The sequence below is a fragment of the Bacteroides sp. MSK.20.12 genome (assembly GCF_019052435.1).
GTDB classification, from domain to species: domain Bacteria; phylum Bacteroidota; class Bacteroidia; order Bacteroidales; family Bacteroidaceae; genus Bacteroides; species Bacteroides xylanisolvens.
Map to the genome: position 1 here is coordinate 1 of NZ_JAHQVH010000001.1, position 115343 is coordinate 115343.

Below are 115343 nucleotides of genomic sequence, written 5' to 3' on the forward strand. Positions count from 1 at the left end.
CAGGTAGAGTGTGAAAAATTGCTTTTAAAAAGAGAATCTAACTTTTGTTTAACTTAACAGATGCACCTAATAGATATGGAAAACAACAAAAAAAATGCTTCATTTATTTCAATTGCTGGTTGGAAAAGAATGCAGCCATTGTCTTTTTTACTTTACGACGATTTTACTAATCAACAAAAATATGTTTAACTTTAAAAAACATGGTATGAAAAAAAACTATGTCACAACTGCTGTTGCCTTACTACTTTTAGCAGGATGTAGCAACGATATTAAAGAAACTGATATTCAGTTTACCGGTGATACGGGAGCGAAAGTTTCTTTTAGTGCAGTAATAAACAATCATGAGGCTAGCAATCTTGTTACAAGAGCTACGGAAACAAACTGGGAGGCAGAAGACTCGGTAGGAATCACTTGTGGTACGGAACAAGTGAATATTCATTACAAATACAAGGGCAATGGTCTTTTTGCAGCAAAAGGAGGAAATGCAGAAGAAATTTGGGTATTAGGTTCCGGAGAGTATGATGTAGTGGCATACGCTCCATTTTCTGGTACATCAGGTGAAGAACAACCTGTATTGGAAGTGACTACAGCCAGTGACAATCAAGCTACAGCAGAAGAACGTGCGAAGATAGATTTTCTTTTTGCTAAAGGGAAGGCTACATCACAAACCCCGAACGTGACATTAGCATTCAATCATGTGATGAGTCGTATTAGATTGGAGTTTCAAGCTGGCGAGGGTGTGGACTTAGCAGATATAACTTGCTATCTTATTGGGCTTAAGAATAATGGTACATTTAATCCTAAAACAGGGGAGACAACAGTCAGTGAAGACCCTGTTACGGACAAAGATGATATATATTGGGATAAAATAGGAGAGCAGGATAATTATACAGTACAAGCTATTTTACTGCCACAGAAGGTGCAAGGCAAAGTAACTATCCAAGCTAGAATGAACGGTTATCTTTATGAAGCCGAGTTTGCTAACTTGACAGAACTGAAATCAGGATTTTCTTATAATTATATCATCAAGACAAATAAATACGAGGACAATAATTATGTGTTGACAATTACAGAACAAACGCAAATAATAGGATGGGAGGATGAAAACCACGATCCTATAACATCCGACCCGAGTATAGCTGAAACTGGAACAGAGATAACCAATCCTAGTTGGAATATTACAGAAGAAACCGTAACTCCACAGCCTGTTGTGAAGTGATCTGTTTACCAATCTAATATAGATAAAAATGCTAAAAATATAAACATGAGATTTATGAAAATATATAATTATATATCAATGCTTTTTCTGGCTGGCGCAGCCGTAGTTGCGTCTTGCTCGCAAAATGAAGAACTGACCGGAGAAACCCCGGATTCTTTGCAGGGATTTCAGATTAGTGTGTCTGATGAAGGATTTATGGACGAAAGTGGTAAGACACGTGCTACAGAGAATGGATATACTACCCGATTTTCTAACGGAGATGCTATCGGTATATTTGCGGTAAGAGGAGAAACGGTGGTAGAGGATATCAAGAATCGGAAATTCACACTGACAGATGGCTATTGGGAATTGACTGATGGAGGGGATCCTATTGAATACAAAGGTTCACAATTTCAGCGGATGACTTTTTATGCATACTATCCGTATAATGCGAATGTGACTTTTGATCCGACGAAGGTGGATCCTTTTGAAACATACGTCAACAATTGGAAAATAGGCAGTGAACAAAATGAAGGAAATTATACACAATATGATTTGATGACGAGTACGGGTAGTGTTCAGGGGGATCGTTTGAAAGGACAGATCGCTTTTACTATGCAACATCGGATGGCTCTTGCGGTAGTGAAGATGCCTAATTTGACCTATAGCTTTACAAATGGCGGTATAGATGATTATTTGTTACCATTAACAGCCGGTTCGTTTACAGTGAACAATACTCAAGCAACTCCTTATTATCAGGAAAGTACGGATACATACCGTTTCTTGGTTAATCCGAAGAAGGAATTCTCAATTAAGGGTACTTATTCTGGAGTAAGTGAGATGGAATATGAAGCTAAAGGTACGCTGGAAGGAGGAACGGCGAAAATGTATACCATCGAAGATAAAAGTAAAATCAACCATACTTTGCAGGTAGGAGACTATTTTTGTGCAGATGGAAAAATAGTTTCAGTAGATGCGGAAACGGTGCCGGAGAATGTGATTGGTATTGTATGTTATGTAGGAAATTCACAACCCAGTGTAACACATACTGAACTCTATTCAGCAGAAGTTGATGCTTTGCGTCGCGATTTCCCTGCATGTACGCACGGTATAGTGCTATCTATTAAGAATTCTGTGGTAAAAGATAGTGAACAAAATGATGTTGCTTTGAAAATGTTCCATTCAAGTAAGTCCGGTTATTATTCAGACTGGTTTACTTCAGATGAGAATTGGGCAAACAAGTTTGTAGGTTGTAACACAGAGAAGGATGTTAACAAGAATGATGCTTCATTGGTTTTCCCAGCACTAATGGGATACAATAATACACAGTTACTTACTATGTGTTACGAAGGTATGGGTAGTCCTTCTACTTGCGACCATGCTTATGCGTATATCAAGGCTTATCGTGAAGCGGAAGCTATTCCGGCAAATGTGACTCCTTGGTATTTGCCCTCTATAATGTGTTGGGATACAGTCGCTAAGAATTTGAGTGTTATTAACCGTTGTCTCAAGAATGTAAATGGTGATGAGATGACCTCTGTCGAGTCAGGAACTAACAGTGGACACTATTGGAGTAGCACACAGCGTTCTCCAGCCAACCAATGGACACACGGTATGGCTGGTGGAAGATATCATATAATTTGTGAACGTGATTCGCGTGCCGGTTATTTCCGTATGATGCTTGCATTCTAAAATAATGACGGTATATAAAGTCCGTTAAAATTATACTTATATCATGAACATATACATATATGAATAAGAAAAACTTTATAAAGGGGACAACCTTACCTGTCGCTCTGTTTTTCACTATAGCAACTTTTGCACCTGCATGGGGATTGCAAACAGCTTCGGCAGCCATCGAAGTTGTACAGCAGCAAAGTACTATAAAAGGAACAGTAGTAGATAGCCAAGGCGAACCGATAATTGGAGCAAGTGTACTTGCGGAAGGAACATCTAATGGTACAATTACCGATATTGACGGTGTATTTAGAATAAATGTACGTCCCGGTGCGAAATTGAAAGTATCTTTTATAGGTTATACCGATAAAAAAGTAGTAGCGAAAAATGACATGAAAGTCATTCTGGTAGAGGATGTGACAGCACTTGAAGAGGTGGAAATCGTAGCTTATGGTACGCAGAAGAAAGTGACCATGACAGGAGCTATCGCTAGTGTGAAGGGAGAAGAATTGACCCGTGTATCTGTAGGTTCGGTTTCCAATGTATTAGGAGGGCAGATGACAGGTTTGACTACCGTACAATATTCCGGTGAGCCGGGAGCGGATGCCGCTGAAATTTTTATTCGTGGTAAAGCTACTTGGGAAAATTCTTCACCGTTAATTCAGGTAGACGGTGTGGATCGTGAAAGTATGAGTGATATCGACCCGAATGAAATTGAATCCATTTCTATCTTGAAAGATGCTTCGGCAACAGCCGTATTTGGTATTCGTGGAGCAAATGGGGTCATTTTGATTACAACTAAACGAGGAAAGGAAGGAAAGGCGAAAATTTCGTTTACTACTTCTGCTTCTGTATTGATGCCTACAAAAATGGTAGAACAGGCAAGTTCCTATGACTATGCCCGTTTTCATAATCAAATGATGTCCGGTGATGGCAAATCTGCCTTATTTAGTGATGGCGTGATTCAAAAATTTGCAGATGGTTCCGATCCTATTCGTTTCCCAAATATACAATGGGCTGACTATATTATGAAAAGCTCTACGCTTCAGAGCCAGCATAATCTGAACATCTCGGGAGGAACAGATAAAGTACGTTATTTCATCTCTGCAGGTGCTTATACGCAAGGAGGACTTTTTAGTGAGTTTGATCTTCCTTATAATTTAAGCTATCAGTACCGTCGGTTTAACTATCGTACAAACTTGGATATGGATGTCACTAAAACGACTACTTTGTCATTCAATATTAGTGGTAATGTGAATAATTCAGATCAACCGCGTACGAGTCAGGGATCTTCCGGATTGATTAAAAATATGTATTATGCTACTCCTTTCTCCAGTCCGGGAATCATAGATGGAAAATTGGTAAATTCGAGCGATGAGACTTATTCAGACGGACTGAAATTACCATTTACAGGAGGTACAGGTATGGGATATTATGGAAATGGGTTCAGCCAGACCAGCAACAATTCGCTGAATGTGGATGTGATTCTGGATCAAAAAATGGACTTCTTGACTAAAGGACTTTCTTTTAAAGTGAAGGGATCTTATAACAGCTCGTTTACAGTTAATAAAGTCGGTTCTGGTGGGTCTATTGCTACATACACTCCTGTATTGATGGATGACGGTAGTATTGCTTATCGTAAGTTTGGAGAGAATACAGATGTGAAGTATTCGTATACTACAGGCAAAGCACGTAATTGGTATATGGAAGCCAGCTTTAATTATAATCGTACTTTTGGTGATCATACGGTGACAGCCTTAGTTTTGTATAATCAACAGAAAGAGTATTATCCGAAATTATATTCGGACATTCCTCATGGATATGTCGGATTAGTCGGACGTGTCACTTATGATTGGAAGAGCCGCTATATGGCAGAGTTTAATGTGGGTTATAACGGTTCGGAAAACTTTGCGTCCGATTTGCGCTTTTCTTATTTCCCGGCTGGTTCTATAGGTTGGGTGATGAGTGAAGAGAAGTTTTTCCGTCCTTTGAAGTCGGTGGTTAGCTTCTTGAAATTACGTGCCAGTGTCGGTTTGGTAGGTAACGATAATATTGGAGGATCGCGGTTTATGTATATGGCTGATCCATATAATGTCGGTTTAGGTGACTTGGCAAATCGTGTAACGGCAAGTGGAGGAGCAACTAACGCCTGGGGATATGGATTCGGAACAGATAATGGTACTGTTAGTCTGGGTGCGCGTGAGGTAGCTAAGAATAACCCTGCTGTGACATGGGAAAAAGCTCTGAAACGGAACTATGGTGTTGATATTAACTTCCTTGATGACCGTCTGAAAACAACCTTTGAATATTATAAAGAACGTCGTAATGACATCCTTTTGCGTGACGGTACAGCTCCGGGAATGTTAGGGTTCATTACTCCCTATTCAAATTTAGGAAGTGTAGACAGTTGGGGCTGGGAACTTTCTTTAAAATGGAACGATAAGATTGGCGATAATTTCCGTTATTGGGCGGGTATTAACCTTTCTTATAATCAGAATGAGATTCTTGAAAAGAAGGAAGCACCGCAGAATAATTTATATCAATATCAGAAGGGACACCGTATCGGTTCGCGTAGTCAATATGTTTTCTGGCGCTTCTATGATGAGGATACACCTGCGCTATATGAGCAGACATTTAATCGTCCGTTCCCCACTCACGAGAGTATTCTTCAAAATGGAGATGCAGTATATGTTGACTTGAATGGTGACCGTAAGATTGATGCAAATGATGCAAGTTATGACTATGGCTTTACAGACGATCCTGAATATATGCTAGGTATTAATTTAGGATTCAGTTGGAAGAATCTGGAAATAAGTACTCAATGGACAGGGGCCTGGAATGTAAGTCGTATGATTTCGGATGTATTTCGTCAACCGTTTTATTCATCTTCCAATAGCGAGCAGGGAGGATTGTTGGCATACCATCTGGATCATACATGGACACCGGAAAATCCGTCACAATCTTCGGAGTATCCGAGAGCTACCATTGATAATGCAAAGAATAATTATGCTACTTCCACTTTATATGAGAAAGATGCCAAATACTTGCGTTTGAAAACTCTTCAGGTGGCATACAATTTTCACTTCCCATTAATGAAGAAACTTGGACTGAATACATGTCAGTTGGCTTTTGCAGGATATAATTTGTGGACGATTACACCTTATTTGTGGGGTGATCCGGAGGCAAGAGCTACTAATGCACCTTCTTATCCATTGTCCAAGACTTATACGTTGAGCTTGAAATTAGGATTCTAAAATAGATAAAGGAAAGATACAATGAAATTACAAAATAAATGGTTCATCGGTGCGATGTTGGGAGCGGCGGTTTGTTTGGTTTCCACTTCATGTGTGGACGAAATTAAATTCGGAAACTCTTTTTTGGATAAGGCACCGGGCGGAAATGCTACTATTGACACAGTGTTCAATAGTGCGGAATATACGCGCCAATTTTTGAATACCTGTTACAGTAGACAGTATTACGGATTACCTTATAATACGGACAGTAACGGTAATATTCCTGATTCTTCCAGTCCTTATTTAGGAAAGAAGGATGCGCTAACAGACTGCTGGTCACTTTATTTTAGTGACGCAACTGTATATCAGCAGTATTATTTGGGTTCTCTCAATGCCAACTATGGCACGCGTGGTAATATTTTCCCATATACACGGGAAATGGTATGGGAAGTAGTGCGTTGGTGTTGGTTGTTAATGGAAAATATAGATAGAGTGCCGGGTATGGATAATGCTGAAAAAACTCAGTTGGTGGCAGAAGCTAAATGCTTGATTGCGGCGCGCTATTTTGATATGTTCCGTCATTATGGAGGTCTTCCATTGTTATATGCTTCATTCACCGGTACGGAGTCAGGTTATGAAATCCCCCGTGCTACGGTAGAGGAGACTGTTAACTACATGATAAAGATGTTGGATGATGCTATCAATTCCGGCGGGTTGGTGTGGGCTTATGCTGATGCCGATCTTGCTAGCAAGGCCGGACACTGGACAAAGGCCGGTGCGATGGCATTGAAATGCAAAATCTGGCAATTTGCCGCTTCTCCGTTGTTTAACGATGTCAACGGATATGCAGGAGGAGCCTCAGAGGCTGAACAGCAACGTCTGGTATGGTACGGTGGCTATCGTGCGGAGCTTTGGGATAACTGTTTGAAGGCTTGTGAAGCATTCTTTAAAGAGCTGGAGAGTCAAGGCGGGTATAGCCTGAATAAGGCTTCGGAAGAAACACCGGAACAGTATCGTCAGGCATATCGTATGGGGTATATTCGTCAGAACAGCAAGGAGGTCTTGCATTCTGTCCGCACGAATATGTCGGACGCTTTCAACTCAAGTTCTTATATGTGGCATTCCTGGGCTGTTCCGTCACTTTGTCGTACCGAATATCCGCCTACACAGGAATATGTGGAGATGTTCCCATGGGCCGACGGTACTCCGTTTGACTGGAAAAAGACGGAAACAGAAGGTAAGTTGGATGCAATGTTCCTGACCGGAACATTCAAAAATGGAGAACAACTATTGTCGGAAATCGTATTAACCCGTGATCCTCGTCTGTATGAGCATTGCATGGTAAACGGATTGCCGAAGATGTTAGACTGGAGTGCAGGAACAATGTCCGGTTTACCTTATGAATTGTGGGTCGGAGGATACGATGAAGGACAAAATGCTGCACTTGAATCAGGTAACTATGCGACTGGTTATAAAAATATGAAATATTATTTGGGAACAGAGTACCAACGTCAGTATACGCATTGGGTATATCTTCGTTTATCTGACATTTATTTAACTTATGCAGAGGCCTTGCTTCAAGCCAAGAATGATCACCGGGGTGCTATTGACCAAATGAATATAGTACGTGCCCGCGTAGGATTGAAGAAAGATTTGGCGGAGTGTGTTACAGATAAGAATTTACTTTCTGACAAAGCAGCCTTATTGGAAGAATTGCTGTGCGAGCGTGTTCGGGAATTGGGGCTTGAAGATAGCCGTTACTTTGATCTTGTCCGTTACAAGCGTGCCGATCGTTTCGAGAAGCGCCTGCACGGGTTGCTCGCCTATCGTTTGGATGATACCGGTAATCGTATAACGGGAAATGCTAAATGGAATGAAGGAGATAAGAACAAGGGGGCATTGCAGCCTACTCGTTTTGAATATGAAAGGTTTGAGTTATCCAAGCCGGTCCGTCGGTGGTGGACATACGGATTTGATCCCAAATGGTATCTTTCTCCATTCCCGCAAACGGAAATTAACAAAGGATATGGATTGATTCAGAATCCGGGTTGGTAATGTGAGACAGCGAAATAGATTAAAACAATATTGAATATTGATTTATATGAGAAAAAATAAGATTCTGATACTGGCTTTACTGGTTTGTTTGAGCATTCCGGTCAGAGCACAGAATACAGACAACAACATTATAGGTATTGTTGTTGATAAATCGGGAAACCCAGTCTATGGAGCGTCCGTTAATGTGGAAGGTGGCGTAGTGGAGACCCGGGTTGAAACTGATAAAGATGGTAAATTCGAGATTGCGGTCGAGAAAGGACAACGTTTGAGTGTCGTTTCTGTCGACAAAGGCTCTACCACAGTTGTGGCAAAGACTGATGGTCCGATGACTATTGTGATGGGATATGCAGCTCAGACTATTGATGTGGGAGCTAACCGGATATTCAGTCGTCATGAATCAACAGCAGCTGTTTCTACCACCTATAACGAAGAGTTTAATAAGCGGTCTTCCCGGAATATATCCAATTCTTTATATGGATATGGATTGGGCCTTACTACTTTGCAGAATGCGGCCAGTACCGGGTTAATGGCAGATCCTACCTTTTATGTACGTGGTTTGCAGAGCTTGTCAAGTAGTACACCGCTTGTGCTGGTTGACGGTTTGGAACGAGACATGAGCTTGGTGAGCCCAGAAGAAGTAGAATCCGTTTCCATCCTGAAAGATGCCGCGGCTGTGGCATTGTACGGATACAAAGGGGTGAACGGTGCGATCTTGATTACTACAAAGCGTGGTAAGTACAAAACAAAAGAGATAACTTTTACGTATGATCATATCATTAACACTCAGTCTCGACGTCCGGAATTTGTAGATGCAGCTACGTATGCTTCTGCAGTGAATGAAGCGCGTGGATATGAAGGTTTGGGAGCTCGGTATACTCCGGAAGAAGTCGATGCTTTCCGTAATGGAGTAGGTAGTGGAGGGGCTTCCCGTATGTACCCTTATCTCTATCCTAATGTGAACTGGATTGATGAAACCTTTAAAGACAGAGGAGTTTCTAATAAATATACGATCGAATTCCGTGGGGGAGGAGCAAAGTTCCGCTACTATACTATGGCGAATTTATTAACAGACAAAGGGTTTATCAAAACCCCGAATGCAAATGACGGATATTCTACACAGAATATGTATTCACGTGCTAATTTGCGTACAAATCTGGATATTGATTTAACCGCCACTACCAAATTGAAGTTGAATCTTCTCGGTACCTTGTCCGAATCTCGGATTCCGGGGGCTTCGGTTAACCTATGGGATATGATTTATTCGATTCCTTCTGCAGCTTTTCCGGTTCGTACGGAAGATGACAGTTGGGGAGGAAGTACTACTTGGGCGGGAACATCGAATCCTGTCGCACAATCGCAGGGAGCTGCTTATTCTAAAGGACACTCTCGCAGTTTGTTTGCCGACCTTACCTTGTCACAAGATTTATCTGGTTTGCTGAAAGGATTGGGAGCAAACTTTCGTTTAGCTTATGACAACTATTCCAATATTCTGGAAGACCATAGCAAGACTTATACGTATGCCGGTTATGCAACAAGCTGGACAACTAACGGTCCGTTTTATACTGCCATTTCAGGTGGCGAATCCAGTGAAATGGGTTCGGGTGCAGGTATTGACAACTGGGCGCGCCAATTTAACTTTGCAGGTAGTGTCGATTACAATCGCTCGTTTCGGAAGTGGGATGTGTATTCTCAATTCAAATGGGATTATGAGTATCGTGATTCATACGGATTGAACACTACTATTTATCGGCAAAATGTATCCTGGTATAATCATGTAGGTTTCTCTAATCGCTATTATTTGGATCTGGCATTGGTTGGCTCGGCCTCCAGTTTATTGGCACCGGGGCATAAATGGGCTTTCTCGCCTACCATTTCTGCTGCTTGGGTGCTTTCGGAAGAAAAATGGTTGAAAGATGTGTCTTGGGTGAACTTCTTGAAATTGCGCGCTTCGTTTGGAGTGATCAATGTTGATTATCTGCCTAAAGACGGAAGTACTACCATATATGACTATTGGGACCAGATTTATACGACTACTGGTACACAGTATAAGTTTAACAGTAGTTACGACTCTGAATTCGGAAGTACTATTATCGGGCGCCTGGCAACTGCTAATTCGACACATGAGAAAGCGTATAAATACAATGTTGGTGTTGATGCCGTGTTGTTCAATGGACTGGACGTGACGGCAGAAGGCTATTACCAACGGAGAAAAGATATTTGGGTCTCTTCCGAAGGAAAATATACCGATGTGTTGGGCGTAGATGCTCCGTTCGAGAATGCCGGAATCGTTGATAGCTATGGCGTGGAACTAGGACTTAACTATATGAAACGGTTAGGAGATGTAGTGTTCAACCTTGGCGGTAATTTTGCTTGGAATAAGAATGAAATTAAGGAGCAACTGGAAGAACCGCGTTTATATAATAATCTTGTGCAAACAGGAAATCGGTTGGGACAAGTGTATGGAATGATAGCTGAAGGTTTCTTCAAAGATAAAGAAGATATAGCAAGCAGCCTTCCACAAAACTTTAGTACGGTAGTGCCGGGAGACATAAAATATAAAGATGTGAATGGAGACGGAATCATTGATGCCAATGATAAAACAGCTATCGGTTATAGTACGACAGCCCCGGAAATTTATTATTCTTTCCATTTGGGAGCCGAATGGAAAGGGATTGGAGTAGATGTAATGTTTCAGGGAACAGGTAACTATTCTGCTGTCTTGAATACGAAGAGTATGTTTTGGCCGTTGATAAATAATACGACACTTTCTACTCATTATTATGAGAATCGTTGGACACCGGAAAATCAAAATGCCAAATATCCTCGTTTGAGTTCACAGAGTAATGCCAATAACTATCAGGCTAATACAGTTTGGTTGGCGGACCGGTCATTCTTGAAGTTACGTAACGCGGAGGTGTATTACAGATTTCCGGAAGAATGGATGAAGAAGACTAAGATATTGGGGAGTGCCAAGTTATATGTCAGAGGAACAGACTTGTTCTGTTCAGATCATATTGATGTGACAGATCCGGAATGTTATGGTGTAGCGACTCCGCTGAATAAGAGTGTAGTAGTCGGTGTTACGATTGGTTTTTAATCATAAAAACAAAGCGAAAGAATGAAACTGAAAAACATTATCTACGGAATGATGTGTGTAGCCGCACTCGGTTCCTGCTCAGATAAGATGGAATATCATGAGTACAATAATTATGATGAGGATTTTGTGAAGCTCAACTTCGGTAATGTAGGAGGGCTGATAACAAATATCTATTTGTCCATGGATGTGGACTTTGGAAACTATAGCGGGGCAATTCTTGGTTCTGCTACCGATGAGTCCGAATATGCTTATTCGGGAAATCAGATTGAAGACTTTTACAATGGTTCTTGGAGTCCGTCGAATGCTAAAAGTAGCATGTGGACGTCCTGTTATGAAGGGATAGCCAATTGTAATTTATATCTGGAGAAGTTTACCGGACTGACATTTCCCGAGTTGGCTTTGAACAGTGATTATGCACAACAGATGTTCCGCTATACCAATTACCAGTATGAGGTACGTTTCCTTCGTGCATATTTCTACTTTAACTTGGTACGGCAATATGGAGATGTGCCGTTTAGCGACCATATATTAACAGCTGAAGAATCGAATACGTTATCGCGCAGACCGGCACAGGAGATTTTTGATTATATCATAGCCGAATGTGATGATATAAAAGATAAGATTATCGTCGATTACAGTAAACTGGGAGATATGGCATTGCCTAGTAGTCCGGCGGAAACAGGACGTGCCAACCGTAAAACGGTATTGGCCTTGAAAGCTCGTGCAGCATTGTATGCGGCAAGTCCTTTATTTAATCCGACTGATAATAAAGAACTGTGGCATCGTGCAGCTAAAGCCAATAAGGAAATTTTAGATGACAGTAATGGATTTGCTGAAAAGGCAAAACTATTAGTGGACGATTATTCATCACTATGGAGTAAGGACAGTTACAATGATGCTACTAGTGAATTGATTTTTCTCCGTCGTGCCACTACTACTACTAATTCTTTTGAGGGATATAACTTCCCGGTAGGGTTGGAAAATTGTAAAGGTGGAAACTGTCCCACACAGACACTGGTAGATGCGTATGAGATGAAGGATTCAGGGTTGCGTCCGGACGAGTTGGATAACTATGATCCTGCTAATCCTTATTATACCAACCGCGACCCTCGTTTCTATCTGACTATTGCCAAGAATGGGGACGAAAAGTGGCCTAACTGGAATACTGTTCCTCTGCAAACCTATCAGGGCGGACTAAATGCGGAGCCTTTGAGTGGCGGAACTCCGACTGGCTATTATCTGAAGAAGTATTGTCAGACGGCAGTAGACTTGCGTGCCGGTACAGCTTCAAAGACCTATCATTCATGGATTACATTCCGTTTTGGAGAGTTCTATTTGAATTATGCGGAAGCTGTATATAAGTATCTGGGTAGTCCGTATGCAACGGATAGTGAATTTACAACTTCGGCTGTGGATGCTATCAAAGTAGTTCGTACGCGTGCCGAGATGCCCGGATTCCCTCAAGGGATGACCAATGATGCTTTCTGGAAGAAATATCAGAATGAACGTATGGTAGAATTGGCCTTTGAAGGACATCGTTTTTGGGATGTACGTCGTTGGAAGGAGGGTGACAAACATTTCAAGAACATTGTTGAAATGAAGATTACGAAGAATGGGGATGATACTTATACGTATGAACGTAAGGTAAAAGAAAGAAGTTGGGATGATAAGATGTATTTCTTCCCGATTCCGCAGAGTGAAAAATCTAAGAATCCTAATTTGGAGCAGAATCCGGGGTGGTAACCCACAACCGGAATGCTGATGAATAGTGATAGGATATTCTTGCATAGAACGGATGTTTATAGAATAAAAAAACGAAAGAAATGAAGAAACATTATATAATACTGGGGCTGTTTTGTCTGCTGGCCATAGTTGCCTGCTCGGATAATGACCCCGTCGTTGAAGTGAACAATGGCAATCAGACGGAAGAGGAGTTGCCGCCTCTGCCTACTGAAGTTATAACGGGTAGCCGTGCAATGTGGGTTAGTTACGACCCGGCACCAAATGTTGACGCCAATAACTCTTCCGGCATATCATCCGCATTGATTAGCTGGAGATTACTGAAGACCGATCCGTCTAATGTTGCTTTTGATATTTATAAGTCGGTAGACGGCGAGACGGAAGTGAAATTGAATGAGAAACCTATTTCGAATACTACTTCTTGGGTGGATGCGGATATTGATGTATCAAAAACGAATGTATACCGGGTCACTCTTGCCAATCAGGCTGAAACGCTTTGCGATTATACCTTTACCTCTGAAATGGCAGAAAAGTTTTATCATGAGATTAGATTAAACATGAATGTACCCGATGCGTCGATTACATATTCTCCTGATGATATTCAGCTAGGTGACTTGGACGGTGACGGTGAATTGGAGATTGTGGTGAAGAGAGAACCGTATGATGGTGCCAACCAGGGGGGATGGAATAATGGTTCGACCTTGTTGGAAGCTTATAAGATGGATGGTACTTTTTTGTGGCAAATTGATTTGGGAATCAATATTCGTTCCGGTTCACATTATACTTCATATATTTTATACGATTTTGATGGAGATGGTTTATGTGAAATAGCTTTCCGCTCTTCAGAAGGTACAAAGTTTGGGGATGGTAAGGTCATTACCGATGCTTATGGTAATGTGAACGATTATCGAATTCGTCAGACTGACGCTGTGGGCTGGTATTCGGGAGCAAGTATTAATACAATTTGCGGTTTGATAATGGAAGGTCCCGAATATATCTCTATTTGCCGTGGATATGATGGACGTGAAATTACCCGGGTGGATAATATTCCTCGTGGTGGAAGTGGTTCAAAAGCGTCGCGTGCTAAATATTGGAGTGAATATTGGGGAGATGATTACGGAAACCGCATGGACCGTTTCTTTATCGGGGTGGCTTATCTGGATGGTATACCTGACGAAGCGACCGGAGTGAGAACAAGCAACCCCAGTCTGATCATCAGTAGAGGTATTTATCATAATTGGCAAGTATGGGCACTCGATTTGAAAGGGAATAAACTGGAAACCCGTTGGAAGTTTGATACAGCCGAACATTCTTCAAAATGGTTGTCCATGTGTTCGCATAGTTTTCGTGTAGCGGACTTGGACGATGATGGAAAAGATGAAATCTTGTATGGTTCTGCGGCTATAGATGATGATGGAAGCGAATTGTGGTGTACCGGAAACGGTCATGGTGACTGTTTATGTGTTGGCAAATTTATAAAAGACCGTTCAGGATTGCAAATTGTTGCTTCATTTGAAGAACCGGGCAATTATAATGGACAAGGACACGGTTATGGATGTCAAGTGATTGATGCAAGAGATGGTGGCTTGATTACCGGCCATGGAGCGGGTTCGACTACTGATGTCGGTCGTTGTATTGTGGCAGATATCGATCCGGATAGCCCGAATTTTGAGTACTGGTCTTCTTTGCAGGAAGGGGTATTCAGTTGTAGTGGCAGTGGATTGGTATCCAGTACATATCCTACAGGTATTGGTGGTGGAGTTTTGTATAATGTAGCCATTTATTGGAGCGGGCAGCCGACAAGAGAAATGCTGGACCGTGCTTGTGTCGTGAGCTATAAAGAGAACCCTGATGTAAACAAGACGAATAAGACTCGTTTGGTATATTTTGGAACTTACGGTAGCAATGACGGTAACCATAGCACCAAATACAATCCTTGTTACTATGGTGATTTTCTCGGTGACTATCGTGAAGAAGTAATAATGGGTTCAAGTGACATGAAATCTATTTATATATTCTCCACGAATCATCCTACCGAATTCCGTCTTCCTCACTTGATGACCGATCATAATTATGATATGTCTCAAGCGATGCAGAATATGGGATATAATCAGGGAACTAACTTAGGTTACTATGTAGGTGCTGAAACTTTGAAAAAAGCAGAATAAAAAGGTTTTTGAATAAGAAATCTCTTATTTGATATGAGTTTGTTGAAAAAGAACAATCCGGCTAACTGTCGGGTTGTTCTTTTTTCATATTTGAACGAATCGCCATATATATGGATAATATTCTATTTCTTAATTGAACGGCTCTCCCTACCTTTGTAAGGTGAGATAGCAAATATACATATGAAAAAACTCTTTATCCTTTTGTTCCTCTTCATCACTTTAGGAGCAAACGCACAAAACAATAAAGTTTCCGGCCTCAACGCCCGCCAGTTTCATAAATATTGGAAGGTAGAGTCGGAATCTCCGGATTATAAAGTGACATTTCAGGGTGATACCGCTGAAATACTGTCTCCTAAAGGCCTTACCTTATGGAGGAAAGAAAAGATGAGCGGGCGGGTAACCATTGAATATGATGCGTGTGTAGTTGTAGAAAAAGAAGGAGACCGTTTGAGTGACCTGAATTGCTTTTGGATGGCTTCGGACCCCAAACATCCTGATAATATATGGAAACGTGAGAAGTGGCGTAGCGGAATCTTTCTGAATTGTTATTCTTTGCAACTCTATTACATGGGATATGGTGGAAATTATAACTCTACTACACGCTTCCGTCGTTATGACGGCAATGAAGCAGGAATTACAGATCCCAAAGTACGTCCTGCCATACTGAAAGAATATACAGATACCGAACATTTGTTAAAAGCGAATCACTGGTATCACATTAAGATAACAAATGAAAATAATAGGGTTAGTTATTACATAGACGGCAAGCGACTGGTGGACTTCCGCGATGCCGAACCTCTGACAGAAGGATGGTTCGGCTTTCGCACCACCTTATCCCGTACCCGTATTACAAACTTCCGCTACGAATGTTTGCCATCCCAAACGTCTACTGTTCCTTTACATTGGATAGGCAATACTCCTGAACAAGACAAAGCTGTAAGTTTCGGAGTTCCTTTTGATGAAGGCTACCTATTTCCTGAAACTTCATTGCGACTAAAAACAGATAGAAATCAAGAGATTCCGGTAGATACTTGGCCATTGGCTTACTGGCCGGATGGTTCCGTGAAATGGAGCGGAGTTGCCGGAGTCATTCCTGCCGGAACAGAAAGACTGACATTAGAAAAAGCCCCCCGGAAAGCAAAAACTATCAATAAACAGCCTAATGCTTCTATTGCAATCACTGAAACGCCTGAAAATATTCAAATTGAAACAGGCCTAATTTCCGTATTTATTCCCCGACGCGGAGATTTCCTGATTGATAGCCTATTATATAAAGGAACTAAAGTAGGAGAGAAAGCGCGTCTGATTTGTAATACTCAAAGCGAGCCGATTCAAGAAAATACATCTCAAATATCTTTTACTCGTTACATAGGAGAAATAAAATCAGTAACCATAGAACGTCTGGGCTCTGTACGGGCACTTGTAAAGTTGGAAGGGATACATCGGAACACGGATAAGAAGATTGATACGAATCACTCTGAAGGGGAAGGGAACTATGCGAATAACTCTGATATGAACAAACGGAATAACCGTGAGTGGCTTCCTTTTGTGGTACGTCTCTACTTTTATGGTGGCAGTGAACAGATCAAAATGGTGCATAGTTTCGTCTATGACGGAGATCAGAAGAAAGATTTCATTCGTAGTTTGGGTATCCGTTTCGACGTTCCTATGCGTGAAGCTCTGTATAATCGTCATATTGCTTTCTCGTGTGCAGATGGAGGAGTGTGGAGCGAGCCGGTACAACCATTGGTAGGGCGTCGCATACTCACTTTAAATAAGACAGATAATAAGAAAAACAGTAATGAAAAGAAAGATGCACAACAGAAGTCAACAGATGAACCCTCCCTGCAACAACAGCAAATGGAAGGCAAACGTATTCCACCTTATGAATCTTTCGATGAAAAGAACCGCTCTCTGCTCGATAACTGGGCTTCATGGAATGATTACCGTCTGTCTCAACTCACTGCCGATGCTTTCTCCATTCGTAAACGTGCCAATAACGATAATCCCTGGATAGGGACCTTTTCCGGCACACGTAGCGATGGATATACTTTTGTTGGAGATATTACCGGAGGATTAGGACTTTGTATGCATGACTTTTGGCAGTCTTATCCCTCTTCTATTGAAATTTCAGACGCACGAACCCCGGTAGCTACCCTTACCGCTTGGTTGTGGAGCCCGGAGTCCGAGCCTATGGATTTGCGGCATTATGATCGTATAGCTCATGACCTGAATGCCAGCTATGAAGATGTTCAGGAGGGCATGAATACGCCATACGGCATTGCCCGTACAACTACGTTTACACTGATCCCACAAAGTGGTTATACCGGGAAAAAGGCTTTTGCAGATTATGCCAAACAGTTTTCTAGCCCTAGTCTGTTAATGCCAACCCCGAATTATCTTCATGCCCGCCAAGCTTTCGGGATATGGAGTCTCCCTGACCGTACTACTCCATTCCGTACTCGTGTAGAAGACCGCTTGGATGCTTACATTGACTTCTATCAGAAAGCAATCGAACAAAACAAGTGGTACGGTTTCTGGAATTACGGTGATGTGATGCACGCTTATGACCCCGTTCGTCATACCTGGCGTTACGATGTCGGAGGATTTGCCTGGGACAATACGGAACTGGCTTCTAATATGTGGCTATGGTATAATTTCCTGCGTACCGGGCGTATTGATATTTGGCGTATGGCAGAAGCTATGACGCGTCATACAGGTGAAGTGGATGTCTATCATATCGGTCCCAATGTCGGATTAGGCAGTCGGCATAATGTAAGTCATTGGGGATGCGGAGCTAAAGAAGCGCGAATCAGCCAGGCCGCCTGGAACCGTTTCTACTATTACCTTACTACGGACGAACGTTGCGGTGATTTAATGACTGAAGTGAAGGATGCCGACCACAAACTCTATGACTTGGACCCTATGCGCCTGGCCCAACCTCGCAGTGAATATCCTTGTTCTGCTCCCGCCCGTTTGCGTATCGGTCCCGACTGGCTGGCTTATGCCGGTAATTGGATGACAGAATGGGAGCGCACAGGTAACACAACTTATCGTGATAAAATAATAGCAGGAATGAAAAGCATTGCCGCCCTGCCTAACCGCCTTTTTACCGGTCCCAAAGCTCTAGGATTTGATCCGTCAACAGGGATCATCACAACCGAATGTGACCCCAAACTGGAAACAACCAACCATTTAATGACGATCATGGGCGGATTTGAGATAACCAATGAAATGATGCGTATGATTGATATACCCGAATGGAAAGACGCCTGGCTTGACCATGCTGCACGTTACAAGAAGAAAGCATGGGAACTTAGCCATAGCCGTTTTCGTGTCTCCCGCCTGATGGCTTACGCAGCTTATCACTTGCATAATACCCAAATGGCTGAAGAAGCCTGGAAAGATTTGTTTACCCGGTTGGAACATACACCTGCACCGCCTTTCCGCATCACTACCATACTTCCGCCGGAAGTACCGTCTCCATTAGATGAATGTACGAGCATCAGCACGAATGATGCTGCTCTTTGGAGTCTGGATGCTATTTATATGCAGGAAGTTATTCCAATAGATAACTGAACGAGTGTAAAGTAGCACTAGTTGCCTCCCAATCTATTAATAGCAAAGTTCTTCCGCATTAAGGGTAAACTTCCTTTCTTTTAATACCAAACTTACAATCAACTTATTATAAACTATAAACGCAAGTTCTGTTTTTATAAATGAAGCTTTTGATTATAAAAACAAAACTTGCATTTTTATAAACGGAACTTGCGTTTATAGATTAGTCTTAAGCAACTGATACTTTGGTACTAATCCAAAAGAAGTTTGCAAAGGGATAAGAGTAACTTTTCTATTAATAGATTACGGGATAAATAGCGTACTTTATCCCTTATGTTCTTACTTTAAGTAATTCTTTAACGGGCAATTGCTCTTTTTCAACCCTTCAACAATGCTTTTCGCATTCATGTGCGCTCCTTTCAAAGAAGAGTGTGTATGGTCATGATTATAGTAAGTTGCTGCTTTCTTCACACCTTTCTTTTCTAGTTTATCGGCACTAATCTTATTCAGATCGATAAAATAAGCTCCCGTAGCTTCCGCAGCTTCACGTGTCCACTTGCCAAAAGACTCGGTATTACGTTCTATTTTTCCATCTTTCCATTTGTTGCGTGGCGTATGACTAAGAACGATGGGAATGGCACCTTTCTCCTGAACATCCATGATGAACTTTCGAAGATACCAGCCGAAAGTATAAACAACTTGATATTTGCCTGTCTTTTCCATTAGAAAGACTTTGCTCTCATCTCCCGAACCGCGCAATTCGGCACGGGCTTTCCCTTTGTTTATATCTCCTGCATCATTATGCCCGAACTGAATCAGAACGAAGTCCCCCGGTTGCAAGGCATTGTATACCTTATCCCAACGACCTTCATCGAGGAAAGTACGTGCACTACGTCCTGCCATAGCCCGGTTCTCAACGGAAATCTTATTTAGATTGAACTCGTCAGCAATTACGCTTCCCCAACCCCACATACCGTTTTTGTCTTTATCTTCATTTCGGACCGTACTGTCTCCGATAGTAAACAATACCGGACGTCCCTCTTTCCGACTGGAACCTGTCACTGTATCTTTCTCAACAGGTTTCAGATAATTGGCTAATTCCAGCCCTTCATATGCACGTATTCCGTCGGCAGCAGATTCTGCATTTACCTTAGCACCGAAAGCACTTGTATGTATACGGTCGATGTAGAACATATATTTCACCTTATTCTTGCCGAACTTTTCAAATTTGCGGGCGCTGATATCATTTAAGTCAATAAAAGGAACATGCTGTTCTTCTGCCACCTGCTTTGCCCACAATCCGAAAGTTTTGTTGACACGTGTGATGATGGTGCTGTCTTTATCTTCCCAAGCATTGCGGGGAGTAAGCGAGAATAGGATCGGATGAGCACCTTTGGCTTTTACATCCTGAATGAAACGACGCATATATTCCCCGTAGGTATATACGGTTTCTTTTACTCCGGTTTCTTTAATTGTTACGTTCAGTGTATCTTTGCCAATTCCGGGAATGGAAGCACGGGCACGTCCGCTGTCGTATGGGCCGTTGTCATTGTGCCCCAGTTCGATGATAACCCAGTCTCCCGGGCGTACTCCTTTGATTACATCCGGCCATAAACGGTTATAGAAAGTACGGCTACTGGTTCCACCCAATGCATGATTCTCTACAGTAATCCGGTTAGAGTCGAAATAATCGCCTGCATAATAGCCCCATCCCCATTGTCCGTTGTTGCCGTTTCCTAAAGTTCCGGTACGCATGGTAGAGTTACCTACCAGGAACAGAACAGGGTTGTCACCTTTCCGGCTCGAACCGGCTTCCGGTCGCGAGGTACGTGCTTTATTCAGGCTGTCCAGCGTGTTGTCAATTACTTGATTGACGTCTGCCATGGGAGCGGAAACTTTATTTTGCGCTTGCAGTTGCAAACTAAATGTAATGGCCATCAGCCAACATATATACGGGAATAATTTGTTTTTCATGAATCTGTTTTCTTTGAAATCCCTCACTGACCGGTGTCTAAACAGTCAGTGAGGGAACTAGCTACTAACTAACCTCTAACTAAACCTAATGAATGATTATCTTTAAACCTAATGAAAAAACTGTCTATGTTATTTTAATTTATAAACTTCTGTTCCGGCAAGCAGGAAACAACCGACTCCGTAGTCTTCAAAGTCGGGCACACTCTTATAAGTAACCGGCTGTCCGTCTTTAGGCTCTTTGCCTGTTCCCTGCACATATCCCAGGAATCCGTTCGGATGTACGGCATCTTTCACCATAGCGTTCCATGCTTTTAAAAGGACGGGAAGATATTCTTTGCGGTCGAGCAGTCCGTTGCGCACTCCCCAAGCCATACCGTATACAAACAGTGCTGTTCCGGAAGTCTCTTTACCTCCGAAGTTCGTCGGATCATGAAGACTCACATTCCAGAAACCATCTTCACGCTGACATTTTTTGAGTGCCTTGCTCATAGCGAGAAAATCATTTATATAATCCTGGCGATGTGTTTCATTGGCAGGGATTTCATCCAATACCCGTACAAGAGCTGCATATACCCAGCCGTTTCCACGACTCCAGTAACAATCTTCTCCATTCGGTTCTTTGTAAGGAGGATCAAAGTCCTGATCGCGCCACCACAAGCAGTCTTTAGGATTATACATTCCGGCTTCTCCGTGCACGTTACGAGTGTAAGAATACATATCCCACATCTTATCGTAGTATTTCTGTTCACCGGTCATTTTTCCAAACTTTGCATAGATTGGCATTGCCATCTGGATAGCGTCAATCCACCACCAATCGTTCACCTGCGGAGTGTTGACTACCATATCGATACTTGCTTTTATATTCCGGATCATATTCGGATCGGACGGACACATATTATAAAGGTCGATATAAACTTGTCCGCAGCAATGGTCGTCTGCGTTACGGGTCGTATTGCCGTTTCTCATTCCCCATTTGTGGAAATCAGCCCAATCGTAGGCATACTTATAATAATCCTCACGAGGGTAAATGCCATACAGAGCCATTAATCCTTCATAATATACGCCTCTCGTCCATATATTGCTTGGACGAACTCTGCCATAGAAAGAAGGCAATGTGTAATCGGCATACTTTTTCATAAAGTAGTCGTTTACTTTTACGATAGTCTCTAAAGTCTCTTTTTGTGCAGGTAACTCTTGTGCCATGACCGGCTTTCCTGTCATAAGACAAAGAAGAGTTACTGTAAAGAATGAGAGTAGTGATTTCTTCATGGTGAAATAATTCTGTTTTATTAATTGGGTGTTCATTCTAATTTTCATTGGCAAAGATAAGGGACGCACTTTTCTTTTTCAATGGATTTCCGTTCAGATATATTCATTTTTGTTCACCAGGTAGTTATAATGCGGTTTAAAAGTGGGCTATATGATGATTTCTACATAGATCTGTACAATATTCTATTTTATAAGTAGGCTGTGCCGCTTACTTTTGTGTTGTAAATTGATTAACGATAAAACTATGAAATGCATGAGTGCTTTTTTAAGTCTGTGTCTGATAGCTGCTTTTGTAGTGGCGCAGCCGAACTATGACTTTTCGAAACTGAAACGCGAACATTTTGGACGCGGTGTAATTGCCATCAGAGAGAATCCATCTACTGTTGCCGTGTCTTGGCGTTATCTGTCCTCCGACCCGATGGACGAGTCTTTTGATGTTTATAGAAACGGTGAAAAGGTAAACAAATATCCGATAAGAAATGCGACTTTCTTTCAGGATATATATAAAGGTACGGAATCTGTACTTTATACCGTCAAAGCTATCCAATCAAAAACGGAAAGCTGTTATCAATTGCCGTCCGATGCTCCGGCTGGTTATCTGAACATTCCGCTGAATCGTCCTGAAAACGGTACGACTCCGGCAGGGCAAAGTTATTTCTATGCTCCTAATGATGCCAGTATCGGCGATGTGGACGGTGACGGGGAATATGAGATTATCTTGAAATGGGATCCGTCGAACGCACACGATAATTCGCATGACGGTTACACCGGAGAGGTATATTTCGATTGTTATAAATTAAACGGGCAACATTTATGGCGCATTAATCTGGGACGTAATATACGTGCCGGTGCACACTACACCCAGTTTATGGTGTTTGACTTCGATGGTGACGGTAAAGCGGAAGTAGTAATGAAAACCGCCGACGGAACAGTGGACGGAAAAGGAAAAGTGATTGGAGATGCGCAAGCTGACTATCGGAATGAACAGGGACGTATTTTGACCGGACCGGAATATCTGACTGTCTTCAACGGACTGACAGGAGAAGCGATGCAAACAATTGATTACGTACCGGGAAGAGGAAACCTGATGGACTGGGGAGACAATCGTGGTAATCGTAGTGACCGCTTTTTGGCTTGCGTAGCCTATCTCGACGGCATCCATCCTAGTGTTGTGATGTGTCGTGGGTATTATACCCGTACAGTATTGGCAGCATACGACTGGAATGGAAAGGAACTGAAAGAACGCTGGATTTTCGACAGTAACCATCCCGGTTGTGAAGACTATGCCGGACAAGGTAATCATAACCTTCGGGTAGGTGACGTAGACGGTGACGGATGCGATGAGATTATCTACGGCTCGTGTGCCATCGACCATAACGGCAAAGGGCTGTACACAACGAAGATGGGACATGGAGACGCGATTCATCTGACTCATTTCGATCCTTCCCGCAAAGGGTTGCAAGTATGGGACTGTCACGAAAACAAGCGTGACGGAAGTACGTACAGAGATGCGGCAACCGGAGAAATACTTTTCCAGATAAAAGATAGTACAGATGTCGGGCGTTGCATGGCGGCTGATATTGACCCGACCCATCCGGGCGTTGAAATGTGGTCTCTTGCTTCCGGAGGAATAAGAAATATAAAAGGAGAAGTGGTGAAAGCCCGTGTCAGAGGATTGTCATGTAATATGGCTGTCTGGTGGGACGGTGATTTACTGCGCGAACTATTGGATAGAAATATAGTCAGCAAATATAATTGGAAGAAAGGAGTCTGTGAGCGTATAGCCATTTTCGAAGGAGCTCTTTCCAACAACGGAACGAAGGCAACACCTTGCCTGCAAGGGGATATTGTAGGCGACTGGCGGGAAGAAGTACTGTTGCGCACAGCCGATAATACCGCTTTGCGGCTTTATGTCTCTACCATTCCCACTGATTACCGCTTCCACACCTTTTTGGAGGATCCTGTTTATCGCATCAGTATCGCTACCCAGAACGTAGCTTACAACCAGCCGACACAACCGGGATTCTACTTTGGACCGGATTTGCAGGGAACTCTATTCAGAGGATGTAAAATATCTAAAAAATAAAATATGAATATTCGTATCATAGCCATTGCTTCGTTGCTGATAGCTTTGCCTGTCAGCGCACAGAAAAAGAAAACTGTAGTGAATGACTCAAACACCCCTTTGCATTTATTGCAACCTGCTTATCAGGGCACGTATGGTGATTTGGCACCGGAACAGGTAAAGAAAGAGGTAGACCGTGTATTTGCTTATATAGATAAGGAGACTCCCGCCCGTGTGGTAGACAAGAATACGGGTAAAGTGATTACCGACTATACAACGATGGGAGAGGAGGCACAACTGGAGCGTGGAGCTTTCCGTTTGGCAAGTTATGAATGGGGAGTGACCTACTCTGCCTTGATAGCGGCATCCGAAGCTACGGGCGACATACGCTATATGGATTATGTACAGAATCGTTTCCGGTTTCTGGCCGAAGTAGCACCGCATTTCAAGCGTGTTTATAAAGAAAAGGGTACAACGGACCCGCAGTTGCTTCAAATCCTCACTCCGCACGCACTGGATGACGCAGGAGCTGTATGCGCGGCGATGGTGAAAGTTCGTTTGAAAGATCCCTCGCTTCCTGTGGATGAACTGATACGTAATTATTTTGATTTCATCATTAATAAAGAGTATCGTCTGGCAGATGGAACTTTTGCACGCAACCGTCCGCAGCATAACACTCTTTGGCTGGATGATATGTTTATGGGTATTCCGGCAGTAGCACAGATGAGTTATTATGACAAGGGGCAAAAAGATAAATATCTGGCAGAAGCAGTGAGACAATTCCTGCAATTTGCCGACCGCATGTTTATCCCCGAAAAAGGACTGTATCGTCACGGATGGGTGGAAAGCAGTAGCGATCATCCTGCTTTTTGTTGGGCGCGCGCCAACGGTTGGGCTATGTTGACGGCTTGCGAACTGCTCGACGTTCTACCAGAAGACTATCCTCAACGTGCGAAAGTGATGGATTATTTCCGGGCTCATGTACGTGGAGTGACAGCCTTGCAAAGCGGAGAAGGACTTTGGCACCAACTGCTCGACCGGAATGATTCTTACCTAGAAACTTCCGCTACTGCAATATATGTATACTGTCTGGCACACGCCATCAATAAAGGATGGATTGACGCCATTGCTTACGGACCGGTTGCCCATCTGGGATGGCATGCCGTAGCCGGCAAGATAAATGCGGAGGGGCAAGTGGAAGGAACCTGTGTCGGTACGGGAATGGCTTTCGACCCCGCTTTTTACTATTACCGTCCGGTCAATGTATATGCGGCTCATGGTTACGGACCGGTTCTTTGGGCAGGTGCGGAAATGATTCGCCTGTTGAAAAATCAATATCCGAAGATGAATGACAGTGCCGTTCAATACTACCAGGTGAAACAAAAGACGACAGCACCTATTTTTGCTATCGACACGGAAGAAAAGAAAGATTAACTTTAAATAGATTGAAACCATGAAACGAGAAGCATTTAAAATGTATTTGAAACCCGGATGTGAAGCCGAATATGAAAAAAGACATGCTGCCATCTGGCCCGAACTGAAAGCACTGCTTTCACAGAATGGAGTGTCGGACTATTCGATTTATTGGGATAAAGAAACAAATATCCTGTTTGCTTTTCAAAAAACGGAAGGGGGAGCAGGTTCGCAGGATTTAGGCAATACGGAAATCGTACAGAAATGGTGGGACTATATGGCGGATATCATGGAAGTGAATCCGGACAATTCACCGGTATCCATTCCTTTGCCGGAAGTATTCCACATGGATTGAGTTTTCAGTAATTCTATCAGTCTGTAATTTTTTAGACGCGGATTACACGGATGACACAGATTTAAGAATAAAAAATCCGCGTCATTCGTGTAATCCGCGTCTAAAAATGGTAATAATTGCTCTTTAGCATATTCACTTCCTACTATTTAATGGAGGGTTTCTTTTATTATCTCAACTATCTTGATTATTTTTGTCCTACATTTATTATTAATCTTGGAATCTATATGACGCAAAGACACCTTTTAGTCTTCACTTTCCTTGTTAGCTTTGTACTGAATGCCTATAGTGCAATAGAGCTTCGTTCTACACAAATGAGAACTAGTGACGGTCTTCCCAACAACTCTATCCGATACATCTATCAGGATAGCAAAGGCTTTTTGTGGCTGGCTACCTTGAACGGATTAAGTCGTTATGATGGCAACTCTTTCCTGACCTTTCGTCCGGAAGCCGGAGATAAAGTGTCTTTGGTCGACAACCGGATTTACGATCTTACAGAAGATAAAGATGGCTTTTTATGGATTTCCACTACACCTGAACTATATAGCTGCTATGATTTGCAACGTGCCCGTTTTGTTGATTACACGGGTTGCGGCGAGTTAAGGCAGAATTACTCTACTGTATTTGTTACAGCCAACGGAGACGTATGGTTATCACATCAAGGCAATGGTTGCCGACGTATGGTGCATCAGAAAAACGGTGAAATGACATCCACCGTATTCAGGACAGAACGTGGAAACCTGCCGGACAACCGGGTGAAATTCGTGAATGAAGATGCCGGTGGACGTATCTGGATCGGCACTCAATGCGGATTGGTTTCTGTCTCCAACGGACAATATCGGATAGAAGACCGGTTGATTCATTTCACTTCTTCTCTGGCTTATAAGGATGACATGTATTTCCTTACGGCAGATGGAGATATTTATTATTACCATTCGGCTACGCAGAAGATGCAAAAGCTGGCTGCCCTTTCAACCGTTGCAGGGCAGACGTCACCTACCGGAAATTTCTTGTTGAAAGATAAATGGATGATTCTGACTACGACCGGAGTATATACATATAATTTTGCGACCGGAGAAGTAGCCGCTGACCCCCGTCTGAATATTAAAAAGGGCGAACTGATTCGCGACAACCACGGAGACTATTGGATATATAATCATACAGGACACCTCACCTATGTGGTTGCCGCAACCGGTGAAAGTAAAGATTTCCAGTTGATCCCTCAAGATAAGATCAGCTACATCGACTTCGAACGTTATCATATCGTACATGATTCCCGCGGAATCATCTGGATTTCTACCTATGGGAATGGGCTTTTTGCTTATAATACAGCTGAAGATAAACTGGAACATTTCGTTGCCAACATCAACGATCAAAGTCATATCAGTTCGGATTTCCTGCAATATGTCATGGAAGATCGTGCCGGTGGCATCTGGGTAGCTTCGGAATATTCGGGTTTATCCCGCATTTCAGTGTTGAATGAAGGAACTTCCCGCATCTATCCCGAGTCCCGTGAACTGTTCGACCGTTCGAATACCATCCGTATGTTGACCAAGATGTCTAATGGCGATATTTGGGTAGGTACGCGTAAAGGCGGACTTTATACCTTTGACGCAAATCTTCAGTCGAAAATGACGAATCAATATTTTCATTCCAATATTTATGCAATCGCTGAAGATCGCCAGGGACAAATGTGGACTGGAACCCGTGGTAATGGATTGAAGGTGGGAGATACCTGGTATTATAATACCCCGTCCGACCCGACTTCATTGTCGGATAATAACGTTTTTGCTATTTATCGCGATCGCAAAGACCGTATGTGGGTGGGTACATTCGGCGGAGGGCTCGAATTGGCTGAACCTACTTCTGACGGGAAATATAAATTTCGGCATTTCTTCCAGCAAACGTTCGGAATGAGGATGGTGCGTGTGATAGAAGAAGATGAAAACGGAATGGTCTGGGTAGGAACCAGTGAGGGGATTTGTATCTTTCATCCGGACTCACTGATTGCGGATGGTGATAATTATCATCTCTTCAGTTATACAAACGGAAAATTCTGCAGTAATGAAATCAAATGTATCTATCGTGATACGAAAGGACGTATGTGGATTGGTACTTCCGGTTCGGGACTGAACCTCTGTACGCCGCAGGACGGCTATCATTCATTGAAATATGAGCATTACGGAACTACCGAAGGGTTGGTCAATGATGTGATCCAGTCTGTTTTGGGAGATAGAAAAGGAAACCTTTGGGTAGCGACTGAATATGGAATTTCCAAGTTCACCCCGTCCACCCGTTCTTTTGAGAACTATTTCTTTTCTTCCTATACTTTAGGAAATGTGTATAGTGAGAATAGTGCCTGTATGCGTGAAGACGGGAAATTGCTTTTTGGTACAAACTATGGATTAATTGTGATCGACCCTGAAAAGATACAAGATAGTGAAACGTTTTCTCCGGTTGTTTTCACTGATTTGTACGTCAATGGGACCCAGATGAATCCGCAGATGGAGGATTCTCCTTTAAAACAGTCTCTTGCTTATTCGGATGAAATTACGCTGAAATATTTTCAAAACTCATTCCTGATAGATTTCTCCACTTTCGACTATTCGGATAGCGGACATACGAAATATATGTATTGGTTGGAAAACTACGACCAGGGATGGAGTGCTCCTTCTCCACTGAATTTCGCCTCCTTTAAGTACCTGAATCCGGGAACCTACATACTTCATGTCAAGTCCAGCAATGGATCGGGTATATGGAACGACAGTGAGACTACACTGAAGATCGTAGTCGTCCCACCGTTTTGGAAGACTAACTGGGCAATGTTGTGCTATGTTCTGTTATTGATGGTAGCCTTGTATTTTGCCTTCCGCATCGTCCGCAACTTTAATGGTTTGCGTAACCGTATTAACGTAGAGAAGCAACTGACTGAATATAAGCTGGTCTTCTTCACCAATATTTCTCATGAATTCCGTACGCCGCTTACTTTAATCCAGGGAGCTTTGGAGAAAATTCAGCGTGTCACGGATATTCCGCGCGAATTGATATATCCTCTGAAAACAATGGATAAGAGTACGCAACGTATGTTGAGACTCATCAACCAGTTATTGGAATTCAGAAAGATGCAGAATAATAAACTGGCGCTTTCTTTAGAGGAAACAGATGTCATCTCTTTCCTTTATGAAATATTTTTGAGTTTCGGCGACGTGGCGGAACAGAAGAATATGAACTTCCGTTTCTTGCCTTCGGTGCCATCTTATAAGATGTTTATTGATAAAGGTAATTTGGATAAGGTGACTTATAACCTGCTTTCAAATGCATTTAAATATACTCCTTCCAACGGAACGATTATTCTTTCGGTGAATGTGGACGAAGGGAAGCAAACATTGCAGATTCAGGTTTCGGATACGGGAGTGGGGATTCCTAAAGAGAAACAGAATGAATTGTTCAAGCGGTTTATGCAGAGTAATTTCTCCGGTGACAGTATTGGAGTCGGTCTGCATTTGAGCCACGAACTGGTGCAGGTGCATAAAGGTACGATTGAGTATAAAGACAATGAAGGTGGCGGTTCTGTATTTACCGTATGTATTCCGACAGATAAGACGGTGTATTCGGAGAAAGACTTCCTTGTTCCGGGCAACGTATTGCTGAAAGAGGCAGACGGTCACGCACATCATTTGTTACAGCTTTCGGAAGAGCTTCCTGACCCGGAAAAGATGGCTGCTCCTTTGAATAAACGGAAAGTGCTGATTATTGAAGATGATAATGATATTCGTGAGTTTCTACGGGAAGAAATCGGCGCATACTTTGAAGTGGAAGTGGCTGCCGATGGCACGTCCGGATTTGAAAAGGCCCGTACGTATGATGCCGACCTGATTATCTGTGATGTTCTGATGCCGGGAATGACCGGATTTGAAGTAACCAAGAAACTAAAAACAGATTTTGATACGAGTCATATTCCCATTATCCTTCTGACTGCGTTGAACTCACCGGAAAAGCATCTGGAAGGAATTGAGGCAGGTGCGGATGCATACATCGCAAAACCATTCAGCGTTAAACTGCTGTTGGCACGTGTATTCCGTTTGATCGAACAGCGTGATAAATTGCGTGAGAAGTTCTCCAACGAACCGGGTATTGTGCGACCGGCTATGTGTACTACCGACCGGGATAAAGAATTTGCAGACCGCTTGGCTGCCATTCTCGAACAGAATCTTGCCCGTCCGGAATTTTCTATTGACGAGTTTGCGCAGCTTATGAAGTTGGGACGAACCGTTTTTTATCGGAAATTGCGCGGCGTAACAGGATATTCGCCTAATGAATATTTGCGTGTGGTGCGAATGAAGAAAGCGGCGGAGTTGTTGCTGTCAGAAGATAATCTGACGGTTGCGGAAGTCTCTTACAAGGTAGGCATCAGTGATCCTTTTTATTTCAGTAAATGCTTTAAAGCACAGTTTGGGGTAGCACCATCGGTTTATCAGCGTGGTGTGAATAGTGAAGGAGATTCCATGTAGAACAGATTTTTATCCATTTCGCTTCCGGACCTTTATATTGAATAATAGTCCTTGTATTTGTGTACAATAGTCCATTGTACAATAGGGAAGGTAGACCTATCTTTGCAGGGTAAATAGTGTGTGACTATGGCTTTCATATTCATATCTTTAATCATTTAATAGAATCATGAAAACACTTTCTTTATTTATTCTGACTTCTTTCTTCTATATTTTGGGTATAAGTACCCTATCAGCTGCCAATTGGAAAGTTTACGTTGCCAAATATAAGCAGGACAAAACTTGTGCTATCACCTATACTTTTGATGATGGTTTGGCAGAACATTCCACAGTGGCTGCGCCGGAATTGGAAAAGCGTGGCTTTAGAGGAACCTTCTGGGTTTGCGGTTTTTATACGGAACAAGGGGCATCATCCAAGTTACCTCGAATGACTTGGGATGAACTAAAGCAAATGGCAAAGAACGGACATGAAATCTCCAATCATAGCTGGTCACATCAGAATGCGAAGCGTTTGACCTTGGAACAAGTGAAATCTGAAATAGAGAAGAATGATAGTGCGATTTTTGCCAATATAGGTGTGATGCCTGTCACTTATTGTTATCCATATAACTATAAGACAGATGAGATCGTTGCGCTGGCTTCTAAAAACAGAGTGGGAACACGTACCAAACAGATCTCGATTGGCGGAAAATCTACCCCTCAACGATTTGCCAAATGGCTGGATGATTTAATGACGAAAGAGGAGTGGGGAGTAGGTATGACGCATGGAATCAATTACGGATATGATGCTTTCAAGGAACCTTCTTTGTTTTGGGAACACTTGGACAAAGTGAAAAGTCTGGAAGATAAGATTTGGGTAGGTACGTTTCGTGAAGTGGCTGCTTATATAAGGGAGAGGGATGATATTCGATTAAACGTTTCCACACATAAGAGGGGATTGACGATCACTCCTGAAATGACATTGGACAAGAAAATATATACAGAACCATTAACCATGGTGCTTGTGGGAGAAGCAGTAGAAAAGGTGTCTGTGAAACAAGGTAAAAAGCAGCTTTCCGCACATATTTCCGGAGATAAAGTTCTTTTCGATTTCAATCCGTATGCAGGGAAAATTAAAGTAAGTTTCAACAATAAATAATCTAAGAATGTACATGAAAAATAAATTAGTACTATTACTCTTTTTCATATTGACAGGTGCTGTCAGTGTAAATGCTCAAAACTTGCCCGATCAAAAGGAAACATTGGAGGTCATGAAGAAAGTGAACGGTTACTTTATGAAAAAGTATGCCGATTATACTATCCCCAGTTTTTATGGTCGTGTACGTCCCAGTAATATCTGGACACGTGGCGTATATTATGAGGGGCTGATGGCACTCTATTCTATTTACCCTCGTGAGGATTATTATAAGTATGCCTACGATTGGGCTGATTTTCACAAATGGGGAATGAGAAACGGCAATACCACCCGTAACGCCGACGACCATTGCTGTGGACAAACGTATATCGACTTATATAATATTTGTCCGTCAGACCCGAACATGATCCGGAATATCAAAGCAAGTATCGATATGGTAGTGAACACCCCGCAGGTGAACGACTGGTGGTGGATTGACGCTGTACAGATGGCAATGCCTATTTTTGCTAAATTCGGAAAGATGACCGGGGAACAGAAGTACTACGACAAGATGTGGGATATGTACTATTATACACGCAGTCAGCACGATGAAACCGGTATGTTCAATCAGAAAGACGGTCTGTGGTGGCGCGATCAGGATTTTAATCCTCCCTATAAGGAGCCTAATGGAGAGGATTGCTATTGGAGTCGTGGAAACGGATGGGTATATGCTGCTTTGGTGCGTGTCTTGGATGAAATTCCCTCTGACGAAAAACACCGTCAGGACTATATCAATGATTTCCTGACCATGAGCAAGGCATTGAAGAAGTGTCAGCGTGAAGACGGTTTCTGGAATGTCAGCCTTCATGATCCTACGAACTTCGGAGGCAAAGAGACTTCCGGCACAGCACTGTTTGTTTACGGTATGGCTTGGGGAGTTCGTAACGGACTGCTCGACCGTAAAGAATATCTTCCCATCCTTTTAAGAGCGTGGAACGCTATGGTGAAAGATGCCGTACATCCGAACGGATTCCTGGGATATGTACAAGGTACGGGTAAGGAGCCCAAAGACGGTCAGCCGGTTACTTATAAGAGTGTGCCCGACTTTGAAGATTACGGTGTAGGTTGTTTCCTGCTTGCCGGAACGGAAGTGTACAAGCTGAAATAATAGAATAATATACACTTCTCCATGGGTAATTATACTCCGGTAGCCTTACTTCCTTTGAATGGATAATTGCCAAGGTATTTGCGTACAATCGTCCATTGTATACTTCAATAAGTACGTCTACATTTGCAGGAGTAAAAAACTAAAAAAACAATAACTTAAAATGAAGACATCAATGAAAAACATGTATTTAGCTGCTGCTATGGTAGTGTCATTAGCTTTTTCTGCTTGTAGTGACGAAGAGTCGGGAAAGGCGGATCGCGCTTATAAACCCATCGAAATTTTTGGAAATATCAATGAAGTGGTGAATAATGTACAGGAAACTCGTGCTGTCGGTGCGGCATGGGGCTCGGACGACCGTATTGGAGTGACTGTTGAAGCGGATGAGGATAATGCGACCGCTAATGCAGTGGATACCTATATTAATATCCAATATCGCAATGAAACCGGAGGTTCGTTCCGTGTTGTGAACGAAGGCTCAACAGACAATAATATCCGTTTGAAAGGAGAAGGTGAGTTTACTTTGAATGCTTATTATCCGTATCAGGGAGCGAATGGTACATTGCCGGGTACAGAAGGAGTGATTGCAAAAACAATCAGCGGAGCAGACCAGACAACCGACAAACAGCCACAAATAGACTTTCTATTTGCCCAGGCTACCGGAGTTCATGCAGAGTCTCCTGTTACCTTCGACTTCTCACATAAAATGACTAAAATCATATTGAAGTTTAAAGCAACCAACGGAGCTACATTAAATAATATGAAAGTCTATTTGAAAAGCCTGCAGTTAGAAGGCTCTTTTAATGTGACTACCGGTGAGGCTGTTGCCAAAAGCGGTGCTACTCCAAATTCAGAATTAAGCATGGATATTGCTAAACCGGCAGAAGGTGAAATGACTGCATCCATTATTTTATTCCCACAGGATATGCCGGAGAAAGTTTTGTTGGAAGTGAGAATGAATGATGAGACCTACACGCAATACATGCCTGTTCAGAATCTGGAGAGTGGACATGCCTATCCTTATAATGTGACCTTCGAAAATCCTGCAATGACAATTACCAAAGCGGAAATAGAAGACTGGATCGTAGAAGATGACAAAGACGTGACTGCTTCGGTTACTGAATAAACGACTGACAAGGATTCAAAAAAAGAACGATATGAAAAGAAATGAATGGTGGCTCGGCGGTTTATTGGCAGTAGCAGGTTTCTTCGGAGCTTGTACCAATGTAGCGGAAGACGAGTTTCAAAATAATAAATATCCGGTGGAATTACTGGCGGAAAAGTCTGCTATGACTTTCACGCGCAGCATCGGGGAGAAGACTGAATGGGATGGAGGAGAAGCAGTCTCCCTATACGATGGTTTCTCACAAAAGTTGTATGAGGTTTCTCAATCAGGAGAAATGAGTGCTAAAAATAATGATCCTCTTTATTGGTATACGACAACGGAAGAGGAGACTTTGTTTGCCTGGTATCCTTCTTCAGAAACTTTATTGACAGGGTGGATCGTAGCTTCCGATCAGACAGCTGAAGAGGCATATAAAAACTCGGATTTTCTTTATGCCTATGAGAAAATGAAGTTCCGTAGCGAACGTAAGCTTACATTCCACCACGGAACAGTGAAGTTGGTTATCAATGTGAAAGGTGACGGGGACACTGTATCGGAAGAAGATCTGAAAGATATGGTGTTTAGTGTGAATGCAGTCACAAAGGGGACTATGGCAGAAGGCAAATTACAGTCTGCTGTAGGAGTTGAAGCGGCAGTGATGAAACCTTATCTGTTGGAAAATGTCAGAGAAGGATACGCTTATTCTTTTCAATTGCTGATGATTCCGCAGGATATGTCCGGTAAATTATTCTTTAAAGTTGCGTTGAAAGACGGCAGGAATTTCGGTCATACGCCGGGCAATGGTGAAGGCATATTAGAAGGCGGACACCAATATACATACAATGTAGGAGTTGGTAAACCGGGATTGAAAGTGACAATAGAGAAAGATTCTGTTTTGTGGGATGGGGATGATGAAGAAGTTGAAGGAACTGACAGAGAGTAATATTCAAAATTTGAAGCGAAGATGAAACAATATAAACTAATGCAAGTAGCTTTGCTGACAATTCTGTTGTTCGGTTGGGCTGGTTGCTCTCAAAATGAAGAAGAAGTTCCGGGAGATGTATGGAACGGGATTGTACTGGATGTGACTGATACGGGAATGTTTAATAATGAACCGTCTACACGTACGGAAGACACGGGATTTGTGACGACTTTTACCCAAGGGGACCAGATTGGATTGTTTGCTGTGAAAGACGGAGTCATATTGGATGAGATTAATAATATGCCATTTACGTTCAATGGTTCAAGCTGGTCGGGTAAACCGATATTATATGATGACCGGTTGGCCGGAGTGACTTTCTATGCTTACTATCCTTATCAATCGGAAATGGCAGGGAAAACTGATCTGACAGGTGATGATTTTTTTGCTCCTTTGGTAACCGGTTGGGAGTTGACAACAGAACAGAGTGATCAGAAAGTGTATACAAAGCAGGATTTGATGACTTCAAATGCCACTGCATTGATTGGAGAGAATGGAAACTATACATTGAGTTTCCAGTTGACACACCGTATGAGCCTGCTTGTTGTGAAGTTGCCTTCCACACGGTATATTTTTACAGATGCAGAGGGGGTGGCAATGCCGGAAGAAACACCTTACATTGCCATGCCTGTCAATGTCGCTTTCTATCTTGACAATGTAAATGAAGGAACTAAAATCTCTCCTTATTATGACGCGAAGAAAGATGAATATCGTTTGCTAAGGAAACCGTCTTCAGAAAATCAGATTATCGGTCATTATAATGATAAGCAATGTACGTTTGATACGGCTGAAAAGATGAAAGAAGGAAAGTACAAACGTTTTATTGTCGATGGCGGATATAAAGAGGTGACTCATCATCTGCAGGTAGGTGATTTATATTATGCGGATGGCAGTGTTATTTCTGTAGAGGAAGAAACTCCTTCTTCTAAAAACTGTATTGGTGTAGTTTATTATGTTGGTAATCCGCAACCTTCTGCTCAATATGGTGATGTCAGCAATTACAAAATTACCTCGGAAATGGATGTTTTGAAAAGAGAATATCCTAGTTGCTGTCATGGTCTTGTATTGGCATTAGGACCTGATGTTGCGGATAGTTGGGGAGATGCAACTGCTTTTATGCATGAATGGTTCTTGACTTTTGATGCAAAGTCTCATTTTACCTCATTAAGTGGATATTATTTTGATAATGCAAAAGATAATGCAAAGAATATTGAAACTAGGTTTGGATTGGGATACAATAATGTGAGGGTAATTGAGGAGTATGTAAAGCTTAATATTGATAAAAGTGATTCTTATGTTGTGCTTCAACAAATAAGAGAATATCAGAATAAATATGATACTCCAAGTACGAGTACGAAGTGGTATTTGCCTTCAATTGGTGACTTTAATGGTCTAATTGCTACTAGCGCAAATAATTTACTTCCACTTCTGAATAAACAAATTGAAAAAGTAGGTGGTATTGGATTACAATCTAATAAGGAATATTGGACTAGTACTGAAAGAAGAAAAGAATTGACATATTATGCGATATATAATGGTAGTCGGTTTGAAACAAATAAGACAAAAAATAAGACGACAAAATATTTATATCGTTTTGGTCTTGCTTTTTAGTTTGATGTTTTGAGGAATTGCATATTAAAAGCATAAAGCAAAAAGGATTATGAAAAAAGTAGTTGTATCAATGATATTGGCGGTACTTGCATTAACATGCTATGCGCAGGTCTATAAATTCGATTTTACTTCCGATAAAAAGGTAAAAGAGGGATATACTAAAGTGACGCCCGAAACCTTGTTCAATGACGGACAAGGTTACGGATACGACTTTCAACCGGCATGGGATGGAAGAAGCGATCAGCCTTTTTTCTTCTCCGTCAATGTTCCCGATGGCAATTATAAAGTAACCGTCACCCTTGGCAGCAAGGATTCAGCCGGAAATACTACAGTACGTGCCGAGTCCCGCCGACTGTTTATTGAAAACCTTCCGACTAAAAAGGGTGAAATGATTACCGAGTCTTTTACCGTCAACAAACGGAACATGAAAATCAATGAAAGGGAGAAAGTTAAAATCAAGGCACGAGAAAAGAATAAACTGAACTGGGATGAAAAGCTGACGCTTGAATTTAATGGGGATGCTCCCCGCATCACTTCTCTGATCATTGAACGTGCAGATAAAGTGCCCACTATTTTTCTTTGTGGTAACTCCACCGTAGTGGATTATGATAATGAACCTTGGGCTGCCTGGGGACAAATGTTTCCGCGATGGTTCACCGATCAGGTGGCTATTGCCAATTATGCTGAATCCGGCGAATCTGCCAATACTTTTATCGGTGCCGGACGTTTGAAGAAAGCGCTGACACAAATGAAGAAAGGTGATTATCTTTTTATGGAGTTCGGGCATAACGATCAGAAGCAAAAAGGTCCCGGTAAAGGAGCATTTTATTCTTTCATGTATAATTTGAAGATTTATATTGATGAAGCACGTTCCAGAGGTGCACAACCTGTATTGGTAACGCCTACCCAGCGTCGTCGTTTTGATAAGAACGGTAAGATTGTAAACACTCACCTTGATTACCCTGACGCAATTCGTTGGTTGGCAACCAAAGAAAATGTACCTTTGATTGACTTGAACGAAATAAGTCGTACGCTTTATGAAGCAATGGGAGAAGATGCTTCCGAACATGCATTCGTTCATTATCCTATTAATACCTATCCGGGACAAACTAAGGAACTGAAAGATAATTCCCACTCCAATACTTTCGGTGCTTATGAGTTGGCAAAATGTATAATTGAAGGAATGAAGAAAGTCCGTTTGGACGCAGTGAAGTTTTTGAGGAAAGATTATAAAGGATTCAATCCGGAGCATCCTGATAAATTTGAAGATTTCAAATGGAGTCTTTGCCCGTTTACAGAGATAGAGAAACCGGATGGTAATTGATAACAGGAGGATTACTCCGGTATTTGATGAAAAACGTAGATTAAAATATAAAATAGAAGAGGAATGATGAAAAAAGTAATGGTATCAATGGCGTTGGCAGTACTTGCATTGGGAAGCCAGGCACAAGTTTTGAAGAATGATCTGTTGAAAGGTTATAAGGAAGGCGATACTTTGGAGAAAGCAGTTTATGGTGATAAACGGGCTCCTATTAAAGTGGATACCTGGTGTGGTGCATTTACTTCCACACCGGTTGAGGGAGTAACAAGCCCTACTGTCGGAAAGGCTTTGACTTATGCCGGATACAGTGAGACGGGACCATCTGTTAATTTTGGTTTTCCGCAAGGGGTGAAAGGTTCTCGTATCAGTGTATATTCTTTGGTAGAATCAGGAAAAGTATATTCCAAGGGAACTTATTATCTGACTTGTCTGGTGAACTTTGCTAAAGTCGGTTCAAGTAATCTGGCGGATATTCTGGCTACGAGTGCCAGTTATGTCGGTGGGGGAAATCGTGGCCAGGTATATGTCAGACGCGAAGGAAATGATAAAATCAAATTTGCTGTAGGCTTGATGAAAGAACGCAACGAGGCTCCTATGGTATATGATTATAATACAACGCATCTGTTGGTATTGAAAGTCGATTATGATAAGAATGAAGTTTCTTTATTTGTAGACCCGGAATTAAGTCAGAATGAACCGAAAGCAGACGCTGTAGTAGTTGGTGAAGAAGGGGCTTTGAAAGCAGGCCTGAAAGCAATCTCGTTGAGAAATCGCAGTGGTTTTAAAGGAAATATCGGTAACTTCCGTTTTGCTAAAAACTGGGAGGGAGTTATAGGAGAATAGTATCACATAAATTCTTGTATAAGAAAGGGGGATAAAGCCGAAGTACAGCTTTATCCCCCTTTTCTTATGTTGTGTTTAAACATTGTAATTTTATATGATGGAGATTCCTGTTTGTTTGGTATTGCTATATTTCAGTTCTGTCTACTATCAAAAATAACGTTTGTGTGATTAGTTAGTTGTAGCTAAGTAATTTCTATAATATATGCCAGTAGTTGAATGAGAGTAAAATGGTGCGGAAATGAACTAATGCTCTGTTACTATATATTAGCCAGCTTCTATTAAACGATTAATCATTATGACACTAATATTTTTTCGTATGACCTAGGTCAGATGATTATACGACGTTAGTCAGATGATTATCTAACCTTAGTCATATAATCATCTAACCTAGGTCATACGAAAGAAAAAATGCGATTAAAACTATAAAGACTCGGTTAGTAGAACACTAATTTAGTCGTAAGTTCCACTAAGCAATAGGAATGAAGCATAACGGTACGGGAATGAATGATAGTTTGTTTTCAACTACTGATTCGCATGATATATAAATGTATATTAAATTTTTAGTCCTTTAGGAAAGTCGTGATCTTTTAAAGATAAGGTCATTGTATAAGAAGGTCCTCCAAACTACTTCTGGAGGACCTTCATTACCAACCTTTGAATAAATTTATAGATCGTATTTTTAATTATGTCTTTTGCTTGGCTTTGCTCTATTTATACGCTGCATTTTGTTCATATAGACCTTCTTTTACTTTCATTTGGGCATCAGGGATAGGATATAGATAAGTGCCATCTTTTACACGAAGATATAAATTGTATGTTTCATCTCCTTCACCGGCGTATCGTTTAAACATCTCCTGCAATAGTGGCTTAAATCGTCCTTGACGTACGATATCATGCCAACGGATGCCTTCACTAGCCAATTCTCTACGACGTTCTATATCAACTGAATCTGCAAAATTTGCAGGGGTTATGTTTTCGTCTAATGCAGGTAGCCCGGCTCTTGTACGTATTCTATCAACATATTCTTTGCCTTCGGTAGGACCCGTTATTTCGGCATACATGAGCATAACATCTTCCAGACGAATCAGGGGATAATTGGTTGGGAAATAATTACGGTCTACTATTTGACTACTGATATCTGAATAACCTAATTCTTTTCGTTTTACGTTGTGCTCGAATAGTTTTACGTAAAAGTCTTCTCCGGTATAAGGTCTTCCATCCTCATCTACCATATTACCGGTTTCGATAGTACCATGACAACGTTGATCAATAAATTCGTCATTTTCGTCTTTTTGTGTGAGGATTTTATCTAATGATTTTTCACAGTACACAGTATTTCCCAATAATTTGACAGCTGTATAGACTGGTGAAACTGATGGGACGGACGCTGGTACCATTGGATTGCCATAACCATTAGCGGCCATGTATTGAATTTCAAAAATATGGTATTTATTGTCGTTTTCGCTAATCCACATTTTATTCCATTCATCCATGTCTTTGGCCCAAAATTTGTGATTGTTTGCATCAGAATAATCAATAACTTCCTTAAATAATTCTTTAGCCAAATCTTTTTTAGACTCGTCCTGAATGGGGAAACCTGCCATAGTTAAATAAACTCGTCCTAGTAATGATTGAGCAGCAGATAAGGTAGCCCGTCCTGCAGAAGCGGATTTTCCTGCATAGTTTAAAGGTTCATTCATTAAAGAATTTATAGCATCTTGTAGGTCAGGAATAATTGCATTTTCATAGACTTCAACCGTTTCAGATTGTTTGATTGTCATTGCTTTCTCGATTGATATTGGTTCCAATACGACAGGAATTCGACCAAAATAGCGTACCAATTCAAAATAAGCCAGACCTCTTAGAAATTTAGCTTCACCGATAAATTGTTTTTTTACATTGTCTAAATCAGCAGAGAATTCTACCTGATCAACTTTAGATAGAAAAAGATTAGCTCGTGCTATGATTTCATATAAATCGTTCCAGGCATTGGAGATGGTTGAAATAGTGGTAATGTTTGAGTTAAAGCAGGCGATATCTACATAATCACGTTGTTTGCCTAATTTATAAGGTACCCATACGTTATCCGAACGTATTTCTGACATCATCCATGAATATTCCGATAGTGGCATCAGGCCATTATAAATACCTATAATAGCTTGTTCTAATTGTGACGGGGTTTGATAAAAATTCTCACTGGTACGGGTATCTACAGGTGTAACATCCAGCCAGTCATTGCAGGAAGAAAAAAACAAACCTAAACATATTGCACTACTTGTGATATATTGATATAGTTTCATAAGATTAATAATTAGAATGTAACATTAACTCCTAAAGAAATCACTCTAGCTTGTGGATAAGCTCCGTAATCATAGTCGCCGGATGAGCCGTTACTGGATTCGGGAGAGAATCCACCGTCATATTTGTCCCACATGATAAGATTTTCTGCAGTAACGTAAACGCGTGCATTTTGTACTATTTTTTTTAATGGTAATTTATATCCTAATGTTATATTTTTTATTTTAATAAAATCTGAACTGTACAACCAGCGTGTATCATATAATTGACCTGTATTTGAATTACCAATTCCAGGTGTTTTGCCGTCTCCTGGCTCTTCTTCCGATCTCCACATATTTTTCCAGCGGGATAATACATTGATACTTACTCCCATACCTGGCCTGTCCATGGCACGACCTAGCAAACCGTAAACTTTGCCACCTGTCTGCCCGGTTATGAGGATGGATAAATCAAAGTTTTTGTATTTAAAAGTATTTGTCATACCAAAGGTGAAATCGGGGTCAGGTTTGCCAACTAATGTGCGGTCGTTATCATTGATATATCCGTTGCCATCCGCATCACGAAAACGTACGTCTCCTACAACAGTTTGCTGCATAACAGGATATTTTTTTAAGTCTTCTTGTTTCTGATAAACCCCGACAGCATCATATAAATAGAAAGATTTGACAGGCTGGCCGACCATGAAAATCTGTGTGTTTTCAAATCCTGTAAAATATGAGCTGTTATCATCTCCTAAACTGATTACCTTGTTTTCATTGTAGCCAATGTTGAATGAAGTATTCCACTTTAACTTTCCGACGAGATTTTTAGTGTGGAGTTCGATCTCAAATCCTTTGTTTCTGATAGAACCAATGTTACCCCATGCTTTTGTAAAACCTAATAAGGCTGGAACGTTTACTTTATACAATAGATCCTTAGTCGTTTTTATATAATAGTCGGCAGATATAAAAATACGATTCTTGAATAATCCCATATCGAAAGCGATGTTCCAACTATCTGTCTTTTCCCAGCCCAATTCCTGATTGGCCAATGAAATAGGGGCAAATCCATTGATGATACTACCGGATGTATAATTCGCATTATCTAAGACAGCAAGTGAAGCGTTGGATGGTATAGAGTTATTTCCATTCATCCCCCAACTGGCACGTATCTTTAGTGAATTAACAATGAAATCTTTAGACCAGAAGTTTTCATTTGAAATTCGATATGCAGCGGAAATTGCAGGGAAAATTCCCCAACGGCTGTTTTTTCCAAAGCGGGAAGAACCATCCCGGCGGATACTTGCTGTTAATAAATATCGGTCGTCATATTCATATTGTACACGCCCAAAATAAGATAATAAACGAGAAGGGGTGGATAGATTGGCTGCTGCTTTTTGCATTACTACGTCCTGCATGTCGAAAACTTCTAATGCATTGTCAGGAAACTGTTTGGCTGATAGGTTACTTGAAGAACCGTTTGAACTTTCCATTGAATAACCAGCCATTCCACTTACTGTATGTTTAGCAAATGTTTTGTTGTATTTTAATAATGCTTGTAGCAGGAACTTATGGCTTCGATTGTCTGAACGGCTACCGGTTGTTTCATAACCTTCTCCGTTACTCCATTTGGATGTAATATTACTAGGTTTGAAATTACGGCTTTGGCTACTGTTGAAGTTGTAAGAGCCAGTTAGCTCTGCCGATACACCATTCCAAATGTCTGCTTTAACGTAAGCAGAAGTACTAAAACGGGCATTTTCAGAATCTCTTACCGTTTGTTCCATGTTAGCAATCGGACTTACTTTGCTAGAACTAGTCCAGGCATAAGGCGGGTGACCTTCGGCACCGGTGTATAATCCTGAAGTTGGTTCTACTATCGGGCACATGGTAAGCATGTTGTTTGCTTGTTGGTCTTTGCCATCAACACGCCCACCTTCACTCCATGTTGCACTAGGGGCTAGGTTGAACCCAACTGTGATGCGGTTTAATATTTTAGATTCTATATTGGCACGCAAAGTTAAACGCTTGTATCCGCTAGTGATGGCAATTCCTTGTTGATCTACGTATCCCAGAGATACGCGGTATTTGGTGTTATTTCTTCCACTGGAGATGGATAACTGATAATTTTGTAGAGGTGCCAGGCGGAAAAACTCATCTTGCCAGTCAACTAGTAACAAACCGCCGTAGTTTGGTTGTGTCCAACGGTCATCATTGACATAATTATAGTTCATTTTTCCTATCAGTTTTATACGGGTTGCCATATCGTCGTTTGCTGTCGCCCCTATGCTAGCGTATTTTTCCAAATATCTTTGGTTATTGTATGAAGTACGAAAATCAATCCATTCTTCCGGAGAAAGTACATCAAGTTTTCTTTCCAATGATTGAACTCCATATGAAGCTTGAAACTGTACCCTTACTTTGGAGTCTTGAGTTGCCTGTTTGGTGGTGATAAGTACTACACCATTTGCGCCGCGTGAACCATAGATGGCAGAAGATGAAGCATCTTTGAGCACTTCAATGGAATGGATATCGCCAGGATTAATGCTACCTAAGTCGTCTGCTGGTATTCCATCGATCACATAAAGCGGGTCTGAACTGGCGTTGATAGAAGCCGCTCCACGAATACGGATTTGCAATTCTGAACCAGGTTCACCTGTAGTAGTCCGTACCTCTACTCCTGCCAGTTGGCCTTGTAAGGCAGATGCGATGTTTGTTGTGGCCCGGTCTTCCAGACTTTCTGCATCTATTTTGGCTATAGCTCCGGTGATATTTCCTTTTTTGGCGGTGCCGTAGCCAATGGATACAACTTCGTCTAATAAGATAGATGACTCATCCAACTTTATGTGAAGAGGTTTGTCGGTTATAGAGACTGTTTTACTATTAAAACCGATGAAAGAAATTTCTAACTCTCTAACACTTTTCGGGAGTGACAGAATGAATTTTCCGTCTAAGTCTGTAATAGTCCCTTTGTTGGCTCCTTTCGCCTTGACGTTAGCACCGATTATCGGTTCATCTTTATCATCGACTACAACACCAGTCACTGTTCGTTCTTGTGCAAACGACATTGCTGAATGTAGTAACGCTATGAGAAGAAAAAATAGTATTTTCTTTCCCCAACTGCATTTTTCATACAAAATGTTTTTCATGTTGATATATCTAAGTGATTAAATTAGTAAATAATAGAAGATGTAGACAGACTTGGATTTGTCTTGCTTCTTCTGCAAAGAAAGTGCATTGGAAGAATTCCTGTCCAAATATTCGTACGGAAAAGATGTAATTTTATACAAATTGCCGAAATTCTGTTAATATTGGTATGCGATGTCTCCAAAATATTTTAATATATGGTTCCTTATTGTTGTTCTTTGATTTGTTCGTACATCTTTTTACCTAAATATTCAGAGGAAATCTGATTAAAATGTAGGCGGTCACCAAGCAACTCTGCATCTGACATATCTATCAGATAGATGTTTGAATCTTCTTTGGCAAGACGTTTCATTGCAGCCTCCACTTCATTATTGTATCGTTTGTTTTTCTTGGCTACTGTGCCGAAGATGAACGGAAGTTTAGAATAATCCTTTCCTGTCTTTTTACAGAGGTGATTACGTACATACGCGATTACTGCTTTTAGGTTTCCGTAATATTTGTCTCCATTGGTACAGTCACTTTCTCCTTGATGCCACAAGAATGCATCAATTTGATAACCGTTCTTCAATTTAGATAACGTATTGTTGATGCAGCCGTCTATGTTGTTGATAAAAGAAAGGAGTAATGAACGTCCTTTTTCACAGGTTGCTGTGTTGTGTGATAGCCATTCGGGATTTGCCGACCAATGAACCGATTTCTCCGAATTTGTAGAAGGCTCGATGGAAGTTCCACCAATAGCCCATTTAATAACATAGAAAGGTTCTTGCCACAACTGTTCCAGCCAATAATAGGTGACAGCATCATATCCCCATGTGTTGGGTTTAGCCCTTCTTTTACTTTTAGGCCAATAAGGACGAAATTTTCCGTCTATACGATTTTGTGCAATCTTGCAATATTTGTAAGCACCTGTAGTGAAAGATGTGTCCGTTGCCATAGCTTTGATGTATTCTGGCAAACGGTCGTTAGGAACTCGACCATCGGTATTTGATTGTCCGGCGGTGATAATTACGTGTGCGGGATTATTATTGCTTGCGTAGCAGTTGCAACTGAATGCAAACATTAAAATAATAAAAATGTTTTTCATCTTGGAAATATTATTAGGATAGTTTATGCAATAAAAAGTCCTTCAGAACGGCGATAATAAACGTGAGAAGGACTTTTTATCAAAAACAAACAATCTTCTACTAATTCTAATACCTATTGAAAGTCAAATCAGTTAATTGACTCAAGGAACTCGACTTCTACAATTCTAAGAGTATTTTTACTTTTACTTTTTTCCAGTTCCATTTCGTTTGCCACTTTAGCTTTTACTTCTGTGATTTCTCCAAAGGCGTCATTGTCACTGGTGTTGCCTTTCAGTCGGATTGTGATTGTACTTGCTTTTACAGGATTGTCGATATTTAGATGGACATATCCTAGACTTTTGTCCGTATTTCCACTCCATATCAATTTGTTTCCGGCAAATACTTCTAAAGGATAACTACGAGTACGCCATCCTTGTAATTTCAAGCAAACATCATCTATTTCAGCTTCTCTTTCGAGTGTATAAGTTATCCATGCAGTACTAAGTTTACCATCGTTTTTCCATTCGCTCAATTCGTTGTCATCGAAGCTATTTTTAGCTTCTTCATGATTGAATCCTGCTTTTGCGGAGATAATCTGTATTCCCTTTTTCGTATCTTTGTAAGATGGGGTAGAAGGAGTTGCTCCTTTATCTAACTTACCTTTCAAGGTGGTTTGCGGGAGATAAGTGCTTAAACCTGCATTTATTTTTACCGGAACCGTCTCCAATGTAAGAGTTTCGGTTGGAAGTCCCTCTGCTTTTGCTGTCAAAACAATTTTTCCGGCAATGGTTGTACTACGGATAAGAGCGCGGTTGATACCGCATTCTACTGGTAGGTTCGTATCGAGGATATGATTGTTTTTTCCTTGAGCGATACCTCCTCGCCATTCAGCGTTGCCTTTCAGTGTGAATTGTATTGTACGATTGTCTAGCGGACAACGTTTTCCGTTGTTATCTACTACCTCCACTTGTATCAATGCCATGTCTGCACCGTCGGCATGGAAGCCTTCGGGATTCTGTATGGCGGTAAGCTTTAACTTTGCGGGTTCACCTACTGTGCTTATCATGTAGCGACTGACTTCTTTTCCACCTTTGTCGTAGCTGACAGCTTCCAATTTCCCCGGTTGATAAGAAACTTTGTCAAAAGTAAAGAGGAAGTTGTATTCACGTTTTCCTTTTCCAAGGGATTGGCCATTTAAGAAAAGCTCCACATTTTCTCCGTTGGAGACTACGTATATGGGTTTAACTGTGTTTTTAGGATAGTTCCAATGGCCGATAATGTAAGTCTGGAATTTATCTGTATCCACCCAACCATTCCACATAACTTGATGAGCATAGAAGCCATCTTTTTCGATGCGCATTGGATCTGTCACACCACTGCGGCGGTAATTTTCGGCTCCACGATGATGAGTATTACTATCGGAGAAGATTATTTTTGCTCCACCGGAGTTTACCCTGGTTCCTGTTCCGGGACGTTCACGCCAATAGTCGTACCAACGACGGACAAGTTCAACGGAAAATTCATCTTGATTATGATTATAACTAGTTGCTGGTTGATTACGGTGGAGCGGTCCGTCTCCTTCTTTATGAAAAGGATAACTATACTCATCCCAATATTTACGCAATCCTTCATCACGACAATATTCAGTAGCCCACATCGGGTGGTGCATACTCTTATTGATATATAACATTTCACCTCCGTACTCTGCTTCACGAATATCCAGCATTTCGCGTGAGCCGATAGCACGTCCGCCGAAAGGGTCATATTTATCACGAATAGCTTTCATTTCTATCATGTGTTCACGACTGATGGATTCATTTCCACACTCATAAAAAAGAATACTTGGATTGTTGCGATTATAGATAATTGCGTCACGCATTAGTTCGACACGTTGTTCCCATTGACGTCCTTCACGGTCTTTTTCAGAGTCTCCCGCAGGCATTGCCTGTATCAGTCCTACACGGTCACATGATTCAACGTCTTGTTTCCAGGGTGTAATGTGCATCCAACGAACTAAATTGCCGTTACTTTTTACCATTAAATCATTTGAATAATCACTAAGCCATGCTGGTATGGACATACCTACAGCAGGCCATTCGTTGCTAGTGCGTTGTGCATAACCTTTCATTTGGATAATACGATCGTTCAACCATATTTTTCCCTCTGCGAAACGGGTTTTTCGGAATCCGGTACGTGTACTTACTTCGTCGAATATTTGATTATTCTCATCTTTCAAAGCGGTTTTGACTGTGTATAAGTAGCCGTAACCCCAACTCCAGAAATGAAGGTTATCAATAGGGGTGGAAGCTTTTATTATTTTTGTTTCTCCGGTCTTCAAAGTTATTTTGTCCCCTTGAAAGCTTTTTATCAATCTACCGTCAGCATCTAATACGGTTACCTGATAGCTGAACTGGCGAGATTCTTGACTGTCGTTTCTGACTTCCGATTCAGCGTGAATAGTAGCTTTACGTCTTTTTATATCAATATCTTTAGCATAAATATAAACTCCTGTTGTTTTCAGGTTACTGTATAAAGGAAGAGTTTGGTATACATTGTCAGTAACATAGAGAAAAACGTTTTTAGGAATGCCACCATAATTTGCATTGAAATTTCGGTCGTTCCACTGAAATCTTGATTTTGTTGCTGCTTCTCTATAAGTCCAGCTATTATCTGTGCGTACTGCAATCAAGTTTTCTCCTTGTTTAATGTATGGAGTTAGGTCGAAACCTACTGCCATGACTCCATTCTCATGTTTTCCCAAATGATATCCGTTGATATAAAAATCACCACCTTGGCGTACGCCTTCAAATTCTATAAAAACTTTTTGATTGCTTTTTAAATCAGGCAGTTGAAATCTCTTACGATACCAAGATATGGTATCTGTAAGGTCTTCAATAGATACCTTAAATGCTTCATCTTCATTAAAAGCATGAGGTAAAGTTACTTGTTTCCATTGGCTGTCGTCAAATTTAGCATTTTTAGCTTTGGGAAAGTCGCCTATTTGCAATTTCCATTCACTGTTGAAATTGTATTTTTTGCGTTCGGATGCTTGTCCGTTGATGACAGACAGTGCAGTCAGCAGAAATACGAAAAGAAATAATTTGTGTTTCATGATAATCAATTAAATTGTTTTGCTGCAAAGAAAGTGTATTGAAAGAAGATACACCCGGTATTAAAGTACGGAAATAATGTAATTTTTATCTTTTGATGGAAAAGTGTGACCGATGTTTGTACATGATTTCAGATAATAGTACACATAACCCCATTGGCAGAGAGAATGTGTACTATAATCAGTCAGTTATCATGTATCCTGTTTAAGCATTCGTTTCTCCTTTTTCTTCAGCGGGTTGCTCCGTGTTTCCTGCTGTGGTATTGGAAGCCGGAGCTTTACCACCGTTCTTCTGATAAACAGAAGGGGCTATTCCGAATTGATTCTTGAAGCATTTGCTGAAATAATAGGGATCGTTGATACCTACTTTGTAGGAAATCTCGGAAACAGTCAGGTCTTCGGTTAACAATAATTCCGCAGCTTTCTTCAAACGAATGACACGCAGGTATTCATTGGGAGAGTATCCGGTGACACCACGTACTTTCTTGTAGAATACGGTACGTCCCAATCCCATCAGGTTGGCATAGTCATCTACGGAAAATTCTGTTTCCACCATGTGTTCGTTCAGCATTTCATTCAGTTTTGCCAGGAATTTGCTGTCCTTGTTGTTCGTACAGATAGCCGCATGAACCATTCCCGGTTCGTTGGAGAATTTTTCACGCAGTTTGTCCCGCTGTTCGATCAGTTTGGAGATTCTGGCCAGTAATAAGGAGATGCTGAACGGTTTGGTGATATAAGCATCCGCGCCGGATTCGATACCTTCCAGATATTTTTCTTCCATATTGAGGGCGGTTAGCAGAATGATGGGAATGTGGCTGGTGGCAAATTCATTCTTTAATTTCTTGGTCACTTCGAATCCCGTCATACCCGGCATTAATACGTCGCAGATAATCAGATCTGCATCATAAGTTTGTGCACGTTCGAAGCCACTGATACCGTCCGCTTCTGCTACCACTTCGAAGTAATGGCCGATCTCTTCTTTCAGGAATTCGCGGACATCATTATCATCTTCAATGATTAATATTTTCCGCTTGTTCAACGGTACGGGAGGTGCTGCCTGTTCGTCCGTATTTTCGTCTGTGACAAACTCTTTATGGCGTTGTTCCTCTTCTTCAATCAATAACTGGTTAGGAACGAGGAAATCTTTTTCTTCATAAACACTGGCATCCGTTGGTAGTTCGACGGTGAAGATGGAACCGCCGTCTTCATTCTCATTATAAGAAATCGTCCCTTTATGTATATTGACCAGACCGTATGTGAGATGAAGTCCGACACCTACACTGCTGTGTGAGAAGCTGCTTTGCATAAAGCGTTTGAACAGTTCGGCACGCTTCTCTTTCGGGATGCCCAGTCCTGTGTCGATCACTTGTATGCAGAGTTGTTTCTTCTGTTCCTGTACGTCTACTTTGAATATAATCTTTCCGTTGGAAGGAGTATATTTAAAAGCGTTGGAGAGCAGGTTATAGATCACTTTATCAAGATTTCCTTTATCCACAGGCATCTTGTAAGAGTTCTGTGAAGGCTCGAAACGGAAATCCATGTTTTTGGATTCGCTGACATCCTTGAAACTAAGGAATATTTCATAGCAGAAAGCGACAACATCCGTTTCCTCCAGGGAGAGGGCGAGTTTGTTTTTCTGCATTTTCCGGAATTCCAGTAGTTGGTTGATAAGCCTCAACATTCGTTTCGTGCTCTTGTCCATGATCTTCAGGGAGTGTTGCATATCCTTGGAGTGGTTTCCCATGTTGACAATTCTTTCCAAAGCACCTTGAATCAGTGTCAACGGAGTGCGGAATTCATGAGAGATGTTGGTAAAGAATTCCAGTTTATACTCCGTCAGCTGGTTTTCTACGGCGATACGGTTACGCAGCGCATTGAAATTTCTGATAATACGGAAACTGAAGTAACCCGCTATGGCTATCAGAATGGCATAGATCAGGTAAGCCCATCCGGTTTTCCAGAAAGGAGGAGCTATGACGATTTCCATCACATTTTCTTCTCCCCAGATACCGGCGGCGTTGCAGGCTTTCACATGCAGTTCATATTTGCCCGGAGGCAGATTCCGGTAAGTGGCAAAGTTCAGGCTGGAGGGTGAACTCCATTCCGTATCGTATGGAGGAAGACTGTAAGAGTATTTGGATACCCCGTCCAGATAGTTGAAGGTAGAGAAAGAGATCGTGAGTGAACTTTGATAATATTTCAGGTTCAGTTCGTTGATGTAGGGCATCGCTTCCTGTAAAGGCGAATCCTCCACTCCCGGAAGCATGTGCGCACCGTTGATTTGAAGTCCGGTGAAGATAACGGAGGCAGGCTTGTCTAACGTCTCTATCTTGTTGGCATCCAGTACTACCAGGCCATAGTTTGTTCCGAACAATAATTTGCCGTCATTGCTGACGCAAGCGGTGTTTTCACTATATACATTTCCTAAAGTGTAGGAAGAGAAAAAGTAATTCTCTATCTGTTTGGTGGCCGGGGTGAAACGGGAGATGCCATATTCGGTTGCAATCCACATTTTATGGTCCTTATCCTGAACGATGGACTGGACGACTGCATTGGATAATCCGTCTTTTATATCATAGCAATCGAAAGTCAGGTGTTGATAGCTGTCTCCCGGGTGGCAGACTGCGAATCCGGCCCCGGAAGTACCAATCCACATATTACCTTTATCATCGTTCATCAAACAACGGATCTCGTTGCTGGGGAATGTGCCGTTGGCATGATTGTAAATCACGTAATTCTTGGGTGATGCAATCAGTGAATCCGGATGGAAGATATAAATACCGTTGTTGGTGCCTACCCACATGCGTCCGTTCTTGTCCTCTTCGATGACACGGATCCGTTTTTCGCCGTAGTTGTCTTGTAAGAAGTGCTTAAACTGGTAACCGTCGGCAGTCTTAACTGCCAAATTCAATCCTCCACCGAAAGTGCCCAGCCACATACGTCCTTTTCTATCGCGATAAATGGAGTAAACTTGGTCGTTGGATAGAGAGTTAGGGTTCCTGAGGTCATTCTTATACCATTTGTTTGCGCCGATGCGAAGGCCGATTCCTCTCATTCCCAGCCATAAGTTGCCTTCCTGATCTTCGTTCATGCTGTAAACGTTATGGGTGAAGTCTTCTTGGCGGATCACTTTGGTCAGGGCAGAGTTGTATTCGTAAAGGCTACCCATGCGGTTGGCCATGTAGATATTGCCGTTTTGAGTCTGGAAGAGCATACGGATGGTATTCGAGCGGTCGGAACTGTTTTCACCGCTGGGATGAATACGTTGTGTCCCTTTGTTCAGAATTTCCAAATGAGATAAACCCGAGAATTCAGAGCTTACCCAGATACCTCCGGAAAGGTCTTCCATTACAAATTGAAGATAGTTGGAGTTGATGTGGCTGGATTGATTGACTTCGAATGTGAAGTGTTGCAGGTTGCCCGTCGATAACTCATAAGCGTAAAGCCCGTTGCCGTAGGTCGATATCCAGAGAATGTCCCGTGAGTCGTGTACGATGCTGTAACGTTCCACATCGATGTAACCGATATGTTTGGAGGAAAGGAACTGGAAAGGCTTGATTTTGCCGGTGGTTAGGTCGACGTACCATAAATTGCCCGTATAGTTATGTACCCATACATTTTTCTTATTGTCCCTGGTGACAGCGCCATTTTTGATATTCAGTTCCGAGTAACGACTTAGTTTACCGGTCGGAATATCCAGTATATAGCTGCCGTTGACGGTAAACAATACCCATTTATCCTGCAAGAGGAAGTTGCCTGTGACGTGGCCTGTATCATCAAAGCCTTCTGCTAACGACGCAACCTTTTCCAGCTTGTCCGCGGAATAGGTATGACGGTAGATTTCATTTTTATCGGTAATGATACAAGTGTATTTATCATAAGAAATGATGTGTTCCCAGTTCTGTTGTTGCGGGTCAAGATTGTTCGTTTTACCATTCTGATACTTCAATAACCCTTTGTCCGTACCAATCCAGACTTCTCCTTTTGCACTTTCCAAAACGAATTGTACTTTATCGGAAGGCAGATTGCCTGATTTCTCTTTATACGCCTGCGATGAAAATTTGCAGTCCTGATAAACGACTCTGCGGCAACCGTTTTGATTATGCCATAACCAAATAGAGTTGTCGGAAAGGATAATGAATTTGGAATAGTTTTCCTTGTATTCCCCATTTCCGGTGAAATCCACAAAACAGCCATGACGTAAATCATAGCAACTGATAAAAGAAGAAATTGTTGAAATCCACATGAAGCCGTTCGGGTCTTCTTCCATGCTTCGGATACGGGAATCGGCTAATGAGAGTGGGTTATTTATATCCGGATAGATATTGACGAAAGAATTGCCGTCATAATAACTTAATCCGTTGAGAGTTCCCAGCCAGATAAATCCTTTACTATCCTGCATCATATAGCGGGTCGAATTATTTGCTAATCCATCTCCGGTAGTCAGTTTATTGGAGCGAATTTCCACGGAGGCCGACAGTGGATAGAGATAAAGCAATAAAAGCGATAATATAAGGAATGTATTCTTCTTCATAGTGGATTTATATGTGTTATATGCAGGCAAAGATAGTTATTTCTTTGGATTTTAAACAAATCTGCCCTTCGTATAGTAAAATACCAAGGGCAAGAGATGTGTATTTGTGGTTGGCGCTGATACTTTTAGTATAACACTTACTTGAATTGATATCCTCTGAAAGTACCTTTCATCTTTATAAGGTCCGGTCCGAAATAGAATCCCGGTTGTGTTGGCTGGTTATAGCCTACATTTTGGGTAGCGATACTGATTCTGTATATCGGTTCTTCAAGGAAGGTGTGGAATCTGTATTCGGTCGGGATAGTCGATACGTAGAGCCGGAGAGAAGCGTTGTCCTCGGAGCGTACGAGTACTTCTTCCCGCCAGTCGCCTATAATGTCACCTTGGAGACAAGGATTCGATTTCGTTCCATTGTTGAAAAGAGTTCCTGTGAATTTGACAAGCGGAACAAACTTTTTGTTTTCCCAGTCGTATTTAATAATCATGTTTCTATCCAATAGTTCGCGTAATAGGTCTCCATCCCACCAGACAGCCATATTGGTCGGCATATTTCTCATTTTAGGGGCTATGATTTCTCCTTTTACGTTTCGAATTCCTTGTGAATCTCCTGACCACATTTCCACACCCGGATGAGTCGGGTCAATGTCGGCGGCCATACAACGTCCTACATCGGTATTGCTTTTTAGCTGAAACAACACTTCTCCCGTTGCAGCATCTCTATAAGTGGAGCCGTCACGTTTGTTTTCATGGCAGTCCCACACTTGCAGACCTTTTCGTGAAGGGTCAAAATGTGTCAGGTGGATGGCGTCTCCATGTCCCATTCGGGTAGAATAAAGTCCTTTGCCGTTGTGGTCGATAGCACAGGAACCGTAAATGATTTCGTCGCATCCGTCACCATCCACATCGCCTACACGCAGATTGTGGTTTCCTTGTCCGGCGTACTGCTCACATCCGGGATGGTTGCTGTCGAATACCCAACGGTTCTTCAGTTCTTTTCCGTTCCAGTCGAAGGCAGCCAGAACAGTACGCGTGTAGTAGCCTCGGCACATGACAACACTTGGGTGTACTCCGTCAAGATAGGCTACACAAGCCAGGAAGCGGTCGCTTCGGTTACCTTTTGCGTCTCCCCAGTCGGCAACGTTGCCGCGGGCAGGGATATAGTCGATGGTATGTAAGGCTTCACCGGTGTCTCCTGAAAAAACAGTCAGGTATTCTTTGCCTTTCAGAATACGTCCTTGCTTCATTATCTGATTTCTGCTGGGATCGAAAGTTCCCTCTTCGCGATAGTCTGCATTTGCATCTCCTATCACTTTCCCTTTGCTGTCTATTGTTCCGTCGGCAGTCCGCATCACTACTTCCGCTTTGCCGTCACCATCCAGATCGTACACCATGAATTGAGTATAATGAGCTCCTGCACGTATGTTTTTACCCAAGTTGATGCGCCATAGCTGTTCTCCGTTCATTCGGTAACAATCAATATATACTTCACCTGTATAGCCTTCGTGTGAGTTGTCGTGTGAATTGCTGGGGTCCCATTTGAGGATAATTTCGTATTCGCCGTCACCGTCTACGTCACCGATGGAAGCATCATTGGGACTGTACGTGTAGGTATCACCTGCCGGACTTATTCCGTCTGCCGGTTTTTGCAGGGGAATTTCCAGATAGCCGAGAGGCGCGTTTTCCGGGAGTGTGTATGTACCGTCAATATGATGCGTCTCCTTGCCTTTTAGAACAGGACGCACTTCGTAAACAGCCGTTTTCTGACTGTTATTCTTATCACGGAACAGGGTGCTGACTGTGATGGGAGTGTCTGTCAGTTTCTTTCCGTCTCTGTACACATTGAAACCGGTCTGTATCGGATCGGAAGAAAGATACCTCCACGAAACGATTACTTCTGAAGGGTTTTCGCGAATGGCAACTACGCCGCGGTTTAGTTTCTCCCGTTGTAACTTTGAGTAGTTATAACCAGGTTGTGCTGTCATTGTTGCAACAGGCAGTAACATGAATATGCACAATAGATAAATTGCAATTCTTCTCATATTTGTTTCATCGGTTTGGACCTTATTATATTTATTCACTCGCAAAATTACTCCTTTTTTGAATGTATGAAATGGAGAAATGTACAAAGACTATATACAATTGTGCACCCTTTCAAATTAATTATCCGTATGATATAATATTCTATCTTTTGCGTACATCCGTCCATTACCTCTTTGATGATATGCGATAATTTTGCAACATGAACTAAAAGAAGTAATTATGAAGTATCTTTTATCTATTGTACTATTGGCCTTGATTGGTGTTACAACTCCGAAAAAGACAACTCCCGCTTATGATTGGGGAAGTGTGTCTGCAAAGCCGGATTTATCGTGGGCCGATCAGGTGGGGGCGCAGAGGACTCCGGAAAACACAGAATGGGATGCCGGAAAGTTCGGGTTGCGGAATGACACTTCTGTATTTAGTACTCCTGCTATCCAGGCCGCTATTGATGCTTGTCACCAACAGGGAGGAGGTACGGTAGTTGTTGCCCCGGGGTATTATAAAATAGGTGCTTTGTTTATCAAGAGTGGTGTGAATCTGCATCTTAGTAAAGGTACTACCTTGCTTGCGAGTGATAATATTCAGGACTATCCGGAATTTCCTTCCCGCATTGCCGGTATCGAGATGACATGGCCTTCGGCTGTTATCAATATAATGGATGCGGAAAATGCCGCTCTTACGGGGGAAGGCTTTATCGATTGCCGCGGAAAAGTATTCTGGGATAAATATTGGGCGATGCGGGAGGAATATGAGAAGAAGAATCTGCGCTGGATTGTGGATTATGATTGCAAGCGGGTGAGGGGAGTACTGGTTTCCAACAGCAAGCATATCACGTTGAAAGACTTTACGTTGGTGCGTACGGGATTCTGGGCTTGTCAGATTTTGTATTCGGATCATTGTTCGGTGAGCGGACTTACTATTAATAATAATGTAGGAGGTCACGGACCAAGTACGGATGGCATTGATATTGATTCATCCACCAATATTCTGGTAGAAAACTGTGATGTGGATTGCAACGATGATAATATTTGTATTAAGGCAGGGCGTGACGCGGATGGACTGCGTGTGAATCGTCCGACGGAGAATGTGGTGGTTCGTAACTGTATCGCCCGTAAAGGTGCAGGGTTACTGACTTGCGGAAGTGAGACTTCCGGTTCTATCCGTAATGTACTGGCTCATGATCTGATAGCGTATGGCACAGGAACGACATTGCGTCTGAAATCATCCATGAACCGTGGCGGAACGGTCGAGAATATCTATATGACACGTGTTGAGGCTGATAGTGTGACTCATATCCTGTCTGTCGATTTGAACTGGAATCCGAAATATAGTTATTCTGCCTTGCCGAAAGAATATGAAGGAAAAGATGTTCCTGAACACTGGACTACTATGTTGACTCCGGTAGAGCCGAAGGAAAAGGGGTATCCTCATTTTCGTAATGTGTATTTCTCTCACGTAAAAGCAGACGGAGCAAAACGTTTTATTTCCGCTTCGGGATGGAACGCAAGTCATCGCATCGAGAATTTTTATCTGTCTAACATTAATGCGGAGGTGGAATCTGTCGGAAAGATAACTTATGGAAAGAATTTCCAGTTACAGGATATTCATTTGACAGTAAAAGATAAAAGCCGATTGCGGCAAACGGATAATATAGATAGTAAGATTGAGATTAATTACAAATAATTCTCCTTACAGGCAGGAAGCTCTTGACAAAGCCTTTTTTATGTTGTATATTTGTAGGTGTGAATATCAATGGATAAAAGGTTTGATTAAAAAGAATGAAAAAGAAACTAGTACAATGTGATGACAATATATCAGGGAGTCCTTACAGTAGTTAAGCTGTGAGAGTTTCTGTATGAGCCAAAGGCTGCGAATCTTTATGGGATTTGCAGCCTTTTTTGTTGCGAAAAATCACGGTTATATCCTTAATTCGGAGATTCATCGTTTATAATAAACGATTCATCGTTTATAATAAACTTGGATACCGTTTATAATAAACTCTTCAATAGTTTATTAAGAACGTTGACGAAGATTATGAAAGAAGAGTCATCTTTTTTCTTTTTTGGTTCAAGATAAATTATGCTTTATCTTGGATATGTTATGAAAAGTAAATGATATAGACGTCGTTGTCACAAAATTCTATTTTTTGCGTACGATATTACAGCTCCTATGATATAAAAAACAGTAGCTTTGCTGCTACATAATACTTAATATACTATGAAACGTATTAGCCTTCTTCTTTTTTTTATAGGATGTTTCCTCTTTTCTCTTTCGGCTACGAATTATTTTGTGGCTACTAATGGAAGCGATTCAAACAGTGGGACGATTGATAAGCCTTTTGCCACGTTGGGCAAAGCACAATCAAAAGTGATGGCAGGAGATACTGTATATATCCGGCAAGGTACATATCGAGTGACGGAAGCAGAGATAATGGAACATTATACTGCGGGAAGTACTACTTGGAGCCGGGTATTTAAAATGTCAAAGAGTGGAACTGGACCGGACAAACGAATTTGTTACTCCGGTTATAAAAATGAGCGTCCGGTTTTTGACCTTTCGGCGGTAAAGCCAGAAAATGAACGTGTTATTGTGTTTTATGTAAGTGGCTCTTATTTGCATTTCAGAAATATAGAGGTGGTGGGAACACAAGTAACTATTGTGGGACATACCCAGTCCGAATGTTTCCGCAATGAAGGGGGAAGTGATAATATCTACGAACATCTGTCGATGCATGACGGTATGGCGATCGGTTTTTATATAGTGACGGGTAAGAACAATCTAGTGCTGAATTGCGATGCCTATAATAATTATGATCCTGTATCCGACGGCGGTAAAGGTGGAAATGTAGATGGATTCGGTGGACATCTCACTTCTCCCCAATATATGGGCAATGTATTCCGGGGGTGTCGTGCGTGGTATAACAGTGATGATGGTTTTGATTTGATTAACTGCCAAGCGGTTTTTACCATTGATAACTGTTGGTCTTTCTTGAATGGATATACGAAAGAGGGAGTAAAGGCGGGTGACGGCACCGGATTTAAGTCGGGCGGTTATGGTATGAGTGATAGTCCGAAAGCTCCAAGTGTGATTCCTATGCACATTGTTCAGTACTGCCTTGCTTATATGAATAAGAATAAGGGGTTTTATGCCAATCATCATTTAGGAGGGATAGCGTGGTATAATAATACGGGTTATCAGAACCCGTCCAATTTCTGTATGTTGAACAGGAAGACTGCATCGGAAGCGGTTGACGTGCCGGGATATGGTCATATTATAATGAATAACTTGTCACATACACCGAGGTCTTCGGGAAAACATATCATAGACGTTAATCAAGCGGAATGTGAAATAGCAAACAACTCTTTTCTTCCGGTAGACATGGCTGTGACGGATGATGATTTTGTTAGTTTGGATGCTTCCCAGCTTACCTTGCCTCGTGAGTCAGACGGAAGTCTTCCTTATGTAGAATTTTTGCGGCTGAAGACGAATAGTAAATTATATAATGCTGGAATGGGTTGTTTTCTTACCGGGGGTGGTGAAGATACTAGCTACGATTGGCTGGAAGATGCGGCAATACTTGTTGAGGGAAATGTGGCAAAGATAGTAGGCCATGGCGCAGAAGCATTTGTGTACTTCTATATTAATGGTAAGGCAGTCTCTTTCTCTGATAGACAAGTGGATTTATCGGCCTATAAGGGAGAAATTGATTTGAAAGCGACAACAGATAATGGTGGCGTAACTAAATTGAAAGTGATAAGGTAACGCAGAAATGTAGAATTATGAAACCGATTCATAAAATAAAGAGAATATGAATAGAAAAACGATATTAAACAGGCCATTGGACATATTTAGGAAAGCAATGCTTTTCCTGTTGCTTTGTATTCTTATCGCATCATGTAGCAAGGAAGATGTTATTACGGAAGAAACGGGTATAACCGGAACTCCTCATTTCACCTGGGATATTGCGGTCGAACTTGAACAGCCCAATAACTGGTGCATGACTTTGGCTACAGAAAAAGTAGCAATAACTAATCTAACAGAAGGAAAACAATATATACTCACTTGGAAAGGAGGACTTTCAACTGGGCGGAAAGCGGGCGGGGTATTAAAAACAGTTATACGCGGAGAACAAACAAAAAATACGGATTTGGATCTGTTGGAAATAAAAGAATCAGGTAATAATACTTATGAAATCTTTCTTCGTGGTGGCGGACGTAAAGGAGAGATTGTGTTTACAAAATAATAACTTTTCTCTTCAGATTGTTAGTCTCATTATAAGATTGCATTGGAAATGTTTGAGAATAAATGACTATAGATATTAGCGTTATCTTATTCTTGAATTAATATTTATTGTATCTTTGTAGAAAAGAGTACAACAAAAGAGAAATGAATATGAAAAGTCATACAAATAAAATATTAGAGTCTATTAAGCAGGCATTGACAGAGCATTTACCAAAAGGTGGAAAGGCTTTGTTGTTTGGTTCTCAAGCTCGTGGGGATGCACGGATTGATTCTGATTGGGATATTTTGATTATCTTGGATAAAGAAAAATTGGAGCCTGAAGATTATGATAAGGTAAGCTTTCCCTTAACTATGTTGGGATGGGACTTGGGAGCGCGGATTAATCCGATTATGTATACGATGAAAGAATGGGCTGCAAGTTGTATTACGCCATTTTATAAAAATGTAGAGCAGGAAGGAATTGAATTAGTATGAAATTGACAGATGAAGAACGTAATTCTTTGGTGATATTACAGCTGGAGAAAGCTAAAGTATTTCTGAAACAAGCAGTGAGATGTTTGATATGAAGTATTGGTATATTGCTTCCAATAGATATATTCAATATCGGAGGATGAAATCAGTACGATAAAAGCTCCGGCAAGAGAACTTATTGAGACTATTGAAGTTTTACTTGCCGAATCATAATTATTCTTGTAAGGATATCATCGTTAAAAGACCATTTCTTTTATCTTCTCGGCAGCATCTGCCATATATGTCGGATTAAATTCTTCCAATTCCGTACGTGGTCGAAATCCCCATGTCACTCCGCAAGCAGTTACACCGGCATTGGCTGCTGTTTGCATATCTACACCGGAATCGCCTACATAAAGAACATCTTCTTTTCGTACATTGGCAAGTTTTAATATATCAAAAACGATTGTTGGATCAGGCTTGACATTGACTCCTTCCCGTTGGCCGAAAACGGCAGTGAAATAAATTTCCGGAAAGTAGTGGGCAACCAGCTTTTCGGTAGCGGCCTGATATTTGTTGGAAGCTACGGCAATCTGAATACCTGCGGATTGCAGATAAGACAATAACGCTGAAATACCCGGATAGGGACGACTATCGTCTGCATTGTGAATATCATAATAGGGAACAAACTCGTTACGAACACGGAGTACATTTTCTTCCGTCTTTTCTCCTTCAGGCAATGCACGTTCGAAGAGTTTATTGATGCCATTGCCTACCATGAAGTTGTATCTTTCTATTTCATGAGTGGGGTATCCTAATTTGTTTAAAGCGTAATTCGTACTATGGGCAAGGTCGGCGATGGTATTTAGCAATGTTCCATCCAGATCGAATATAACTAGTTTCTTCATTGTTTTGGTTTATTGTTTATCCTATATAGACTATCTTTTAGATGCAAAGGTAGAAATAAAAAATGGATTAGATGTCTATAAAATGAAACAGTTGTGCCAAGACGTTGGCACAACTGTTAACTATGCTTGTTCAGAATAAAGCTACTTATTTTTTAGTAATACGGAACCAGTCTACATCTGCCCATCCTCCGTCGTTAGTAACGATAGCGGGGCGTGTGCAGAACATACCGACCTTAGCACCGATCCATTGTCCTTCTCTTGCCTGGAAAGGATTGCCTAGTGGATGATACTTCTTTCCGTCGAGGCTATAGCTGAAGTTGCACATCACAATGAGGTCATGTCCGCCTTCGCTACCCTTGATTTTCTTGCCATCACAACTGAAACGAACTTTCAGGTAAACTGTATTTTGAGAAAGATCAACAGAAGCATTTGCCTGTTCCGGTTTTCCTTTATCCGCTCTTTTACATTCAACTTGAGATAAGATCAAACCTTTATCTGTATTTTCCAGAATGATTCCGGCATAATCTCTGCCCATAACAACAAGTCCGGTGCGTTCACCTTTAAGTTTAGGATTAGGGCTGAACGTAAGTTTCATTGTTGCGGTGAAATTATCAGAAGGAGTTTTCTGCAAGAGCAGGTTGGCTACATCCCACAAATTCTTATATTCTTTTAAAACCGGATAAGAATATAACCTCACATAACTCTTGTCGCCTGCGTAATAGGCCCATTTCTCATTGATGTTAGCATGCCATTGCCATTGTGGAGAAAGTGTATATCCGTCGAACTCGTCACTTTCCTGCGGAGTGCAGATAGGATATGTCTGACCTACATTCGGCTTTTTGTAAGTCAAGACAGGTTCGCCACAGCCGTCGCCGTCTTTATCGATACCGATCACAGGCCAGTCGTTCACCCACTTCATCGGTTGGAGATGCATGATACGTCCGTAAGCGCCGACATCCTGAAAGTGGAGGAACCAGTCTTCTCCGGTAGGAGTATCCACCCATGCACCCTGGTGAGGACCGTTGATCGGAGAGTTACCTTGCGCGAGTACTGTTTTCCATTCGTAAGGACCGTAGATGTTTTTAGAACGTAGTACGACCTGCCAGCCTGTCGGTACACCACCTGCCGGATGGAAGATATAATAATAGTCGTTTCTCTTATACATTTTAGGACCTTCGCAAGTTTGATGTGCTTCGTGACCGTCGAAGATAATACGAGAAGGAGTGATCGCTGTATTTGCTTCCGCATTCAGTTCGCAGATAGTGATTACACTTTTCAGTCCGGCACGGCTTCCTGCGTATGCGTGTACCATATATACTTTCCCGTCTTCATCCCAAAACGGACAAGTGTCAATGATGCCTTTTCCCGCTTTCACCAAGACCGGTTCGCTCCACGGACCTTTCGGATCTTTGGCTTTCACCATAAAAGCTCCCTGATCGGGATCTCCCCAAAAGATATAGAACTCACCGTTGTGGTGACGGATAGCCGGAGCCCAGACACGATTACCGTGTTCCGGCCGTTCCGGAGTTTCGATAGGAGGGAGGGCATTGGGAACTGCAGCACCGATGATTGTCCAGTTGACTAAATCTTTGGAATGAAGGATTTGCAATCCCGGCAAGCAGTTGAAACTGGATGAAGTCATATAGAAATCATCCCCTACGCGACAAGCGTCCGGATCGGAGTAGTCGGCATAAAGTACCGGATTTTTGTATTTACCGTTTCCGAGGTCGGAAACCCATACTTCAGATACATAGTTCTTCTGTGCTACTGCGGTGAAAACCGTTAATAAGCAAAAGGCTAAAGTCTGTGTCAATCGTTTCATGTTATAGATAGATTATTTATAGATATGATTCGTTGGTTTTATCTGATGGCAAAGGTAAATAAAAAGACTCTGCACAAGGAGGAATATTTGTGCAGAGTCATAGAAAAATTGGTAGAAACCTCGTAATTTTTGTTTAGTTGTATTTGTTTCTACCCTATTTATTGGTGCGGTTATCTTTTATTTTCACTGTCACCGGATGAGCCAGCTCTTCTTTCCATTCGCGGAGATGAGCAAACCATGCTTCCGGTGTCTTATATCCGAATGTCTCTTTCATCGAAGTGAAAGTGGTGTGATACTGGAAATATTTATTTCCCGGAGCGGTAATGGTATAAAGGAAATTGGCTTTATCCTTTTCTTCCGATTTCACATAACGTTGAGGGATACAAGTGCCCAGTCCTACAGTTTCTTTGGCATATTTCACGGTGTCGTTGACCGGCCAGTCTGTTCCCCAACTTCCTACGAGCCCTTTATGATCGGAGAAAGACTTGGAAGTACCTACGATGTCTTGCACACCTGTGCAGAAAACTTCTTTATTGAGTGGTTCGTCAAAGAATGTTTCGATATGAAGATCGCGATGTCCGGCATAAAGCGTGTAGCGTGTCATCATATCCAGTTCCTGATCCTGATATTTCCATCCGGTCACTTCAATTTCTGCAATCACCCGCACCGGTCCATAAGAGATGATACGTTCTGTGCGAGTGTCCACTGGAGTGATATGCGTTGCTTTTTGTCCGTCCCAACCTTTCAATGCGCCCGGTCCGCAGCTGTCGAACACACGAAGTACGTCATCTCCGAATCCTTTAGCTAACTGTTCATCCGTCGGGTAGAACTGCGATTCTTTGATCTCCAGTCCTTTGTTGAACTTGCCGTAAATATCCGGTGTCTGTTTCTCATTGAAATAAAGACGATAGCCCACCAGCTCCGATTCCAGAACCGGACCGTGCGGACGTACCATGCTGTATATATTGCTGGTGCCGGGAACGGTGATAGCCTGTACCCGTTGATGTTTGCCTTTCCGGTGGTCTACTATAAACATATCGGCATAAACCCGTTCCGGATAAGTCTTTGCACTTTTCTCGGAAGAGAGTGTAACCTGGAATATTTTTCTACCGTGAGCAGGGAGGTCGGTCACAAAGACCAGTTCGTCCATCTTGCGGTCTCTGTTCAAATCGTCCAGCTGCGAAGGTATTTCCTTTGTTCCTTCCATGACAACAGCGGATTTAACTTTGAAGCCGGCGTGCAACTCATGCAGGTTGATAACAACCGGAGCATCTGCTTTGGCCTGATTCCAGTTGTTTTGTACTTCAATTGTGATGGTTTTCTCCTGTTTCTGCGCCTGGGCAGACAGACTGAAAACTCCTAAAAGGAAAGTAAAAATAAAAAGATTCTTCTTCATGATTTTCTAAGGCTGAAATTATACGTCGTATTTCTCCTTGCAAAAGTAACAGAAAAAATAGCAGACTGTCTATCTTTTGAAAAGATTATAGTCTGCTATTTGAGCTTTTTACTCTATATAATGATATTGTGGTTTTCTTTTTGCAGTGAACTTTATTTGAGGCTTAAAATTTCTTCTTTCGCTCCCAATTCTTCATAAACCTTTCCGTCTACGGTCAGATTCTTAGCATTTTTGACGTTTAATATATTGTTACCTTTGGATGATTCTACATATACATTTTCCAAAGTAACTCCGTCAACCTGGCTGATAACAACTCCGTCCGTAGCTTCTGTCATCACGACATTCTTAACGGTAATATTGCTGATCGGCATTTCCGGCAAACCATTGAAGAACATGGCACGTCCCGAACCTCTACAAACAATATTAGAGATATGAATATTGCGGAAAGCGGGTGTTTCTTCTGTTACCGGAGGAATACTTGTTTTCATGCGGTTCAGCAAATCCTCTTCCGATTCTTCGCCGGCACCTTTTCCACCGTAGAACAGGTCGAACAACAACGGTTCGTTCGGAATATTAATCATGTTGATATTATTAATGTAGATGTTTTCTACCACACCGCCACGTCCGCGAGTGCTCTTGAAGCGCAAACCTACGTCTGTGCCCATAAATGTGCAGTCTTCTACATAGATGTTCTTCACGCCACCCGACATTTCACTACCTACTACGAATCCACCGTGTCCGTGCAGTACCGTATTATTTTTAACGATAACGTTCTGGCAAGGTTCACCGCGACGGCGGCCGTCTTCATCTTTACCGGATTTGATACAGATAGCATCATCTCCCGCATCGAATACACTATTAATAATGAGCGCGTTCTTGCAAGATTCCAGGTCGATGGCGTCACCATTCTGGGAATACCACGGATTGATGACCATGATATTATTTACTGTGAAATCTTCGCAGGACAAGGGGTGCAGACACCAGCTTGGTGAGTTTTTGAAAGTAACACCTTCCAACAGTACTTTCTTGCTTTTGACGATGCTTAACAACACCGGGCGCAACCACGGACGGATTTCAGCCCATTCTTCGTCTGTATTGATACCTTCGGGTACATTGAAATCTTTACAAGCCATTGCACCTTTCAGTGAACCGGCCGTGGGGTACCATATCTCTTGTTTTTCATCAAGAACACCTCCCGAGCTTACTAGTTTTTTCCATTGTGAAGCAGTCAGTTTGCCTTTTTTTACCGGACGCCAGCAGTCGCCGTTTCCGTCAAATGTGCCGTATCCTGTGATAGCGATGTTCTCTGCATTGCGTGCGGAAATAGGCGATTGGCAACGACGGGTTTCCAATCCTTCAAAAGAAGTGGCAATGATAGGATATGCCTCAAAATCACCGGTGAAGAGCACCAATGCATTCTGTTCCGTATATAAATTCACGTTGCTCAACAGTTCGATAGGCCCTGTCAACCAGATACCTTCCGGGATAATCACTTTACCCCCTCCGCGTTGATTTACCTCTTTAATAGCATCGTTGATTGCTTTGGTATTCAGATACAGACCATCGCCTTTGGCTCCGAATTTCTCAATGTTTACCTCGTAAGCAGGAAAAACCGGTTGCTGTACTTTGGGCATTTCAAAAGGTAGATTCTGGTAGAGAGCGTCACTGATGGAGCTTTCTTTTACGGCAGTCTCGCTTTGTTTACATCCTGATGAGATAAACGGTAAACAGCATAGGGCCATCCAGAAGAGTCTTTTTGTCAATGTGTTCATTTAGTAACTTATTTCTATAGGGTTATACATCTATTGTTTTTCTTGGTAGTTGGGTGATGATTAATGAGGGTGATTTCATAATCCTTATGTCCTTCCGCAGGCGATCTGTCGCAGGCAGCCTGCAGGAGAGGAATAAGACAAATTCATGTTAACCTAATTCTAACCTTAAATAAATATTATGAAAAAACCTCTTAATTATCGATTGCAAAGATAGGTGGCAAACCCCAAGAGGATGTGGACTAATTGATAGAATACGTGTATTTTTTGTCATTTCTGTCTATTATTTGCACACTTCTCGTGTTTTTATGCAGAAAGTTCCTATCTTTGCACAAAATTTAACTATTAAAAGATATGAGTTATAACTTGTTGAAAGGAAAAAGAGGTATTATCTTCGGTGCTTTGAACGATCAGTCTATTGCCTGGAAAGTAGCAGAGCGTGCCGTAGAAGAAGGTGCAACTATTACATTATCAAATACTCCGATGGCTATCCGTATGGGAGAAGTCGACGCTTTGGCCCAGAAATTAAATTGCCAGGTTATTCCGGCAGATGCCACCAGCGTAGAAGATTTGCAAAATGTATTCAAGACCTCCATGGATATACTGGGTGGACAAATTGATTTTGTACTCCACTCTATCGGTATGTCTCCCAACGTGCGCAAAAAACGTACTTACGATGACCTTGACTATGGAATGTTGGATAAGACATTGGATATTTCAGCTGTTTCATTCCATAAAATGATTCAGTCGGCCAAGAAATTGAACGCTATTGCAGATTACGGTTCTATCGTTGCTTTGAGCTACGTGGCTGCGCAGCGTACTTTCTACGGCTACAATGATATGGCAGATGCAAAGGCATTGCTGGAATCTATTGCACGTAGCTTTGGTTACATCTACGGACGCGAACATAGCGTACGTGTGAACACTATCTCGCAGTCTCCTACATTTACTACTGCCGGTTCGGGCGTGAAGGGTATGGATAAACTGTTTGATTTCTCCAACCGTATGTCTCCTCTCGGAAATGCTACGGCTGACGAATGTGCCGATTATTGTATCGTGATGTTCTCCGATCTTACCCGTAAGGTAACTATGCAGAACTTATTCCATGACGGTGGATTCTCCAGTGTAGGTATGAGTCTTCGTGCCATGGCTACTTACGAGAAAGGACTCGATGAGTATATGGACGAAAATGGTAACATCATTTACGGATAAAAGATTATGAAACTACGGATCTCTCTTCTTATTATTTTAATTAGTATGCTTTTCGCCTCCTGCGGGATAAGCACGGGAAAGGGTACGGAGCAGAAGGAAGAGGAGATTTCTGTTCTAAGATATGATAAGCTGTTGAGCGAATACGTTCGCTCCAACAGCTTTTCTGCTATGCAGAAGTTGACGATGGACTATCGTATGCCGACGAAAATCCTGATTGAGGATGTATTGTCTATCGGTACGGTGAAAGATGATACCATTTCGCAACGTTTGCAGAAATTCTATTCGGATACGACTTTAGTCCGTTTGCTTAGCGACGTAGAAGCAAAGTACCCTAATCTGGATGAGGTGGAAAAAGGACTTAACAAAGGATTCCGGAAACTGAAGAAGGAAGTGCCTGATACAAAAGTGCCGTTTATCTATTCGCAAGTGTCTGCCTTCAACGAATCTATTATTTTGGTGGATTCTTTATTAGGGATCAGTCTTGATAAATATATGGGGGAAGATTATCCTCTTTATAAGCGTTTTTATTACGATTATCAATGTCGCTCAATGCGTCCGGAACGGATTGTGCCGGATTGTTTTGCTTTTTATCTTTTGAGCCGTTACGGAATGAACTATCATGAGGGTACTTGTTTGATTGACTTGATGATGCACTCCGGAAAAATCAATTACGTCGTGCAGAACTTATTAGGATATAGTGATATCGGCGAAGCGATGGGATATTCCAAGGAGGAAAACGACTGGTGTAAGGAGAATGAAAGGGAGATATGGAATTATATCTGTACCAACGATCATCTGCATGCACGAGACCCGATGGTGATCCGCTATTATATGAAGCCTGCTCCTGCTGTCGATATGTTGGGTGCTCAAGCTCCGGCATTAATCGGAACATGGATGGGTGCAAGAATCATCGCTTCTTATATGAAAAAGCATAAGGACATGAAACTGAAAGATCTCTTGGAATTTACTGATTATCATGTGATGTTAAGTGAATCCAACTATCTGGCTTCCTAAACTGTTGCATTTTCAATTCTTAATTAGCTTCGCTCAAAACCTTATTTGATTTTTAATATTAAAGTATAGTCTCTTAATTCTCAATTTAAAAAGTGGAAACTGCCCTCTATTTGTTGCCCGTGACGTTAGGTGATACGTCTATTGAAAAGGTTTTGCCTTCTTATAATAAGGAGATCATTTCTGGTATCCGGTATTTTATAGTCGAAGATGTTCGTTCTGCCCGGCGTTTCCTGAAAAAGGTGGACCGGGAGATTGATATTGATGCATTGACATTTTACCCGTTGAACAAGCATACTTCTCCTAATGATATTTCCGGTTATCTGCAACCTTTGGTGGGTGGAGCTTCAATGGGGGTTATCTCCGAAGCAGGTTGTCCGGCAGTAGCTGACCCGGGAGCGGATGTGGTTGCTATCGCACAACGTAAAAAGCTGAAAGTGGTTCCTTTGGTCGGACCTTCTTCCATTATCCTTTCCGTGATGGCTTCCGGCTTTAACGGGCAGAGTTTTGCGTTTCACGGTTATTTGCCGATTGAACCGGGAGAACGTGCCAAGAAACTAAAAGCATTGGAGCAGCGTGTGTATGCTGAAAATCAAACGCAACTTTTCATTGAGACGCCTTACCGAAATCATAAGATGGTAGAAGATATTTTGTTGAATTGCCGTCCTCAAACAAAGCTCTGTATCGCTGCCAATATTACTTGTGAAGGAGAATATATACAGACGCGTACAGTGAAGGACTGGAAAGGACACGTGCCCGATTTGTCTAAGATTCCCTGTATTTTTCTCTTATATAAATAACGCCTTTCAGGTGTTCATATTCATCTTCGAAGCAACTGCTGAAGAAGCCTTTTCCTAAGTTCTCCTCTATCTGTTTGAAACTCCACAGCTTACTGTTTTTAAAGCGGGGGGTACAAAGGATGGAATCGTCTTTGATATCGACAATGAATAGATAGATAAGACGGTTGGTCACTTCATTCTCGAAGTGATAAACGATGTTGAATTCAGGTTTGATACCTTTTTCATGAGGAAAAGCATTGTTGATTAAACGAGTGGCGCCTGCTTCCAGAGATTCTCCGTAGCGAAGATAACATTCCATGGGAATATCTACTTTCCCTCTATCCAGAATGGCTGTTGATGGCCTGTCGCAAAGGAATAACATTCCGTGAGTGGATATGGCAATTCTTATCACCGGATTGATGTATGCGTTTTTGTAATTAACAGCTTCTATTGCAGGTGTTTTCCCGATCACGTCTCCTTTAGTATTCACAATAGGAACATATTCCGTGTGTGACATTAAATGATTGAAGAAACGGATGGCGATCTGATTGAACAGGATACTCATCAGAAAGACAGTAGGAGGTAACACTTTATAGAGTACAAACAGACTTGTCTTACTTAGTGGGTTTTGGAAAATGACAGTGATGCTGATTATAATAAAATGCAGTATTCCGAAAATCAAGGCAATGCGGGCAGATACAACGGCTGCCTCTGCTCCCTGCGCATATAAACGTTTGTTGCAAGAACCTATCTGTTTTAAGAAGTGGTTGATAAACCTTTTCTTATGCATATAAAGACTTAGCATCGGAATGAGAATACTGACTTCCAACGTAAGTGGAAGCGCACCGGGGGGAACATAATCACCAGGAATGAGAGCTGCTACGGATAATAGTGCTAACACTCCGGTCGCTATATAGAGGATAAAATTAGGAATCAACAATCCTTTACGTCGATAAGAAAGGTATATACCTATAATACCTATGCCTGTACCGATGTAAATAGCCGTGTCTTGCGTTATAAGTTCACACAATAAAATGGAAATAATAACGGGGATAAAACCCAGCGACATGTTAAATGCGGAAGAAAGTATTCCTTTATGAGCCATCTCTATATTTATGTTTATTTGTCGGTTCTATCTATAAAACAAATAGGGTATGTGTTTTGTTTACTAACGAATATGTTTCTCTGCATGGTAGGAGGAACGAACAAGGGGAGCGCTTTCTACGATGTTGAATCCTTTCTCTAAACCTACAGTTTTATATTCAGCAAATTGCTGCGGAGTGATGTATGCTGCAACGGGATAATGCCGGTGACTCGGTTGAAGGTATTGGCCTATGGTAAGAATCTGGCAACCGGTTGCTAACAGATCATCCATCAATGTTTCGACTTCCTCCGGGGTTTCACCCAGTCCGACCATAATGCCGCTTTTAGACTTAACTCCCTTCTCGGAAATGTGTCTGATAACTTGCAGACTTGTATCATAATTTGCCGCACTGCGCACTAGCGGACTAATGCGGCGTACGGTTTCCATATTGTGTGAAATAATGTCGGGACGGGCTTCGATTACCAAATCTAACAACTCCATCCTGCCTTGAAAATCAGGAATGAGCACTTCGATTGTTGTTTGTGGATTCAGCCGTTTTATTTCCTGGATGGTACGTGCCCAATGTGTTGCTCCCAAATCCGGCAGATCATCTCTGTCTACGGAAGTGATGACAGCATGATCCAGTTTCATCAGTGCGATGGATTCTGCGACATGGGTAGGTTCGTTTATGTCTAGCGGGTGCGGGCGGCCGGTTTGTGTGTTGCAGAATTTGCAACTGCGCGTACAAATGTCACCACCGATCATAAAGGTGGCAGTTCCTTTTCCCCAGCATTCCCCCATATTAGGGCAACGCCCACTGCTGCATATAGTATGCAAGCAGTGGGAGTCGACAATCCGTTTGGTTTCGGTGTATCGTTCGTTGGCACCGATATTAATTTTCAGCCATTCGGGCTTACGTACTCTGTCCGTCATTATAAGTTGTTCAAGAAAAAGTTGGTCAACCGTGTGTATAGGTGTTGGCGGGTATTGCCACCGTATATTCCGTGATTGCGGTTCGTGTACACTTGCATATCAAATTGTTTTCCAAGTTGAACCAATTGTTCGGCATATTCTGCACAGTTTTGGAAGTGCACATTGTCATCTGCCATGCCATGCACCAACAACAAGTTTCCATGCAGTTTGTCAGCACGGGTGAAGGCTGATGATTCCTTATATCCTTCCGCGTTCTCTTTCGGAGTACGCATGAAACGTTCAGTATAAATCGTATCATAGAAACGCCAGTCGGTGGGTGCAGCTACTGCTACTCCTGCTTTGAATACGGGAGTTCCTTCGCTCATACTCATGAGAGTCATGTATCCGCCGTAGCTCCAGCCCCAGATACCGATGCGATCTTTATCCACGTATGGCTGTTTGCCGAGATACAAGGCAGTCTCTACCTGATCTTTGGCTTCTTTGACTCCGATTTTCAGATAAGTGCATTTCTCGAAAGCTTCTCCACGACCTCCTGTGCCGCGACCGTCCACGCATACCACGATATAACCGAGGCTTGCCATGTATGTTTCCCAACTGATTCCCCAGGTATCCAATACTTGTTGAGAGCCCGGACCGCTATATTGATACATCAGTACCGGATATTTTTTAGATGCGGAAAAATTAACCGGTTTCATCATCCAGCCGTTCAACTTCACGCCATCTGTGGTTTGGAAAGTGAAGAACTCTTTTTGTGGCACAGCATATCTGGACAATGTTTGTTTCAATCCGTCATTGGTAATAAGCGTTTTGAGTGTTTTGCCCGAATTATCATTCAGTGTAACCAGCATCGGAGTATTCAAGTTGGAGAACTTGTTCATGTAATACTTCATTGATTTACTGAAGAGCGGTGTATTGGTTCCTACCTGTTGGGATAGTTTGAGCTTCTTGCCTTTCTTGTCTATTTTATAGACAGCTTTGCGCAGAGGGCTTTCTTCATTGCTGGTGTAATAGAAAGAACCGTCTTCTTCATCATATCCCAGAAAATCTTTCACCTCAAACTTACCGTTAGTAACTTTTTTAATCAGATTACCTCCCATGCTATACCAATAGAGGTGACTGTAACCGTCACGTTCGCTAAGTAGGCTGAAATATTCCGGATAGAACTGGATATTATCGAAAATATTCTCCTTGATATAATAAGGAGACTCATCACGAAGTATAAGTTTGCAAAGTGTGGAACGAGGATCGGCAAAGTAAAGATCAAAACGGTCTTGATGGCGGTTCAATGTCATGATAGCCAGTTTATTGGCATCCTTTGTGAAACGGATACGCGGAATATATCCGTCTGCATCCAATGGGAGTTTCATTGTACGGGTGACATGTGATTTGATGTCATACGTGCGTACCTCTACTTTCGAATTCGGATATCCGGCTTTTGGATACTTATATGTATATTCGCCCGGATAATCTTTTAAAGCATCAATGCGGGGTGCTTGTCCGGCAAATACCGGGAAAGAGTAGGAGGGAACTTCCGACTCGTCGAAACGGATAAAAGCAATCAGCGTATTGTCGGCGCTGAATTCCAAAGCACGGTCGAAGCCGAACTCTTCTTCATACACCCAGTCAGGAATACCGTTGATTACCGAATTCTGTTTGCCATCTTCTGTGACCTGGCTTTCGCTGTTGCCGTAAAGCAACTTAACAAGAAATATGTTATTGTTGCGTACAAATGCAATCATGGTACCGTCCGGAGAAAAGACGGGGACCTGTTGAGGTCCACCGTCAGACAGCCGTTCAATAATGTTGTTTGTCGTAACGCCCTTATCATTTCGTTTCAAAGGGTAAATGTAATGTACAGCTGTGTATGAATGCCTATAAATAGGTGTTGTTTTAGTAGCAATCAGCAATTTCTGACCGTCGGGCGAGAATTGGTAACTGTCGAAGTTCTTGAAGTCACATTCGCGTGTGGTATTTACATCGAAAATCACTTCTACTTTCTCACCTGTCTTGAAAGAGTATTTAATGATTTGCGTGCCGTCAGCGTTCATCTGTGTGTAGTGTTCACCATCAGGCATAGGGATTACTCCCTGAATATTTTCCGGGCGGAAACGTCCGGAAGTAATATCTTTTAAATCGAGTGCCTTTTGTCCTTGTGCCATTCCGGTCAGACAGAGAAGGCAGAGTAATAAAGTGATGCTGATCTTTTTCATCTGCGTTTATAATCGGTTTTGGTTTTAATTCGTACTTGCAAAAGTAACAATAAACTTAGATTCAACAAAGCCTGACCGATTTTTATATAGATTTGATAAGGATTATTGGGTGAGATTCAATATCTTTGTGAAAAGGACTTTAAACATTACCACTATGAATTCAAAAAGAAAAGACTTGCAATATGCTTCTGTCTTCTTATTGGCCGTGGCATTGACGTTCCTGATGGGGAAGGGTGATAATCTATGGTTGGTGTCATGGGGTGACTTGATACCGAGTTTGTTTGTATTGTTCATAGCAGGTGATTGTTTACATAGTTCCCTGCTTCGTATCAAACGTGGCGAAGAGGAGGGAGGAGCCCGGTGGAGTACTTGTTTCACTTTTCTGGTATTCAGCATTATTTTTATGGGCGACTTGTTCTTTATCGGAAACTTTATTGTCAATAAATTGTGGAGTTAAAAGAGATGTAAATGTTTTGTTCCATAGGTGTTTAATAGTGGACTCTTCTTCTTAACTATAATTATAAAGATTGACGGAGGTACGCTAGTATCTCCGTTTCTTGTTCCGGGTGGAACCATTTTATTTCTTCATCTCTTTTGAACCAGGTCATCTGTTTACGCGAATAAATGCGGGAGTTTTGCTTGATTTTGTCTATAGCAAAGGAGAGTTCCCATTCTCCGTCCAGATATTTGAACAGTTCTTTATAGCCTACTGTATTGAGTGAATTGAGGTGACGATAGGGAAGTACGGAACGTACTTCTTCCAATAATCCTTCCTCCATCATCTGGTCTACCCGACGGTTGATACGGTCATAAAGTTCTTCCCGATCACGAGTCAGGCCGACTTTCAGAATACGGAAAGGACGCTGTTTTTTTTGTTGGGTGCGAAAAGAAGTATAAGTGCGTCCGGTCATATAGCAAATCTCCAACGCATGAATTACCCGCTTGGGATTCTTCAGATCTACAATCCGGTAATATTCCGGGTCTAACAAGCGAAGTTCTGCGCAGAGTTGTTCAAGGCCTTCCTCTTCATACTTTTGTAACATGAGTTGACGGGTTTCCGCATCAACGGTAGGAATATCGTCAATTCCCTTACAGATAGCGTCTACATACATCATTGAGCCACCAGTGAGAATCACGACTTCGTGTTGCGTGAATAATTTCTCCAGAATATCCAGTGCTTCTGTTTCGTATTGAGCAGCGCTGTAATAGTCTGTGAGGTGGAGCGTGCCGACCAGTTGATGGGGGACACGTTTAAGTTGATCGGGAGTCGGAGCTGCCGTACCTATTTTTAATTCGGCATAAAGCTGTCTCGAATCGGCAGATACAATGCTTGTCTGAAATGTTTCTGCCAAGCGCAGGCTCAACTCCGTTTTCCCCACACCTGTAGGACCTATAAGAACAATGAGAGTAGGCATAGATTTTTAAGTATTAAGTATAGAAGTATTAAGTATTAAAGCGTACGGGACTAAAAAAATATTAGGTATTAACTGCCTGACACTACATAGCAATTAATACCTAATACTTGATATTTAATACTTAAAATTTTTCTTCTTCGTATGGGCTGCTAGTGTCACCACCTATGTCAAATCCTTCCTGATCGAAATCTTCCATGTCGAAGTCCTGGTCTCCATAGAAGTTTTCATCCAGATCAAGAGAACCTCCGGTAGCGGCCATTTCTTCAAAGTCTACCGTTTGTTTGGGAGCATCTCCTGATTTCTTGGTACATTTGGCACCATTCATATCTTTTCCGGTGATAATTTCGGATAGTTCGATGAAGAAACAACGTTCTGTCATGTAATCGAATACATATAGCAGTTTCTGTTTTTCATCTTCTACCAATTCGCTGATAGTAGTTTCTTTCATCACCCAGCTATCCATTTCCGGATTGTCGTCCATTTCTTCCAGGGTTACTTCTTTTTCTTTTTCCCAGTCGTCATCGCAGATAAAGAAAGAAGTCATCTGGTCGTTTGCGTACCCTACTGATTTCAGTATTGCTTCATGGAAGTCATAAAAAGTTGCTTCCGGATCAATTTGTATTTCTCTGACAAAATCGTCAACTTCATCAGATATGATAGTAAATCTGTATATCATAATATGACTATTTTGAACTGTTTATTTAATAATACCACGTTCTGAATTACGGATAAAATTGACTATATAGTCAATCTCCGGGCTCTTTTCGAATTCATCTTCTATTTTTTTCAATGCTTCTGTCGTGTTCAAACCACTTTGGTAGATGATACGATATGCATTGTGAATACTTTCGATCACTTCATTGGAGAAGCCACGACGGCGCAAGCCGATGATATTGATTCCGCTGAAAGCGATCGGTTCGCGTCCTGCAATGATGTAAGGAGGAATATCTTTACTGAAACGGCATCCGCCCTGAATCATTACATGACTGCCTACATGACAGAATTGATGCATCAATACATTGGCGCTGACAATCGCGTTATCATCAATGACGATTTCGCCTGCCATCTTGGTAGAGTTACCGATGATACATCCGTTACCAACCAATGCGTCGTGTGCTACGTGTACACCTTCCATCAATAAATTGTTATTTCCCACAATCGTGCGCCCTTTAGCTGCCGTACCACGGTTGATTGTTACATTTTCACGAATCAGATTATTATCTCCGATTTCGGCTGTCGATTCTTCACCGCGAAACTTGAGGTCCTGCGGAATGGCTCCGATAACGGCACCCGGAAAAATCGTGTTTCCGTTACCAATACGTGAACCGTATAAAATATTGGCGTTAGCCATAATTTTATTGTTGTCGCCGATAACTACGTTCTTATCTATAAATACAAAAGGCGCAATTTCTACATTTTCTCCGATCTTAGCTTCGGGATGGATATACGCTAAAGGACTTATCATGCTTTTAAATATCAATTATTACTTATTTTTTACTATTTGTGCCATGAATTCTGCTTCGCAAACAACTTTCTCGCCGACAAACGCATATCCTTTCATGGTAGAAATGCCGCGGCGGATAGGTGCCAGCAGTTCTACACGAAAGATGATTGTATCTCCCGGCACTACTTTCTGACGGAATTTCACTCCATCTATTTTCATGAAATAGGTAGAATAACGTTCAGGATCATCTACGGAATTCAAGACGAGCAAGCCTCCGACTTGTGCCATTGCTTCCACTTGAAGTACTCCCGGCATAACGGGCTCCTGTGGAAAATGTCCCTGGAAGAAAGGTTCGTTGGCTGTGATATTTTTAATACCTACAATGTAGTTGGCACCAATTTCAATCACTTTGTCCACCAGTTGGAAAGGATAGCGGTGCGGTAACAATTCGCGGATACGGTTTACATCCATTATTGGTTCACGGTTACAGTCGTAACTTGGTGCCTGTATTTCGTGCAGACGGATTTCTTTCCGCATCTGACGGGCAAATTTATTGTTGATGGTGTGTCCCGGACGGGTAGCGATGATACGACCTTTAATCGGTTTTCCAATTAGAGCGAGGTCACCAATGACATCAAGCAGTTTGTGACGGGCACATTCATTGGGCCAAACTAACGGTTTGTGATTGATATAGCCTAACTGATCGGCATCCATGTGAGGTACTCCCATCACATCTGCTAACTTATCGAAGCTTTCCTGTGACATCTTGCGTTCGTAGATTACGATCGCATTGTCCAGGTCGCCACCTTTAATCAATCCGGCGGAGAGCAACGGCTCTATTTCACGAACAAAGACGAAAGTACGGCTGGCAGCCACTTCGTCTTTGAAATTATGCATATCTTCAAGGGTAGCAAACTGATTCGGGATAATAGTCGAATCGTAAGAAACCAGTACATTCAGACTGAAATTCTCGTCAGGTAGTACAATGATAGAAGAACCAGTCGTTTCATCCCGGAACTCAATTTTAGACTTGATAATATAAAAGTCTTTGACGGCATTTTGTTCTACTGTTCCTACACGTTCTATTTCTTGTACGTAATATTGTGCACTACCATCTAAAATAGGAAATTCCGGTCCGTTAACTTGGATCAGGCAGTTATCAATGCCCAATGCGTAAAGGGCTGCCATACCATGTTCAATGGTGCTTACTTTGACTCCATTTTTCGACAATACAGTACCACGGGTGGTTTCTGTTACATTGTCGGCTACTGCGTCGATAGTTGGTTGTCCTTCTACGTCAATGCGTTGGATTTTATATCCGTGATTGTCCGGAGCTGGATTGAATGTTACAGTGAGATCAAGTCCAGTGTGAAGACCTTTCCCGCTCAGTGAAAAGCTATCTTTCAGCGTTTTTTGTTTCAGCATTGGTTACTTATTTACTTATTTAATAGTTGTTTTAATTCTTCTACTTCTTTGCGCAAGTTACGCAGTTCTTTCTGCATATCCGGCAGGCTTCTTTGTGCAATGGATGATTTGAAATATTGCTTCAGTTCCATAGGAGGAGTTCCGATAAGCTGGCTACCGGACTTGATGTCTCCCGGCACACCTGATTGTGCGCCTAATCCAACTTTATCTCCTATTTTAGCATGTCCTGCAATACCTACCTGACCACCGATCATACACCATTCACCCACTTTGGTAGAACCGGCAATTCCGGCTTGCGCAGCCATAACGGTATGCGAACCTATTTCATCATTGTGTGCTATTTGTATCAGATTGTCTAACTTGACACCGCTGTGTACTACCGTAGCTCCCATTGTAGCACGGTCTACACACGTATTAGCACCTATATCTACTTTATCTTCCAGAATAACAATTCCAATTTGCGGAATCTTATCATATCCGTTCGGAGTGGGAGCAAAACCAAATCCGTCAGCTCCGATCACTGCACCCGAATGAAGGATACATTCATTACCTATGCGGCAGTCATGATAAACATTTACATTGGAGTAAAGCAGGCAACTGTTGCCTATCTTCACGCCGTCTCCAACGAAAGTGTGGGGGTAAATTTGAGTATTATCTCCAATCACGGTATTTTCACCGATATAGGCAAAAGCACCGATGTATACATTCTCACCAATTTTGGCGCTGGGTGCAACGAAAGCTAATGAATCTATCCCTTGTTTCTTGGGCTTGCTCATCTCATAAAGATTGAGCAATTTAGCCAGACTTTCGTATGCATTGTCTACTTTGATAAGAGTAGCTTTAATTTCGTGTTCGGGAGTGAAGTCCTTATTAACCAAGACAATGCTTGATTGTGTTTCGTAGATGTAAGGTGTATATTTGGGATTTGACAGGAAAGAAATTGCTCCGGGCATTCCCTCTTCAATTTTAGCGAATGTGTGTACCGTAGCGTTTTCGTCTCCAATGATTTCCCCTTGGATAAATGCTGCAATTTGCTTAGCCGAGAACTCCATGTCTTTTATTTAAAATTTAATTAGTTCACAAATAACGGATTTTTTTTTCAGATTTCCGTGTTATTGCATGAATATTTTATACTTATCTGTGTAATCTCTGATAGCAGAGATAGTATTTCTTTACCTTTTTGGACAATAATGAGATGTTCAGCATGTCCGATGCTTCGGCAATATTTTTGATAGTGCCGTCTTTGTAGATAATATCAATACTGTCATCTGCCGGGTTATACATATTCTTTTCGATGCTGGGGGTAGAGACAAAATAGTTCGCTTCGGAAAGGGGTATGCCTAGTTGCTGGCTGATGTGCAAAGTTAATTCTTTTTTTCTGTCCTCACTAATAGGTTCCGACGAAATTTCCACTTTAAAGATATTTCGGTTTATCATTCCCGTGCTTAAAGTGGAAAGTACCTTATCTGTGTGGGTGCTCCACACTTTCAAGGCTGTCCATATATCATTGTCGTCCAGCTGGATAAAATTCTCCAGACAGTCGGGGTTGTTATAGAATTCCGTTGGATTGATATCATTGTAAAGGAAAAAACGTAATGCAGGAGATGCAAACAGTTCCACTCCTTGTGAAGCCAGTTCTTTGGCACGCAATAGAGTACTAATCAGCATCTTTTCGTATGCCACGGACGTCTTATGCAGGTATACTTGCCAGTACATCAGGCGACGTGCCGTGAGGAAATTCTCGATAGAATAGATCCCTTTGGATTCGACAACCAGTCGGTCATCCGCTACATCAAGCATTTTGATGATTCGGGCGGAGCCGATGTTACCTTCTGTTACGCCTGTATAAAAGCTGTCGCGGCGAAGATAATCAAGCCGGTCCATATCCAACTGACCGCTTACGAGTTGATGCAGAAAGCGTTTCGGGTATTCGTCCTTGAAGATTTGAATGGCAAGACTCAGCTGGCCGTTCATCTCTTTATTCATCCGTTCCATCAACATAAGAGAAATCTCTTCGTGCGAGACTCCTTTTACAATCGTGTCTTCCAGTACATGCGAGAAAGGGCCGTGTCCTATATCATGCAACAGGATGGCAGCCTGCACGGCCTCCGCTTCACTATCAAAGATAAAATTGCCTTTGGAGGCCAGTTGGGTGATAGCTTCACTCATCAGGTGAAAAGCACCTAAGGAGTGTTGGAAGCGGGTGTGTTGTGCACCGGGGTACACAACAGATGATAATCCTACTTGCTTGATGCGGGTAAGACGCTGCAAAAGGGGATGCCGTACTATATCGTACAGTAACCCCTTTGGAATATTGATGAACCCGAATACGGGGTCGTTAATTATCTTTCTTTCGTAAGGCATTCGTTTTCTTTAGAGATCCTTTTTCCCTTTTCAGAGAATTGCTTTGAGTTGTTCAGCCATTTGTGCTTGCACTTCTTGTGCGGCGGTGCGGGCAGCTTCTGCAAATTTCTCTGTTTTATCTACGTAGATAATACCACGCGACGAGTTAACAATCAATCCGCATGTACTGTTCATACCATATTTGCAAACTTCTTCGAGTGAACCGCCTTGTGCTCCCACGCCTGGTACGAGAAGGAAATGGTTCGGGACAATCTTGCGGATGTCCTCAAAAGCACGTCCTTGAGTAGCACCTACCACATACATCATGCGGTCATCGCCAGCCCATTCCTGTGATTTGCGTAATACTTTCTCGAACAGACGTTCACCGTTTACGTCTTCTGTCAATTGGAAGTCATGAGATCCTTTGTTGGAAGTCAATGCCAACAGGATCACCCATTTGCCTTCGTAGGTAAGGAACGGAGTAACGCTGTCTTCACCCATGTAGGGGGCTACTGTTACAGAGTCGATATCCAATTCTTCAAAGAATGTGCGGGCATACATTGCAGAAGTATTTCCGATGTCACCACGCTTTGCGTCAGCAATGATGAATTGATCCGGATAGTTATCTTTGATATATTTTACTGTCTTTTCAAATGCGATCCATCCTTTTACACCCATGCTTTCATAGAAAGCCAGATTGGGTTTGTAGGCGATACACAAATCAGCTGTCGCGTCAATGATTGCTTTGTTGAATGCAAAGATCGGATCTTCTTCTTTCAACAGATGTTCCGGGATTTTCTTGATGTCAGTATCAAGTCCTACACAAAGGAATGATTTTTTGCGCTTTATGTTTTCAAATAATTGTTGCTTATCCATCTTGTTATTTACTATTTTGCAATTTACTATTTACTATTTTAAGAACCCGTTCTCAACTCTCAATTCTCAACTCTCCACTTCTCTAAAGTTCGCTTTCTTTCAGGCGTTCCGCATTTTCCGCTACGATCAGATGGTCGATACAATCCTGAATGTCTCCGTCCATGAAGGCTGCCAGGTTATAGATTGTATAGTTGATGCGGTGGTCGGTGATACGTCCTTGAGGATAGTTGTAAGTTCGTATTTTGGCTGAACGGTCTCCGGTAGATACCATTGTCTTACGTTTGGAGGCAATGTCATCGATATATTTCTGATGTTCTTTGTCGTAGATAAAAGTACGGAGACGGGCCAAGGCGCGTTCTTTGTTTTTCGGCTGGTCGCGTGTCTCGGTACATTCGATAAGGATTTCTTCGGCAATACCGGTGTTCGGGTTCTTCCAGATATAGCGCAAACGTACTCCGGATTCTACCTTGTTTACATTCTGTCCGCCGGCACCACCGCTTCGGAAAGTGTCCCATTTGATTTCTCCTTCGTTGATGACTACATCGAACTCTTCTGCTTCAGGAAGCACGGCCACGGATGCGGCTGAAGTGTGAACACGTCCTTGCGTTTCCGTAGCAGGAACACGCTGTACGCGGTGTACTCCCGATTCGTATTTTAAAATTCCGTATACATTATCGCCTGTCACACTACAAACAATTTCTTTGAATCCGCCGGCTGTTCCTTCGTTCGCATTGGAGACTTCCATTTTCCAACCTTTGGTTTCACAGAATTTGGCATACATACGGAAGAGGTCACCGGCAAAGATAGCAGCTTCGTCGCCTCCTGCACCTCCGCGGATTTCGAGAATAGCGTTCTTGCTGTCTTGCGGGTCGGCAGGAACAAGCATCAGTTTGATTTCTTCTTCCAACACCGGGAGTCGCTCTTGACTATTGTCCATTTCTTCTTTCGCCATTTCGCGCATTTCAGCGTCCGATTCATTGGCAAGGATATTTTTAGCTTCTTCAATATTACCCAGTAATTGGATATATTCTTTCCTTGCTTTCATCAAGTCGTCTAATTCCTTATATTCTTTAGTCAACTTGACATAACGTTTCTGGTCGGCAATCACTGCCGGGTCTGTGATAAGGGTAGATATTTCTTCAAAACGGGCTACGAGTCCGTCTAATTTTTCTAGTATGGTACTATTGTCTGCCATTCTTTAATATCTAAATTCTCCGAATTCGCTCTTAATGATTAATTCTGTTTGCTCGCATGCTTCAACACGTCCTACAATCTGTGCCGGAATACCGAATGACTCGGAAATAGCTATTACTTCTTCTGCATGTTCCGGTGACAGGTAGACTTCGAGGCGATGTCCCATATTGAATACCTTGTACATTTCTGCCCAGTCCGTACCGCTTTGTTCTTGGATCGTTTTGAATAAAGGAGGAACAGGGAAAAGATTATCTTTTACTACACGAACGTTTTCTACAAAATGCAGAACTTTAGTTTGTGCACCACCGGAGCAGTGTACCATTCCGTGGATTTCCGGGCGCAATGCATCAAGTAATTTTTTGACTACCGGTGCGTATGTACGGGTAGGAGAGAGTACTAACTTACCTGCATCAATTGGAGAATCTTCCACGCTGTCTGTTAGTTTTAACTTACCGGAATAAACTAACTCTTCAGGAACTGCAGCATCATAGCTTTCCGGATATTTTTCAGCAAGATATTTGCCGAATACGTCGTGACGGGCACTCGTCAAACCGTTGCTACCCATACCGCCATTATATTCTTTTTCGTAAGTAGCTTGTCCGTAAGAAGCCAACCCAACGATTACGTCACCCGGGCGAATATTGGCATTGTCGATAACGTCTGAACGTTTCATACGGCAAGTTACGGTAGAGTCAACGATGATGGTACGTACCAAATCGCCGACATCTGCAGTTTCACCACCGGTTGCATATACGCCTACACCCATTTCACGGAGTTCGGCCAGCAATTCGTCTGTTCCGTTGATGATGGCGGAGATTACTTCTCCGGGAATCAACAGTTTGTTACGTCCAATGGTAGATGAAACAAGGATATTGTCTACGGCACCTACACAAAGCAGGTCGTCGATATTCATAATCAATGCATCCTGTGCAATACCTTTCCAAACGGATAAGTCACCCGTTTCTTTCCAGTACATATAAGCAAGAGATGATTTGGTTCCGGCACCATCGGCATGCATAATGTTGCAATATTCCGGGTCACCTCCCAATATATCGGGAATAATTTTACAGAATGCTTTCGGGAAGATTCCTTTGTCGATGTTCTTGATGGCGTTGTGCACATCTTCTTTTGATGCGCTTACTCCACGCATCATGTATCGTTGATTACTCATGAGTTATAGAATTATTTTGTATACGGCTGCAAAAGTACAGCTTTTTTTTGGTACAGCCAACTAGGTACTAGTAAATGTTAATCATTAACTTTTATACTTTGGGATATTCTATTGAAAAGGAGAAGAATAATAGAAAATTAAGAGTTAAAATCATAGTAATGAGAACTATGAATTTAACTCTTAATTATAGAAGGGTTTTATCTAATCTTTTTTAGAATTCTACCTTCGGAGCCTTTTCACTTCCTTCCTCTGCTTCAAAATATGCTTTCTTATCGAAGCCGAACATTCCTGCAAAGATATTTTTCGGGAAACGGCGGATATTGGTATTATAAGCCTGGGCAGCATCATTGAAGTTTTTGCGTGCTACATTGATACGGTTTTCGGTTCCTTCTAGTTGAGCTTGAAGTTCCAGGAAGTTCTGGTTAGCTTTCAGGTCCGGATAATTCTCGGTGATGGCTAATAACTTGCCCAATGCTGATGTTACAGCACCTTGTGCCTTTTGGTATTGCGCCAGCTTTTCCGGTGTCAGGTCGGCAGCATCTACTTTGATTTGAGTAGCCTGGCTACGTGCGGCAACAACTCCTTCCAAGGTTTCCTTTTCATGTGTCGCATATCCTTTCACTGTGTTTACCAAGTTAGGAATCAAGTCGGCACGACGTTGATATTGAGTTTCTACATTTGCTCATTGACCACTTACATTCTCGTCCATAGTAACCAGACCGTTATATACACTTACTGCCCATATAACAAGGATAGCCACAACGGCTAAGATGATAATAATTGACTTCTTCATGTTTCTAATTATTCTATAGTTTTTGTTAATTTATCAGGGTTTTGACGAACGTCCCAAACTGTCACAATGATTACATCCTTATTAGCATCAACGTAATAAATAAGTTTATAATTAGTGTCTACTACTAATGCTCTGTAACAGAGTGTAACTCTTTCTGAAGTATTTAGAATGTTTCCCGCATTTGGGAAAGTTCTAAGCATCTCTGCTTCTTTGATAAGTTTATTATGTAATTTAGCAGCTATACGTTCGTTTTTTGTATATTGTAATGTTTGTAAATAAACTAATTCTAGCGTTTGCAAAGCCGATTGAGTCCAAACAATATTTGTCATTTCATATAATATTTGAGAACATCCTCATGTGAAACAATTCTTCCTGCCTTGACATCCTCCATACCTCTGTTGATTGCGATCTCTAATTCTTCTTGAGTATGTGGTAATAACCATGATTTTTGTTCCAATTCGTTGGAGAATCGAAGCATTTCTTTGAGCTGATTTTCTTCCATTAACATAACTCGTTCCATAATTTTCTGTCTCATGGTGATGGTGTCCATACCGTAAGAACCAGTTGGCTCATGGACAACTTTTTCTTGTTCTTTTTTTTCTTGATATTCTTTATTCTCTTTCATTTTCTTCTGTCTTAGTCATTAGGTAAAGTTACTAATTTATTTCGAAACTAGGGCATTGGATAACATTTATTTTAGAAACGAGAACCGGCACCACCGCCTCCGCCCATTCCTCCGCCAAAGCTGCCTCCACCGAAACCGCCTCCGCCTCCGAAACCACCTCTGCCTCCGCCAAAACCACCAATGAACGGACCGCCTCCGCCACCGCCCCGGTGATGGTAATCATTGTCATAACTTTGCTGGCGACGTATGATGGTATGTCCGCAGTTTCTACATGTATAGGTGACATCTTCGGTCTTCACTCCATTAATCCGGGATACGACTCTGCTTCCGCTTCTCTGCAATTGATGTTTACCACAATTCGGACAGCGACTTTGTTTGCGTACCGAAAAGAAAGCAAGACCTCCGCCAATGGCGATAAAACAAAGGATGGCAAGAATAAAATCAAAAGAACCACCACTGTTAGAATCGGAGAGAGCATCATTTTCCATCGAGCCGTCGAGCCGCTGACAAGTCGCTTTTATACCAGCCACCATTCCTGCATCCCAATTCCTATCTTTGAGGTAAGGAATCATATATCTTGTTTGAATCCTTTTGCAGATAGCATCAGGAAGTACTCCTTCCAGACCATAACCGGTATAGAACTGTATACAGCGTTGATCGGTGACTAATAAAATGACTAATCCATTGTTTTTGCCTTTTTTTCCTACACCCCATTTATTAAGCAGCTGATGACAGAAGTCGAAACAATCTTCTTCTCCGATTGAGGGAACTACGGCAACCACTGTTTCAATGCCAGTTTGTTGTTCCAAAGCATAAAGCATGGAGTCTATACTGTCACAAGCAGTCTGTGAAAGTATTCCTGCCGGGTTGCAAACATATTGCATTTTGTTTTGCAGATGTACTTTCGGAAGGTTGTCCACCGTGTATACTTTCTCTTGAGCTTGTAGTGGGAACAGAAGAAAAGTAGCTAGTATAAAAGTTAATATTGATTTCATAACGATTATTTTATGCTTGCAAATATAGAAACTTTTTCTGTTATGAATCTTAAACTCCTTGTTATAATAGGTTTAATGGATGTATCGTCCGACGAATGCACGGACTCGGTCGGTGTACTCATGTTTATTCTCTTGGTATGAAACGGCATGAGCGGCTCCTGGCACAATCCACAGTTCCTTGGGCTCCGGTTTGGCTTCGTAAAGCGGGTATACCATCCAGGTAGGCACATACGTGTCTTTGTCCCCGTGGATAAATAACATTGGAAGTTGTGATTTGGCTACTTGTTTCAGTGAAGAAGCTTCTTTGAAATTCCATCCATATTTCTTTTCGCAAAGCCAGCTTGTGGTGTACATGAGTGGAAAAGGAGGAAGATGAAAACTTGTTTTCAACTCGTGTGAGAATTCGTCCCATACGCTGGTGTAACCGCAATCTTCTACAAAGCATTTGACAAACGGCTTTTGCTCCTCACCGGACACCATCATGGTCGTTGCACCTCCCATTGAAATTCCGTGTACAACCATCTGTGTGCTGTCTCCGAAGATTTCATTAGCGATGTTCATCCATTGCAATACATCTAGACGGTCTTTCCAGCCCATTTGAATGGCAGGACCTTCACTTTCTCCCTGATGTTGCAGGTCGGGGAGTAATATATTATATCCTAAATCACGATTATACAGATAACCGATCATAAACATGCGGATAGCATTATCCGTATACCCGTGTACAATGACTGCGGTCTTGCTGGTAGGTTGGGGAGCAGCCACATAATACGCATGTAGTTGTATGCCGTGTGGGTTTATGATAAAAGTGTCTTTCAGTGCATCCACTTGTTTCAGACTATCCACCCATGGACGCAAAAAAGGGTAGTTTTTATACATGAAAGGATAAGAGTCAGCATCTTTAGACAAAATTTTGGCATTCGGAGTCAATGAGAAGTTTAACATATAAAAACTTCCTCCGATAGTGCAGCCGGTCAATGCCAGCATGATAATAATGATGCTATATACTACTTTTCTCCTCATAAAAACTTCTTTTAACCCTTATTTATGCCATATCTCCCAGGCGGCAAATGCCTGAAGCAGGAGCATTTCCAGACCGTTTTTCACAACAGCCCCTTGCGCTTCTCCTTTTTTCATGAACAGCGTAACGTTCGGATTATATAACAAATCGTAGAGCAAATGGTTTGGTGTCAGAAGTTCATAAGGGATATTAGGGCAGAAATCTACCTTAGGAAACATTCCTACGGGAGTACTATTGACAATGACTGTGTATTCTGTCATAATTTCGGGAGTCAGTTCTTCATAAGTCAGCATATCATCGGCTTTGTGGGTGCGCGATACGAAGATGCTTTCGATACCTAGATTCTTCAGACCGTGGTAGACAGCTTTGGAAGCTCCGCCGGTACCCAAAATCAACGCTTTCTTGTGATGAGGCTGCAACAAGGGCTGGATAGATTGAGTGAATCCAATGATATCGGAGTTGTAACCCACCAATTTGACTTTTCCTTTTGGCTGGCGAATGATTTTAATCACATTGACTGCGCCTATCTTTGCGGTGTCACGATCGAGTTCATCCAGAAAAGGAATCACTTGTTCTTTGTAAGGGATGGTGACATTGAGCCCGCACAGGTTGGGATTCTCTTCGATCACTTCCATGAAGTTATTGATACTGGGAATCTCGAAATTCACATACTCAGCATTGATTCCTTCGGATTTGAACTTCTCATTAAAGTATCCGATAGAAAATGAATGTCGCAGAGGATAGCCGATTAAACCATATTTTTCCATAATATAATAAGGGTTAAATTAATCATTCACAATGAATTGCTATTTTGTTGCGGTATAAAGAGTGCAGATGCCAAAGGTCAGCCGTTTGAAGTTGACTTCGCTAAATCCGGCTCGGGCGATGACTCCTTTCATCACTTCCCCTTGAGGAAATACTTTGATGGTATCCGGCAGATAGCGGTAGGCACTGTTATCTTTGGAGAGCAGTTTGCCCAATAATGGAATGACGACTTTTGAGTAGATGGAAAACAATTGTTTCATCGGGAAACGGTCCGGAGTGGTAAGTTCCAAAATCACAAGATGACCGCCCGGTTTCAATACACGGCACATTTCGGAGAGTCCTTTGTCGAGGTCTTCGAAATTGCGGATACCGAAAGCTACGGTGATGGCGTCAAAATCATTGTCGGCAAAAGAGAGTGAAGTACAGTCCTCCCGGGCAAAAGAGATTTTGTCCGACAGTCCTTCCTTTTTTACTTTTTCACGTCCCACATTCATCATGCCTTCCGAGATGTCCGTCCCGATCAGTTCGGCAGGTTGCAGTTTACGACAGGCGAGGATAGCAAAATCTCCTGTGCCGGTAGCTACATCCATCATACGCTGCGGTTGGAAAGGGCGTAACCAGGCAATCGCTTTTTTGCGCCAGCTGCGGTCGATACCTAGAGATAAGGTATGGTTCAGCTTATCGTATGCATGTGCGATGTTGTCGAACATTCGTTCCACTTGCTCGGTCTTTTTCCCTTCTTCGTCGTAAGGCTTGATATGTTGTTGTGGGTAGTCCATTCTTTTTAATTGATAGTTGATAAATGATAGTTAGAAGATGATAGTTGATAAATGATAGTTGGCGGATAATAATTAAGGTTGAAGTTATATGCGATGAATTGCATACGAACTGTCATTCATTATCTGTCAACTATCATTTATTATCTGTCATTTGTTGACTATCAACGATTCAAGAACGTTTCAACGTTTTTGAATATACGTTCAGCGATGTTGGTGGTATCTTCTTTCACAAATTTCTCACCGGTGATGTTTTCGAACAATTCGATGTAACGGTCACTGATGCTTTGTACGATAGCCGGAGTCATTTCAGGCACTTTCTGACCGTCTTTGCCCTGGAAACCGTTTTCCATCAACCATTCGCGAACGAACTCTTTAGAAAGTTGTTTCTGTGGTTCGCCTTTTTCGAAACGTTCCTGGTAACCTTCAGCATAGAAATAACGGCTTGAATCTGGAGTGTGGATTTCGTCCATCAGGTAGATAGTACCGTTGTGCTTGCCGAATTCGTATTTTGTATCTACGAGAATCAGTCCGCGTTCTGCTGCGATTTCAGTACCGCGTTTGAAAAGGGCTAATGTATATTTTTCGAGGATTTCATACTCTTCCGGAGTAGCCAATCCCTGTTTCAGGATTTCTTCTTTAGAGATGTCTTCGTCGTGCAATCCCATTTCTGCTTTCGTAGTCGGAGTGACGATCGGTTCGGGGAATTTTTGGTTTTCGCGCATTCCGTCCGGCAATTTCACACCGCAAATCTCGCGTACACCGCTTTTGTAAGCCCGCCATGCGCTACCGCACAGGTAACCACGTACAATCATTTCCACCGGAAAACCTTCACACAACACACCCACTGTTACCATTGGGTCCGGAGTAGCCATTTTCCAGTTCGGACAGATGTCAGTAGTGGCATCGAGGAATTTAGCTGCAATCTGGTTCAGCATTTGTCCTTTGTAAGGAATACCTTCAGGTAGTACTACGTCAAAGGCCGAAATACGGTCGGTTGCTACCATGACGAGTTTTTCGCCGTTGATGTTGTACACATCGCGCACTTTTCCGTGGTACACACTTTTCTGTCCCGGAAAGTTGAAATCTGTTTTTGTTAATGCTTTCATAATGATATATATATTAAAATTATGCTTCTTTCTTTAATTTCACCACGGAGGACACGGAGGACACGGAGTACACAGAGTCTTCATTGAGATATTTGGATTAAATCCTCTGTGTACTCTGTGTCCTCTGTGGTGAACCGTTCCGTTCGGCTTTCGCTTCTTTATCGAACTTTTCGTAAGCATCCACGATACGTTCCACCAGTTTATGGCGTACGATATCTTTCTTATTCAGTTCAACAAAACTGATCCCTTTCACTCCCTTCAAGATGCGGAGGGCTTGCACCAATCCCGATGTTTGTGAAGCGGGAAGGTCAATCTGTGTCATGTCTCCCGTCACAATCATTTTGGTGTTCATACCCATACGGGTGAGGAACATTTTGATTTGTTGTGCGGTAGTATTCTGGGCTTCGTCCAATATAACGACTGCATCATTTAGCGTACGTCCGCGCATAAAGGCTAACGGGGCAATTTGGATAATGTTCAATTCCATGTATTCCTTTAACTTGGCGGCAGGTATCATATCCTGCAAGGCGTCATATAAAGGTTGTAGGTATGGATCGATCTTATCTTTCATGTCGCCGGGCAGGAAACCGAGTTTTTCTCCGGCTTCTACGGCGGGGCGGCTAAGAATGATTTTTTTGATTTCTTTGTTTTTCAATGCACGCACGGCAAGGGCGATAGCAGTGTATGTTTTTCCCGAACCTGCCGGACCGATGGCGAATACCATATCATTTTTGGCGAATCCTTCTACCAGTTTCAACTGGTTTTCGCTTCGGGGGATGATAGGCTTGCCCGTGACGCTGAACACAATCACGTTTCCTGTCTGTTCCGCTTGCGGAGCATTTCCTTTTATAATGTCAATGATAACTTCTTCTTTCAGTGAATTATATTCGGCGCAGTACTTTTCAAGTTTGGTGATATTTTCTTCGAAGGCACACATTTCCTCCTCGTCGCCCAGCACTTTGATGACATTGCCTCGGGCAACTATGCGTAGCTTTGGATATAAAGCTTTAATTAACTGTATGTTGGCGTTGTTTACACCGTAAAAAATAACCGGATCAATGTCCTCAAGAACAATCAGCTTCTCTATCATTAAGTTGTATTAAAGAAAAATTTCTGCAAATTTAATCAAACGTTTTGGATTCTCTGATTGTTTGGAGGTGAATTTTACTGCAAATCTTCTACTATCCACTTTTCGATGTTTCTTGTTTCATTACTGAAATTAATGCCTATTTTAAATATTTGTCGCTTGTCGGCAGCAAATGCTTGTGCATAATGTTTGTCATTGATTTGTTGCAGAGCTTCTTCGGCGGTTCCCTCCAGTTTGAATTCCATCACATAGATGAAATGCTCGGTTTGCAGGACGAGGTCAATGCGTCCTTGTGAGGTATGATACTCTGCTTTTACATAGAATCCAATGAGTTTAAATACGATGAAGAGTACATTTTGATAATGTAGTTCCAAATCGCGTACCAATTCGTAAGGTGTATCGGCAAAGAAACTTTGCAGGCGGCGGAAAAAGGCATCATAATCACCTTGTTCCACTTCATCGACAAACTGCCGTATTTGGAAAGGAGATTCGATTACATCTATATTGGTATAGAACGGAAGGAGGTATTTTACAAAACCTTCTTCTACTTCCCGATTGGGAAATCCCAGTCGATAAATCCCAAAGCGATTGTCGAATCCTTTGATCGTAAGATATCCACTTTGATAGATAACCGGAATAGGATTTCGGGACGTCGAATCAATGCTGTTCAGTACATCTGCATCCGTTTCTTCATGGGTGATACGTTGGAGATTATAATTGGATTTCTTTAGTAATTCTACCAAATAAGTCGGGGTGCCGGTTTCAAACCAGTAACTACCGAATTTCATTTTATAGAATGTATTGAGCAAACTGAATGGGTTGTATATTCCTATGGAATTTTCTACGAAATGATAACCATCATAACATTCTTTCAGTTCGGAGCATACCTCCTCATAAGTCATTTTCTGTTTATCTGCCAAGATATGCAGGTCTTCTTCCATGATATCGTGGATTTCTTTTTCTGTGATTCCGCAGAGTTCCACGTACTGTTCGTCCATAGAAATATCTATCAGGTTGTTCAGGTCGCTGAATACACTGACTTTACCGAACTTGGTGACACCTGTCAAGAAAGCAAATTTGATATGACCGTCCATAGTTTTCAATACACTATAGAAAGCCTTCATCGTATTGCGGAATTTTCGCTGAAGTGGTTCGTTGCCTATTGCCTGTAACATCGGTTTGTCGTATTCGTCAATAAGGATAACGACGCGTTGTCCGGCTTGCTTGTTGGCCCGTTCGATGATGCCCCGGAAACGCAACGCAAAGGTTGTTTCTGAAGGAGCGGTGCCATACAATCGTTCCCACTTTCCCAATGTGAAGTTTAAGATACTTTCCAGACTTTCCAATGTATCATATTTTTCGGTGTTAAGATCCATGTGGAGAATGGGATATTTGATCCATTCTTTCTCCAGTTCCTCTATGGCTAAATTCGTAAAGAGTTCCTTTTTCCCTGAAAAATAAGCTTCAAGGGTGGATATCAACAGGCTCTTCCCAAAGCGGCGCGGGCGGCTAAGAAAATAGTAACGGCCGGTTTTTACTAATTGGTAAATGAGTCTGGTTTTATCTACATAGAGATAACCATCGTTACGGAGACTTTCAAAATTCTGTATGCCGATAGGATATAGCTTGCTCATAATCTGATTCTTTTAGCGTTGGATTCATACAAAGATAGCTGTTTTCCATCTTAACGCAAAATTTACCTTGAAGGTTTTATGATATGCTGGTCAAAGATTTTGAAAAAGGGTATTTATCGGGCGGTGATATGGAAACAACCTTGCTTCAATTCATATTTGATGTAGCATTTTTCAGCTTGTCGCAGGTCTCTTAAAACCTCGGACAAGACAAGTTTCAGTGTGTCGGCACTTACATCCTGTAACGGTCTTCCATCCTTGTCTTCTACCTTTTTGAAACGTTTCCAACTGACGTCAAAGGTGGCTCCAAAGCAGTGTGCCGAGTTGGCGGAAGCATTTCCGTTGCGACGGCGGAGGCGTTTCACATCGTTTTCGGTACGCAATACGGAAGTGATGATTACCTGATTCGGATTCAAGCCTTTTGCAGCCAATGAATCGAGAAAGTTGGAACCGATTGTATCGAGCAGTGCACTGGCACGCGGTACGAGATAGGGGATAGAGTGCGTCAATGAATCTACTACATAAAACTCATTGTCAGTAATATGAGTTAGCTTTTCTTTCATATCTTCTGCTGCTTCCCGGTCTGCCAATGGACGAATCCCTATCTTTTTGGCTACTTCCAGATGTGCGTCATTCAAATCAGGGAAAGAACGTTTATAGCTGACGACGCCACGAATATTGCGTGGCTCATTCAGTTTCAGCGACATGTCTTTCTTTTTGCAGCCCGAAGTAAGCGTTGTAAGCCCAATAACTAGTAGAAATAGCGGTAATATGCGAAGCTTATAAATAGTCATTTTATATTTTTTGCTCGCAAATATACGCTATTTTTTTATACGTTCTATGCTTTGCTTTATTTTCTGGCTCATACTTTGGGGCTATTCCAAAATATTCTCTGGTATTTCAGGATAGGTATTTAATATACCTATTATGGTATAATCTGTATTGTCAATTGTTGTTTTTAGTGTGGGTACTATTGTATGTTCGCTTCTGGTAAGAGCTTTTTCTACAAGTTCTTTCCAATCTATATCTAGAAATTTTGATATAAGATTTAGAACGGCATTTGCACTCGTAACTCCATCGTATAGTTCAAATCTTAATTTGTGAGGGGTGGGAGGAACTGTTGCATCGCTGAAATTTCCTTGTTCGTCAGATGCATAGTTTAGTGTTAAATAAGGTATGGCGTATGTAGGAGACGAGTTGCCGGAACCGCTTTCTAACTTGGTGAAAAAATCGTATGTTCCTTTTGCTATTGGAGTACGAGATATTTCGTCTCTAGACTCAATATAACGGAAAAAATAGCAATCTTTAGCTTCATTGTTAATAAGATAAACTACAGTGCCATTAGAAAGTGCCAGATGATTACTTTTTTTTATAGCGTATGCCAAATAACTGTCTGTAATTTTAATTCTTAAATCAACCGTTTCGTTGGTGATATTATCTTTTACTTTCACCTTTGTTTCTCCTTTCTTTTTGGGGGTGATCCTTAAGCTTCCCATTCCTATCGAACTGGATAAATCTACATCTATATTTAAAATGTCAGTTTTTTCTACAGTTACGGTGTAGTCCCTGTTTCCACCTGTGATGGTGATATTGGTTGTTCCTAACAAAGGTCGTTCGTAATACTCTTTTTCGAAGGATAAAGAATATATCTTTTTTTCATCGTTATTTCCACAGCTAAAAAAGATAATTGTATAGAGAAATGACAGTAGTGCTCCAAGTAAATGTTTTGTCTTCATGATTATTCTGTTTTATAGTTTTGCAGGAGAGATATAATCTTATAAGTTCCTGTGTTGATGTTGGAGACAAATATAAAGATTTTATCAATATGTTGAAGTAAATAGTATATTTATTTCCTGTCCTCCAGCTATTTTTATACATTTGTAGCGGTTTATAAAAAATAGGCCACTTTCCCACTAAACATAACACACATGAAAACAGATTTCGATTACAATTCTATGCCCGTTAGCTTCGCTCATTGCTTGAATGGACATTGTTTGCGTGCGGACAAATGTCTGCGACGACAAGTAACTCTCCGAATGCCGAAAGAGCGGGCTGCTGTAATGGTTATTAATCCCGAACATGTCACCTCCGATGGTGAAGACTGTACTTACTTTATTGATGAAAAGCCGGTGTTGTTTGCACGGGGAATGAAACATTTGCTGGACCGGGTGCCGCTTGCTGATGCCACCGTTATCAAGCGACAGATGATAGCCTACTTCGGCAAAACGATCTATTATCGTTGTTGCAATAAAGAACGGTTGATTAAGCCAAAGGAACAAAAGTATATACAAGAACTTTTTCGAAAGAGGGGAGTTACAGAAACGCCTCAATATGATGAATATATCGAATACTATGATCTTGGGTAAGTATATCCGTTAGTCCCGGTAGTTCCATATATTGTGGGAAAGTATTCTCTTATATTATGGGAATTTATTCCCGCAAAATGAGGGAATAAATTCTCTCCAGCTAGGGAATCTTTTCCCACAATATGTGGGACTACCGGGGTCTGTAATACCCTGATAATAGTTGACTACCTTTTTTCTTATCTTCGGGTTGGGTTGACATTTATTATGTAGGTATTATATAGCAGTTCCGGTATGAGAAATGCATGATGAAAGTATGAGAAATACCGGTTTTTTGTGACATTTCAGGCAAAATACTATGAGAAACACCTTTTTGAAAAGTATTTCTCATAGTGTTATTGCTTTGAATTACAGATGATTATCCTATAAAGTATGAGAATATGAGAAATGATTTCGCAAAATCATTTCTAGTGCCCTAAGCGGAGCTGACCGAAATAGGCGACATTCCGGGATTATTGTAACTGTATACAAAGAATGAGCGATATGGCTTCACGACTTATTACATATTTTGTGTAACACATTTTATGTAACATAAAGAACGTAATAAATCCGGAATATTCAAAGAAGATTTATTCGAGTTATATTATAAAAAACAAACGCTGATGAGAACAAGTAATCATTCTTTTCTCATCAGCGTATATTATGTCGGATCACAACTATTTCTTATCTTTTTTCTCGTCAGCTTTTGTTGCAGGCTTTTCTTCCGTTTTGCTTTCCGGATTGATAATACCTTTTACTGTTTCACCGATAGGCAATTTATCCAATACACCGAGACTTGGAGCTACTGTTTTCACCAATGTGTTCAGGAAGTTGCTTGTACCTCCGTTTCCTCCGTCGAAAACAGTGATATTTCCTAAGTTCATGTGTTCGAACGCCTTTACCTGTTCGCCGGCGATTTCCTTCCACTGGTCTACCATCTTATATTGGATAGCGATAGCCGGATTCGATTCAGCCGCTCTTACCATTGCTTCGAAACCTTCCGCTTCCGCAAGTAATGATTTCTTCTTACCTTCCGCTTCGGCTTCCAGTTTCAATTGGATAGCTTTTGCTTCCGCTTCGGCTTGTGCCAAAGTAGCTTTTGCACGGGCTTCCGCTTCGCGGGTAATCTTTTCAGCGATGGCATTTGCCTGAAGGATAGCTTCCTGTCTGGCGATTTCCGCAGGAACAATCTTTTCAGCCTTCAATGAAGATTCCACTTTTCGTGCCTTAGCTTCTTCCACTTCTTTTTGCGCAATTTCGCGTGCAGTCTGTACGGCAGCTTCCGATTTTGCGGCAGCTTCACCAGCTTGCTTGTCGGCATTGGCTTGTGTTACAGCTAGTTCTGCATTGGAAAGAGCCACCTCTTTCTGTGCGTCATTTCGTCCGATGGCAGCTTTCTTGGCAGCTTCTGCCTGTTTGATTTCCATATCCGAGTTTAGTTCGGCAACACGGCTTTCCTTTTCAGTATTTGCCTGCTCGATACGGATGTTCTTTTCAGCTTCAGCCTTTGCTACTTGCGATTCTTTTTCCGCATTGGCGATGGCTACTTGCGAGATTCTGTCCTTATCCGCATTTGCAACAGAGATTTCCTGTTGTTTCTTCGTTTCTGCAATAGCGATATCCTGGTCTTTGCGGGTTTCCGCAACTTTAGTTTCGCGTTCTTTAATCTGATTGGCAATTTTGATAGCACCCAGCTTTTCCTGTTCTTCGATGTTAGCCTGTGCTTCGTTCAGTGCTTTACTTTCAGCTTCCTTACCTAAGTTGACAATGTAGTTGGCAGCGTCGCGAATATCACTGATGTTGATGTTCATCAGATACAAACCGAATTTGCGAAGTTCGGTATCGATGTTATCTTTCACTTTAGCCAGGAACTTATCACGGTCTGAATTTAATTCTTCGATAGTCATATCGGCGATCACCATACGCATCTGACCGTATACAACATCAGTAATTAAGTTCTGCTTGTCATCCATCGTTAAGCCCAGCATACGTTCAGCAGCATTTTGCATCACTTCAGGATCGGTGCTGATAGCTACAGTGATTGTAGTCGGCACATCTACACGAATGTTTTGAGCGGATAGCGCGCCGGTCAGTTTACATTCGATTTGCATTGGTTTCATGGAAAGGAATTCGTATCCTTGGATAATCGGCCATACAAAAGCAGCTCCACCATGATATAGCTTTGCCGATTTCTTATCCCCTCCCGTTTTACCATATACAACGAGGACTTCATCACTCTTACATTTACGGTAACGCGAAAGGATACCAATAAAAGTGAGTAGGATGACTGCCACTAATATAGCAGCCATGATTAACATTTCTTGTGTCATAAAATTGTGTATTTGAATAATTATTGAATGAATAGTGTTCCGTCTTTGTAACTGGTGATAATCGTTCTGTCGCCAGTCTGATATGTTTTTCCGGATTCGGAGATGACGTCTACTTCGCGCATGGCTCCGTCCCGGGTGGTCTGTACAGTATATTTGCTGTCGCTTTGTTTGAAATAGATCACACATTCCCGTCCCACAAGCTGATCGGTTTGCTCGTTGTGGTTCACTTGTTGCAGTTGGTATGCTTTTTTATAGAGGAACCAGACGGCAAAAACAAAGAAAAGACCTACTAGAATACCAATGACGTAACTTTGCATTTCCGTGTTTCCTGCCAGATACATGTACCAGCCGAATCCAATTCCGAAATGGGTAAGTCCTTTAAAAGAAACTACACTACTGATATCAGCATCCATGTCTACATCTGCATCTATATCTCCGAAAAAGATGGATAATACGAATTGGATAAGAAAGATGCCTGTCGTGACGAGGGCGATGATGAGGAAAATGGTACTACTCATAATTGTGGGGTATTAGTAAATCATGATTATTTTGTCCTGTAAATATACAGGTTTATGTGAATTATACAAAGATAAATGAGATAAAATGATTAATTTTGCGCGCGAAAACCCTAAAATGAGGAATTAGCGTGCAAAGGTATTTTATTTATTTGGCTTACGACGGGACCAACTATCATGGTTGGCAAATTCAACCGAATGGGATTAGTGTGCAGGAATGCCTGATGAAAGCATTGTCTACCTTTCTGCGTCGCGAAATAGAAATAATAGGAGCGGGCCGTACGGACGCCGGAGTGCATGCTTCTCTGATGATCGCTCATTTTGACTTCGATGAGCCGTTGGATGAAATATCAGTTGCCGATAAATTAAACCGTTTGTTACCTCCGGACATTTCCGTTTACCGGGTTTGCCGTGTCAATCCGGATGCGCATGCCCGCTTTGATGCGACTGCGCGAACTTACAAGTATTATGTAACGACATCGAAATATCCTTTTAACCGGCAATATCGTTGGCGAGTTTATAATCAGTTGGATTATGCACTTATGAACGAAGCTGCACGTACCCTTTTCGAGTATACTGACTTTACGAGCTTCAGCAAACTTCATACGGATGTAAAGACCAATATCTGCCATATCACTCATGCCGAATGGACGCAGGAAGATGATGCTACTTGGGTGTTTACCATCCGTGCCGACCGTTTCCTGCGAAATATGGTGCGAGCTATCGTAGGTACGCTGATTGAAGTGGGACGAGGGAAACTTACTGTTGAAGGCTTCCGGCGGGTTATCGAACAACAAGACCGTTGCAAAGCCGGAACATCTGCTCCGGGGCAAGCCCTGTTTCTGGTAAATGTGGAATATCCCGAAAGTATATTTGAATAATAAATAATAAATATTCTCATGTGGTTATTATTAGCATTTCTCTCGGCTACTTTGCTGGGTTTTTATGATGTATTCAAGAAGAAATCGTTGAAAGATAATGCGGTACTTCCCGTTTTGTTTCTAAATACATTTTTTTCCAGTCTCATCTTTCTGCCATTTATCTTGATATCCGTATATAAACCGGACTTGTTGGGAGGAACGATATTTAATGTTCCCGTTGTTGGCTGGGAACAGCATAAATATATCATCATCAAGTCGTTCATCGTGTTGTCTTCGTGGATATTCGGATATTTCGGAATGAAACATCTGCCTTTAACCATAGTAGGACCTATCAACGCCACCCGTCCGGTGATGGTGCTTGTGGGAGCGATGCTGGTATTTGGCGAACGGTTGAATCTCTATCAATGGATCGGGGTAATGCTGGCCATTGTTTCTTTCTTTATGTTAAGTCGTTCGGGGAAGAAAGAAGGAATTGATTTTAAGCATAACAAATGGATATTCTTTATCGTGCTGGCTGCCATTACAGGTGCTATCAGCGGATTGTATGATAAATATCTGATGAAATCTCTGAATCCGATGCTGGTACAATCCTGGTATAATGTTTATCAAGTGTTTATTATGTGTCCTATTCTGTTATTGCTTTGGTGGCCTAAAAGAAAGTCTACCACCCCGTTTCGCTGGGACTGGACGATTATCCTGATTTCTATCTTCCTATCGGCTGCCGATTTCGTTTACTTTTACGCATTGAGCTATGACGATTCCATGATTTCCATTGTTTCGATGGTCCGTCGGGGAAGTGTAGTAGTCTCTTTCACTTTCGGTGCACTTCTCTTCCGTGAAAAGAATTTAAAAAGCAAAGCGATTGACCTTATACTGGTGTTAATCGGAATGATATTCTTATATTTGGGGTCTAAAAATTAAAACAGTTACACAAAATCTGTTTGTCGCAGGTTAAATAAGATAGATATGAAAATAAATAAACTTGTAATCACTATATTCTTTTCTGCTGTCGGACTCTTTGCTTCGACCGCTCTTTGGGCACAAGAAGCCAAAACGCTGTTTGTGAATATGCCGGATTCTCTAAGCCCGTTACTAACCAAAGTAAACCGGGAAGATTGTATTGACTTTCTGGAAAGTAAGATGAAAGCGCAAGTAGAGAATCGTTTCGGCAAGAAGTCGGAGATGACTGATCTAAGTAAAGATTATATCCGTATGCAGATGTCTTCTCAATCTACCTGGCAAATGAAAGTGTTGGCTTTGAATGACTCGACGAATGTGATCTGTACAGTCTCTACAGCTTGTGCACCTGCCTGCGACAGCAGCATCCGTTTCTATACAGATGACTGGAAACCGCTTACAGCATCTCTCTTTATTACCCTTCCTGTGATGGGCGACTTTTTGAATACGCCGGATTCAGCAGGTGTTTATGAGTTTGACGAAGCACGCCGTTCGGCAGATATATTATTGATGAAAGCTGATTTTAATAAAGAAAATACAGAATTGACTGTTACATTAGCTACTCCCGACTATATGTCAAAGGAGACGGCAGAGAAACTGAAACCATTTCTCCGTCGTCCTATTGTCTATTATTGGAAGACTGGAGCATTTGTTAAATTGAAAACAGAGGATTAAAAATTGAGAAATAGGGATTATTCAATAATATCCCTGATTAAAGATTTCAAAAAAAGGGGCTGGCTAACAAGTCTCTCATTAATCATTTCACCCGCGCTACAGATAGTTATAGCGCGGGTGATTTTCAATATTTAAAGCTCGCTAGACAGTTCCTTATATTTTTAATTTTGAGAATATCTCAAAATAGCTGCACCACAGCGTAGCTTATTTTTCAATTTAACAAGCATTCGTTGATAAATGCGATCATTTCCGGTGTGTTGGCTTCCACACTTTGAAGCAGTTTGAATTGTGCTTTAGTACGAACCAAATTATGCTCCGGATATTTGATTTTATAATAAGTATCTCCATTGATATAGTCTGCCAAGAACCGTACACACTGCATGTATGGGAATAAAGCGGCTGCATAAGGGAGATTCTCTATCTCAATTGGAGTCAGGAATGATTTGGCTCCTTTCAGATAGCCTTTGGTAAACGCTTTGAATATTTCCATATTGAAGTTTACACGATCAAGGTCTTTATCATCCTCATCACCCGTGTTGGCGCCTGTACGAAGGAAATCGCCATAATCGGAGAAGACAAAGCTGGGCATTACCGTATCCAGGTCGATGACACAAAGCACTTTGCCATCCTCGTCGAACATCATGTTATTCACTTTCGTATCGCAGTGGCAAACACGTTTGGGGAGTTTTCCTTCACGATATAAACGTTCTGCTTTACACATTTCATCTGCACGCTTCTCTATTTCGTCCAGATAGTATTTCACTTCCGATACCCGTCCGGCAGCATCTTTCGCAACAGCTTCACGCAATTGTTTGAGGCGGAACTCCATATTGTGGAAGTCAGGTATGGTTTCACCCAATGTTTCCGGAATATCGGCCAGCATAGCCTGGAAGTTACCAAAAGCTTCTCCAGCATAATTTGAATATTCGGGATTCACCGTCTCATACGTTTTGGCGCGTGGGATGAATACCATCACACGCCAGTAGCTATCACCGTCGAACCAATATGCTTTACCCTCTTCTGTTTCGAGGAAACTCAAAACCTTGCGCTCTATATCCGATTCTCCTGCCTCCGTTAGTTTCTTGCGAATATGATTGGTGACAGCGGTAATATTGGATTGAAGCATCTCTACATTCTGAAAAATGGCATGATTGATGCGTTGCAAAACGTAGTCGGGAGCATCTGCTTCTTTGGTGTTTACTTTGTAAGTGTCGTTAATAAGTCCTGTACCCAAAGGTTTGATTTCTTCTATCGTACCTTGGACTTTAAAATTAGCTACAATGCTAGATAAATCTTTCATGGGTTTTTTCTTTAAAAATTTATACTAAGGTTATCGATAATCGTATTTAGCCGCCTCGTTGGCCTGATTAGCCGAGCGAACAGGTACTAATGTGAATCCCCAATGGTAATCACGATTGGCAGGGATTTGGTGGAAAGGTTCCGGGCGTGCACCCCAACTGTCATATCCGCCTACACCTTGTTGCTTCATGTCCACACAAACCTCTACGAAATCTCTTGGAACGATGTCATTAACATGATGCATTCTCCGCAATACATTACGGGCGGCATTCTCATCATGATTGGCTACTTCTTCCGGGCTAAAGTTATTCCATTGGTAAGGGTGGGGCAGAGCCTCTTCAGAGTCAAAGTCTTCGATAGAGTTGCGCAAGGCATTGAAACCGATCGTACTGTCGGCTACTAAAACCAGGCCGTTTCCTTTGACGGGAGATAAAGCGATCCAACGGGTATCGGTGTGATGTCCGTTTTCCTGTGGACGTACATAGTTGAAGTACATTTTATCTGCTGTTGTCTTATATACGCCAACGAGGGTTCCATGATTACGGTCGATATAGTTCTCTTCCGGACCACGGCCAAAGTATTGTACATTGTTCATCTGTGCCGGCAAGCGGAAACGAACACCGATACGGGGAACTTCCAGTTTGGAAGCGGCCTTGCGGGCAGCGTCACTTCCGGGAGTAAACGTAGCCATGCGGGTAGCTTCAGAAACTTCAGTTTCTGTTGCCTGCATATCTGTTGACGTGAATTTGGCATTTACATTGACTACTCCGTTCGGATAGATTTTGTATGTGACAACATACAAGTTGCCGGCAGCCAATAAGTAGGTCACATGTAAGGAAACTACCTTATTCTCTGTTGTCATGGTTGCATCCGTTACGTGGAAGTTTTTGCTTGATTGCTTCCATACCTGTAAACGTTTAGGAGCGCCATTACCATAATCATTATCATTAGGAGCACGCCAGAAGTTAGGCTGAATACCAAATCCGTCTTTGAAATATTCTGTGCCGTCCACTTTATACGAGGTAACTAATCCGCTATTCTTGTTGAATACAAAATTCACTTTGGAAGAAGAAACGATTAGCTCATCTCCTTGAGTCGTTGTTTTCAGTGCCGGACCGTTTGCTTTATAAATAGCTTTCTCTGCCTGGATAGGAAGCTGGAACTGGTCGTATGCTATTTCATATCCTGTTGGAATCAACGGTTCAGGTTCTGTGGTTGTCACGCTGAAGTTTACAAAATATTCCACTCCCGGTTGGGCTTTCAAGCCGTTTACCGGTACGGTGAATTCTTTGGATGCCTGCGGAGCAATATCCAAAGATATTTTTCCACCTTTTATAGTCTTTCCGTTAGCGAGTACGTTATAGTGAATCTGATACTTTTTCAGATTGGTGAAATAGAAACGGTTGGTGATTTTGAATATACCGGCAGCGGCATCTACTGCCTCAAAGCCTACATTCTGATGTACATATTTCACTTCAGCCATTGCCGGATGCGGACCACGATCCGGATTGACAAGACCGTTGCAGAGGAAGTTGCCATCGCTCGGCGCGTCTACACCGAAGTCACCTCCGTAAGCCCAGTATTCTCTTCCATTCTCATCTTTCTGGAGAAGACCTTGGTCTACCCAGTCCCAGATATATCCACCCTGTAGGTTCGGATATTTGTAAATCGCCTGCCATTGTCCCCACAGGTTTCCGGTGGAGTTTCCCATTGCGTGCGCATATTCGGAAGGAGCTACAGGACGGTCGCTGCCGTTCTTTCCTGTATTTTCCAGCCAGTCGGCACCCGGATATTGCGGAACATACATATCGGAGTTCCATTCCCATTGAGCACGCTCATAGTTGACAGGGCGATTCATCAGCTCTTTGTCAGCCTCTTTCAGCCACAAGTAAGTCTGATAGAAATTATATCCGTTTCCGGCTTCATTTCCCAACGACCAGAAGGTGACGCTCGGATAGTTCTTGTTGCGTTCGAACATATTGATGGTACGGTCCATGTGTGGTTTCAGCCATTCGGGGTTGTTACCCAATGAACCGCCCTTTCGAAGATCGTAATACATTCCGTGGCTTTCGACATTGGCTTCATCATATACATAAAGACCGTATTCATCGCAAAGTTCGTAGAAACGGCGGTCTTGCGGATAGTGGCAAAGGCGTACGCTGTTCAGGTTATGTTGCTTCATAAGCTCGAAGTCACGACGCATCAACTCTTCTGTTACATAATGACCTGTTGACGGGTTGTGTTCGTGGATATTTACCCCTTTCAGTTTCAGTGGCTGACCATTGATGAACAGGCAAACGTATGGTTTTCCGTTAGCAGCTTTTTGTTCGATAGGTTTGATTTCAATACGGCGGAATCCTACATTAAAAGGAATAATCTCATTTATTTTGCCATTCTCTTTGACGGTCATCAGCAGTTTGTACAGATTCGGATGTTCGGATGTCCATGTATTGACATCTGCCAGTTTCTGATCGAAAGAAAGTGTACGTACTTCGTCCGATGGGATATAGGCGGTCTTCTCTTCAGTAGAGATTACTTTTCCCTGTGCATTCAATAGCTCATAAACTAATGTGAGATTAGTTGCTGCCTTCTCGTGATTTCTCAAATCGACATTCAAGCTGAAGATTCCATTCTTGTAGCTGTCATCCAGGGTAGACTTCACCCGGAAATCTTTGAGGGCTGCTTTAGGTTGTGAATACAGATAAACATCGCGTTCAATACCGCTCATGCGCCAGAAGTCCTGACATTCCAGATAGGAACCAGTGCTCCAACGGAAGATTTTAACGGTAAGCACGTTTTTGCCGGGCTTCACATAGTTGTTAATAAGAAACTCTGCCGGATTTTTGGAGTCTTCGCTATATCCAACTTCTTGCCCGTTGATATATACATATACGCCGGACTTGGCTCCTGCCAGATGCAGGTAGATATCCCGTCCGTCCCAATCTGTCGGAATATCGATATCCCGACGGTAAACTCCCACCGGATTCGCTTCGGGAAGAGCCGGAGGTTGCGGATTGCGCGGCTTGAATTCATAACCATGATTGGTGTAGATGGCTATTCCGTGTCCTTGTACTTCCCAGTTACCGGGTACCTGAATATCATTCCACGAATCTGTATTCGTATTCGGGTCAGTAATGTTGTCGGGAAGCTTTTTGTAAGAGTCTACAAAGTAGAATTTCCAGGTTCCGTTCAGCAAGCGGTAATACTTGCTTCGTTCGAACTTGCCACTCAAGGCATCAGCGCGATTGTTGTATGTCATAAAAGAAGTGCGTGGATACTCTTTGTTGACTTCAACTACCTGCACATCCTGCCAATAGGGTTTCACGGCTTTTTCAGCCATTACATTAAATGTTGTCAGGGAAAATATTCCCATGAAAATGCCTGTTAATAAATTGGGGGTTGGTCGAAATTTCATGTTTCTCAATATTGGTTTTTCATTTCTTTTTTATTTTACTTTGATATGATCGAATCCTTCTCCATAAACTCCGATGACAGCACTTTGTGACACAAATGCATTCGGGTCTATATCTTTAATCAACCGGAAGATGATAGGCGATTCCCTCTTCTTGGCTAATACGAACATCATCTTTACTTCTCGTCCTGTATAAAAGCCGGTTGCATTGATAATCGTAACTCCCCGGTGTGGATATTCGTTGATATGCCGTCCTATTTCTTCATATTTATTGGATATGATAAAGAACTGTACGGATTGGCGGGCACTATTCACTACCTGGTCGAGAACGAAGCTACAAATATAAAGAGTTACAAACCCATACACCACTTTTTCCCAGTCTTTTAAGACAAAATAACTGGAAGAAATAATAATCATATCGCAGATGAGTACTACTCTTCCTAATGTGATGTCCCGGTATTTGTTGATGATGGCTGCGATAATATCCGTGCCTCCTGTGCTTCCGTTTGCCGAAAAAGCAACCCCTATACCACCTCCACAGAAGGATGCTCCAATGACACATGCCATAAAGGGCTGGTCGTGAAGGAGTCCGAAACCTGCTGTCAGCTTTTGAATGACGGACAGAAAGAAGGTGAGGGTAAATACTCCAAAAATAGTTTTAATGCAAAACTTCATCCCCAGCAATTTGAGGGCCAGTAGCAATAAAAAGAAGTTGATGCTGAAGTACGTATACTGTACGGGAAAACCCGTAGCCCAATATACAATAGAAGCAATACCCGGTACTCCCCCGGTAGTGATATCGTTCGGAAGTAGAAAAACGGTCCAACCGATGCCATACAAAATCATGCCGATGGCAATCATTACATAATCTCTGGCTTCACGGATAATGCTTTGCTTAGAAGGTTTTGGAATAGCTGTTTTCATAAAAGTGATTATGATAATCTATAAAATGTTCAAACACGAACCCATGAATAATCCGGCTTTGGGGGAGAAGCCGGATTGGTTCATTATGTTCGTGCTAAAAGGATATATTCAGTTTTATTTTGCAAAAGCGTGACGATAGCCTTGTACTTTATTCCATCCGCCACGAGTGAAATCGGGGACTTCTACCGGAGCAGAATTGTTTTCGATGGAAAGTCTGGTAAGTTCGGCCATGCAACACCACTCTGCCAGGTCATAAACGTCCATATCTAATGGTAATCCATTTTGCAGGCAATATGCCAGACGGTAGTCCATGATAAAGTCCATACCACCGTGGCCGCCTACTTTCTTGGCAGTTTCTTCCAACTCTATGTGAATCGGATCTTTATATTTGTCCATCAAGGCTTTCTTTACATTTTCGGATACAGAGCCATGTGCATTCAGATTTTCATGATTAGGCACATCTTTAGAATCAACTTGTGTAGGTCGCAGGCAATATTCTTCTATCGGATATTTGCTTGCATAACCGTCGGCTCCCACTATCTGGTACATGCGGCTGTATGGGCGGGGTGTCATTACATTGTGCTGGATCAGCATCGTTTTGCCATTTTCTGTGCGAATCAAGGTCGAAGTCTGGTCACCATTCTGGAAATCGGTCACTTCTTCTCCTGTTTGTTTCTTAATGTAAGCCGGTCCGTTGACAGCTTTCGTATCCATAGATACCAATGTTTTCATACGGTCGCCACGGTGGATGTTAAGTACCTGACAAGCGGGGCCCATACCGTGAGTCGCATATACGTCACCGCGATGCAGGTGATTATAATCCATTCGCCAGTTGTTCCAGTATTCAGGCCAGAAATCTTCCAGGTTGTGGATATATGAACCTTCTACATGAAGCACTTCTCCGAATACGCCCTGTTGTGCCATATTTAAAGAAGTCAGTTCAAAGAAGTCATATACACAGTTTTCGAGCTGCATACAATGCTTGCGGGTCTTTTCAGAAGTGTTGATTAACTGCCAGATTTCATCCAATGTCATAGCGGCAGGAACTTCGATGGCTACATGCTTGCCATGTTCCATGGCATAGACACCCATTGCAGCATGATGCTTCCAGTCTGTAGCTATGTATACAAGATCAATATCATCCCGTTCGCAAAGTTTTTTCCATGCATCTTCCTCTCCGCTGTAAGAAGCAGCTGCAGGGAGTCCGGCATTCTTCAAAATTTCTTGTGATTTTTCAACACGTTCGGGAAGCAGGTCGCATAACGCTACAATCTTAGTTCCCGGAATATGAGTCCAGCGTGCTACGGCGCCGGGACCACGCATTCCTAAGCCGATGAAACCGACACGTACGGTATCAATTTTAGGAGTAACGAGTTGGATTACATCTTCTTGTCCGGCAGGGCGGGCAGGAGTTTCTACTTTGATAGGAGTAAAGGCTTCCGGAGCCTTTGGTTGTTGAGTACAACTGGTGTGCCAAGTTAACAAAGCCAAGCCGATAGCAGTGGCTGTGAGTAGTTTCTTCATCATATTTTAAGTTTTTAATAGGGGTTATTCGCTGTTTTTCATTTACGTGTCAAAAATAGTAATTAATTAGCCAACTATTTATATTTATAACTGATATTTTCATCATAAACTTCTATTATGAGGTAGAAAATGATTCAAACTTTTTCTACCTGATTTTGTATAGTCTTGTGTATCGACAAATACATATAAAAGACAGGCCATTAGAAGGTCTTTCCTAAAAAGAAGTGGTCTTTTTAAAATTGCTTAACGTTTACTACTTTTGTTTTGATTAACTACATAAGCCGGTAATCCATTATAGTTCATTTCTGTACGGAAATGAGCTAAATGATAATTTTGCGGAGTGCCCTGAAAGGGCTTAATTATATAGCGTAGGGCAACGCCCTACGTAAAAACGACAATCTGAATTTGCGCCCTGAAAGGGCATAATTGTATACAGTTCCGCCCTTTCAGGGCTTGTGGCTGGTGTGTTTTTTTCGTAGGGCGTTGCCCTACGCTATATAATTAAGCCCTTTCAGGGCACCCCAATAAATATATAATTGTAAGGCTTTCAGCCTAACTGCAAAATTCCCATTTTAACCGCTAAATTCCCATTTAATTAAGAACAGCATAGAAACGAGTTAAACGGTGCGCTAATGAATGGGTCAAGGGTGAGGGGTGGTGAGGGTAGATTTATAACTTTCGTATTTTTTTTTATAGATAAAAAAGGAGATAGTATAGAAAATAATAAAATAAAAGGTTATAAATCTACCCTCACCACCCCTCACCTTTGACCCATATTTTATAATAAAAAGATAACGGGGAATCTTAAAAACTCAATCATCTTTTTCAGATTTACCACAATGTTTCCAGAATACTTCATTATTTTATTCAAAACTGCATAGTTTGGAATAAATTGCCACTAATGATTTTATTAGTTATTTTTAAGCAATCGTTTACCTATTGATAGTTATTTCATTGCCTAAGTAGTTTTCGTTTGACTATAGTCAAGCGATAGTTCAACATATGTCAAGCGTTCGTTCAACAACTGTCAAACGATAACTCGTTAGGCAATTGAAAGAATAATATAAGCAAGAGAAAGAAATAAAAGCTGCATATTGACGAGTTATTGTCAGCGGTAGTATCTTGGGATCATTTCCGTACCGGAATGAATTAATTTTTAGGGATATGCCGTTTTCAGACTGAGCCGAGCCCTGAGCCGCCGCCGTTTCATAATCTTAGCGGTCTAAAGTAAAACAAAAAAAAGAGAATCTAATTTCTCAGATTCTCTTTGGAGAGCGGAAGACGGGGCTCAAACCCGCGACCCTCAGCTTGGAAGGCTAATGCTCTATCAACTGAGCTACTTCCGCAATTTTTGTGGGCAAAGATGGATTCGAACCACCGAAGTCGAAAGACAGCAGATTTACAGTCTGCCCCATTTGGCCACTCTGGTATTTGCCCTTTTTTTGCTTTTGAGGAGGTTTGTTTCTCAATTGCGGTGCAAAGATACAACTATTTATTTAAACTCCAAACAAAATCGATCATTTTTATTGCAGTAATTGCACATTCGTCTCCTTTGTTACCCAGTTTGCCACCGGCACGATCCTCTGCTTGCTCCATTGTATTTGTGGTAATTAATCCGTAAATAACTGGTATATCGCCAGTTGCGTTTAATTCGGTAATTCCTTGGGTTGCTCCCATGCAAACATAATCAAAATGTGGGGTATCTCCTTTAATTACGCAACCAATTGCAATAATTGCATCAAGATCGCAATTTTCCATCATTTGGTTGGCTCCAAAAGTAAGTTCGAAACTTCCCGGTACAGTTTTCACCAGAATATTTTCGTCTTTTGCTCCATGTTTTTTTAATGTATCGACTGCGCCTTTCAGTAAAGCACCGGTAATATTGAAATTCCATTCGGATACGACGATACCAAATTTCATTGCTTCTGCATTCGGAACGGAATTGAAATCATATTCGGATAAGTTATGGTAAGCTGTTGCCATAGTTAATTAAAAGTTGAGAATTATAAAATGAAGATTTGAGAGTATGAGAGATTTAAGAAGAAAGGCACGGATTTCACGGATTCCACGGTTTTAATAGATAGTCCGCTTAATCCGGTGTAATCCGTGCCTCGATTTCCTTATATAATAGATGGTATATTATTTTTTCATCAATTTAGCTTGCTCGATATATTTGTCGATGTCCATAGCCTGATAAGATTGGAAATATTTATCCTTGATCTTAGTGTAAGCGTTTACAGCATCGTCATATTTTCCCTGTTTTACCAGGATTTCACCAGCTTGTATCAGGAAGATCGGGCTTAATGTGTTGTTGTCAGCTTTGTCTGCTGCCGACAATAAAGTAGAAGCCGCTTTGTCTAATTGGCCAAGTTGTGCGTAGCAGTTACCTGCAGCACCCAAAATTGCCGGAGCAACCATTTGGTCTTTTCCATTGAAGCTGTCCAGCATCTTCACTGCTTCTTCATATTTGCCAAGTTGTGCGTAGCAAATACCAGCATAAGCTTTTGCCAAATTGGCAGCTTTTGTTCCGCTGTAGTCATCAGCAACTTTCAGGAAACCTGTATAACCGATGCTGTCACCGTTCAAAGCCTGTTCAAAAGCATCCTGTTCAAAGTATTCCTGTCCTTTGAAAAGAGCTGCCTGTGCTTTTTCTTCACGTGGTTCAGCATAGAGGTTTTTGTACATGATAAAACCTGCTACAATAATAATCACAGCAACAACACCGCCAATAATTGCGTTTTTGTACTTGATAAGAAATGCTTCCGATTGTGTCAGTGCATCTTCTACGTTCAGATGTTCGTTCTGATTCTTTTGTTCTGCCATTTTATATGATTCTTTTTGTTATTATTCACAGTTTGATATTTCGACTCGCAAAAGTAGTTTTTTTATATCTACAAACGAAATTTAGAAGCATCTTTTTTTGTTTTACACCCGAAAACCACGAAAATCTTGCTACTTTTGTGAACAAATTAACGTGTACACAATGATACTGAAACGAATATCCATATTAAACTATAAGAATCTGGAAGAGGTAGAACTGGGATTCTCTGCTAAGCTGAATTGTTTTTTCGGACTGAATGGAATGGGAAAGACGAATTTGCTGGATGCGGTGTATTTCTTGTCTTTCTGTAAGAGCTCCGGAAACCCGATTGATTCTCAAAATATTCGTCATGAACAAGACTTTTTCGTGATTCAGGGCTTTTATGAAGCGGAGGACGGAACTCCTGAAGAGATTTATTGTGGGATGAAACGCCGTTCGAAGAAACAATTTAAGCGGAATAAGAAAGAATATAGCCGTTTTTCGGACCACATCGGTTTTCTGCCTTTGGTGATGGTTTCACCTGCCGATTCCGAATTGATAGCCGGGGGAAGTGAGGAGCGTCGTCGGTTTATGGATGTAGTGATTTCGCAGTATGATAAGGAATATCTTGAAGCGCTGATACGGTATAATAAAGCATTGGCGCAGCGTAACACATTGTTGAAGAGTGAGTTTCCGGTGGAGGAGGAGCTGTTTCTTGTATGGGAGGAGATGATGGCGCAAGCCGGTGCAATCGTATTCCAGAAACGTGAAGCGTTTATCCGGGAGTTTATTCCTATTTTCCAATCTTTCTATTCCTTTATCTCGCAGGATAAAGAGGTGGTGGGATTATCTTATGAGTCTCATGCGCGGGATGCTTCTTTGTTGGAAGTGTTGAAGCAAAGCAGGGAGAGGGATAAGATAATGGGATTCTCTTTGCGTGGGATTCATAAAGATGAGTTGAATATGTTGTTGGGTGAATTCCCGATAAAGAAAGAAGGTTCGCAGGGACAGAACAAAACGTATCTGGTAGCATTGAAACTGGCACAGTTTGATTTCTTGAAGCGTACCGGCCGGACTGTTCCTTTATTATTATTAGATGATATTTTCGATAAGTTGGATGCTTCCCGTGTAGAGCAAATAGTGAAGCTGGTGGCTGGAGACAATTTCGGGCAGATATTTATAACGGACACGAACCGGGGACATCTCGACCGTATTTTACATAAGGTAGGCAGCGATTATAAAATATTTCGTGTAGAAGAGGGCACAATTCAAGAAACGGAGGCTGATAATGAAGCGCAATGATGCCGAACAAATAGGAAAACTGATTCAACAGTTTCTTCGTCAGGAGAGTTTGGAATCTCCGCTGAACGAACAAAGACTGCTGGATGCCTGGCCTCAAATCTTGGGACCGGCGGCGGCTTATACCAGCAATCTTTATATTCGTAATCAGACATTATATGTGCATCTGACTTCCGCAGCTCTTCGTCAGGAATTGATGATGGGGCGTGAGGTATTGGTGCGCACGCTGAATCAGAGAGTCGGAGCTACCGTAATTACAAATATTATTTTTCGTTGAAGAAAGATATTCTGTCTATAACCTTTATACCTAGCTTCCGGAGTGTTTCGGTTGCACGGTTGTAATAAAAAGGGTTTTCCAAATATTGATTGTTATGGGCGTCTACGCCGATGATAGCGGTGCAACCTTCATGGGCGGCTATTTTCCAGAAATCCGGATGAGGAATGCTAGTAATACCATGAATATCATTGTACTCTTCATATCCGATATTATATTCCAACGGTAAGTTTAACCGTACTGCCGTCCGGCAGATATGTCTGCTGATTAGCTTACAATGACGATCGAACTCGGGGTAAGAACGCATAAATAAATCCGGATGGGCAAGGTAGGCAAATAGTCCGCTTTCCATTCCTTCAATAGCACTCTCTTCATAGAGTTCGAGCATGTCTACCGAATCTGTATTCCGGCCGAAGTAGGGGAACTTCTCATCTGTGTGAAAATGGTGATTTCCAAAGATGATATAGTCCAGTTTATATTCTTTGATGATTCCTTTTAACCAGTGTATGTATTCAGGAAAGTATTCGCATTCCAATCCTATTTTTATGTTGATTTGATTTTTATATTTTTCTTGCAGCGAACGGATACTTTCCACATATCCCGGTAACTCTTCGGGAAGCATCCGGATGTCGGATATATAATCAGTGTGATATTTCCACGGAGTGTGGTCAGAAAAGCCTAATTCTTGATAGCCGCCTTTGATGGCACTTAAAACAAATTCTTCGTCACTCCCTGTCGCATGATGGCAGCGGGTGGTGTGGGTGTGATAATTCGTCTTCATTGATTGTTATGATTATATCCATGCGGATGTCGAATGATTCCGCCGGAACTTCTTCTACTAATTGAAATGGGAAACAGATTCCTGCTTTATAGGCTGATGGTATGCGTGGCAGGAGACGGTCATAATATCCTTTTCCCCGCCCCAAACGGTTACCTTTAGCATCGAAAGCTACTCCGGGAACGACGATGAACTCTATGGCTGCATAGTCTGTGAATATTTCTCCGGTTGGTTCTGCTATACCGTAGATGCCGCTGATTGACATGTTTTCCGGTCCGGTGTATATCCGTAGTTCTAAATCATCGCCTACTACTACAGGGAGTAGAATCCGTTTTTCGCTACTCCATTTTTGAATAAAGGCATGTGTATCTACTTCGTCATTCAGCGAATGGTATAGTAATACAGTATTTGCCGCCCTGAAAGCCGGATGGGCTTCAAGGGCGGCAAGTATATTAGCTGATTGCAGCTTTCGCATAGTTGAATCCGCGTGTTGGGTCTTCAGTAATGCTATACGCTTGCGCAGTTCTTTTTTTCTTTCCATCTTTTTTGTCCTTTGTCACTTCTTCCTCTTCAACGGCTACCGGAGCTTTTGGGAAAGCTTCTCCTTTTTCGAGTATCTCAATGCCTTTAATGACGGTAGCATCTGTCTTGTTAAAATATTGAAGATAAGCTTCCAGTCCAAGCATATTGTAGATGATGTTACCAAAGAGGTTCTTCTCCAAAAGTTTGTATGACTTCTGAATGAGGATATTTCTTCTTTTCACTCCTTTGCTGTCGGCAAAACGGACAAACTGTTCTACCAATCCCTGATGACGAAGGTAATTCAGCAATTCTTCCTCTGTTTCATATTGGCTAAGTTTCTTCCGGTTATTGTCGGTGTACTGGAAAGCGAACTGGGTATTCACTCCCCGGCTAATAACTGTTGAAAGGTAGGAAGTGACTCCCGTAGTGTCTTGTGGTACGAATATATCCGGCATGATGCCACCACCACCATATACGGTACGTCCCAAACTGGTATTATATCGTTCACTTTCATTTAGCTTGATGCTGTCGCGAGAGAAGAATTCTCCATGTTCGTAACGGTTATAAATATCTAACTCGTAGTTGCGGTCTTTACCACTTTCGTATGGGCGTTGGATACAACGTCCGGATGGAGTGTAGTAGCGGGCGATTGTCAGACGAATAGCCGAACCATCACTGAAATCGATAGGCTGTTGCACAAGTCCCTTACCGAAAGAACGGCGTCCTACAACTGTTCCCCGGTCATTATCCTGGATAGCTCCAGTGAAGATTTCACTGGCAGAAGCAGAACTTTCGTTAATCAATACGACAAGTGGCATTTTCTGACAACTACCTGTACCGTTAGCATATTCTTCAGCACGTGGATATTTACGGCCTTGAGTATATACGATCAGCTTGCCTTCAGGTAGGAATTCATTTACCATGCGGATGGCAGCTTCCATATATCCTCCGGTATTATCGCGCAGGTCAATGATCAGACCTTTACATTTTTTATGGTTGAGTTGCGCTAATGCATTGAGCAATTCTACATGGCTGGTACGTCCGAATTTGCTGACTTTCACGTAACCGATGTCATCGTTTAGCATATAAGCTGCATCAACGGTATTTTGAGGAATGTCTCCACGGGTAATGTTGAAATGCAATAAGTCTTTTTCTCCTGTTCGTTTGATACCTAATTTCACTTGTGAACCTTTCGGGCCTTTCAGAGTGCGCATAGCCCGTTCGTTGGTTACTTTCTTACCGACAAACAAACTGTCGTCCACGGTAACAATACGGTCGCCCGCCATCAATCCTATCTTTTCAGAAGGGCCACCCTGAACGACTGCATTCACATGAATGGTGTCGTTCTGTATAGTAAACTGGATACCGATCCCGCTAAAGCTACCTTCCAGTTCCGAGTTGACTTCTTCGAGATTTTGGGCTGGGATATAAGTTGAATGTGGATCTAATTCGGCCAGAATTTGCGGCATGGCTTTTTCCACTAAATCGGTCATGTTTACGGTGTCGACATATTGATCGTCTACAATGCGTAACAATGCGTTTAGCTTATTGGAGGAACCGTTGATAATACCCAAACGGTTGCCGGCAAAATGCTTGGCATAAAATGTACCGATAAGAATCCCGACTACCACGCTGACTGCTATGATGACAGGTGTAAAACGTGAAGAGTTTTTTGTACTCATGTCTATTCCTTTTTTTTAACGTTCGTCTTCTTATATATTCGGAGAGGAATGGTTATCTAATTCTGTGTAGATAACTTCGATTCCCGCCCGTTTTAATAACTCAATTCCATCTTCCAGGCGGTAATGTTCGGAGTAAACTACCCGTTTGATCCCTGCCTGTATGATTAACTTTGCACATTCGATGCAAGGAGAGGCGGTGACGTACATGGTAGCACCGTCGCTACTGTTGTTTGAACGTGCTATTTTGGTAATGGCATTTGCTTCCGCATGCAGAACGTATGGTTTTGTCAGATTGTTTTCATCTTCGCATACATTCTCAAAACCGGAAGGCGTTCCGTTATATCCATCGGAGATAATCATTTTATCTTTAACAATTAAAGCTCCTACTTTACGGCGTTGGCAATAGGAATTTTCAGCCCATATACTGGCCATGCGTATATAACGTTTGTCAAGTTCTAATTGTTTCTTTTCAGTGTCCATGTTGTTTACTATTTATTACTAACTACCCGGAAAACCATACGGAAAGTTTGTTTATCGGGTGCCGGTTTGTATAAAAGGTATAAGTTGTTACTGTCTCCTTCGTAAGATGTGGCTGCATTAAGTCCCTCTATAAAATTTTTGGCGAGTTTGTCGTTACCATAATTACCTGCAGTGGTAACAGTAGCTTTAAAGCTGTTGTTTTTGGCATTGGCACTCCATTTCCCCTCAAAAGTGCTGGTTGCAATGACAGTTCCTTTTATATTTCCGTTCATAACATCTCCATCTACTGTACCATCAAATACGATGTTGTATGTACCATTCTTATTAAGCTCTTTGATACTTGCTTTTTCTTGTTCCTCATTCTCCCAAAAGCCAAACATCTCATGACCTCCATCCACAGTGATATAATTTAGTTTCCACGTTTTTCCTGTAAAGATAGCGGCTACATCGTCCGAATCATTACACCCTGAAAATAAAGGAAGCAATAGTAATAATCCTACTATTTTATAGATATTCTTCTTCATACGGTTATGTTTAATACTTAATACCTTATACTTAATACTTATTTCTTTATTCCATTTCTGATTAATAAAGCATCAATACTTGGTTCCTGTCCGCGGAAACGTTTATAAAGTACCATTGGATGTTCCGTTCCTCCTTTCGACAAGATATTATTGCGGAACGAGTCTGCAACTTCCTGATTGAATATTCCTTTTTGCTTGAACAATGAGAAAGCGTCAGCATCCAGTACTTCCGCCCATTTATAACTATAGTATCCGGCAGCATATCCACCAGCAAAGATATGGGAGAACTGCGTACTCATGCAAGCTTCCGGCACAACCGGCAATATTTGTGCATCCTTCCAGGCTTCCTGTTCATAAGCTTTCACGTCTCCTTCAAAAGGAGTGTCGCGAGTATACCACGCCATATCGAGTAAACCGAAACTTAGTTGTCGCAGACAAGCATAGGCAATATTAAAATTAGAAGCATCTACAAGACGTTTTATTAATTCATCCGGTAAAACTTCTCCTGTCTGATAATGACGGGCAAATGTATTGAGGAAATCTTTCTCTATGGCGAAGTTCTCCATAATCTGCGAAGGAAGCTCCACAAAGTCCCAATATACATTGGTTCCGCTTAAACTTCTGTAAGTGGAATTGGCAAACATACCATGCAGGCTATGTCCGAACTCATGCAAGAATGTTTCTACTTCATTGAATGTTAATAAAGCAGGCTTATTCTCGGTTGGCTTGGTAAAGTTCATCACAACGGATACATGCGGACGGCTGTTTTCGCCAGTCTTTTTATCTATCCATTGGTCTTTGTAACTCGTCATCCAAGCTCCGGCGCGCTTACCTAAACGCGGGTGGAAGTCAGTATATAAGACGGCTAAGAATTTTCCGTCTTTATCAAACACTTCAAAGGCTTCCACTTCTTTATGGTAAACCGGAATTTCTGTATTTTTCCGGAAAGTAATTCCATATAACTTTTCAGCTAGTCCAAACACTCCTTTCTTCACTTGTTCCAATTCAAAGTAAGGACGGAGCA

82 protein-coding genes, 2 tRNA genes and 1 pseudogene (1 of these 85 running past the window's edge) are annotated in these 115343 nt (G+C 41.8%); 33 read left to right on the forward strand and 52 right to left on the reverse strand.

The features are described 5' to 3' along the window. The first annotated feature begins 205 nt into the window (after nt 1-205). From KTR06_RS00005 to KTR06_RS00040, 8 genes are all read left to right on the forward strand, one after another. Entirely contained in the window at nt 206-1219 is a 1014-nt protein-coding gene (locus KTR06_RS00005; RefSeq protein WP_157133807.1) for a fimbrillin family protein, read from the forward strand. 45 nt (nt 1220-1264) lie between these two features. Next, nucleotides 1265-2890: a fimbrillin family protein gene (locus KTR06_RS00010; RefSeq protein ID WP_217289813.1), complete on the forward strand. Its 1626-nt coding sequence runs from the start codon at nt 1265-1267 to the stop codon at nt 2888-2890. Nucleotides 2891-2949: 59 nt separating this feature from the next. Beyond that, complete coding sequence (locus KTR06_RS00015; RefSeq protein ID WP_004301566.1) at nt 2950-6129, forward strand: TonB-dependent receptor; 3180 nt, start codon at nt 2950-2952, stop codon at nt 6127-6129. Between the two features lie 21 nt (nt 6130-6150). After that, the gene (locus KTR06_RS00020; RefSeq protein ID WP_134993177.1) at nt 6151-8163 is read left to right on the forward strand and encodes a RagB/SusD family nutrient uptake outer membrane protein; all 2013 of its coding nucleotides are present in this window, start codon (nt 6151-6153) and stop codon (nt 8161-8163) included. A 46-nt stretch (nt 8164-8209) separates the two neighbouring features. Continuing rightward, on the forward strand, nt 8210-11260 hold the full coding sequence (locus KTR06_RS00025) for a SusC/RagA family TonB-linked outer membrane protein (RefSeq protein ID WP_217289814.1): 3051 nt from the start codon (nt 8210-8212) through the stop codon (nt 11258-11260). A 21-nt stretch (nt 11261-11281) separates the two neighbouring features. Further along, nucleotides 11282-13003 carry a RagB/SusD family nutrient uptake outer membrane protein gene (locus tag KTR06_RS00030; RefSeq protein ID WP_074556779.1) on the forward strand — a complete coding sequence of 574 codons (1722 nt, stop codon included), beginning with the start codon at nt 11282-11284 and terminating at the stop codon, nt 13001-13003. 80 nt (nt 13004-13083) lie between these two features. Further along, the gene (locus KTR06_RS00035) at nt 13084-15168 is read left to right on the forward strand and encodes a hypothetical protein (protein ID WP_004308492.1); all 2085 of its coding nucleotides are present in this window, start codon (nt 13084-13086) and stop codon (nt 15166-15168) included. Nucleotides 15169-15348: 180 nt separating this feature from the next. After that, nucleotides 15349-18747 carry a DUF6250 domain-containing protein gene (locus KTR06_RS00040; protein WP_217289815.1) on the forward strand — a complete coding sequence of 1133 codons (3399 nt, stop codon included), beginning with the start codon at nt 15349-15351 and terminating at the stop codon, nt 18745-18747. A gap of 318 nt (nt 18748-19065) precedes the next feature. Here the strand turns inward: KTR06_RS00040 and KTR06_RS00045 are convergent, their stop codons facing one another. Together KTR06_RS00045 and KTR06_RS00050 are read right to left on the reverse strand one after the other, a co-directional pair. Then, entirely contained in the window at nt 19066-20700 is a 1635-nt protein-coding gene (locus KTR06_RS00045; RefSeq protein WP_217289816.1) for a rhamnogalacturonan acetylesterase, read from the reverse strand. A 129-nt stretch (nt 20701-20829) separates the two neighbouring features. Continuing rightward, the gene (locus tag KTR06_RS00050) at nt 20830-21969 is read right to left on the reverse strand and encodes a glycoside hydrolase family 88 protein (protein ID WP_004312573.1); all 1140 of its coding nucleotides are present in this window, start codon (nt 21967-21969) and stop codon (nt 20830-20832) included. Between the two features lie 244 nt (nt 21970-22213). Here KTR06_RS00050 and KTR06_RS00055 point away from each other — a divergent pair, with 244 nt between their 5' ends. The 11 genes from KTR06_RS00055 to KTR06_RS00105 all read left to right on the forward strand — a co-directional run bounded on the left by KTR06_RS00055 (nt 22214) and on the right by KTR06_RS00105 (nt 38445). Beyond that, nucleotides 22214-24055, forward strand: a complete 1842-nt coding sequence (locus tag KTR06_RS00055; protein WP_217289817.1) for a rhamnogalacturonan lyase — start codon at nt 22214-22216, stop codon at nt 24053-24055. Between the two features lie 3 nt (nt 24056-24058). Continuing rightward, nucleotides 24059-25468 carry a glycoside hydrolase family 105 protein gene (locus tag KTR06_RS00060; protein ID WP_217289818.1) on the forward strand — a complete coding sequence of 470 codons (1410 nt, stop codon included), beginning with the start codon at nt 24059-24061 and terminating at the stop codon, nt 25466-25468. A gap of 19 nt (nt 25469-25487) precedes the next feature. Continuing rightward, complete coding sequence (rhaM, locus tag KTR06_RS00065) at nt 25488-25802, forward strand: L-rhamnose mutarotase (protein WP_004308498.1); 315 nt, start codon at nt 25488-25490, stop codon at nt 25800-25802. Between the two features lie 224 nt (nt 25803-26026). Then, nucleotides 26027-30310 carry a two-component regulator propeller domain-containing protein gene (locus tag KTR06_RS00070; RefSeq protein WP_217289819.1) on the forward strand — a complete coding sequence of 1428 codons (4284 nt, stop codon included), beginning with the start codon at nt 26027-26029 and terminating at the stop codon, nt 30308-30310. A gap of 166 nt (nt 30311-30476) precedes the next feature. Then, nucleotides 30477-31445, forward strand: coding sequence for a polysaccharide deacetylase family protein (locus KTR06_RS00075; RefSeq protein ID WP_115485064.1), 969 nt, complete (start codon nt 30477-30479; stop codon nt 31443-31445). 13 nt (nt 31446-31458) lie between these two features. Then, a complete protein-coding gene (locus tag KTR06_RS00080; protein ID WP_217289820.1) occupies nt 31459-32589 on the forward strand; it encodes a glycoside hydrolase family 88 protein in 1131 nt (376 codons plus the stop codon). Between the two features lie 172 nt (nt 32590-32761). Beyond that, a complete protein-coding gene (locus tag KTR06_RS00085) occupies nt 32762-33712 on the forward strand; it encodes a fimbrillin family protein (RefSeq protein ID WP_217289821.1) in 951 nt (316 codons plus the stop codon). A 31-nt stretch (nt 33713-33743) separates the two neighbouring features. Further along, the gene (locus KTR06_RS00090) at nt 33744-34634 is read left to right on the forward strand and encodes a fimbrillin family protein (protein WP_217289822.1); all 891 of its coding nucleotides are present in this window, start codon (nt 33744-33746) and stop codon (nt 34632-34634) included. A 21-nt stretch (nt 34635-34655) separates the two neighbouring features. Beyond that, on the forward strand, nt 34656-36281 hold the full coding sequence (locus tag KTR06_RS00095) for a fimbrillin family protein (protein WP_217289823.1): 1626 nt from the start codon (nt 34656-34658) through the stop codon (nt 36279-36281). A gap of 49 nt (nt 36282-36330) precedes the next feature. Continuing rightward, nucleotides 36331-37605: a rhamnogalacturonan acetylesterase gene (locus tag KTR06_RS00100; RefSeq protein WP_217289824.1), complete on the forward strand. Its 1275-nt coding sequence runs from the start codon at nt 36331-36333 to the stop codon at nt 37603-37605. Between the two features lie 66 nt (nt 37606-37671). Then, the gene (locus tag KTR06_RS00105; RefSeq protein WP_217289875.1) at nt 37672-38445 is read left to right on the forward strand and encodes a hypothetical protein; all 774 of its coding nucleotides are present in this window, start codon (nt 37672-37674) and stop codon (nt 38443-38445) included. Nucleotides 38446-39152: 707 nt separating this feature from the next. Here the strand turns inward: KTR06_RS00105 and KTR06_RS00110 are convergent. From KTR06_RS00110 to KTR06_RS00135, 6 genes are all read right to left on the reverse strand, one after another. Beyond that, nucleotides 39153-40745 (reverse strand): RagB/SusD family nutrient uptake outer membrane protein, encoded by a 1593-nt coding sequence (locus tag KTR06_RS00110; RefSeq protein WP_217289825.1) that lies wholly within the window; start codon nt 40743-40745, stop codon nt 39153-39155. An 11-nt stretch (nt 40746-40756) separates the two neighbouring features. Then, on the reverse strand, nt 40757-43870 hold the full coding sequence (locus tag KTR06_RS00115) for a TonB-dependent receptor (RefSeq protein WP_217289826.1): 3114 nt from the start codon (nt 43868-43870) through the stop codon (nt 40757-40759). A 203-nt stretch (nt 43871-44073) separates the two neighbouring features. Then, nucleotides 44074-44952, reverse strand: a complete 879-nt coding sequence (locus tag KTR06_RS00120; protein WP_217289827.1) for a sialate O-acetylesterase — start codon at nt 44950-44952, stop codon at nt 44074-44076. Nucleotides 44953-45080: 128 nt separating this feature from the next. Further along, a complete protein-coding gene (locus KTR06_RS00125) occupies nt 45081-48044 on the reverse strand; it encodes a DUF4982 domain-containing protein (protein WP_217289828.1) in 2964 nt (987 codons plus the stop codon). Between the two features lie 202 nt (nt 48045-48246). After that, nucleotides 48247-52575, reverse strand: a complete 4329-nt coding sequence (locus KTR06_RS00130) for a two-component regulator propeller domain-containing protein (RefSeq protein ID WP_217289829.1) — start codon at nt 52573-52575, stop codon at nt 48247-48249. Nucleotides 52576-52712: 137 nt separating this feature from the next. After that, nucleotides 52713-54614, reverse strand: coding sequence for a rhamnogalacturonan lyase (locus KTR06_RS00135; RefSeq protein ID WP_217289830.1), 1902 nt, complete (start codon nt 54612-54614; stop codon nt 52713-52715). A gap of 220 nt (nt 54615-54834) precedes the next feature. On the opposite strand from KTR06_RS00135, the gene KTR06_RS00140 reads away from it, so the two are divergent. The 4 genes from KTR06_RS00140 to KTR06_RS00155 all read left to right on the forward strand — a co-directional run bounded on the left by KTR06_RS00140 (nt 54835) and on the right by KTR06_RS00155 (nt 59331). Further along, nucleotides 54835-56298: a glycoside hydrolase family 28 protein gene (locus KTR06_RS00140; RefSeq protein ID WP_007751024.1), complete on the forward strand. Its 1464-nt coding sequence runs from the start codon at nt 54835-54837 to the stop codon at nt 56296-56298. Between the two features lie 534 nt (nt 56299-56832). Continuing rightward, complete coding sequence (locus KTR06_RS00145) at nt 56833-58377, forward strand: rhamnogalacturonan lyase domain-containing protein (RefSeq protein WP_217289831.1); 1545 nt, start codon at nt 56833-56835, stop codon at nt 58375-58377. A gap of 46 nt (nt 58378-58423) precedes the next feature. Next, nucleotides 58424-58858: a hypothetical protein gene (locus KTR06_RS00150; protein WP_217289832.1), complete on the forward strand. Its 435-nt coding sequence runs from the start codon at nt 58424-58426 to the stop codon at nt 58856-58858. A gap of 149 nt (nt 58859-59007) precedes the next feature. Beyond that, nucleotides 59008-59331, forward strand: coding sequence for a nucleotidyltransferase domain-containing protein (locus tag KTR06_RS00155; protein ID WP_004301671.1), 324 nt, complete (start codon nt 59008-59010; stop codon nt 59329-59331). Nucleotides 59332-59564: 233 nt separating this feature from the next. Here the strand turns inward: KTR06_RS00155 and KTR06_RS00160 are convergent, their stop codons facing one another. From KTR06_RS00160 to KTR06_RS00175, 4 genes are all read right to left on the reverse strand, one after another. Continuing rightward, nucleotides 59565-60215 (reverse strand): HAD family hydrolase, encoded by a 651-nt coding sequence (locus KTR06_RS00160; RefSeq protein ID WP_217289833.1) that lies wholly within the window; start codon nt 60213-60215, stop codon nt 59565-59567. A gap of 145 nt (nt 60216-60360) precedes the next feature. Beyond that, nucleotides 60361-62037: a glycoside hydrolase 43 family protein gene (locus KTR06_RS00165; RefSeq protein ID WP_074706704.1), complete on the reverse strand. Its 1677-nt coding sequence runs from the start codon at nt 62035-62037 to the stop codon at nt 60361-60363. Nucleotides 62038-62191: 154 nt separating this feature from the next. Continuing rightward, entirely contained in the window at nt 62192-63433 is a 1242-nt protein-coding gene (locus KTR06_RS00170; protein WP_074706702.1) for a DUF4861 domain-containing protein, read from the reverse strand. A 152-nt stretch (nt 63434-63585) separates the two neighbouring features. Continuing rightward, complete coding sequence (locus KTR06_RS00175) at nt 63586-65205, reverse strand: glycoside hydrolase family 28 protein (protein ID WP_009040136.1); 1620 nt, start codon at nt 65203-65205, stop codon at nt 63586-63588. A gap of 351 nt (nt 65206-65556) precedes the next feature. Between KTR06_RS00175 and KTR06_RS00180 the strand changes: the two genes are divergently transcribed. The 3 genes from KTR06_RS00180 (at nt 65557) to KTR06_RS00190 (ending at nt 68225) form a co-directional block, all read left to right on the forward strand. Then, nucleotides 65557-66414 (forward strand): enoyl-ACP reductase, encoded by an 858-nt coding sequence (locus KTR06_RS00180; RefSeq protein WP_004301687.1) that lies wholly within the window; start codon nt 65557-65559, stop codon nt 66412-66414. 6 nt (nt 66415-66420) lie between these two features. Continuing rightward, nucleotides 66421-67428 carry a gliding motility lipoprotein GldB gene (locus KTR06_RS00185; RefSeq protein ID WP_118161163.1) on the forward strand — a complete coding sequence of 336 codons (1008 nt, stop codon included), beginning with the start codon at nt 66421-66423 and terminating at the stop codon, nt 67426-67428. 92 nt (nt 67429-67520) lie between these two features. Further along, nucleotides 67521-68225, forward strand: coding sequence for an SAM-dependent methyltransferase (locus KTR06_RS00190; RefSeq protein WP_022199275.1), 705 nt, complete (start codon nt 67521-67523; stop codon nt 68223-68225). Here KTR06_RS00190 and KTR06_RS00195 read toward each other — a convergent pair. From KTR06_RS00195 to KTR06_RS00205, 3 genes are all read right to left on the reverse strand, one after another. Next, a complete protein-coding gene (locus KTR06_RS00195; protein ID WP_049701970.1) occupies nt 68191-69309 on the reverse strand; it encodes a hypothetical protein in 1119 nt (372 codons plus the stop codon). The two genes, KTR06_RS00190 and KTR06_RS00195, sit on opposite strands and share 35 nt — an antisense overlap. Before the next feature lie 63 nt (nt 69310-69372). Beyond that, nucleotides 69373-70221: a lipoyl synthase gene (gene lipA / locus KTR06_RS00200; protein WP_087318796.1), complete on the reverse strand. Its 849-nt coding sequence runs from the start codon at nt 70219-70221 to the stop codon at nt 69373-69375. Continuing rightward, nucleotides 70221-72431, reverse strand: a complete 2211-nt coding sequence (locus KTR06_RS00205; RefSeq protein ID WP_004315690.1) for a S9 family peptidase — start codon at nt 72429-72431, stop codon at nt 70221-70223. The genes lipA and KTR06_RS00205 overlap by 1 nt, the downstream gene beginning before the upstream one ends. A 154-nt stretch (nt 72432-72585) precedes the next feature. On the opposite strand from KTR06_RS00205, the gene KTR06_RS00210 reads away from it, so the two are divergent. After that, nucleotides 72586-72888 (forward strand): hypothetical protein, encoded by a 303-nt coding sequence (locus KTR06_RS00210; protein WP_004301693.1) that lies wholly within the window; start codon nt 72586-72588, stop codon nt 72886-72888. 61 nt (nt 72889-72949) lie between these two features. On the opposite strand, the gene miaA is transcribed toward KTR06_RS00210, so the two are convergent. The 21 genes and pseudogenes from miaA to KTR06_RS00315 form a co-directional block, all read right to left on the reverse strand. After that, on the reverse strand, nt 72950-73846 hold the full coding sequence (gene miaA, locus KTR06_RS00215; RefSeq protein ID WP_217289834.1) for a tRNA (adenosine(37)-N6)-dimethylallyltransferase MiaA: 897 nt from the start codon (nt 73844-73846) through the stop codon (nt 72950-72952). Between the two features lie 121 nt (nt 73847-73967). Continuing rightward, nucleotides 73968-74522 carry a hypothetical protein gene (locus tag KTR06_RS00220; RefSeq protein ID WP_120143731.1) on the reverse strand — a complete coding sequence of 185 codons (555 nt, stop codon included), beginning with the start codon at nt 74520-74522 and terminating at the stop codon, nt 73968-73970. Between the two features lie 21 nt (nt 74523-74543). After that, the gene (lpxA, locus tag KTR06_RS00225) at nt 74544-75311 is read right to left on the reverse strand and encodes an acyl-ACP--UDP-N-acetylglucosamine O-acyltransferase (RefSeq protein WP_004320906.1); all 768 of its coding nucleotides are present in this window, start codon (nt 75309-75311) and stop codon (nt 74544-74546) included. Nucleotides 75312-75329: 18 nt separating this feature from the next. After that, the gene (locus tag KTR06_RS00230; RefSeq protein ID WP_004301699.1) at nt 75330-76715 is read right to left on the reverse strand and encodes a bifunctional UDP-3-O-[3-hydroxymyristoyl] N-acetylglucosamine deacetylase/3-hydroxyacyl-ACP dehydratase; all 1386 of its coding nucleotides are present in this window, start codon (nt 76713-76715) and stop codon (nt 75330-75332) included. An 11-nt stretch (nt 76716-76726) separates the two neighbouring features. After that, nucleotides 76727-77767: a UDP-3-O-(3-hydroxymyristoyl)glucosamine N-acyltransferase gene (lpxD, locus tag KTR06_RS00235; RefSeq protein WP_004320905.1), complete on the reverse strand. Its 1041-nt coding sequence runs from the start codon at nt 77765-77767 to the stop codon at nt 76727-76729. An 82-nt stretch (nt 77768-77849) separates the two neighbouring features. Continuing rightward, nucleotides 77850-79079: an HD domain-containing protein gene (locus KTR06_RS00240; protein WP_120070507.1), complete on the reverse strand. Its 1230-nt coding sequence runs from the start codon at nt 79077-79079 to the stop codon at nt 77850-77852. Nucleotides 79080-79109: 30 nt separating this feature from the next. After that, the gene (gene pyrF, locus KTR06_RS00245) at nt 79110-79934 is read right to left on the reverse strand and encodes an orotidine-5'-phosphate decarboxylase (RefSeq protein ID WP_004301706.1); all 825 of its coding nucleotides are present in this window, start codon (nt 79932-79934) and stop codon (nt 79110-79112) included. A gap of 82 nt (nt 79935-80016) precedes the next feature. Beyond that, entirely contained in the window at nt 80017-81129 is a 1113-nt protein-coding gene (gene prfA, locus KTR06_RS00250; protein ID WP_004301709.1) for a peptide chain release factor 1, read from the reverse strand. Between the two features lie 3 nt (nt 81130-81132). Then, nucleotides 81133-82299 (reverse strand): AIR synthase-related protein, encoded by a 1167-nt coding sequence (locus KTR06_RS00255; RefSeq protein ID WP_004320904.1) that lies wholly within the window; start codon nt 82297-82299, stop codon nt 81133-81135. 211 nt (nt 82300-82510) lie between these two features. Further along, nucleotides 82511-83092, reverse strand: a pseudogene (locus KTR06_RS00260) (LemA family protein). Nucleotides 83093-83100: 8 nt separating this feature from the next. Further along, nucleotides 83101-83421 (reverse strand): type II toxin-antitoxin system RelE/ParE family toxin, encoded by a 321-nt coding sequence (locus KTR06_RS00265; protein WP_008645477.1) that lies wholly within the window; start codon nt 83419-83421, stop codon nt 83101-83103. Beyond that, nucleotides 83418-83717, reverse strand: coding sequence for a hypothetical protein (locus KTR06_RS00270; protein WP_004315684.1), 300 nt, complete (start codon nt 83715-83717; stop codon nt 83418-83420). The genes KTR06_RS00265 and KTR06_RS00270 overlap by 4 nt, the downstream gene beginning before the upstream one ends. Before the next feature lie 71 nt (nt 83718-83788). Further along, nucleotides 83789-84712: a YgcG family protein gene (locus KTR06_RS00275; RefSeq protein ID WP_217289835.1), complete on the reverse strand. Its 924-nt coding sequence runs from the start codon at nt 84710-84712 to the stop codon at nt 83789-83791. Nucleotides 84713-84784: 72 nt separating this feature from the next. Further along, complete coding sequence (locus KTR06_RS00280; RefSeq protein WP_217289836.1) at nt 84785-85735, reverse strand: alpha/beta hydrolase; 951 nt, start codon at nt 85733-85735, stop codon at nt 84785-84787. A gap of 18 nt (nt 85736-85753) precedes the next feature. Continuing rightward, nucleotides 85754-86500, reverse strand: a complete 747-nt coding sequence (locus tag KTR06_RS00285; RefSeq protein WP_217289837.1) for a shikimate dehydrogenase — start codon at nt 86498-86500, stop codon at nt 85754-85756. Between the two features lie 39 nt (nt 86501-86539). After that, a complete protein-coding gene (gene ubiE, locus KTR06_RS00290) occupies nt 86540-87277 on the reverse strand; it encodes a bifunctional demethylmenaquinone methyltransferase/2-methoxy-6-polyprenyl-1,4-benzoquinol methylase UbiE (RefSeq protein WP_004315680.1) in 738 nt (245 codons plus the stop codon). A gap of 161 nt (nt 87278-87438) precedes the next feature. Beyond that, entirely contained in the window at nt 87439-88383 is a 945-nt protein-coding gene (locus KTR06_RS00295; protein WP_004315679.1) for a phosphoribosylaminoimidazolesuccinocarboxamide synthase, read from the reverse strand. Nucleotides 88384-88480: 97 nt separating this feature from the next. Then, a complete protein-coding gene (locus KTR06_RS00300) occupies nt 88481-89473 on the reverse strand; it encodes a PhoH family protein (protein ID WP_022199898.1) in 993 nt (330 codons plus the stop codon). A gap of 74 nt (nt 89474-89547) precedes the next feature. Then, entirely contained in the window at nt 89548-91107 is a 1560-nt protein-coding gene (locus KTR06_RS00305) for an ATP-binding protein (RefSeq protein WP_120070513.1), read from the reverse strand. 110 nt (nt 91108-91217) lie between these two features. Further along, on the reverse strand, nt 91218-91895 hold the full coding sequence (locus tag KTR06_RS00310; RefSeq protein ID WP_008020814.1) for a DUF5715 family protein: 678 nt from the start codon (nt 91893-91895) through the stop codon (nt 91218-91220). An 81-nt stretch (nt 91896-91976) separates the two neighbouring features. Further along, entirely contained in the window at nt 91977-92837 is an 861-nt protein-coding gene (locus tag KTR06_RS00315; protein WP_217289838.1) for a hypothetical protein, read from the reverse strand. Between the two features lie 192 nt (nt 92838-93029). Between KTR06_RS00315 and KTR06_RS00320 the strand changes: the two genes are divergently transcribed. Continuing rightward, on the forward strand, nt 93030-93467 hold the full coding sequence (locus tag KTR06_RS00320; protein ID WP_008020821.1) for a DUF6078 family protein: 438 nt from the start codon (nt 93030-93032) through the stop codon (nt 93465-93467). 653 nt (nt 93468-94120) lie between these two features. On the opposite strand, the gene KTR06_RS00325 is transcribed toward KTR06_RS00320, so the two are convergent. After that, complete coding sequence (locus KTR06_RS00325; RefSeq protein ID WP_120070520.1) at nt 94121-95773, reverse strand: flotillin family protein; 1653 nt, start codon at nt 95771-95773, stop codon at nt 94121-94123. Between the two features lie 20 nt (nt 95774-95793). Further along, nucleotides 95794-96291 (reverse strand): hypothetical protein, encoded by a 498-nt coding sequence (locus KTR06_RS00330; protein ID WP_120070524.1) that lies wholly within the window; start codon nt 96289-96291, stop codon nt 95794-95796. 128 nt (nt 96292-96419) lie between these two features. Here KTR06_RS00330 and truA point away from each other — a divergent pair, with 128 nt between their 5' ends. Genes truA through KTR06_RS00345 form a run of 3 tightly spaced genes read left to right on the forward strand, consistent with a single transcriptional unit; the run spans nt 96420 to nt 98801 of the window. Then, a complete protein-coding gene (gene truA / locus KTR06_RS00335) occupies nt 96420-97169 on the forward strand; it encodes a tRNA pseudouridine(38-40) synthase TruA (protein WP_120070527.1) in 750 nt (249 codons plus the stop codon). Between the two features lie 18 nt (nt 97170-97187). Continuing rightward, nucleotides 97188-98090, forward strand: a complete 903-nt coding sequence (locus tag KTR06_RS00340; RefSeq protein ID WP_008020829.1) for a DMT family transporter — start codon at nt 97188-97190, stop codon at nt 98088-98090. 45 nt (nt 98091-98135) lie between these two features. Continuing rightward, entirely contained in the window at nt 98136-98801 is a 666-nt protein-coding gene (locus KTR06_RS00345) for a DUF3256 family protein (protein ID WP_120070530.1), read from the forward strand. A gap of 211 nt (nt 98802-99012) precedes the next feature. On the opposite strand, the gene KTR06_RS00350 is transcribed toward KTR06_RS00345, so the two are convergent. The 8 genes from KTR06_RS00350 to KTR06_RS00385 all read right to left on the reverse strand — a co-directional run bounded on the left by KTR06_RS00350 (nt 99013) and on the right by KTR06_RS00385 (nt 108783). Next, entirely contained in the window at nt 99013-100101 is a 1089-nt protein-coding gene (locus tag KTR06_RS00350) for a phosphotransferase enzyme family protein (protein ID WP_120070533.1), read from the reverse strand. Nucleotides 100102-100131: 30 nt separating this feature from the next. Beyond that, nucleotides 100132-103473: a glycoside hydrolase family 2 TIM barrel-domain containing protein gene (locus KTR06_RS00355; RefSeq protein WP_217289839.1), complete on the reverse strand. Its 3342-nt coding sequence runs from the start codon at nt 103471-103473 to the stop codon at nt 100132-100134. 72 nt (nt 103474-103545) lie between these two features. After that, nucleotides 103546-104436 carry a YitT family protein gene (locus tag KTR06_RS00360; protein WP_004312663.1) on the reverse strand — a complete coding sequence of 297 codons (891 nt, stop codon included), beginning with the start codon at nt 104434-104436 and terminating at the stop codon, nt 103546-103548. A 114-nt stretch (nt 104437-104550) separates the two neighbouring features. Further along, on the reverse strand, nt 104551-105960 hold the full coding sequence (locus KTR06_RS00365; protein ID WP_087318806.1) for a Gfo/Idh/MocA family protein: 1410 nt from the start codon (nt 105958-105960) through the stop codon (nt 104551-104553). 1273 nt (nt 105961-107233) lie between these two features. Further along, a tRNA-Gly gene (locus KTR06_RS00370) sits at nt 107234-107306 on the reverse strand. Nucleotides 107307-107314: 8 nt separating this feature from the next. After that, nucleotides 107315-107397: transfer RNA gene (locus KTR06_RS00375), tRNA-Tyr, on the reverse strand. Between the two features lie 51 nt (nt 107398-107448). Then, the gene (ribH, locus tag KTR06_RS00380; protein ID WP_004301766.1) at nt 107449-107943 is read right to left on the reverse strand and encodes a 6,7-dimethyl-8-ribityllumazine synthase; all 495 of its coding nucleotides are present in this window, start codon (nt 107941-107943) and stop codon (nt 107449-107451) included. Nucleotides 107944-108099: 156 nt separating this feature from the next. Then, the gene (locus KTR06_RS00385) at nt 108100-108783 is read right to left on the reverse strand and encodes a tetratricopeptide repeat protein (protein ID WP_004301767.1); all 684 of its coding nucleotides are present in this window, start codon (nt 108781-108783) and stop codon (nt 108100-108102) included. Between the two features lie 160 nt (nt 108784-108943). Here KTR06_RS00385 and KTR06_RS00390 point away from each other — a divergent pair, with 160 nt between their 5' ends. Both KTR06_RS00390 and KTR06_RS00395 read left to right on the forward strand, forming a co-directional pair. Next, nucleotides 108944-110062, forward strand: coding sequence for a DNA replication/repair protein RecF (locus tag KTR06_RS00390; protein WP_032855812.1), 1119 nt, complete (start codon nt 108944-108946; stop codon nt 110060-110062). Further along, nucleotides 110049-110336 carry a DUF721 domain-containing protein gene (locus tag KTR06_RS00395; protein WP_004301769.1) on the forward strand — a complete coding sequence of 96 codons (288 nt, stop codon included), beginning with the start codon at nt 110049-110051 and terminating at the stop codon, nt 110334-110336. The genes KTR06_RS00390 and KTR06_RS00395 overlap by 14 nt, the downstream gene beginning before the upstream one ends. Here the strand turns inward: KTR06_RS00395 and KTR06_RS00400 are convergent. The 6 genes in view from KTR06_RS00400 to KTR06_RS00425 are tightly spaced (at most 38 nt apart) and all read right to left on the reverse strand, a layout consistent with a single transcriptional unit that may run on beyond the window. Further along, on the reverse strand, nt 110323-111114 hold the full coding sequence (locus tag KTR06_RS00400; RefSeq protein ID WP_120071014.1) for a histidinol-phosphatase: 792 nt from the start codon (nt 111112-111114) through the stop codon (nt 110323-110325). The genes KTR06_RS00395 and KTR06_RS00400 overlap by 14 nt on opposite strands. After that, entirely contained in the window at nt 111059-111586 is a 528-nt protein-coding gene (locus KTR06_RS00405; protein WP_004320888.1) for a 5-formyltetrahydrofolate cyclo-ligase, read from the reverse strand. The genes KTR06_RS00400 and KTR06_RS00405 overlap by 56 nt, the downstream gene beginning before the upstream one ends. Further along, nucleotides 111564-113315, reverse strand: coding sequence for a S41 family peptidase (locus KTR06_RS00410; RefSeq protein ID WP_120071017.1), 1752 nt, complete (start codon nt 113313-113315; stop codon nt 111564-111566). The genes KTR06_RS00405 and KTR06_RS00410 overlap by 23 nt, the downstream gene beginning before the upstream one ends. A gap of 30 nt (nt 113316-113345) precedes the next feature. Beyond that, complete coding sequence (locus KTR06_RS00415) at nt 113346-113795, reverse strand: dCMP deaminase family protein (RefSeq protein ID WP_118194540.1); 450 nt, start codon at nt 113793-113795, stop codon at nt 113346-113348. A gap of 8 nt (nt 113796-113803) precedes the next feature. Continuing rightward, nucleotides 113804-114319, reverse strand: coding sequence for a DUF4847 family protein (locus tag KTR06_RS00420; protein ID WP_074708566.1), 516 nt, complete (start codon nt 114317-114319; stop codon nt 113804-113806). A 38-nt stretch (nt 114320-114357) separates the two neighbouring features. Next, on the reverse strand, nt 114358-115343 hold the 3' portion of the coding sequence (locus KTR06_RS00425; protein ID WP_217289840.1) for a M3 family metallopeptidase. It continues 1075 nt past the right edge of the window; the window shows 986 of its 2061 coding nt (coding positions 1076-2061); the start codon falls outside the window, past its right edge; its stop codon occupies nt 114358-114360.

What these genes read in the sequence shown, in the direction of transcription:
- KTR06_RS00415 (WP_118194540.1), bottom strand. Translation starts at nt 113,795, where the DNA reads ATGGACACTGAAAAGAAACAATTAGAACTTGACAAACGTTATATACGC.
- KTR06_RS00135 (WP_217289830.1), bottom strand. Translation starts at nt 54,614, where the DNA reads ATGAGAAGAATTGCAATTTATCTATTGTGCATATTCATGTTACTGCCT.
- KTR06_RS00155 (WP_004301671.1), top strand. Translation starts at nt 59,008, where the DNA reads ATGAAAAGTCATACAAATAAAATATTAGAGTCTATTAAGCAGGCATTG.
- KTR06_RS00300 (WP_022199898.1), bottom strand. Translation starts at nt 89,473, where the DNA reads ATGATAGAGAAGCTGATTGTTCTTGAGGACATTGATCCGGTTATTTTT.
- lpxD (WP_004320905.1), bottom strand. Translation starts at nt 77,767, where the DNA reads ATGGAGTTCTCGGCTAAGCAAATTGCAGCATTTATCCAAGGGGAAATC.
- KTR06_RS00030 (WP_074556779.1), top strand. Translation starts at nt 11,282, where the DNA reads ATGAAACTGAAAAACATTATCTACGGAATGATGTGTGTAGCCGCACTC.
- KTR06_RS00095 (WP_217289823.1), top strand. Translation starts at nt 34,656, where the DNA reads ATGAAACAATATAAACTAATGCAAGTAGCTTTGCTGACAATTCTGTTG.
- KTR06_RS00060 (WP_217289818.1), top strand. Translation starts at nt 24,059, where the DNA reads ATGAATATTCGTATCATAGCCATTGCTTCGTTGCTGATAGCTTTGCCT.
- KTR06_RS00315 (WP_217289838.1), bottom strand. Translation starts at nt 92,837, where the DNA reads ATGAAGACAAAACATTTACTTGGAGCACTACTGTCATTTCTCTATACA.
- KTR06_RS00085 (WP_217289821.1), top strand. Translation starts at nt 32,762, where the DNA reads ATGAAAAACATGTATTTAGCTGCTGCTATGGTAGTGTCATTAGCTTTT.
- KTR06_RS00410 (WP_120071017.1), bottom strand. Translation starts at nt 113,315, where the DNA reads ATGAGTACAAAAAACTCTTCACGTTTTACACCTGTCATCATAGCAGTC.
- KTR06_RS00035 (WP_004308492.1), top strand. Translation starts at nt 13,084, where the DNA reads ATGAAGAAACATTATATAATACTGGGGCTGTTTTGTCTGCTGGCCATA.
- KTR06_RS00055 (WP_217289817.1), top strand. Translation starts at nt 22,214, where the DNA reads ATGAAATGCATGAGTGCTTTTTTAAGTCTGTGTCTGATAGCTGCTTTT.
- KTR06_RS00270 (WP_004315684.1), bottom strand. Translation starts at nt 83,717, where the DNA reads ATGAAAGAGAATAAAGAATATCAAGAAAAAAAAGAACAAGAAAAAGTT.
- KTR06_RS00265 (WP_008645477.1), bottom strand. Translation starts at nt 83,421, where the DNA reads ATGACAAATATTGTTTGGACTCAATCGGCTTTGCAAACGCTAGAATTA.
- lpxA (WP_004320906.1), bottom strand. Translation starts at nt 75,311, where the DNA reads ATGATAAGTCCTTTAGCGTATATCCATCCCGAAGCTAAGATCGGAGAA.
- KTR06_RS00420 (WP_074708566.1), bottom strand. Translation starts at nt 114,319, where the DNA reads ATGAAGAAGAATATCTATAAAATAGTAGGATTATTACTATTGCTTCCT.
- KTR06_RS00180 (WP_004301687.1), top strand. Translation starts at nt 65,557, where the DNA reads ATGAGTTATAACTTGTTGAAAGGAAAAAGAGGTATTATCTTCGGTGCT.
- KTR06_RS00080 (WP_217289820.1), top strand. Translation starts at nt 31,459, where the DNA reads ATGAAAAATAAATTAGTACTATTACTCTTTTTCATATTGACAGGTGCT.
- KTR06_RS00340 (WP_008020829.1), top strand. Translation starts at nt 97,188, where the DNA reads ATGTGGTTATTATTAGCATTTCTCTCGGCTACTTTGCTGGGTTTTTAT.
- KTR06_RS00110 (WP_217289825.1), bottom strand. Translation starts at nt 40,745, where the DNA reads ATGAAACTATATCAATATATCACAAGTAGTGCAATATGTTTAGGTTTG.
- ribH (WP_004301766.1), bottom strand. Translation starts at nt 107,943, where the DNA reads ATGGCAACAGCTTACCATAACTTATCCGAATATGATTTCAATTCCGTT.
- KTR06_RS00395 (WP_004301769.1), top strand. Translation starts at nt 110,049, where the DNA reads ATGAAGCGCAATGATGCCGAACAAATAGGAAAACTGATTCAACAGTTT.
- prfA (WP_004301709.1), bottom strand. Translation starts at nt 81,129, where the DNA reads ATGGCAGACAATAGTACCATACTAGAAAAATTAGACGGACTCGTAGCC.
- KTR06_RS00120 (WP_217289827.1), bottom strand. Translation starts at nt 44,952, where the DNA reads ATGAAAAACATTTTTATTATTTTAATGTTTGCATTCAGTTGCAACTGC.
- KTR06_RS00330 (WP_120070524.1), bottom strand. Translation starts at nt 96,291, where the DNA reads ATGAGTAGTACCATTTTCCTCATCATCGCCCTCGTCACGACAGGCATC.
- KTR06_RS00050 (WP_004312573.1), bottom strand. Translation starts at nt 21,969, where the DNA reads ATGAAGAAATCACTACTCTCATTCTTTACAGTAACTCTTCTTTGTCTT.
- KTR06_RS00325 (WP_120070520.1), bottom strand. Translation starts at nt 95,773, where the DNA reads ATGACACAAGAAATGTTAATCATGGCTGCTATATTAGTGGCAGTCATC.
- KTR06_RS00295 (WP_004315679.1), bottom strand. Translation starts at nt 88,383, where the DNA reads ATGAAAGCATTAACAAAAACAGATTTCAACTTTCCGGGACAGAAAAGT.
- KTR06_RS00175 (WP_009040136.1), bottom strand. Translation starts at nt 65,205, where the DNA reads ATGAACACATTGACAAAAAGACTCTTCTGGATGGCCCTATGCTGTTTA.
- KTR06_RS00075 (WP_115485064.1), top strand. Translation starts at nt 30,477, where the DNA reads ATGAAAACACTTTCTTTATTTATTCTGACTTCTTTCTTCTATATTTTG.
- KTR06_RS00360 (WP_004312663.1), bottom strand. Translation starts at nt 104,436, where the DNA reads ATGAAAACAGCTATTCCAAAACCTTCTAAGCAAAGCATTATCCGTGAA.
- lipA (WP_087318796.1), bottom strand. Translation starts at nt 70,221, where the DNA reads ATGACGGACAGAGTACGTAAGCCCGAATGGCTGAAAATTAATATCGGT.
- KTR06_RS00160 (WP_217289833.1), bottom strand. Translation starts at nt 60,215, where the DNA reads ATGAAGAAACTAGTTATATTCGATCTGGATGGAACATTGCTAAATACC.
- KTR06_RS00275 (WP_217289835.1), bottom strand. Translation starts at nt 84,712, where the DNA reads ATGAAATCAATATTAACTTTTATACTAGCTACTTTTCTTCTGTTCCCA.
- KTR06_RS00385 (WP_004301767.1), bottom strand. Translation starts at nt 108,783, where the DNA reads ATGGCAGAACAAAAGAATCAGAACGAACATCTGAACGTAGAAGATGCA.
- KTR06_RS00405 (WP_004320888.1), bottom strand. Translation starts at nt 111,586, where the DNA reads ATGCGAAAGCTGCAATCAGCTAATATACTTGCCGCCCTTGAAGCCCAT.
- KTR06_RS00185 (WP_118161163.1), top strand. Translation starts at nt 66,421, where the DNA reads ATGAAACTACGGATCTCTCTTCTTATTATTTTAATTAGTATGCTTTTC.
- KTR06_RS00040 (WP_217289815.1), top strand. Translation starts at nt 15,349, where the DNA reads ATGAAAAAACTCTTTATCCTTTTGTTCCTCTTCATCACTTTAGGAGCA.
- KTR06_RS00005 (WP_157133807.1), top strand. Translation starts at nt 206, where the DNA reads ATGAAAAAAAACTATGTCACAACTGCTGTTGCCTTACTACTTTTAGCA.
- KTR06_RS00165 (WP_074706704.1), bottom strand. Translation starts at nt 62,037, where the DNA reads ATGAAACGATTGACACAGACTTTAGCCTTTTGCTTATTAACGGTTTTC.
- KTR06_RS00090 (WP_217289822.1), top strand. Translation starts at nt 33,744, where the DNA reads ATGAAAAGAAATGAATGGTGGCTCGGCGGTTTATTGGCAGTAGCAGGT.
- KTR06_RS00015 (WP_004301566.1), top strand. Translation starts at nt 2,950, where the DNA reads ATGAATAAGAAAAACTTTATAAAGGGGACAACCTTACCTGTCGCTCTG.
- KTR06_RS00255 (WP_004320904.1), bottom strand. Translation starts at nt 82,299, where the DNA reads ATGAGTAATCAACGATACATGATGCGTGGAGTAAGCGCATCAAAAGAA.
- KTR06_RS00105 (WP_217289875.1), top strand. Translation starts at nt 37,672, where the DNA reads ATGAAAAAAGTAATGGTATCAATGGCGTTGGCAGTACTTGCATTGGGA.
- KTR06_RS00045 (WP_217289816.1), bottom strand. Translation starts at nt 20,700, where the DNA reads ATGAAAAACAAATTATTCCCGTATATATGTTGGCTGATGGCCATTACA.
- KTR06_RS00355 (WP_217289839.1), bottom strand. Translation starts at nt 103,473, where the DNA reads ATGGGAATATTTTCCCTGACAACATTTAATGTAATGGCTGAAAAAGCC.
- KTR06_RS00230 (WP_004301699.1), bottom strand. Translation starts at nt 76,715, where the DNA reads ATGCTGAAACAAAAAACGCTGAAAGATAGCTTTTCACTGAGCGGGAAA.
- KTR06_RS00240 (WP_120070507.1), bottom strand. Translation starts at nt 79,079, where the DNA reads ATGCCTTACGAAAGAAAGATAATTAACGACCCCGTATTCGGGTTCATC.
- KTR06_RS00125 (WP_217289828.1), bottom strand. Translation starts at nt 48,044, where the DNA reads ATGAAACACAAATTATTTCTTTTCGTATTTCTGCTGACTGCACTGTCT.
- KTR06_RS00400 (WP_120071014.1), bottom strand. Translation starts at nt 111,114, where the DNA reads ATGAAGACGAATTATCACACCCACACCACCCGCTGCCATCATGCGACA.
- KTR06_RS00365 (WP_087318806.1), bottom strand. Translation starts at nt 105,960, where the DNA reads ATGAAGAAACTACTCACAGCCACTGCTATCGGCTTGGCTTTGTTAACT.
- KTR06_RS00130 (WP_217289829.1), bottom strand. Translation starts at nt 52,575, where the DNA reads ATGAAGAAGAATACATTCCTTATATTATCGCTTTTATTGCTTTATCTC.
- KTR06_RS00195 (WP_049701970.1), bottom strand. Translation starts at nt 69,309, where the DNA reads ATGGCTCATAAAGGAATACTTTCTTCCGCATTTAACATGTCGCTGGGT.
- pyrF (WP_004301706.1), bottom strand. Translation starts at nt 79,934, where the DNA reads ATGGATAAGCAACAATTATTTGAAAACATAAAGCGCAAAAAATCATTC.
- KTR06_RS00025 (WP_217289814.1), top strand. Translation starts at nt 8,210, where the DNA reads ATGAGAAAAAATAAGATTCTGATACTGGCTTTACTGGTTTGTTTGAGC.
- ubiE (WP_004315680.1), bottom strand. Translation starts at nt 87,277, where the DNA reads ATGGACTACCCACAACAACATATCAAGCCTTACGACGAAGAAGGGAAA.
- KTR06_RS00140 (WP_007751024.1), top strand. Translation starts at nt 54,835, where the DNA reads ATGAAGTATCTTTTATCTATTGTACTATTGGCCTTGATTGGTGTTACA.
- KTR06_RS00170 (WP_074706702.1), bottom strand. Translation starts at nt 63,433, where the DNA reads ATGAAGAAGAATCTTTTTATTTTTACTTTCCTTTTAGGAGTTTTCAGT.
- rhaM (WP_004308498.1), top strand. Translation starts at nt 25,488, where the DNA reads ATGAAACGAGAAGCATTTAAAATGTATTTGAAACCCGGATGTGAAGCC.
- KTR06_RS00220 (WP_120143731.1), bottom strand. Translation starts at nt 74,522, where the DNA reads ATGATATACAGATTTACTATCATATCTGATGAAGTTGACGATTTTGTC.
- miaA (WP_217289834.1), bottom strand. Translation starts at nt 73,846, where the DNA reads ATGCCTACTCTCATTGTTCTTATAGGTCCTACAGGTGTGGGGAAAACG.
- KTR06_RS00320 (WP_008020821.1), top strand. Translation starts at nt 93,030, where the DNA reads ATGAAAACAGATTTCGATTACAATTCTATGCCCGTTAGCTTCGCTCAT.
- KTR06_RS00345 (WP_120070530.1), top strand. Translation starts at nt 98,136, where the DNA reads ATGAAAATAAATAAACTTGTAATCACTATATTCTTTTCTGCTGTCGGA.
- KTR06_RS00010 (WP_217289813.1), top strand. Translation starts at nt 1,265, where the DNA reads ATGAGATTTATGAAAATATATAATTATATATCAATGCTTTTTCTGGCT.
- KTR06_RS00070 (WP_217289819.1), top strand. Translation starts at nt 26,027, where the DNA reads ATGACGCAAAGACACCTTTTAGTCTTCACTTTCCTTGTTAGCTTTGTA.
- KTR06_RS00280 (WP_217289836.1), bottom strand. Translation starts at nt 85,735, where the DNA reads ATGAGGAGAAAAGTAGTATATAGCATCATTATTATCATGCTGGCATTG.
- KTR06_RS00350 (WP_120070533.1), bottom strand. Translation starts at nt 100,101, where the DNA reads ATGAAAGATTTATCTAGCATTGTAGCTAATTTTAAAGTCCAAGGTACG.
- KTR06_RS00020 (WP_134993177.1), top strand. Translation starts at nt 6,151, where the DNA reads ATGAAATTACAAAATAAATGGTTCATCGGTGCGATGTTGGGAGCGGCG.
- KTR06_RS00210 (WP_004301693.1), top strand. Translation starts at nt 72,586, where the DNA reads ATGAATTCAAAAAGAAAAGACTTGCAATATGCTTCTGTCTTCTTATTG.
- KTR06_RS00310 (WP_008020814.1), bottom strand. Translation starts at nt 91,895, where the DNA reads ATGACTATTTATAAGCTTCGCATATTACCGCTATTTCTACTAGTTATT.
- KTR06_RS00150 (WP_217289832.1), top strand. Translation starts at nt 58,424, where the DNA reads ATGAATAGAAAAACGATATTAAACAGGCCATTGGACATATTTAGGAAA.
- KTR06_RS00390 (WP_032855812.1), top strand. Translation starts at nt 108,944, where the DNA reads ATGATACTGAAACGAATATCCATATTAAACTATAAGAATCTGGAAGAG.
- KTR06_RS00145 (WP_217289831.1), top strand. Translation starts at nt 56,833, where the DNA reads ATGAAACGTATTAGCCTTCTTCTTTTTTTTATAGGATGTTTCCTCTTT.
- KTR06_RS00115 (WP_217289826.1), bottom strand. Translation starts at nt 43,870, where the DNA reads ATGAAAAACATTTTGTATGAAAAATGCAGTTGGGGAAAGAAAATACTA.
- KTR06_RS00205 (WP_004315690.1), bottom strand. Translation starts at nt 72,431, where the DNA reads ATGAAAAAGATCAGCATCACTTTATTACTCTGCCTTCTCTGTCTGACC.
- KTR06_RS00100 (WP_217289824.1), top strand. Translation starts at nt 36,331, where the DNA reads ATGAAAAAAGTAGTTGTATCAATGATATTGGCGGTACTTGCATTAACA.
- KTR06_RS00285 (WP_217289837.1), bottom strand. Translation starts at nt 86,500, where the DNA reads ATGGAAAAATATGGTTTAATCGGCTATCCTCTGCGACATTCATTTTCT.